This is a genomic window from Citrobacter sp. MGH100, assembly GCF_001034465.1.
Taxonomy (GTDB): domain Bacteria; phylum Pseudomonadota; class Gammaproteobacteria; order Enterobacterales; family Enterobacteriaceae; genus Citrobacter; species Citrobacter youngae.
This window is the reverse complement of sequence record NZ_KQ089800.1, coordinates 574,322-689,664: the sequence shown is the minus strand read 5'-3', so window position 1 is coordinate 689,664 and position 115,343 is coordinate 574,322. Positions and strand designations below refer to the sequence as shown.

General features: G+C 48.5%; 104 protein-coding genes, 6 tRNA genes and 12 pseudogenes (2 of these 122 running past the window's edge). 80 read left to right on the top strand and 42 right to left on the bottom strand.

Features of this window, described 5'->3' with window-relative positions; translation table 11 throughout:
• Positions 1-542: the 5' portion of a phage major capsid protein gene (locus SK32_RS26580; RefSeq protein ID WP_326924490.1), read on the bottom strand. The gene continues 154 nt to the left of window position 1, outside the view; only the first 542 of its 696 coding nucleotides appear in the window; it begins with the start codon at positions 540-542; its stop codon lies off the left edge, out of view.
• 23 nt (positions 543-565) lie between these two features.
• On the opposite strand from SK32_RS26580, the pseudogene SK32_RS03240 reads away from it, so the two are divergent.
• Positions 566-1,204 (top strand): annotated as a pseudogene (locus tag SK32_RS03240) (tyrosine-type recombinase/integrase); the annotation flags it as partial.
• A gap of 125 nt (positions 1,205-1,329) precedes the next feature.
• On the opposite strand, the gene SK32_RS03235 reads toward SK32_RS03240, so the two are convergent.
• The 6 genes from SK32_RS03235 to uvrY all read right to left on the bottom strand — a co-directional run bounded on the left by SK32_RS03235 (position 1,330) and on the right by uvrY (position 4,871).
• Positions 1,330-1,416, bottom strand: a tRNA-Leu gene (locus SK32_RS03235).
• Between the two features lie 12 nt (positions 1,417-1,428).
• Positions 1,429-1,502, bottom strand: a tRNA-Cys gene (locus tag SK32_RS03230).
• Between the two features lie 52 nt (positions 1,503-1,554).
• A tRNA-Gly gene (locus SK32_RS03225) sits at positions 1,555-1,630 on the bottom strand.
• A 151-nt stretch (positions 1,631-1,781) separates the two neighbouring features.
• Entirely contained in the window at positions 1,782-2,330 is a 549-nt protein-coding gene (gene pgsA / locus SK32_RS03220; protein ID WP_003030490.1) for a CDP-diacylglycerol--glycerol-3-phosphate 3-phosphatidyltransferase, read from the bottom strand.
• A 55-nt stretch (positions 2,331-2,385) separates the two neighbouring features.
• A complete protein-coding gene (uvrC, locus tag SK32_RS03215) occupies positions 2,386-4,218 on the bottom strand; it encodes an excinuclease ABC subunit UvrC (protein WP_048211325.1) in 1,833 nt (610 codons plus the stop codon).
• On the bottom strand, positions 4,215-4,871 hold the full coding sequence (uvrY, locus tag SK32_RS03210) for a UvrY/SirA/GacA family response regulator transcription factor (RefSeq protein ID WP_048211324.1): 657 nt from the start codon (positions 4,869-4,871) through the stop codon (positions 4,215-4,217). The genes uvrC and uvrY overlap by 4 nt, the downstream gene beginning before the upstream one ends.
• 297 nt (positions 4,872-5,168) lie before the next feature.
• Here uvrY and SK32_RS26665 point away from each other — a divergent pair.
• The 3 genes and pseudogenes from SK32_RS26665 to SK32_RS03205 form a co-directional block, all read left to right on the top strand.
• Positions 5,169-5,270, top strand: a pseudogene (locus SK32_RS26665) (hypothetical protein); the annotation flags it as partial.
• The gene (locus tag SK32_RS25900; protein ID WP_101743137.1) at positions 5,222-5,335 is read left to right on the top strand and encodes a hypothetical protein; all 114 of its coding nucleotides are present in this window, start codon (positions 5,222-5,224) and stop codon (positions 5,333-5,335) included. The pseudogene SK32_RS26665 and the gene SK32_RS25900, both read left to right, overlap by 49 nt.
• Entirely contained in the window at positions 5,332-5,556 is a 225-nt protein-coding gene (locus SK32_RS03205) for a DUF2594 family protein (RefSeq protein WP_048211323.1), read from the top strand. Before SK32_RS25900 ends, SK32_RS03205 begins: the two co-directional genes overlap by 4 nt.
• Positions 5,557-5,622: 66 nt before the next feature.
• On the opposite strand, the gene sdiA is transcribed toward SK32_RS03205, so the two are convergent.
• The 8 genes from sdiA to SK32_RS03165 form a co-directional block, all read right to left on the bottom strand.
• Positions 5,623-6,345: a quorum-sensing transcriptional regulator SdiA gene (gene sdiA / locus SK32_RS03200; RefSeq protein WP_048211322.1), complete on the bottom strand. Its 723-nt coding sequence runs from the start codon at positions 6,343-6,345 to the stop codon at positions 5,623-5,625.
• A gap of 231 nt (positions 6,346-6,576) precedes the next feature.
• A complete protein-coding gene (gene tcyN / locus SK32_RS03195) occupies positions 6,577-7,329 on the bottom strand; it encodes an L-cystine ABC transporter ATP-binding protein TcyN (RefSeq protein ID WP_048211321.1) in 753 nt (250 codons plus the stop codon).
• Positions 7,326-7,994, bottom strand: coding sequence for a cystine ABC transporter permease (gene tcyL / locus SK32_RS03190; protein WP_048211320.1), 669 nt, complete (start codon positions 7,992-7,994; stop codon positions 7,326-7,328). Before tcyL ends, tcyN begins: the two co-directional genes overlap by 4 nt.
• Positions 7,995-8,015: 21 nt before the next feature.
• Positions 8,016-9,002 carry a D-cysteine desulfhydrase gene (gene dcyD / locus SK32_RS03185; protein ID WP_048211319.1) on the bottom strand — a complete coding sequence of 329 codons (987 nt, stop codon included), beginning with the start codon at positions 9,000-9,002 and terminating at the stop codon, positions 8,016-8,018.
• Positions 9,003-9,157: 155 nt separating this feature from the next.
• Entirely contained in the window at positions 9,158-9,958 is an 801-nt protein-coding gene (tcyJ, locus tag SK32_RS03180) for a cystine ABC transporter substrate-binding protein (protein ID WP_005127738.1), read from the bottom strand.
• A 100-nt stretch (positions 9,959-10,058) separates the two neighbouring features.
• Positions 10,059-10,610 carry a flagella biosynthesis regulatory protein FliZ gene (gene fliZ, locus SK32_RS03175; RefSeq protein WP_040232441.1) on the bottom strand — a complete coding sequence of 184 codons (552 nt, stop codon included), beginning with the start codon at positions 10,608-10,610 and terminating at the stop codon, positions 10,059-10,061.
• Between the two features lie 57 nt (positions 10,611-10,667).
• Positions 10,668-11,387, bottom strand: a complete 720-nt coding sequence (gene fliA / locus SK32_RS03170; protein WP_005127740.1) for an RNA polymerase sigma factor FliA — start codon at positions 11,385-11,387, stop codon at positions 10,668-10,670.
• A gap of 162 nt (positions 11,388-11,549) precedes the next feature.
• On the bottom strand, positions 11,550-13,037 hold the full coding sequence (locus tag SK32_RS03165) for a FliC/FljB family flagellin (RefSeq protein ID WP_048211318.1): 1,488 nt from the start codon (positions 13,035-13,037) through the stop codon (positions 11,550-11,552).
• 255 nt (positions 13,038-13,292) lie between these two features.
• Between SK32_RS03165 and fliD the strand changes: the two genes are divergently transcribed.
• From fliD to amyA, 4 genes are all read left to right on the top strand, one after another.
• Positions 13,293-14,696 carry a flagellar filament capping protein FliD gene (gene fliD / locus SK32_RS03160; RefSeq protein ID WP_048211317.1) on the top strand — a complete coding sequence of 468 codons (1,404 nt, stop codon included), beginning with the start codon at positions 13,293-13,295 and terminating at the stop codon, positions 14,694-14,696.
• A 15-nt stretch (positions 14,697-14,711) separates the two neighbouring features.
• Complete coding sequence (gene fliS / locus SK32_RS03155) at positions 14,712-15,119, top strand: flagellar export chaperone FliS (RefSeq protein ID WP_005127744.1); 408 nt, start codon at positions 14,712-14,714, stop codon at positions 15,117-15,119.
• Positions 15,119-15,490 (top strand): flagella biosynthesis regulatory protein FliT, encoded by a 372-nt coding sequence (fliT, locus tag SK32_RS03150; protein ID WP_048211316.1) that lies wholly within the window; start codon positions 15,119-15,121, stop codon positions 15,488-15,490. Before fliS ends, fliT begins: the two co-directional genes overlap by 1 nt.
• Positions 15,491-15,558: 68 nt before the next feature.
• The gene (amyA, locus tag SK32_RS03145) at positions 15,559-17,046 is read left to right on the top strand and encodes an alpha-amylase (RefSeq protein WP_048211315.1); all 1,488 of its coding nucleotides are present in this window, start codon (positions 15,559-15,561) and stop codon (positions 17,044-17,046) included.
• Positions 17,047-17,086: 40 nt separating this feature from the next.
• Here the strand turns inward: amyA and yedD are convergent, their stop codons facing one another.
• The gene (gene yedD / locus SK32_RS03140) at positions 17,087-17,500 is read right to left on the bottom strand and encodes a lipoprotein YedD (protein WP_048211314.1); all 414 of its coding nucleotides are present in this window, start codon (positions 17,498-17,500) and stop codon (positions 17,087-17,089) included.
• Between the two features lie 164 nt (positions 17,501-17,664).
• On the opposite strand from yedD, the gene yedE reads away from it, so the two are divergent.
• The 3 genes from yedE to SK32_RS03125 all read left to right on the top strand — a co-directional run bounded on the left by yedE (position 17,665) and on the right by SK32_RS03125 (position 20,697).
• A complete protein-coding gene (gene yedE, locus SK32_RS03135; RefSeq protein WP_255524723.1) occupies positions 17,665-18,891 on the top strand; it encodes a selenium metabolism membrane protein YedE/FdhT in 1,227 nt (408 codons plus the stop codon).
• Positions 18,888-19,121 carry a sulfurtransferase-like selenium metabolism protein YedF gene (gene yedF, locus SK32_RS03130; RefSeq protein WP_000790504.1) on the top strand — a complete coding sequence of 78 codons (234 nt, stop codon included), beginning with the start codon at positions 18,888-18,890 and terminating at the stop codon, positions 19,119-19,121. Before yedE ends, yedF begins: the two co-directional genes overlap by 4 nt.
• Before the next feature lie 289 nt (positions 19,122-19,410).
• Positions 19,411-20,697: a hypothetical protein gene (locus SK32_RS03125; protein WP_048211313.1), complete on the top strand. Its 1,287-nt coding sequence runs from the start codon at positions 19,411-19,413 to the stop codon at positions 20,695-20,697.
• 89 nt (positions 20,698-20,786) lie between these two features.
• Here the strand turns inward: SK32_RS03125 and fliE are convergent, their stop codons facing one another.
• Positions 20,787-21,101 carry a flagellar hook-basal body complex protein FliE gene (fliE, locus tag SK32_RS03120; protein ID WP_005127749.1) on the bottom strand — a complete coding sequence of 105 codons (315 nt, stop codon included), beginning with the start codon at positions 21,099-21,101 and terminating at the stop codon, positions 20,787-20,789.
• Positions 21,102-21,317: 216 nt separating this feature from the next.
• On the opposite strand from fliE, the gene fliF reads away from it, so the two are divergent.
• The 14 genes and pseudogenes from fliF (at position 21,318) to rcsA (ending at position 32,820) form a co-directional block, all read left to right on the top strand.
• Positions 21,318-22,997, top strand: a complete 1,680-nt coding sequence (fliF, locus tag SK32_RS03115) for a flagellar basal-body MS-ring/collar protein FliF (RefSeq protein WP_048211312.1) — start codon at positions 21,318-21,320, stop codon at positions 22,995-22,997.
• Positions 22,990-23,985: a flagellar motor switch protein FliG gene (gene fliG, locus SK32_RS03110; protein ID WP_048211311.1), complete on the top strand. Its 996-nt coding sequence runs from the start codon at positions 22,990-22,992 to the stop codon at positions 23,983-23,985. Before fliF ends, fliG begins: the two co-directional genes overlap by 8 nt.
• Positions 23,978-24,685 carry a flagellar assembly protein FliH gene (gene fliH, locus SK32_RS03105; RefSeq protein ID WP_048211310.1) on the top strand — a complete coding sequence of 236 codons (708 nt, stop codon included), beginning with the start codon at positions 23,978-23,980 and terminating at the stop codon, positions 24,683-24,685. The genes fliG and fliH overlap by 8 nt, the downstream gene beginning before the upstream one ends.
• Entirely contained in the window at positions 24,685-26,055 is a 1,371-nt protein-coding gene (fliI, locus tag SK32_RS03100) for a flagellar protein export ATPase FliI (protein WP_005127755.1), read from the top strand. Before fliH ends, fliI begins: the two co-directional genes overlap by 1 nt.
• Before the next feature lie 21 nt (positions 26,056-26,076).
• Positions 26,077-26,520, top strand: a complete 444-nt coding sequence (fliJ, locus tag SK32_RS03095; protein WP_005127756.1) for a flagellar export protein FliJ — start codon at positions 26,077-26,079, stop codon at positions 26,518-26,520.
• Positions 26,517-27,731 (top strand): flagellar hook length control protein FliK, encoded by a 1,215-nt coding sequence (gene fliK / locus SK32_RS03090; RefSeq protein ID WP_048211309.1) that lies wholly within the window; start codon positions 26,517-26,519, stop codon positions 27,729-27,731. The genes fliJ and fliK overlap by 4 nt, the downstream gene beginning before the upstream one ends.
• 104 nt (positions 27,732-27,835) lie before the next feature.
• On the top strand, positions 27,836-28,303 hold the full coding sequence (gene fliL, locus SK32_RS03085; protein WP_048211308.1) for a flagellar basal body-associated protein FliL: 468 nt from the start codon (positions 27,836-27,838) through the stop codon (positions 28,301-28,303).
• 4 nt (positions 28,304-28,307) lie between these two features.
• Positions 28,308-29,312: a flagellar motor switch protein FliM gene (fliM, locus tag SK32_RS03080; RefSeq protein ID WP_005127760.1), complete on the top strand. Its 1,005-nt coding sequence runs from the start codon at positions 28,308-28,310 to the stop codon at positions 29,310-29,312.
• Complete coding sequence (gene fliN / locus SK32_RS03075; RefSeq protein ID WP_005127761.1) at positions 29,309-29,722, top strand: flagellar motor switch protein FliN; 414 nt, start codon at positions 29,309-29,311, stop codon at positions 29,720-29,722. The genes fliM and fliN overlap by 4 nt, the downstream gene beginning before the upstream one ends.
• Positions 29,723-29,724: 2 nt before the next feature.
• Positions 29,725-30,099 carry a flagellar biosynthetic protein FliO gene (gene fliO, locus SK32_RS03070; protein WP_048211307.1) on the top strand — a complete coding sequence of 125 codons (375 nt, stop codon included), beginning with the start codon at positions 29,725-29,727 and terminating at the stop codon, positions 30,097-30,099.
• A complete protein-coding gene (gene fliP, locus SK32_RS03065) occupies positions 30,099-30,836 on the top strand; it encodes a flagellar type III secretion system pore protein FliP (protein ID WP_048211306.1) in 738 nt (245 codons plus the stop codon). The genes fliO and fliP overlap by 1 nt, the downstream gene beginning before the upstream one ends.
• Positions 30,837-30,845: 9 nt before the next feature.
• Positions 30,846-31,115: a flagellar biosynthesis protein FliQ gene (gene fliQ / locus SK32_RS03060; protein ID WP_003030425.1), complete on the top strand. Its 270-nt coding sequence runs from the start codon at positions 30,846-30,848 to the stop codon at positions 31,113-31,115.
• Positions 31,116-31,123: 8 nt separating this feature from the next.
• Positions 31,124-31,916 (top strand): annotated as a pseudogene (gene fliR, locus SK32_RS03055) (flagellar biosynthetic protein FliR); the annotation flags it as partial.
• Positions 31,917-32,196: 280 nt separating this feature from the next.
• The gene (rcsA, locus tag SK32_RS03050; RefSeq protein ID WP_048211304.1) at positions 32,197-32,820 is read left to right on the top strand and encodes a transcriptional regulator RcsA; all 624 of its coding nucleotides are present in this window, start codon (positions 32,197-32,199) and stop codon (positions 32,818-32,820) included.
• Positions 32,821-32,867: 47 nt separating this feature from the next.
• On the opposite strand, the gene dsrB is transcribed toward rcsA, so the two are convergent.
• Positions 32,868-33,056, bottom strand: a complete 189-nt coding sequence (gene dsrB, locus SK32_RS03045) for a protein DsrB (protein WP_005127768.1) — start codon at positions 33,054-33,056, stop codon at positions 32,868-32,870.
• Positions 33,057-33,218: 162 nt separating this feature from the next.
• On the opposite strand from dsrB, the gene yodD reads away from it, so the two are divergent.
• The gene (yodD, locus tag SK32_RS03040; protein ID WP_048211303.1) at positions 33,219-33,446 is read left to right on the top strand and encodes a YodD family peroxide/acid resistance protein; all 228 of its coding nucleotides are present in this window, start codon (positions 33,219-33,221) and stop codon (positions 33,444-33,446) included.
• Positions 33,447-33,652: 206 nt separating this feature from the next.
• Here the strand turns inward: yodD and SK32_RS03035 are convergent, their stop codons facing one another.
• Positions 33,653-33,835 carry a YodC family protein gene (locus tag SK32_RS03035; protein WP_048211302.1) on the bottom strand — a complete coding sequence of 61 codons (183 nt, stop codon included), beginning with the start codon at positions 33,833-33,835 and terminating at the stop codon, positions 33,653-33,655.
• A 77-nt stretch (positions 33,836-33,912) separates the two neighbouring features.
• Positions 33,913-34,824, bottom strand: coding sequence for a DUF808 domain-containing protein (locus SK32_RS03030; RefSeq protein ID WP_048211301.1), 912 nt, complete (start codon positions 34,822-34,824; stop codon positions 33,913-33,915).
• Positions 34,825-35,002: 178 nt separating this feature from the next.
• On the opposite strand from SK32_RS03030, the gene yedA reads away from it, so the two are divergent.
• A complete protein-coding gene (yedA, locus tag SK32_RS03025; RefSeq protein WP_048211300.1) occupies positions 35,003-35,923 on the top strand; it encodes a drug/metabolite exporter YedA in 921 nt (306 codons plus the stop codon).
• Here the strand turns inward: yedA and SK32_RS03020 are convergent.
• From SK32_RS03020 to SK32_RS03010, 3 genes are all read right to left on the bottom strand, one after another.
• Positions 35,915-36,382: a very short patch repair endonuclease gene (locus SK32_RS03020; RefSeq protein WP_048211299.1), complete on the bottom strand. Its 468-nt coding sequence runs from the start codon at positions 36,380-36,382 to the stop codon at positions 35,915-35,917. The two genes, yedA and SK32_RS03020, sit on opposite strands and share 9 nt — an antisense overlap.
• Positions 36,363-37,793 (bottom strand): DNA cytosine methyltransferase, encoded by a 1,431-nt coding sequence (locus tag SK32_RS03015; RefSeq protein WP_048211298.1) that lies wholly within the window; start codon positions 37,791-37,793, stop codon positions 36,363-36,365. The genes SK32_RS03020 and SK32_RS03015 overlap by 20 nt, the downstream gene beginning before the upstream one ends.
• A 73-nt stretch (positions 37,794-37,866) precedes the next feature.
• A complete protein-coding gene (locus SK32_RS03010) occupies positions 37,867-38,562 on the bottom strand; it encodes a phosphohydrolase (RefSeq protein WP_048211297.1) in 696 nt (231 codons plus the stop codon).
• Between the two features lie 440 nt (positions 38,563-39,002).
• Between SK32_RS03010 and ompC the strand changes: the two genes are divergently transcribed.
• The gene (gene ompC / locus SK32_RS03005; RefSeq protein ID WP_048211296.1) at positions 39,003-40,184 is read left to right on the top strand and encodes a porin OmpC; all 1,182 of its coding nucleotides are present in this window, start codon (positions 39,003-39,005) and stop codon (positions 40,182-40,184) included.
• Positions 40,185-40,354: 170 nt separating this feature from the next.
• Here ompC and SK32_RS03000 read toward each other — a convergent pair.
• Positions 40,355-40,444 (bottom strand) — tRNA-Ser (locus tag SK32_RS03000).
• 93 nt (positions 40,445-40,537) lie between these two features.
• Between SK32_RS03000 and mtfA the strand changes: the two genes are divergently transcribed.
• Complete coding sequence (gene mtfA / locus SK32_RS02995; RefSeq protein ID WP_048211295.1) at positions 40,538-41,335, top strand: DgsA anti-repressor MtfA; 798 nt, start codon at positions 40,538-40,540, stop codon at positions 41,333-41,335.
• A gap of 99 nt (positions 41,336-41,434) precedes the next feature.
• Positions 41,435-41,510, top strand: a tRNA-Asn gene (locus SK32_RS02990).
• A gap of 42 nt (positions 41,511-41,552) precedes the next feature.
• On the opposite strand, the gene cbl is transcribed toward SK32_RS02990, so the two are convergent.
• Entirely contained in the window at positions 41,553-42,503 is a 951-nt protein-coding gene (gene cbl / locus SK32_RS02985) for an HTH-type transcriptional regulator Cbl (RefSeq protein WP_048211294.1), read from the bottom strand.
• A 101-nt stretch (positions 42,504-42,604) separates the two neighbouring features.
• Positions 42,605-43,522, bottom strand: a complete 918-nt coding sequence (gene nac, locus SK32_RS02980; protein ID WP_048211293.1) for a nitrogen assimilation transcriptional regulator NAC — start codon at positions 43,520-43,522, stop codon at positions 42,605-42,607.
• A gap of 326 nt (positions 43,523-43,848) precedes the next feature.
• Here nac and SK32_RS02975 point away from each other — a divergent pair.
• Both SK32_RS02975 and SK32_RS02970 read left to right on the top strand, forming a co-directional pair.
• Positions 43,849-43,924, top strand: a tRNA-Asn gene (locus SK32_RS02975).
• A 161-nt stretch (positions 43,925-44,085) separates the two neighbouring features.
• Entirely contained in the window at positions 44,086-45,354 is a 1,269-nt protein-coding gene (locus tag SK32_RS02970; protein WP_048211292.1) for a tyrosine-type recombinase/integrase, read from the top strand.
• Positions 45,355-45,503: 149 nt separating this feature from the next.
• Here SK32_RS02970 and SK32_RS02965 read toward each other — a convergent pair whose 3' ends face one another.
• Positions 45,504-45,752 (bottom strand): hypothetical protein, encoded by a 249-nt coding sequence (locus SK32_RS02965; protein ID WP_048211291.1) that lies wholly within the window; start codon positions 45,750-45,752, stop codon positions 45,504-45,506.
• A gap of 11 nt (positions 45,753-45,763) precedes the next feature.
• Complete coding sequence (locus tag SK32_RS02960) at positions 45,764-46,660, bottom strand: oxidoreductase (RefSeq protein ID WP_048211290.1); 897 nt, start codon at positions 46,658-46,660, stop codon at positions 45,764-45,766.
• Between the two features lie 76 nt (positions 46,661-46,736).
• On the opposite strand from SK32_RS02960, the gene SK32_RS02955 reads away from it, so the two are divergent.
• From SK32_RS02955 to SK32_RS02945, 3 genes are all read left to right on the top strand, one after another.
• The gene (locus SK32_RS02955) at positions 46,737-47,621 is read left to right on the top strand and encodes a MurR/RpiR family transcriptional regulator (RefSeq protein WP_048211289.1); all 885 of its coding nucleotides are present in this window, start codon (positions 46,737-46,739) and stop codon (positions 47,619-47,621) included.
• Positions 47,621-48,478, top strand: coding sequence for a DMT family transporter (locus SK32_RS02950; protein ID WP_048211288.1), 858 nt, complete (start codon positions 47,621-47,623; stop codon positions 48,476-48,478). The genes SK32_RS02955 and SK32_RS02950 overlap by 1 nt, the downstream gene beginning before the upstream one ends.
• A 638-nt stretch (positions 48,479-49,116) precedes the next feature.
• The gene (locus SK32_RS02945; RefSeq protein WP_048211287.1) at positions 49,117-51,891 is read left to right on the top strand and encodes an ATP-binding protein; all 2,775 of its coding nucleotides are present in this window, start codon (positions 49,117-49,119) and stop codon (positions 51,889-51,891) included.
• Here the strand turns inward: SK32_RS02945 and SK32_RS02940 are convergent.
• Positions 51,868-53,055, bottom strand: a complete 1,188-nt coding sequence (locus SK32_RS02940) for an MFS transporter (protein ID WP_053065215.1) — start codon at positions 53,053-53,055, stop codon at positions 51,868-51,870. The two genes, SK32_RS02945 and SK32_RS02940, sit on opposite strands and share 24 nt — an antisense overlap.
• A 172-nt stretch (positions 53,056-53,227) precedes the next feature.
• Here SK32_RS02940 and SK32_RS02935 point away from each other — a divergent pair, with 172 nt between their 5' ends.
• Entirely contained in the window at positions 53,228-54,034 is an 807-nt protein-coding gene (locus SK32_RS02935) for an SDR family NAD(P)-dependent oxidoreductase (protein WP_048211286.1), read from the top strand.
• A gap of 237 nt (positions 54,035-54,271) precedes the next feature.
• Positions 54,272-55,190, top strand: a pseudogene (locus SK32_RS02930) (hypothetical protein).
• Between the two features lie 572 nt (positions 55,191-55,762).
• Here the strand turns inward: SK32_RS02930 and SK32_RS02925 are convergent.
• The 4 genes from SK32_RS02925 to SK32_RS02910 form a co-directional block, all read right to left on the bottom strand.
• Positions 55,763-56,119, bottom strand: a complete 357-nt coding sequence (locus SK32_RS02925; RefSeq protein ID WP_048211285.1) for a helix-turn-helix domain-containing protein — start codon at positions 56,117-56,119, stop codon at positions 55,763-55,765.
• A 112-nt stretch (positions 56,120-56,231) separates the two neighbouring features.
• Complete coding sequence (locus SK32_RS02920; protein WP_048211284.1) at positions 56,232-57,095, bottom strand: efflux RND transporter periplasmic adaptor subunit; 864 nt, start codon at positions 57,093-57,095, stop codon at positions 56,232-56,234.
• Positions 57,096-57,308, bottom strand: coding sequence for a DUF1656 domain-containing protein (locus tag SK32_RS02915; RefSeq protein WP_048211283.1), 213 nt, complete (start codon positions 57,306-57,308; stop codon positions 57,096-57,098). It lies immediately after the preceding gene.
• The gene (locus tag SK32_RS02910) at positions 57,298-59,334 is read right to left on the bottom strand and encodes an FUSC family protein (RefSeq protein WP_048211282.1); all 2,037 of its coding nucleotides are present in this window, start codon (positions 59,332-59,334) and stop codon (positions 57,298-57,300) included. Before SK32_RS02910 ends, SK32_RS02915 begins: the two co-directional genes overlap by 11 nt.
• A gap of 76 nt (positions 59,335-59,410) precedes the next feature.
• On the opposite strand from SK32_RS02910, the gene SK32_RS02905 reads away from it, so the two are divergent.
• The 4 genes from SK32_RS02905 to SK32_RS02890 all read left to right on the top strand — a co-directional run bounded on the left by SK32_RS02905 (position 59,411) and on the right by SK32_RS02890 (position 61,858).
• Positions 59,411-60,217 carry an AraC family transcriptional regulator gene (locus tag SK32_RS02905; protein ID WP_048211281.1) on the top strand — a complete coding sequence of 269 codons (807 nt, stop codon included), beginning with the start codon at positions 59,411-59,413 and terminating at the stop codon, positions 60,215-60,217.
• Between the two features lie 608 nt (positions 60,218-60,825).
• A complete protein-coding gene (locus SK32_RS02900) occupies positions 60,826-61,020 on the top strand; it encodes an AlpA family transcriptional regulator (protein WP_048211280.1) in 195 nt (64 codons plus the stop codon).
• Positions 61,021-61,074: 54 nt separating this feature from the next.
• The gene (locus tag SK32_RS02895; protein ID WP_197081315.1) at positions 61,075-61,659 is read left to right on the top strand and encodes a DUF2857 domain-containing protein; all 585 of its coding nucleotides are present in this window, start codon (positions 61,075-61,077) and stop codon (positions 61,657-61,659) included.
• A complete protein-coding gene (locus SK32_RS02890) occupies positions 61,649-61,858 on the top strand; it encodes a TraR/DksA family transcriptional regulator (protein WP_048211278.1) in 210 nt (69 codons plus the stop codon). Before SK32_RS02895 ends, SK32_RS02890 begins: the two co-directional genes overlap by 11 nt.
• 64 nt (positions 61,859-61,922) lie before the next feature.
• Here SK32_RS02890 and SK32_RS02885 read toward each other — a convergent pair whose 3' ends face one another.
• Positions 61,923-63,131 (bottom strand): IS256 family transposase, encoded by a 1,209-nt coding sequence (locus SK32_RS02885; protein WP_048211277.1) that lies wholly within the window; start codon positions 63,129-63,131, stop codon positions 61,923-61,925.
• Positions 63,132-63,577: 446 nt separating this feature from the next.
• Here SK32_RS02885 and SK32_RS02880 point away from each other — a divergent pair, with 446 nt between their 5' ends.
• The 21 genes and pseudogenes from SK32_RS02880 to SK32_RS02780 all read left to right on the top strand — a co-directional run bounded on the left by SK32_RS02880 (position 63,578) and on the right by SK32_RS02780 (position 82,274).
• On the top strand, positions 63,578-63,811 hold the full coding sequence (locus tag SK32_RS02880) for a hypothetical protein (protein ID WP_048211276.1): 234 nt from the start codon (positions 63,578-63,580) through the stop codon (positions 63,809-63,811).
• A 76-nt stretch (positions 63,812-63,887) separates the two neighbouring features.
• Entirely contained in the window at positions 63,888-64,595 is a 708-nt protein-coding gene (locus tag SK32_RS02875; RefSeq protein WP_048211275.1) for a lytic transglycosylase domain-containing protein, read from the top strand.
• On the top strand, positions 64,595-64,888 hold the full coding sequence (locus tag SK32_RS02870) for a TrbC/VirB2 family protein (RefSeq protein WP_048211274.1): 294 nt from the start codon (positions 64,595-64,597) through the stop codon (positions 64,886-64,888). The genes SK32_RS02875 and SK32_RS02870 overlap by 1 nt, the downstream gene beginning before the upstream one ends.
• Before the next feature lie 10 nt (positions 64,889-64,898).
• Positions 64,899-67,643 carry a VirB4 family type IV secretion/conjugal transfer ATPase gene (locus SK32_RS02865; protein WP_048211273.1) on the top strand — a complete coding sequence of 915 codons (2,745 nt, stop codon included), beginning with the start codon at positions 64,899-64,901 and terminating at the stop codon, positions 67,641-67,643.
• 20 nt (positions 67,644-67,663) lie between these two features.
• Positions 67,664-68,368 (top strand): TrbJ/VirB5 family protein, encoded by a 705-nt coding sequence (locus tag SK32_RS02860; protein WP_048211272.1) that lies wholly within the window; start codon positions 67,664-67,666, stop codon positions 68,366-68,368.
• 18 nt (positions 68,369-68,386) lie between these two features.
• Positions 68,387-68,614, top strand: coding sequence for an EexN family lipoprotein (locus SK32_RS02855; protein WP_048211271.1), 228 nt, complete (start codon positions 68,387-68,389; stop codon positions 68,612-68,614).
• Positions 68,615-68,625: 11 nt separating this feature from the next.
• Positions 68,626-69,693 (top strand): TrbL/VirB6 family protein, encoded by a 1,068-nt coding sequence (locus SK32_RS02850; RefSeq protein ID WP_048211270.1) that lies wholly within the window; start codon positions 68,626-68,628, stop codon positions 69,691-69,693.
• A gap of 82 nt (positions 69,694-69,775) precedes the next feature.
• The gene (locus tag SK32_RS26195; protein ID WP_040000618.1) at positions 69,776-69,913 is read left to right on the top strand and encodes a putative periplasmic lipoprotein; all 138 of its coding nucleotides are present in this window, start codon (positions 69,776-69,778) and stop codon (positions 69,911-69,913) included.
• Positions 69,906-70,589, top strand: a complete 684-nt coding sequence (locus SK32_RS02840) for a VirB8 family type IV secretion system protein (RefSeq protein ID WP_048211269.1) — start codon at positions 69,906-69,908, stop codon at positions 70,587-70,589. The genes SK32_RS26195 and SK32_RS02840 overlap by 8 nt, the downstream gene beginning before the upstream one ends.
• Positions 70,589-71,494: a P-type conjugative transfer protein VirB9 gene (gene virB9 / locus SK32_RS02835; protein WP_048211268.1), complete on the top strand. Its 906-nt coding sequence runs from the start codon at positions 70,589-70,591 to the stop codon at positions 71,492-71,494. Before SK32_RS02840 ends, virB9 begins: the two co-directional genes overlap by 1 nt.
• A 19-nt stretch (positions 71,495-71,513) precedes the next feature.
• Positions 71,514-72,278 (top strand): annotated as a pseudogene (locus SK32_RS02830) (VirB10/TraB/TrbI family type IV secretion system protein); the annotation flags it as partial.
• Between the two features lie 24 nt (positions 72,279-72,302).
• A protein-coding gene (locus SK32_RS25615) for an IS3 family transposase (RefSeq protein ID WP_148735742.1) occupies positions 72,303-73,516 on the top strand; the annotation gives its coding sequence in 2 pieces (ribosomal slippage) (positions 72,303-72,597 and positions 72,597-73,516; 1,215 coding nt in all).
• A 7-nt stretch (positions 73,517-73,523) separates the two neighbouring features.
• Positions 73,524-74,462: pseudogene (virB11, locus tag SK32_RS02815) on the top strand (P-type DNA transfer ATPase VirB11); the annotation flags it as partial.
• Positions 74,459-74,857, top strand: a complete 399-nt coding sequence (locus SK32_RS02810) for a cag pathogenicity island Cag12 family protein (RefSeq protein ID WP_048211264.1) — start codon at positions 74,459-74,461, stop codon at positions 74,855-74,857. The pseudogene virB11 and the gene SK32_RS02810, both read left to right, overlap by 4 nt.
• 46 nt (positions 74,858-74,903) lie before the next feature.
• Positions 74,904-75,206, top strand: coding sequence for a TrbM/KikA/MpfK family conjugal transfer protein (locus SK32_RS02805; protein WP_048211263.1), 303 nt, complete (start codon positions 74,904-74,906; stop codon positions 75,204-75,206).
• A 49-nt stretch (positions 75,207-75,255) separates the two neighbouring features.
• Positions 75,256-75,513 (top strand): dpoa decarboxylase, encoded by a 258-nt coding sequence (locus SK32_RS26360; protein WP_075551366.1) that lies wholly within the window; start codon positions 75,256-75,258, stop codon positions 75,511-75,513.
• A gap of 826 nt (positions 75,514-76,339) precedes the next feature.
• On the top strand, positions 76,340-78,076 hold the full coding sequence (locus SK32_RS02800) for a type IV secretory system conjugative DNA transfer family protein (protein ID WP_048211262.1): 1,737 nt from the start codon (positions 76,340-76,342) through the stop codon (positions 78,074-78,076).
• Between the two features lie 8 nt (positions 78,077-78,084).
• Positions 78,085-78,888 (top strand): MobC family replication-relaxation protein, encoded by an 804-nt coding sequence (gene mobC, locus SK32_RS02795; protein ID WP_048211261.1) that lies wholly within the window; start codon positions 78,085-78,087, stop codon positions 78,886-78,888.
• A complete protein-coding gene (locus tag SK32_RS02790) occupies positions 78,881-79,930 on the top strand; it encodes a DNA-methyltransferase (protein ID WP_048211260.1) in 1,050 nt (349 codons plus the stop codon). Before mobC ends, SK32_RS02790 begins: the two co-directional genes overlap by 8 nt.
• 192 nt (positions 79,931-80,122) lie before the next feature.
• Positions 80,123-81,334: a DUF3800 domain-containing protein gene (locus SK32_RS02785; RefSeq protein WP_048211259.1), complete on the top strand. Its 1,212-nt coding sequence runs from the start codon at positions 80,123-80,125 to the stop codon at positions 81,332-81,334.
• 289 nt (positions 81,335-81,623) lie between these two features.
• Positions 81,624-82,274 carry a hypothetical protein gene (locus SK32_RS02780; protein ID WP_048211258.1) on the top strand — a complete coding sequence of 217 codons (651 nt, stop codon included), beginning with the start codon at positions 81,624-81,626 and terminating at the stop codon, positions 82,272-82,274.
• Positions 82,275-82,549: 275 nt separating this feature from the next.
• On the opposite strand, the pseudogene SK32_RS25895 reads toward SK32_RS02780, so the two are convergent.
• Positions 82,550-82,696: pseudogene (locus tag SK32_RS25895) on the bottom strand (IS4 family transposase); the annotation flags it as partial.
• Positions 82,697-83,148: 452 nt separating this feature from the next.
• Here SK32_RS25895 and SK32_RS02775 point away from each other — a divergent pair.
• The gene (locus SK32_RS02775; RefSeq protein ID WP_048211257.1) at positions 83,149-84,441 is read left to right on the top strand and encodes a hypothetical protein; all 1,293 of its coding nucleotides are present in this window, start codon (positions 83,149-83,151) and stop codon (positions 84,439-84,441) included.
• A gap of 380 nt (positions 84,442-84,821) precedes the next feature.
• Here the strand turns inward: SK32_RS02775 and arsH are convergent, their stop codons facing one another.
• On the bottom strand, positions 84,822-85,520 hold the full coding sequence (gene arsH / locus SK32_RS02770; RefSeq protein WP_048211256.1) for an arsenical resistance protein ArsH: 699 nt from the start codon (positions 85,518-85,520) through the stop codon (positions 84,822-84,824).
• Positions 85,521-85,605: 85 nt separating this feature from the next.
• On the opposite strand from arsH, the gene SK32_RS02765 reads away from it, so the two are divergent.
• From SK32_RS02765 to arsC, 3 genes are read left to right on the top strand one after another with little or no spacing between them, the layout of a single operon-like run.
• Positions 85,606-85,926 carry a transcriptional regulator gene (locus SK32_RS02765; protein WP_047041444.1) on the top strand — a complete coding sequence of 107 codons (321 nt, stop codon included), beginning with the start codon at positions 85,606-85,608 and terminating at the stop codon, positions 85,924-85,926.
• A 44-nt stretch (positions 85,927-85,970) separates the two neighbouring features.
• A complete protein-coding gene (locus tag SK32_RS02760) occupies positions 85,971-87,260 on the top strand; it encodes an arsenic transporter (RefSeq protein ID WP_048211255.1) in 1,290 nt (429 codons plus the stop codon).
• Between the two features lie 12 nt (positions 87,261-87,272).
• Positions 87,273-87,698, top strand: a complete 426-nt coding sequence (arsC, locus tag SK32_RS02755; protein ID WP_048211254.1) for a glutaredoxin-dependent arsenate reductase — start codon at positions 87,273-87,275, stop codon at positions 87,696-87,698.
• Positions 87,699-87,835: 137 nt separating this feature from the next.
• Here arsC and SK32_RS02750 read toward each other — a convergent pair whose 3' ends face one another.
• Together SK32_RS02750 and SK32_RS02745 are read right to left on the bottom strand one after the other, a co-directional pair.
• Positions 87,836-88,531, bottom strand: coding sequence for a DJ-1/PfpI family protein (locus SK32_RS02750; RefSeq protein WP_048211253.1), 696 nt, complete (start codon positions 88,529-88,531; stop codon positions 87,836-87,838).
• Positions 88,532-88,863: 332 nt separating this feature from the next.
• Positions 88,864-89,940 carry a hypothetical protein gene (locus SK32_RS02745; protein ID WP_020885048.1) on the bottom strand — a complete coding sequence of 359 codons (1,077 nt, stop codon included), beginning with the start codon at positions 89,938-89,940 and terminating at the stop codon, positions 88,864-88,866.
• Positions 89,941-90,238: 298 nt separating this feature from the next.
• On the opposite strand from SK32_RS02745, the gene SK32_RS02740 reads away from it, so the two are divergent.
• From SK32_RS02740 to SK32_RS02735, 3 genes are all read left to right on the top strand, one after another.
• Positions 90,239-90,841 (top strand): site-specific integrase, encoded by a 603-nt coding sequence (locus SK32_RS02740; protein WP_048211252.1) that lies wholly within the window; start codon positions 90,239-90,241, stop codon positions 90,839-90,841.
• Between the two features lie 120 nt (positions 90,842-90,961).
• The gene (locus SK32_RS26355) at positions 90,962-91,105 is read left to right on the top strand and encodes a helix-turn-helix domain-containing protein (protein ID WP_231591558.1); all 144 of its coding nucleotides are present in this window, start codon (positions 90,962-90,964) and stop codon (positions 91,103-91,105) included.
• A 218-nt stretch (positions 91,106-91,323) separates the two neighbouring features.
• Positions 91,324-92,349 (top strand): hypothetical protein, encoded by a 1,026-nt coding sequence (locus tag SK32_RS02735; protein WP_048211251.1) that lies wholly within the window; start codon positions 91,324-91,326, stop codon positions 92,347-92,349.
• Positions 92,350-92,749: 400 nt separating this feature from the next.
• On the opposite strand, the pseudogene SK32_RS02730 reads toward SK32_RS02735, so the two are convergent.
• Positions 92,750-93,705: pseudogene (locus SK32_RS02730) on the bottom strand (ArdC family protein).
• A gap of 464 nt (positions 93,706-94,169) precedes the next feature.
• Here SK32_RS02730 and SK32_RS02725 point away from each other — a divergent pair.
• Together SK32_RS02725 and SK32_RS02720 are read left to right on the top strand one after the other, a co-directional pair.
• Positions 94,170-97,784, top strand: a complete 3,615-nt coding sequence (locus SK32_RS02725) for an STY4851/ECs_5259 family protein (protein WP_048211250.1) — start codon at positions 94,170-94,172, stop codon at positions 97,782-97,784.
• Complete coding sequence (locus tag SK32_RS02720; RefSeq protein ID WP_053065214.1) at positions 97,781-104,269, top strand: DEAD/DEAH box helicase; 6,489 nt, start codon at positions 97,781-97,783, stop codon at positions 104,267-104,269. Before SK32_RS02725 ends, SK32_RS02720 begins: the two co-directional genes overlap by 4 nt.
• An 89-nt stretch (positions 104,270-104,358) precedes the next feature.
• Here the strand turns inward: SK32_RS02720 and SK32_RS26660 are convergent.
• Positions 104,359-104,469, bottom strand: a pseudogene (locus tag SK32_RS26660) (IS3 family transposase); the annotation flags it as partial.
• Between the two features lie 46 nt (positions 104,470-104,515).
• Here SK32_RS26660 and SK32_RS26190 point away from each other — a divergent pair.
• On the top strand, positions 104,516-104,725 hold the full coding sequence (locus SK32_RS26190) for a hypothetical protein (RefSeq protein WP_197081307.1): 210 nt from the start codon (positions 104,516-104,518) through the stop codon (positions 104,723-104,725).
• Positions 104,726-105,722: 997 nt separating this feature from the next.
• Here SK32_RS26190 and SK32_RS02710 read toward each other — a convergent pair.
• Positions 105,723-106,313: a hypothetical protein gene (locus SK32_RS02710; RefSeq protein ID WP_048211249.1), complete on the bottom strand. Its 591-nt coding sequence runs from the start codon at positions 106,311-106,313 to the stop codon at positions 105,723-105,725.
• A 51-nt stretch (positions 106,314-106,364) separates the two neighbouring features.
• On the opposite strand from SK32_RS02710, the gene SK32_RS26185 reads away from it, so the two are divergent.
• From SK32_RS26185 to SK32_RS02690, 7 genes and pseudogenes are all read left to right on the top strand, one after another.
• Entirely contained in the window at positions 106,365-107,588 is a 1,224-nt protein-coding gene (locus SK32_RS26185) for a hypothetical protein (RefSeq protein WP_048211248.1), read from the top strand.
• A gap of 872 nt (positions 107,589-108,460) precedes the next feature.
• Positions 108,461-108,625: pseudogene (locus SK32_RS26655) on the top strand (Arm DNA-binding domain-containing protein); the annotation flags it as partial.
• Positions 108,626-108,653: 28 nt separating this feature from the next.
• Positions 108,654-108,833, top strand: a pseudogene (locus SK32_RS26650) (integrase); the annotation flags it as partial.
• A 198-nt stretch (positions 108,834-109,031) separates the two neighbouring features.
• A pseudogene (locus tag SK32_RS26645) lies at positions 109,032-109,265 on the top strand (integrase); the annotation flags it as partial.
• Positions 109,266-110,541: 1,276 nt separating this feature from the next.
• Entirely contained in the window at positions 110,542-110,877 is a 336-nt protein-coding gene (locus tag SK32_RS24180) for a phage holin family protein (protein WP_075551363.1), read from the top strand.
• On the top strand, positions 110,864-111,253 hold the full coding sequence (locus SK32_RS02695; protein ID WP_048211247.1) for a M15 family metallopeptidase: 390 nt from the start codon (positions 110,864-110,866) through the stop codon (positions 111,251-111,253). The genes SK32_RS24180 and SK32_RS02695 overlap by 14 nt, the downstream gene beginning before the upstream one ends.
• Before the next feature lie 254 nt (positions 111,254-111,507).
• A complete protein-coding gene (locus SK32_RS02690) occupies positions 111,508-113,034 on the top strand; it encodes an aryl-sulfate sulfotransferase N-terminal domain-containing protein (protein ID WP_048211246.1) in 1,527 nt (508 codons plus the stop codon).
• A 300-nt stretch (positions 113,035-113,334) separates the two neighbouring features.
• Here the strand turns inward: SK32_RS02690 and SK32_RS02685 are convergent, their stop codons facing one another.
• Entirely contained in the window at positions 113,335-114,474 is a 1,140-nt protein-coding gene (locus tag SK32_RS02685) for a hypothetical protein (protein ID WP_048211245.1), read from the bottom strand.
• A gap of 156 nt (positions 114,475-114,630) precedes the next feature.
• On the opposite strand from SK32_RS02685, the gene SK32_RS02680 reads away from it, so the two are divergent.
• On the top strand, positions 114,631-115,343 hold the 5' portion of the coding sequence (locus SK32_RS02680; protein ID WP_005127787.1) for a bifunctional metallophosphatase/5'-nucleotidase. The gene runs 844 nt beyond the window's last position; the window shows 713 of its 1,557 coding nt (coding positions 1-713); it begins with the start codon at positions 114,631-114,633; its stop codon lies off the right edge, out of view.

Sequence of the window (115,343 nt, the reverse complement as noted above, 5' to 3'; positions counted from 1 at the left end):
CGGGCTTTTGGCGCATTTTTGAACGTAATCACCTTACCACCACCATCAACAACAATCCCGGCGCGTGTCAGCGTGGCTGACTGCCCCTGGTCATCGTAGATGAAGGTTCCATAGATGAAAGCCTCCGGACGTTTGACCGCCAGCGCCAGACGTTCTTCACAGCGGATCGAAATCATGTTTTTCTCGAAGTCGTCGGCGTTCTCTGTGGAGATGACCACGTTCGCATCTTCACGGTCGAAGATCTGCGCTCCAGCGTTGAACGCGCCTGTCAGGAATTTACCCTGGAAGGCAGCAGCTTCAGTGGCAACAACCGGCAGTCCCCAAAGTGTCGGTCCCGTCAGTGCCGCAGGGTTCGCCAGGATATAACGACCCAGGCTGTCTTTAGTCAGTTCAATCTTCGCCCAGTCAATGAAGTGCAGAACGTGACCGGAAGCCGGGAAGCGGGCCAGTTGCGCCTGCAGCATCGCAAGGCGCAGATCATCAATACCGTTCTGCTGTGCAACAGCAAACGCCGCAGCGAAAGCTGAGGCCTGAGGAACGATGCCATCAAGGTGAGCACCAGTGCCAGGCGAACCGAGAAAAAGCGTTTATGTCGAGGGTGTTTAGGTGGGCATATGAGCGTGGCAAAGTGAAGATGAATCCATGCCAGGGTGTGAAGCAATTTAAGGAGCAGGCGCGCACCCGTTACGTCACGGACAAAGAATATGAAGCACTATTTAGCGTTTCGTCAGTACCGGTGAAGATTGCCATGGAGTTAGCCTATTTATGCTGCGCACGTCAAGGTGACATTCTGGATCTTAAAAAGAGTCAGATACTTGATGAAGGTATTCTAATTCAGCAAAGCAAGACAGCCGTGAGCCAGATTAAGGCTTGGACTGTGCGCCTATCAAATGCGATCACCCTAGCAGATTCCCTTCCGTTAAACAGCGGCATGGTGAGCCTGTACGTGCTCCACCAGCAGTCAGGTTCTCGTTACACCCGAGATGCATTTAATGCTCAGTGGATGAAAGCGAAAAAGTTAGCCGCTGAAAAATTTCCTGAGCTCGAATTTAACTTCACGTTCCATGATCTGAAAGCTAAGGGGATATCTGATCTGGAAGGAACACTGCATGAGAAACAGGAAATATCAGGCCACAAAAATGTTTCGCAGACTGCAAGATATAACCGCAAAATATCTGTTGTTCCGGTCGTTGGGGGGCAGTAATGCCCTCTTTTTATGGCGAAGCTGAATGGCGAAACAATGGTGAACCTGAAGTATAAAAACAAAAAAACCACCCGTAGGTGGTTTCACGACACTGCTTATTGCTTTGATTATTCTGTTCTTTCCCATGGTACCCGGAGTGGGACTTGAACCCACACAGCGCGAACGCCGAGGGATTTTAAATCCCTTGTGTCTACCGATTCCACCATCCGGGCTCGGGAAGAAATTGGAGGCGCGTTCCGGAGTCGAACCGGACTAGACGGATTTGCAATCCGCTACATAACCGCTTTGCTAACGCGCCGAAATCTTCTGGCTTTACAGCCAAACATCCGCAAATGCCGATGTTTTAAATTTGGAGCGGGAAACGAGACTCGAACTCGCGACCCCGACCTTGGCAAGGTCGTGCTCTACCAACTGAGCTATTCCCGCATCACCAAGTAACTTTGTTAATCACTTGATTTTGTTATCGTCTGGCAATCAGTGCCGCCGTTCGATGCGTTGCATTCTACTTACCTGACGCAATGAGTCAACGATATTTTTCACCACTTACGATCGTTTGCTGAAATTTGCGGCGAAACGATCACTGATCAAGCAAATCTCCCCGTGCAGCGCTCAAATACTGGAACATTGACCATAAAGTCAGAATCGCGGCGACAAAGAAAAGTGCAATCCCGGCATACTCTACCCAGATATTGGGGCGCCACAGCAGCCATGCCAGCGCCGCCATTTGCGATGTCGTTTTGACTTTACCGATCCACGACACCGCCACGCTGCTACGCTTGCCAAGTTCTGCCATCCATTCACGCAGCGCTGAAATGATAATTTCACGCGCGATCATCGTGGCGGCAGGCAATGTCACCCACCAGCTGTGGTAGTGCTCCGTCACCAGCACCATCGCAATAGCCACCAGGACTTTATCTGCCACCGGATCGAGGAACGCCCCGAAACGTGTGCTTTGGTTCCAGCGGCGCGCCAGAAAACCGTCAAACCAGTCGGTAACGGCTGCGATACAGAAAATCAGCGCACAAACGAAGGGAGCCCAGGTGAATGGCAGATAAAACGCCAATACAAAGAATGGGATCAGAATGACGCGAAACAGCGTGAGCAATGTAGGGATATTAAATTGCATATGACGGATAACTATCTGTTGTCAGTGAAATTACCCCTATGTTGCTACAGAGGGCTTAATGTTTCAACGAGTAGAAGATCTTTTCTGCCAGAGCTTGCGAAATACCCGGCACTTTTGCAATTTCTTCGACACTGGCGTTACGAAGCCCTTGCAAACCCCCCATATATTTCAACAACATTTGTCGGCGCTTAGGGCCAACGCCTTCGATGGTTTCCAGCGTGCTGGTGCTTTTTACCTTCGCACGTTTTTTACGGTGTCCGCTGATGGCGTGATCGTGAGACTCATCGCGGATATGCTGAATAACGTGCAACGCAGGGGAGTCCGGCGGCAGGCTAAACCCCTCACCTTCCGGTTCGAAGAACAGGGTTTCCAGGCCAGCTTTGCGATCTGCCCCTTTTGCCACACCCAGTAACAGAGGATGCTGTTTATCCCAGGGCACGTCCAGTTCGGCAAAAACAGCTTTCGCCTGCCCTAGCTGGCCTTTACCACCGTCGATCAAAATAACATCCGGGATCTTACTTTCTTCTATTGCCTTACCGTAACGCCGACGCAGTACCTGGTTCATCGCCGCGTAATCATCACCCGGCGTAATACCCGTAATGTTATAGCGACGATACTCTGCGCGCAGCGGCCCGTTAGCGTCAAAAACCACGCAGGAGGCAACGGTCTGCTCGCCCATCGTGTGGCTAATGTCAAAACATTCCATGCGTTTCACCGCAGGCAGTTTCAGCACGGATGCCAGCGCCGTCAGACGTTGGGTAATAGTGGACTGCTGGGAAAGTTTGGTGGTTAACGCCGTAGCCGCATTGGTACGCGCCAGCTTCAAATATCGGGCGCGATCGCCTCGCGGTTTCGTCTGGACGTTAATCTTCCGCCCGGCCAGTTCAGACAAAGAGTCAGCCAACAGCGTCTTATCGCTAAGATTAAAATCAAGCAGGATCTCCCCGGGCAAGGTACGCACCTGGCTACCCTGTAAATAGAACTGCCCAACGAAGGTTTCAACTACCTCGCCCAGCTCCGTTCCCCCTGGTACTTTAGGAAAATAGCTGCGACTGCCTAACACTTTACCCTGACGAATGAACAAGACGTGTACACAGGCCATTCCGGCATCAAATGCCACGCCGATAACATCCAGATCGTCGCCAGTATTGGAAACAAACTGTTTTTCAGTGACACGGCGAACCGCCTGAATTTGGTCGCGGATGCGTGCGGCCTCTTCAAACTCAAGGTTCTGGCTGGCCTTCTCCATCCGGGTTATCAGTTGCGTTAACACCTGATCGTCTTTGCCGGATAAAAACAGCCGTACATAGTCGACCTGCTGTGCGTACTCTTCTTCACTCACCAGACCGGCGACGCATGGCCCAAGGCAGCGGCCAATCTGATATTGCAAACACGGGCGTGAACGGTTGCGATAAACGCTATTTTCACACTGACGTATTGGGAAAATTTTCTGCAATAGCGCCAGCGTCTCGCGGACGGCATAACCGTTAGGAAACGGTCCAAAGTATTCACCTTTAGCATGCTTGGCGCCGCGATGCGTCGCCAGACGCGGATGGGTATCGCAACTGAGGAAAATAAAGGGATAGGATTTATCATCGCGCAGCAATACGTTATAGCGCGGCTGGTACAGCTTGATGTAATTGTGCTCAAGCAATAATGCTTCAGTTTCGGTGTGCGTCACCGTGACATCAATCTGCTGAATTTGTGCCACCAGCGCTTCGGTTTTACGCGACGCGAGATTGCTGCGGAAATAGCTGGAGAGCCGTTTTTTCAGGTCTTTCGCTTTACCGACATAGATAACCGTCCCGGCGGTATCGTACATACGATAGACGCCAGGCTGGCTGGTCACGGTTTTCAGAAACGCTTTAGCATCGAACTGTTCGGTCACAGGCTTGTTAATGTCTCCGCATTACACAGGCCATGGCGAATTGCCAGGTGAGTCAGCTCCACATCGCCATGAATGTTTAATTTACTGAACATTCGATAGCGGTAGCTGTTCACTGTTTTGGGACTAAGATTCAGTTGTTCTGAGATCTCATTGACCTTCTGGCCTTTGGTGATCATCAGCATAATCTGCAACTCGCGTTCAGACAAACTGGCAAACGGGGTTTCCGTTTTCTCTGGCTCAATCTGGCTAAGCGCCATTTGTTGCGCAATATCGGAAGCAATGTAGCGCTGCCCGGAAAAAACCGAACGAATCGCGCTCACGACTTCCTGAGGGGCGGCCCCCTTGCTGAGATAGCCCGCGGCTCCCGCCTGCATAACTTTTGCCGGCAATGGGTTTTCGGTATGAACAGTCAACATGATCACTTTAATGTCAGCCGAGGAACGCGCAATTTTGCGGGTTGCCTCCAGACCGCCAATACCGGGCATATTCATGTCCATCAGCACAACGTCGACGGCGTTAGTGCGGCACCATTTGACCGCATCTTCGCCGCAGCACGCCTCGCCGACAACTTTAATGCCTTTTATATCTTCCAGAATGCGTCGTATCCCTGCGCGCACCAGTTCGTGGTCATCAACAAGAAAAACGTTGATCAAAGGAATATCTCCAGAATAGGGATAACGCTACCGATAGTTAATCGGTCCTATGTTAACGGGTTTTATCTCAACTTTGAAATCTAAAAAACACCCGACTTTCGATTTTGCTCTCGTTTTTGGAAATTAGATTGTACGAACCGTGGAAACTTTCACGGTTGAAGGCTGTTTGCCCGCGTTTATATCTGCATAGCTGTTTCAGAATAGTGACAAAAAATTCATATTCTTACGCTGAATGCTAAATAGGAAGGTAAGCTTGTAACAATAATTAACGAGTAAAATACTCGGAATAAACAATGAATGGAGAAAATATATGCACTGCAACATCTTGTTTATTTTAATCTCATTGGGTTTTGTTTGTGCAAAAAACAACCTCAGATATTTTTAGCCGAGCTTATGGTATACTCCGCCGCCTTGACGTTTGCCATCGCACTTTTTCATTGAAACATAACGAGGAAAATAAATGAGTACGCCTGATTTTTCCACTGCTGAGAATAATCAAGAACTGGCTAATGAAGTCACCTGCCTGAAGGCCATGTTAACGCTGATGCTGCAGGCTATGGGACAAGCCGATGCAGGACGCGTGATTCTTAAAATGGAAAAACAGATCGCGCAGATTGAGGACGAAACACAGGCCGCGGTATTTACCAGCACTGTTAAACAAATTAAACAGGCCTATCGTCAGTGATAAGAAACCGGCTGACAGCGATGCTCTCAGCCGGTTTTGCGTCTGACACTCAGAACGACATTTTATTCAGATAAGCCCCGTTGCAGCGGCATAACAAGCAATCTGTGTTTTGTTTGGCGCGTTAAACTTCTTCTGCATATTCTTCTGATGAAAGTTAACGGTATTTTCAGAGATCGACAAAATCATTGCTATCTCGGAAGAGGTTTTCCCCTCAGCGGTCCATTTCAGAATCTCTTTTTCGCGCTTGCTAAAACGCATCTCCGGCGCCATGACCATGTCATCTTCCAGCCGCATAAGTACTGACAGACTTTCTCGTACCAACAGTTGCATCCTGAGCTCGACTTCATCCTGGGCATAGCGGCCATTACGCACACTTGCGCGTGAAACGGACAAAAAGCCTAGCGCCCGATTTGGCAACATTAAGCATTGCGTCATCCCCTTGCGCAGACCGTGATTACGCGCGGCGTCCCACAGCGGTTGTGCGTCACGGAACAAGGCGTCATCCCACGGTAAGTGGCCCTGACTGAAGTTTTCGGGTTTCAGTACCGGATCGATAGCGAAATAATTTTCTGATTGGTAGTGTGCGACCCATGCTTTGGGATACGTCGTATGAAGTACCGTTTTAGGTCGGGTAAAGGGTACGGGATGCCGGACACAGAGCGCATAAAAGTCGAACTCTAAGTGCTGCGTCTGAAGTTGTAATTCGTTATAGACATCCTCTGCCGCCGCCATTTCCTGAAAGCGTAACAGCATGCTCCGTCGCCAGGTGAAGAAATCATGATCCTGCATACTAGGTGGTAATGCCCCTGAGATTGATAATCATCCAAATGTACGAAACAAGCTAACACATAAATGTATTTTATATATGCAAATTATCGGACAAATAAGAAATTACTTGAGTGTAATGTAACAGCCCACAATGCTGGCAGGATGAAGCAATAATAATAAAGCAGTAATTATAAATAGTTATGCAACAAGCACTCACCAAAAAAACTATTTCGATGAGTGCTCTCTGACCTTTTATTGCATCAGGAATTTTTCAAGAAACTGACGGGTTCGCGGTTGCTGCGGATGCGTGAATAATGATTTTGCAGGCCCCTGCTCCACTATCTTGCCCTGATCCATAAATATCGCCCGGTCAGCAACGTCACGCGCAAAACTCATTTCGTGCGTCACAATGACCATGGTGCGTTTTTCCTGCGCCAGTTGACGAATAGTATTAAGCACTTCGCCAACCAGTTCCGGGTCAAGCGCGGAGGTCGGTTCATCAAAAAGAATAACTTCCGGACGCATAGCCAGCGCCCGGGCAATAGTGACACGCTGCTGCTGACCGCCGGATAACCGCCGTGGATAGCTGCTCTCTTTACCCGCAAGCCCAACCTTTGCCAGAAGTTCACGCGCGCGCGCTGTCGCTTCCGCCTTCGGTTCGCCCTTCACAATTACCGGACCTTCAATAATGTTTTCCAGTACTGTGCGATGTGGAAATAAATTAAAGTTCTGGAACACAAACCCCACATGCTGGCGCAACTGGCGAATCTGTCCTTTCTGCTGGCTTAAGGAACGCGCGGTATCAATGGTAATATCACCAACCTTGATGGTGCCCGCCTCCGGTTGTTCCAGCAAATTTATACTGCGCAGCAGCGTGGTTTTACCTGAACCGCTCGGCCCGATAATCGCCACGACTTCACCAGGCTTAACGTCCAGATCAATGCCGTGCAGTACCGTTTGCCCGTGAAATTTTTTCACCAGGTTTCTGACTTCAATAGTACTCATTTCGGATCTCTCTCCTGGCGGTTGAGCTGTTCTTCAAAATAGTTCTGCAGCGCAGAAAGCACCGTCGCCATGACCCAGTAAATCAGCGAGGCCGCCAGATACATGGTAAACACTTCCAGCGTGCGTGAAGTAATCAGCTGCGCCTGGCGGAACAGTTCCGGTACCTGGATGGTCGCGGCCAGTGATGTGTCTTTCACCAGACTGATAAAGCTGTTGCTCAGCGGTGGAAGCGCAACCCGCGCAGCCTGCGGCAGGATCGCCCTGCGCATCGTCTGCCACGGTGTCATACCGATACTCGCCCCGGCTTCCCACTGACCTTTATCAATGGAGGAGATGGCCGCACGCAGCGTTTCTGCCGCATAGGCCGCGGTATTCAGCGACAGACCGATCATAGCTGCCGGGATCGGGTCCAGCTCAATACCAAACTGCGGCAGACCGTAGTAGATCATAAACAGTTGGGCAATTAACGGCGTACCGCGAAAGACCGAGATATAAAAGCGCGCCAGCCAGCGCACAGGCAACAGTGACGATAAACGCATTAGCGCCAGGATGAACCCCAGCACCAGGCCAAAAAACATCCCGCCGATACTCAGTTGGAGCGTAAATACCGCCCCTTTCAGCAGATACGGCAGCGAATCAATGACCAGTTGGATACTTTCTTGCATTAGTGTTTTTCTACCTGGTTGTCATACATGTGGATGGTAGGCAAACAATGCAGGTGCCCCACCGGTATGAATAAAGAGGATTGGCCCTTCATCTTTAAAGCGTTTCTGGCTGATACCGTCAATCAGGCCTGCCATCGCTTTACCGGTATACACCGGATCCAACAAAATGCCCTCCAGACGTGCCAACAGTTTTACCGCCTCCATGCCTTCTTCATTTGGCGTACCGTAACCCGGCGCAAAGTAATCATCCCACAGTAAAATATCTGCCGCCGAAGTCAGCTCCAGCTCACTGGCAATAGCCTGCTGCAACGCAACGACTTTTGGTTTTTGGTCAGCAACGCTGCGCGAAACGGTGACACCGATAAGCTCAACGTTCGGCATCAATTGTTCCAGCCCTACCGCCAACCCGGCGTGCGTTCCTGCACTGCCCGACGCCACCACGACGGATGACAGTTCTACGGCACCTTCACACTGCTGAGCAATTTCCAGCGCGCTTTCGACATAACCCAATGCACCCAACGCGTTAGAACCGCCAACCGGGATCACATACGGGCGGAACCCCTGCGCTTCAACCCGCGTCGCCAGTTCCTGAAGCTGCGCATTCGGATCGGTCAGCGCATCACACATCTCAATCTGTGTATTAAACAGATCCAGCAGCAGACGGTTACCGTTACTGAGATAATTTTCCGCAGTCGTGCCTATTGGATTTTCTAACAGCGCCACACAGTGAAGCCCCAGCTTCGCCGCGACCGCCGCCGTCTGACGCACGTGGTTCGACTGGATAGCCCCTGCGGTGATCAATGTGTCTGCGCCTTCACGCAGCGCGTCCGCCGCCAGAAACTCCAGTTTGCGCAGTTTATTGCCGCCCATCGCCATCGGCGTGACGTCATCGCGTTTAATAAAAATATCGCGGCCGAGATAATCAGAGAAACGCGGGAGATATTCGAGCGGCGTGGGCGCGCCAATAAATTCCAGACGGGGAAAGCGCGTTAAGTTATGCAGTGGCATAGAGCCTCCGGTGTTTACTCATCATCTTGTGGGCAACAAGCAGCCCAAAAGCCTGAGAGTAGAAGTTGTTGTGATGTTCTTTTTATTATGCACGTTCAGGCGCAATGGAATAAAAAAAGGCGCTGTTAAAGGCGCCTTTTTTATCCGGATGATGATTATTTCGTCACATCCGCTCCAAACCATTTTTCGGACAGGGCTTTCAGCGTGCCGTCTTTTTGCATATCGGCAATGGCTGCATCCACGGCTTTCAGCAGATCTTCATTGCCTTTACGCAGCGCCACACCAGATTCCTGGCGGGAGAAAGCTTCACCAGTCACGGCCAGTGTGTCTTTGGTTTTCTTCACCAGATCCAACGCTGCCAGACGGTCAACCAGAATGGCATCGATACGGCCTACGCGCAGATCCTGATATTTGGTCGGATCATCATCATAGGTACGAATATCTACGCCCTGCACGTTCTGACGCAGCCACTCTTCATAGTTGGTTCCCAGACCAACGCCGACTTTTTTACCTTTCAGATCGGCAGCAGTCTTAATAACGCCTTCGTTACCTTTCTTCACCAGCGCCTGGATACCAGAAACCGTATACGGGGTAGAGAAATCGTATTTTTTCTTCCGTTCGTCAGAGATGGTTACCTGGTTTATCACCACATCGATACGTTTGGAATCTAACGACGCCAGCATGCCGTCCCATTTGGTCGGCTTGAGCGAGGCTTTCACACCCAGATGTTTAGCCAGCTCCTCGGCAAATTCCACTTCAAAACCGGTCAGTTTGCCATCGTCGCCCTGGAAACTAAACGGGGGATAAGTCCCTTCAAGCCCCACCAGCAGCGTGCCGCGCTCTTTCACTTTATTTAACAGACCTTCGTCCGCAAATGTTTTTGCGCTCATACCCGCGACAAGTGCAACAGCCATTACACCCATCAGCGCCTGACGTCCCAGAAGTGCTAATTTCATAGTTACCCCGAATATTGTCATTAGTGACCATCATTTATGACCGAAGTGTAGAACGTTCGCCGTAATTCACAAACACGACTCTGTTACACCTTATTCGTTTTTAATATATATCAGAACTGGCTGTCCAGGCGGATTTCTGCATATGCCCCATATGTGTATGTGCTTTAAACTGCTCATACTTACGTAGCGCAATGCGGTAGTTATTGGTGCTGGTTTCTGGCAGCCACGGGGCGAGGTTTTCGTCGAGGAACCCTTCCTGCAGCAGGTCATGAGAAATTTTTTGTTCAGTCAGATGATTGCCGAGACGACGCAGGCGAACAACATATTCGCGCACCGTACCGTGGCTCATTTCGGTTTGCTCAAACAAAAATTGTTTAAAGCCGATGATGTCAAAGAAGTCGCTTTGCTCTTTGCAATGCAAATCACCGCAGAAACGGCATAACGCCACCCACTCTTTTTTCTCTTGCGCCCATTCAGCATCATCAAGCAGCGTGTCCAGGCGGGAGATGGCTATCTTATTCACAATCTGCCCGCGACGAACCAGCGTGATCCTGTCAAGCAACTTAAAGCAATGGGCGCAATGCGTCTGGCTGTGTTTGAAATCTTTGAGGTAGCGGCTTAGTGGCCGTCTTTTTGATTGCTGCACCGTCATGAGAACTCCTGGTAGTCAATACGTTATGCGGCATTGTTCAGGGGCAAAGATTACCCCTTATAGCTTACCCAGCTTGGTGCGTAGACGTTTGATAGCCTGGCTGTGCAACTGACTGACCCGTGATTCGCCCACTTCCAGAACAGCACCAATCTCTTTCAGATTCAGCTCTTCCTGATAGTACAGCGTCAATACCAGCTTCTCGCGCTCCGGCAATGCATCAATCGCATCCATCACGCGCTGACGGAGGTTCCCCTCAAGAAGCTGTTGTAACGGGTTTTCTTGCTGATGTTCTTCTGTCACCAGCTCAATACTATCGCCATGCTCTTCCCGCCACTCGTCGTAGGAGAAGAGTTGGCTATTATTGGTATCAAGCAACATCTGACGATACTCTTGTACAGGGATCCCCAGACGCTCCGCCACTTCAGTTTCCGTCGCGTTACGCCCTAATTCCTGCTCCAGTTGCCCCATCGCCTGTGCCACTTCGCGGGCATTGCGCCGAACGCTACGCGGCACCCAGTCCCGGCTGCGTAGTTCATCCAGCATAGCCCCACGAATACGCTGCACTGCGTAAGTGGTAAATGCCGTTCCTTGCAAAGCGTCATATCGGTCAACTGCATTCAATAACCCGATGCCGCCCGCTTGTAGCAGGTCATCCAGTTCCACGCTCGCCGGCAAGCGCACCTGAAGGCGCAATGCTTCGTGACGCACCAACGGTACATAACGCTGCCACAGCGAGTGTTTATCCATTACACCTTCAGCGGTATACAGTGAATTCACGATAAACAGCCCTGCGTTAAATGAGTTATCGGCATGATTATCCGTTTCTGCAGGGGTTTTAATCGGGTGAATAGTGGGTGAAATGGGGGGTTATTTGGGGGTTACGGGTAAAGCGGAATGTAAAAAACCCCGCCGGAGCGGGGTTTGCGCGATAAGTGTAAATTAACGCAGCAGAGACAGGACGTTCTGCGTGGTCTGGTTGGCCTGCGCCAGAACAGAAGTACCCGCCTGTTGTAGAATGTTTGCACGAGACATGTTGGACACTTCGGTCGCGTAGTCAGCATCTTCGATACGGCTACGGGCTTCAGACAGGTTGTTGACTGTGTTACCCAGGTTGGTGATGGTAGAGTTGAAACGGTTCTGTACCGCACCCAGGTCGGAACGCAGGTCAGCAACCTGAGCCAGCGCCGCGTCGATTTTCGCCAGCGGGCTGTCGGTTTTCTTGGCTGCCACTTCGTTCAGCGCTGCACCTGATTTGAAATCGTGACCTTTAACGCTGGAGGCCAGGTACTGTTTGCCGTCAACAGTTGCTACTTCAGTTTTGCCGTTTACACCGCCGAATTGGACAGCGGCTTTCTGAGAAGCGCCAGCAGCATCGGTGTACTCAACTGTTTTAGCAGTAATCGTTTTAGTTTTCTCATCATATTCAGCAGCGTAGTATTTGCCGTTGTTTTCCAGTGCATAGCCGCCATCAATCACTTTACCGTTTTTGTCTTCAAAAGACATTTTCACCAGCTTGGTGTTAGTACCATCCGCGCCAGTAACCCCGGCCTTGACAAGGTCTTTTGCAGCGTTTGTGGTGTCAGGTACAGTTGCAGCAGTGGCCTCTTCCTGGACGTTACCGACGGTTTTAGTCTCACCCAGAGTTACTGTAGGTTCTTTTGTGGTGGAAATTGTAACCGCACCACCCGCACTTACAGTTGCCTGATACAATCCATCTTTATTGGTACCAGTAACATTCACATAATAGCTACCGTCTTTAAAACGAACATCTGCAGTACCAGTACCGGTTGAAGTTAATGCTGTGTTGATCGCTGTGGAATCAGGTACCGTAATAGCCTGTGTACCATCTTTATATGTAGCAGCAGTACCAACTGCGGTTGGTTTAGTGGTATAAGCATCCTGCACGCTCAGGCTATCCAGACCCAGCGTTTTGGAGTTGATTTCTTTCAGGTTGATATCGATGGTTTCGCCATCGTTAGCACCAACCTGGATGGTCAGGGTGTTGTCTTTCGCCAGTACTTTCACGCCGTTGAACTGGGTCTGACCGGATACGCGGTCGATTTCGTTCAGACGCTGAGTGATTTCAGCCTGGATGGAGTCGAGGTCAGACTGGGAGTTGGTACCAGTAGAAGACTGAACCGCCAGCTCACGAACACGCTGCAGGTTGTTGTTGATTTCAGACAGAGAACCTTCAGTAGTCTGCGCGATGGAGATACCATCGTTGGCGTTACGGGACGCCTGAGTCAGACCTTTGATGTTAGAGGTGAAACGGTTTGCAATCGCCTGACCTGCAGCATCGTCTTTCGCGCTGTTGATACGCAGACCGGAAGACAGACGCTCGATAGCGGAGCTCAGAGAAGACTGAGATTTGTTCAGGTTATTCTGGGTCAACAGCGACAGGCTGTTTGTATTGATGACTTGTGCCATGATCTTTTCCTTATCAATTACAACTTGATGTTATTGGGCTGTTGCCCACGGTTTCTGACCGTAACCCATGTATCGGCACCTTAAATTCGAACTTTAGAAAATTTTTACTTTCCGCCCATTTTTTTCTTAGCCCCGGAAATACCCGCTTTAATTACCACTATTCCGCGCATTATTTTTGCAAAACTATTATTAAACTTTGCGCGCAGATTGCCGATATAGCGGTTAACTACTGTTTGCAATCACAAGGAATTAGGCATGCCTTCATTTACATCACTGGGCGTTGGCTCGAACTTACCACTGGACACATTGCTGACAAACTTAACCACTGCTGAGAAAAAGCGCTTAACGCCCATTACCCAGCAGCAGAGCGCTAACACCTCGCGTCTGACCGCGTACGGTACGCTGAAAAGTGCATTAGAAAAATTTCAAACGGCGAATACCGCACTGAACAATGCCGACCTGTTTAAAAGCACCACGGCAACCAGCAGCACAGAAGACTTAAAGGTCAGTACAACCGCCGGTGCTGCTCCCGGTAAATATACCGTCAGCGTGTCCAAACTGGCACAAGCACAGTCGCTATCAACCACGTCCAAAATTACCTCTACCAAAGAACAGTTGGGCGATACCAGTGTTGATGAACGCACCATAACGATTTCACAACCGGGTCGTAAAGAACCCCTGGAAATCAAGTTAGGCAAAGGCGAAACCTCTCTGGAGGATATTCGTGACGCCATTAACGATGCGGACAGCGGTATTTCGGCAAGTCTGGTAAAGGTTAAGGAAGACGATTATCAGTTAGTGTTAACCGCGGAAAGCGGCACTGAAAGCGAAATGACCATCTCAGTCTCGAATGATTCGAAACTGAGCGATTTACTGTCCTATGACAGCAAAGCGGGCAGCGGCAAAATGAAGCAACTGGTCGGTGCGCAAAATGCGCAACTGACCGTCAACGGCATTGATATTGAACGTCAAAGCAATACCGTAACTGACGCACCGCAGGGCATCACGCTGCAACTGACCAAAGAAGTCAAAGATGCCTCTATCACGGTAACAAAAAGTGATGAAAAGGCCACAACGGCAATTAAAGCCTGGGTGGAAGCCTATAACTCACTGGTCGATACCTTTGGTACGCTGACTAAATATAAAGAAGTTGAACCGGGTGAAGCGGCCAGTGCAGATAACGGCGCATTACTGGGCGACAGTGTTCTCCGTACCATTCAAAACGGTATTCGTGCGCCATTTGCTAACAGCGGCAGCGAGTCCCCGTTTAAAACCATGTCTGAGATTGGCATTACTCAGGATGGCGGCACTGGCAAGTTAAAAATTGATGAAGAAAAACTGGCTAAGGCACTGAAAGATAACACAGCAGCGACCCGTGAACTGTTGGTGGGTGACGGCAAAGAAACCGGTATTACCACCAAGATTGCCACCGAAGTAAAAAGCTATCTGGCCGATGACGGTATTATCGACAATGCGCAAGACAATATTAACGCCAACCTGAAACTGCTGACTAAGCAGTATCTGACCGTGAGTAACAGCATTGATGAAGTCGTGGCTCGCTATAAAGCACAGTTTACCCAACTCGATTCCATGATGAGTAAGCTGAACAGCACCAGTACCTATCTGGGCCAACAATTTTCAGCGATGAATAATTCCTGATAACACGAGGTAAGCATGTATACCGCGAGCGGTACCAAAGCCTATGCACAGGTCAGCGTGGAAAGCGCCGTGATGAGCGCCAACCCGCATCAGTTGATCGAAATGTTGTTTGATGGCGCACATAGCGCCCTGGTGCGCGCTCGTCTGTTTATGCAGCAAGGCGATATCGTTGCCAAAGGTGAGGCATTAAGCAAGGCAATCAATATCATCGATAATGGTCTGAAGGCGGGCCTGGACCACGAAAAAGGAGGAGAGATCGCCACCCATCTTTCTTCGTTGTACGACTATATGGTTCGCCGTTTATTGCACGCAAATCTGAATAATGATTGTCAGGCGATTGAAGAAGTCGAAGGGTTGCTCGGAAACATCGCGGATGCCTGGAAACAGATCTCACCAAACGCGTCGTCCCAGGAGTCCCGTTAATGACCTCAGCCGTGGAGTTTATCAACCGTTGGCAGCGCATTGCGCTGCTCAGTCACTCGCTGCTGGAACTGGCGCAGCGAGGTGAATGGGACCTTTTACTGGAACAGGAAGTTAGCTATCTGCAAAGTATTGAAGTGGTCATGGAAGAACAAACTCCATCTGGCATCACGCGAAGCGTTCAGGATTTGATTGCCGGGTATATTAAACAGACGCTGGATAACGAACAGTTGCTCAAAGCATTACTACAGCAGCGTCTGGATGAACTCAGCACGCTGATCGGTCAGTCAACCCGCCAGAAGACGCTAAATAACGCCTACGGTCGGCTTTCCGGTATGTTACTGGTTCCGGATGCGCCAACTGCCCCACAATAATTTCCCGCTTCGTCTGAATAATCTTCCATACTCCAGAGGTCGGCCAAACGGCTTCTGGAGCACGGAAGATGAAAAACCCCACCTTATTGCAGTACTTCCACTGGTATTACCCTGATGGCGGCCAGCTCTGGTCGGAACTCGCCGCACGCGCGGACGGACTTAATGATATCGGCATCAATATGATATGGCTGCCTCCTGCCTATAAAGGTGCGTCCGGCGGATACTCCGTTGGCTATGACACCTACGATCTGTTTGATTTAGGCGAATTCGACCAGAAAGGCACTATTGCCACCAAATACGGCGATAAAAATCAGTTACTGGCGGCAATCGACGCGTTAAAGCACAACGATATCGCGGTACTGCTGGATGTGGTGGTCAACCACAAAATGGGGGCCGACGAGAAAGAACACATTCAGGTTCAGCGCGTAAACGCCGATGACCGCACGCAGATTGACGATGAGATTGTCGAATGCGAGGCCTGGACGCGGTACACCTTCCCTGCCCGTGCGGGTCAGTACTCTCAATTCATTTGGGACTACAAATGCTTTAGCGGCATCGATCATATTGAAAATCCCACCGAGGACGGCATTTTTAAAATTGTTAATGATTATACCGGCGAAGGCTGGAACGATCAGGTCGATGACGAACTGGGCAACTTTGACTATCTGATGGGCGAAAATATCGATTTTCGCAATCATGCCGTAACCGAAGAGCTCAAATACTGGGCACGCTGGGTGATGGATCAAACCCATTGCGATGGTTTTCGCCTGGATGCCGTCAAACATATCCCGGCATGGTTCTATAAAGAGTGGATCGAGCACGTCCAGGAGGTGGCACCCAGGCCGCTGTTTATCGTCGCGGAATACTGGTCCCATGATGTCGATAAACTGCAAACCTATATTAACCAGGTCGAGGGGAAAACCATGCTGTTTGATGCCCCTTTGCAAATGAAGTTTCACGAAGCGTCCCGCCAGGGTCGCGATTATGACATGAGCCAAATTTTCACCGATACGCTGGTGGAGGTCGATCCCTTTCATGCGGTGACGCTGGTTGCGAACCATGACACCCAGCCGTTACAGGCGCTGGAAGCCCCCGTCGAGGCGTGGTTTAAGCCGCTGGCCTACGCGCTGATCCTGCTGCGCGAAAACGGTGTGCCGTCGGTGTTCTACCCCGATCTTTACGGGGCACATTACGAAGACACTGGCGACGATGGCGAAACTTATCCTATCGACATGCCCATCATCGAACAGCTTGATGAACTGATCCTCGCACGTCAGCGCTTCGCTCACGGCGTACAGACGCTCTTTTTCGATCATCCTAACTGTATCGCCTTTAGCCGCAGCGGAACGGACGACGATCCCGGCTGCGTGGTTGTTCTGTCTAACGGCGATGACGGAGGAAAGACCATCAATCTCGGCGCGAATTACGGCAATAAAACCTGGCGTGATTATCTGGGAAATCGCGAGGAAAGCGTGGTCACCGATGAAAACGGCGAAGCAACGTTTTATTGTAACGGCGGGAGCGTCAGCGTGTGGGTCATTGAAGAAGTGATTTAAAACTCAACCCCGGTGGCCATTGACTACCGGGGCGTACGGCTTATGGCAGTGGCGTAGGCAACGGCGTTTTCTTTAACGCATCGGCGCACTCCTGCGTCGGGCGATCAACCCGCTGCAGCGTCATACCGTCATATTCCAGCGTATTGCCGTCACGCTCAATCTCATACAGCTCGCGTTTCACCGTCACGTTGGTGAGATCGCCAGAGAGCATCGTTAGCTTGCCCGGCAGCGCGATCACTCGCTGCCACTGACGGCAATCCAACGTATCCCCCTCTTTTGTGACAATCAGACTGGCGATCGCTTCCGGACTCACCAGCGCGCGCTGCGGACCTTTTGACTGCCAGTATCCTGCCAGACCGGCAGGAGCTGGTGTTTTCACCACGTCATTATAATTTTGTACCTCGGCGCAGCCAGCAAGCACCAACAATGCACCAACGATTGCTAATTTTTTCATCATTCATCCTGCATGCGAAGAAAAGGGGATTGTGGCATTAAAGCCCTGATGTCGCCAGCCTTTCGGCAGCCCGGAGAAAGATTGATCCAGACGGTGTTACCTCTTATTACTCATAGTCAAAAATTCTGATCGGTGTAATATCCACGCTTCTTGTTACATACCTTCTGAGTTCAGAGGCAAAACGCATGTCATGGCAACACTTCAAACAGGCCTGGTTAATTAAATTTTGGGCCCCTGCCCCTGCGGTTATCGCAGCGGGTATTCTCTCCACTTACTATTTCGGCATTACGGGAACCTTCTGGGCCGTTACCGGCGAATTTACCCGCTGGGGTGGGCAAATCCTGCAACTGTTTGGCGTGCACGCCGAAGAGTGGGGATACTATAAACTGATCCACCTCGAAGGCTCGCCCCTGACCCGTATCGACGGGATGATGATCCTCGGTATGTTCGGCGGCTGTTTCGCTGCCGCGCTGTGGGCCAACAACGTCAAATTACGCATGCCGCGCAGTCGGATCCGCATTCTGCAGGCGGTGGTCGGCGGGATGATCGCCGGTTTCGGCGCCCGTCTGGCAATGGGCTGTAACCTGGCCGCGTTTTTTACCGGCATTCCACAGTTCTCGCTGCATGCCTGGTTCTTCGCGCTGGCGACGGCAATGGGCTCATGGTTTGGCGCCCGCTTTACCCTGCTGCCGATGTTTCGTATTCCGGTCAAAATGCAGAAAGTGTCCGCCGCCTCCCCGCTGACGCAAAAGCCGGAACAAGCGCGTCGTCGTTTCCGCCTCGGTATGCTGGTATTTATCGGCATGATCGGTTGGGCACTACTGACCGCAATGGACAAGCCGAAGCTGGGTCTGGCCATGTTGTTTGGCGTTGGGTTCGGCCTGCTGATTGAACGGGCGCAAATCTGCTTTACCTCGGCCTTCCGCGATTTGTGGATTTCCGGGCGCACCCATATGGCAAAAGCCATCATCTTCGGCATGGCGGTGAGCGCCATTGGTATCTTTAGCTATGTGCAACTGGGCGTTGAGCCGAAGATTATGTGGGCCGGTCCAAATGCGGTGATCGGCGGCTTACTGTTTGGTTTCGGTATCGTGCTGGCAGGCGGGTGTGAGACTGGCTGGATGTACCGTGCGGTTGAGGGCCAGGTACATTACTGGTGGGTGGGACTGGGTAACGTTATCGGTTCGACCATTCTGGCTTACTACTGGGATGACTTTGCCCCTGCCCTGGCCACTCGTTGGGATAAAGTGAATCTGCTCGACACCTTTGGGCCGCTCGGCGGGCTACTGGTGACTTATCTGCTGTTGTTTATCGCGTTGATGCTCATCATCGGTTGGGAAAAGCGTTTCTTCCGCCGCGCCGGGCTGACGCCTGCTAAGGAATCCGCATGAAAAATATCGTCCCTGATTATCGCCTCGACATGGTCGGTGAACCGTGTCCTTACCCGGCTGTTGCCACGCTGGAAGCCATGCCGCAGTTGAAGAAAGGTGAAATTCTGGAAGTGGTCAGCGATTGCCCGCAGTCAATCAACAATATTCCGCTGGATGCGCGTAACCATGGGTATACGGTGCTGGATATTCAGCAGGATGGGCCAACTATTCGCTATCTGATTCAAAAATAACCCAGCGCTCCCACAGCGATACGCTGCGGGAGCGTCAATATGAGTCGTTGTTGCCGCAACGCTTTTTCTCTCGCCTTTTATACAACAACAATGCACTGGCAGCCTAAAATCAATGACACTATAGTTACCATAATCTGTATAATGCCAGCCTCTACCCAATGTGCACCTTTGTTTACTCCAGCCCACACCATTCATGAATCATCCTGTAGACATATGGACACAACATTGACCTGCATTAATTTATAAATTTTTGTTAAATCACAAAGGTTCACTAAAATAAGGAAGCCTGATGCGTAAGTCTACCCTCATAGGGGCCGTAATCATTACTGCTCTATGGTTGGTCACAGCGATAAGCCTGTATAGTTATAATCATGGTTCACCGTCTGACAAAAGTCACTGGAATCAAAGATGGGAAAACGCCGAGGCATCAGCTCATTTTTTCAACACATTAAAACGCTATGATACCCTTCCATTCAACCAACATTATTTTGCTATATCCCGCCCATGTGTTGATTTAGTTAACCCATGCACAGTTACAGATAACCCATCAATACCAGGCTCAGCAGTTCTGCCCTCTCCGAGAATAAATAACGAAGCCATATATATATCCTTCCCACCCGGTTCAATGGTAGTTGCCTATGGTGTAATAAAAATGGCCTCACTGATATCGGGGATACCGATATCCTGGGAGATGTTGCAATGGGTCAATATGTTATTTTGGATTATTTCGATTATTCTTATTTACTTTGCCATCTCAACAATAACCAGAACATCAAAACATAGTGAGATAATTTCCTTCCTGTCCGTCATTCCGATGTTATTTGCCGTTGAACCGATGCACTCTCATCAACTATCAATGTGGGCACATCAAACATTCCAGATTTTTGCAGCCGCCGCATTTCTGATAGTGGCTATGGGCATAAACCGCAGGACGGTGATTGCACTTGGCATCATATCAGCCCTTGCATGCTGGATTGAGTGGACCGCATACCTGATGTGTATCGCATTATTCGTCGTTGTTCTTATTCATGACTTCAAGCTAAAATCCGGATATAAAAATACAATCATTTACACTCTGATAGCAATTTCAGGTGGTTTGACACTGCTTTGGTATTATTCGTTCATGGTTGGACTTGGGCCATACTTTAACGAATTATCCAGTCGGGCAAGCATCCGGGGAATGGAGAAAACATATATTGGCTGGAGTGAATGGTGGCTATCTGTATATCAGGCATATGGTCCATGGTTAATTTCCTCGATTCTTTTGGCATTCGCCTCATTATTTATCAAGAAAAGCAATAGTTTTAGCAAAGATCAATACATTAAAATTTCCATTTTAATCGCAATCATTTGCTTTATGCTGATAGAAAATATTGCCATGTTTGAACACGCGGCGACATACACATTTGACAGGATTAAAATTGGATTTCTTATTACTTTTCTTATTGCCTTGTCCGCAATGAGAATAGAAAAAATCGGAAAAGTCGCATTTCTTCTTATTGCTATCATTTGTGTCATTACATCCGTGTACAGTATCAGTCAATATATTGATTTTTATCCCAGATACTGGAGATAAAAAATGCGGCCGATAATAAGGCCGCACTATCATAACATGAGCATTCACTATTCTGGCACAAACTGGAATAGTGAAAAAAACAACAAAACCTACACCTGCATCGACATGACTTCCTGGTAGGCTGATACCAGTTTGTTACGCACCTGAATGCCCATCTGCATCGAAACCGACGCTTTCTGCATATCGGTCATCACATCATTCAGCGCAATGCCTGGTTCACCCAGGGTAAATTTTTCAGCCTGAACGCGAGAGGCGGTTTGCACATCGCTGATTCTGTCCAATGCCGCGTGCAGTTGACCGGCAAAACTCACGGTCGATTGTGGCTGCACATCCTGCATTTTCGCTGACATTGCCGTGGCCTGTAGCTGACTGATAACCCCTTCAATCCCCTGTATTGCCGACATTCTGATCCCCTGGATGATTTTTTACGTAGCAGAGATTACCAGCTCGTCAATAAGATAAAGGCGCTAAATAACGATAAAAAACCTCGGTTTTTAACGCATAGAAAAATTCGAAACCGCAAATAATGAGACCGTCAATTTTTCGAGTTTGCTGACCCGGGAGTGAGTCTTGTTCCACTTTGCAAAAAACGCCGTCCACGATAAGCCACGAGGTGCGAGATGAGTGCGACAGCATCGACTGCAACCCAACTGAAACCTCTCGAGTGGTTAAATCGCCTGCGCGCGAATCCCAAAATCCCTCTGATTGTGGCGGGTGCCGCTGCCGTCGCTATCATCGTTGCGATGGTCCTGTGGGCCAAAGCACCTGACTACCGCACACTGTTCAGCAACCTATCCGATCAGGACGGTGGCGCGATTGTCACGCAGCTGACGCAGATGAACGTTCCTTATCGTTTCACTGAGGGAAGCGGCGCCATTGAAGTCCCTGCTGATAAAGTTCATGAACTGCGTTTACGCCTGGCACAGCAAGGCCTGCCGAAAGGCGGCGCGGTGGGCTTTGAGTTACTGGACCAGGAAAAGTTTGGTATCAGCCAGTTTAGCGAGCAGGTCAACTACCAGCGAGCTCTGGAAGGCGAATTAGCCCGTACCATTGAAACACTGGGGCCGGTAAAACGCGCCCGTGTCCATCTTGCGATGCCCAAACCGTCACTGTTCGTACGTGAACAAAAAGCCCCTTCTGCCTCCGTCACGGTAAACCTGGAGCCGGGTCGAGCACTGGACGAAGGTCAGATTAGCGCGGTAACGCATCTGGTCTCCAGCGCTGTCGCGGGCTTGCCGCCGGGCAACGTGACGCTGGTCGATCAGGCAGGACATCTGTTAACCCAGTCGAACACCAGCAGCCGCGACCTGAACGATGCGCAGCTGAAATATGCCAGCGATGTTGAAGGTCGCGTACAGCGTCGTATTGAATCAATCCTGTCGCCCATTGTCGGTAACGGCAACGTACATGCACAGGTTACTGCCCAGCTGGATTTCGCCAACAAAGAGCAAACCGAAGAGAAGTACAGCCCAAATGGCGACGACTCACAGGCTGTTCTGCGTTCACGCCAGCTTAACGTCAGCGAGCAGATAGGAAGCGGAGCGCCTGGCGGCGTACCGGGCGCACTGTCTAACCAGCCCGCGCCGGCGAATACGGCCCCGATTAATACACCACCGGCAAATCAGCAAAACCCGCAGAATGCGCAAACCACGCAAACGGCGAATAACGCCAATGCCGGACCGCGCAGCACGCAGCGTAACGAAACCAGCAACTATGAAGTTGACCGTACCATTCGTCACACCAAGATGAATGTGGGTGATGTACAGCGCCTGTCGGTGGCGGTAGTGGTCAACTATAAAACGTTACCGGATGGCAAACCGCTGCCGTTAACCGCCGACCAAATGAAACAAATTGAGGACCTGACCCGCGAGGCCATGGGCTTCTCTGAAAAACGCGGCGATACCCTGAATGTCGTGAACTCCCCCTTCACCGCAAGTGATGACGCGGGCGGAGAGCTTCCATTCTGGCAACAGCAGTCCTTTATTGATCAGCTAATGTCCGCTGGCCGTTGGTTGCTGGTTCTGTTGGTGGCCTGGATCCTGTGGCGTAAAGCGGTGCGTCCGCAGTTGATGCGTCGCAGCGAAGAGGTCAAAGCCGCACAAGAACAAACACGTATTCGCCAGGAAACGGAAGAAGCGGTTGAAGTTCGCCTCAGCAAAGACGAGCAGACCCAGCAGCGCCGTAACAACCAGCGGCTGGGTGCTGAAGTCATGAGCCAGCGTATTCGTGAAATGTCAGATAACGATCCGCGCGTCGTGGCGCTGGTCATTCGCCAGTGGATAAATAACGAACATGAGTAATCTTAGCGGCACCGATAAAAGCGTCATCTTATTGATGACCATTGGCGAAGATCGCGCGGCGGAGGTCTTTAAGCACCTTTCCACGCGCGAAGTACAGGCCCTCAGTACGGCAATGGCCAACGTGCGTCAGATCTCCAACAAGCAGTTGACGGAGGTTCTGGCCGAATTTGAACAAGAAGCCGAGCAGTTTGCCGCACTGAACATCAACGCCAACGAATACCTGCGCTCCGTGCTGGTAAAAGCGTTGGGCGAAGAACGTGCCTCCAGCCTGCTGGAAGACATTCTGGAAACTCGCGATACCACCAGCGGCATTGAAACGCTCAACTTTATGGAGCCACAAAGCGCCGCCGATCTTATTCGCGACGAGCACCCGCAGATTATCGCCACCATTCTGGTTCACCTCAAACGGGGCCAGGCCGCCGATATTCTGGCGCTGTTCGACGAGCGCTTACGCCACGATGTCATGCTGCGTATCGCGACTTTCGGCGGCGTACAGCCTGCCGCACTGGCAGAACTGACCGAAGTGCTGAACGGGTTGCTCGACGGCCAGAACCTCAAGCGCAGCAAAATGGGCGGCGTGAGGACAGCAGCAGAAATTATCAACCTGATGAAGACGCAGCAGGAAGAAGCGGTTATTACCGCGGTACGCGAATTCGACGGCGAGCTGGCGCAGAAAATTATCGACGAGATGTTCCTGTTCGAAAATCTGGTGGATGTCGACGATCGCAGCATCCAGCGTCTGTTGCAGGAAGTGGATTCCGAATCGCTGCTGATAGCCCTGAAAGGTGCCGAGCAACCATTACGCGAGAAGTTCCTGCGCAACATGTCGCAGCGTGCCGCCGATATCCTGCGCGACGATCTTGCCAACCGCGGTCCGGTACGTTTGTCGCAGGTGGAAAACGAACAGAAAGCAATTCTGCTTATCGTACGTCGTCTGGCCGAGACCGGCGAGATGGTGATCGGCAGCGGCGAGGATACCTATGTCTAACGATCTGCCATGGAAAGTCTGGACGCCTGACGATCTCGCCCCGCCAATGGCGGAGTTCATACTGGCCGATCATACCGACGATCAGCCGTCCGACGAGACAGAGGAGCCACAGCTATCTGCGGAACAACAGCTTGAGCAGCAGTTGGCGCAAATGCAGCTCCAGGCCCATGAGCAAGGATATAATGCCGGCCTGGCTGAAGGTCGGCAAAAAGGGCACGCACAAGGTTATCAGGACGGACTGGCCCAGGGTCTGGAGCAGGGTCAGAACCAGGCTCGCGCCCAACATGCGCCGATTCATGCCCGCATGCAGCAACTGGTCAGTGAGTTTCAGAATACACTGGATGCCCTGGACAGCGTCATTGCATCGCGCCTGATGCAAATGGCACTGGAAGCGGCGCGCCAGGTTATCGGCCAGACCCCCATCGTGGATAACGCCGCACTGATTAAGCAAATCCAACAGCTGTTGCAACAGGAGCCGCTGTTTAGCGGTAAACCGCAGTTGCGCGTCCATCCGGACGATCTGCAGCGGGTGGAAGAGATGCTGGGGGCGACCCTCAGTCTGCACGGCTGGCGACTGCGTGGCGATCCAACGTTGCATCACGGTGGCTGTAAAGTCTCTGCTGACGAAGGCGATCTGGACGCCAGTGTTGCCACCCGCTGGCAAGAACTCTGCCGTCTGGCAGCGCCGGGAGTCGTGTAATGACCACTCGCCTGACTCGCTGGCTCAACACGCTGGACAACTTCGAAGAAAAAATGTCGCTGCTGCCTGCGGTGCGTCGTTACGGGCGTCTGACCCGCGCCACCGGGCTGGTACTGGAAGCCACAGGTCTGCAGTTGCCGCTGGGTGCCACCTGCGTCATTGAGCGTCAGGATGGCAACGAAACCCAGGAAGTCGAAAGCGAAGTGGTTGGCTTTAATGGTCAACGCCTGTTTCTGATGCCGCTCGAAGAGGTCGAAGGCGTTCTGCCGGGCGCGCGCGTTTACGCGAAAAACATCGCCGGCGAAGGGCTGCAAAGCGGGAAACAATTACCGCTGGGCCCTGCCCTGCTGGGGCGTGTTCTCGATGGCAGCGGGAAGCCGCTTGATGGGTTGCCTGCACCCGACACCACGGAAACAGGGGCGCTAATCACCCCGCCATTTAACCCCCTGCAACGTACCCCGATTGAACACGTGCTGGATACTGGCGTACGGCCTATCAATGCGCTGTTAACCGTCGGGCGCGGTCAGCGAATGGGGCTTTTCGCTGGTTCCGGTGTGGGTAAAAGCGTCCTGCTCGGCATGATGGCACGCTATACCCAGGCTGACGTCATTGTTGTCGGTCTGATTGGCGAGCGTGGACGCGAAGTTAAAGATTTTATTGAAAATATACTTGGCGCCGAGGGACGTGCACGCTCGGTGGTGATTGCCGCTCCGGCGGACGTTTCCCCGCTGTTGCGTATGCAGGGTGCAGCCTACGCCACGCGCATCGCCGAAGATTTTCGCGATCGCGGCCAGCACGTGCTGCTGATTATGGATTCCCTCACCCGTTATGCAATGGCACAGCGTGAAATTGCACTGGCGATCGGCGAACCTCCGGCAACGAAAGGCTATCCGCCGTCGGTGTTTGCTAAATTACCCGCACTGGTTGAACGGGCTGGCAACGGTATTCATGGCGGCGGTTCCGTGACCGCATTTTATACCGTACTGACCGAAGGCGACGACCAACAGGACCCTATTGCTGACTCCGCCCGTGCCATTCTCGACGGCCACATTGTCCTGTCCCGTCATCTGGCCGAGGCCGGTCACTATCCGGCCATTGATATTGAAGCCTCAATCAGCCGCGCAATGACCGCATTGATCAGCGAGAAACATTATGCGCGGGTACGCAACTTTAAGCAGCTACTGTCCAGTTTCCAGCGTAACCGCGATCTGGTCAGCGTAGGCGCCTACGCCAAAGGCAGCGATCCCATGTTGGATAAAGCCATTGCCTTATGGCCACAGCTGGAAGCATTTTTACAGCAAGGCATCTTTGAACGAGCCGACTGGGAAGACTCCCTGCAGGCTTTGGATCTGATTTTCCCTGGTGTGTGATTAAGCAGGAGAGCATAGGTCATGGCACAACATGGTGCGCTGGCAACACTTAAAGACCTGGCTGAAAAAGAAGTCGATGACGCAGCTATCTTATTAGGCGAGATGCGCCGCGGATGTCAGCAGGCGGAAGAGCAGTTGAAGATGCTGATCGATTATCAGCATGAATATCGCAACAATCTTAATAGCGATATGGGTCAGGGTATTACCAGTAATCGCTGGATTAACTATCAACAATTTATTCAAACGCTGGAAAAAGCGATTGAGCAACATCGCCAACAGCTCAACCAATGGACGCAGAAAGTGGACCAGGCGTTGAGCAGTTGGCGCGATAAAAAGCAGCGACTGCAGGCATGGCAGACTCTGCAGGACAGGCAAACCACAGCCGCGTTACTGGCTGAAAACCGCCTGGATCAGAAAAAAATGGATGAATTTGCTCAGCGTGCAGCTATGAGGAAACCCGAATGATTACTTTACCCCAACTGATTACCACCGACACCGACGTAGCCGCAGGTCTTCAGTCAGGCAAAGCGGTAGATTCCCCCGAGGATTTTTTAGCGTTGCTGGCAGGTGCATTAGGTGCAGGCGATGCACAGGGTAAAGACGCCCCGCTGTCACTGGCCGATTTACAGGCCGCAGGCAGCAAACTGCAAAAAGGGTTATTGCAAAAGAATGGTGATACCGCGCAGACGCTAAAATTAGCCGATCTGCTGACACAAAAAGAGGTCCAGACCGAGGCGTCGCTGGCCGACCTGACTGATGCACAACAGTTGCTGTCTGCGCTCACGCCGTCACTGAAGGTTAATGCCCTGACAACACTGGGCAAAACCGCACAGCAGGATGAAAAAACCGCCCGTCTGAGCGATGACGATCTCGCCAACCTGAGTGCGCTGTTCGCTATGCTGCCAGGGCAACAGGTAACCACTCCGGCTGTTGATGCCACCCCAGCCCCGGCGGATGCTACGCTGTCGGTGCTGTTACGTGGTAATACCCCCAGCACGACTGCCGATAGCGCCAGTGAATTACTGACCGGCGAAGGGAAAAAAGGTAAAGCAGATACCGCGATGCATGCCAGTGGCGCGGATCAGACCAACAATGCTGGTTTCACCCCATTAACGGCAGCGGCAGCAACGCGCGCAGAGATTGAAAGTTCACCGTCACCAACCAACGTTGGCGCAATAGCTCCGCTGGCTGGCACACAGACACATGCGCAGCCGTTACCGACTGCCGCGGCTCCGGTATTGAGCGCCCCGCTGGGAAGCCATGAATGGCAGCAATCACTGAGTCAACACGTCACGCTGTTCACCCGCCAGGGCCAGCAAAGTGCGGAACTGCGTTTGCATCCGCAGGATCTGGGGCAAGTGCAGATTTCCCTCAAGCTTGATGACAACATGGCGCAACTGCAAATGGTCTCGCCTCATAGCCACGTTCGCGCGGCGCTGGAAGCGGCATTACCCATGCTGCGCACGCAGTTGGCTGAAAGCGGGATCCAACTGGGGCAAAGCAGTATCAGCAGCGAAAGTTTCGCCGGTCAGCAACAGTCGTCTTCACAGCAACAACAGGCTGGGCGTGCGCATGGACAAGATATTTTTGCTCCCGAAGATGATGCTGTTCTGGCCACACCTGCCGCACTGCAAGCCGCGGCTCGCGGTGATGGTGCAGTAGACATCTTCGCCTAACGCCAGAGGTAGCATGATTATCCGCGTCTTTTCCACGCTTTGTCGTGGTCAGGACACGGGATAATCAGCCTATAAGCTGTACCGAAACAGGAAGCCCGTATCTGATGACTGACTCCGCGATTAACAAAAAGAGTAAACGCGCTATTTGGATCCCTCTGCTGGTGTTAATTACGCTCGCCGCCCTCGCTACTGCGGGCTATAGCTACTGGCGCATGCAGCAGCAACCGTCCGCCAGCGTAAAAGCGGAACCGGCTCCACCGCCTGCCCCAGTGTTCTTTGCACTGGATACGTTTACCGTCAATTTAGGTGATGCGGATCGCGTGCTGTATATCGGTATCACACTGCGCATGAAAGACGAGGCGACACGCTCGCGTCTGAACGAATATCTGCCAGAAGTGCGCAGCCGTCTGCTGCTATTGTTCTCTCGCCAGAACGCCGCCACGCTCGCAACAGAAGAAGGCAAACAGCAGCTGATTGCCGCTATCAAAGAGACGCTCGCGACTCCGCTCGTTGTCGGGCAGCCGAAACAGGTTGTCACCGACGTTCTTTATACAGCTTTTATTCTGCGGTAAAGACATGGGCGACAGTATTCTTTCTCAGGCTGAAATCGACGCATTGCTTAACGGCGATAGCGAAACTAAAGACGAACCCATTTCCGGTATCGCAAATGAAAGCGATATTCGTCCTTATGATCCCAACACTCAGCGCCGCGTCGTTCGTGAGCGTTTGCAGGCGCTGGAGATCATTAACGAACGCTTTGCGCGCCAGTTCCGTATGGGGTTATTTAACCTGCTACGCCGCAGCCCGGATATTACCGTGGGCGCGATCCGTATCCAGCCATACCACGAGTTTGCACGTAACTTGCCGGTTCCGACCAACCTGAACTTAATCCACCTGAAACCGTTACGCGGGACAGGTCTGGTGGTGTTCTCACCGAGTCTGGTGTTTATCGCCGTAGATAACCTGTTCGGCGGTGATGGTCGTTTCCCGACGAAAGTCGAAGGCCGTGAATTTACGCACACTGAACAACGCGTCATCAACCGCATGCTGAAACTGGCGCTGGAAAGCTACAGCGACGCGTGGAAGGCTATCAACCCACTGGAAGTGGAATATGTCCGTTCCGAGATGCAGGTGAAGTTTACCAATATCACCACCTCCCCGAACGACATCGTGGTGAACACCCCGTTCCACGTTGAAATCGGCAACCTGACCGGTGAATTTAACATCTGTCTGCCATTCAGCATGATTGAACCGTTGCGCGAACTGCTGGTAAACCCACCGCTGGAAAACTCGCGTAATGAAGATCAGAACTGGCGCAATAATCTGGTGCGTCAGGTTCAGCATTCTGAGCTGGAACTGGTAGCAAACTTTGCTGACATTCCGCTGCGGCTGTCCCAGATTTTGAAGCTGAAACCCGGCGATGTACTGCCGATTGAAAAACCCGACCGCATTATTGCTCATGTGGACGGCGTACCTGTGCTGACCAGCCAATATGGCACCGTAAATGGTCAGTATGCGTTACGCGTAGAACATTTGATAAACCCGATTTTGAATTCGCTGAATGAGGAACAGCCCAAATGAGTGACATGAATAATCCGTCCGATGAGAACACTGGTGCATTGGACGATCTGTGGGCTGACGCGTTAAACGAGCAAAAAACAACGACCACCAAAAGTGCGGCCGATGCGGTATTCCAGCAGTTAGGTGGCGGCGATGTCAGCGGTGCACTGCAGGATATCGACCTGATCATGGATATTCCGGTCAAGCTGACCGTTGAATTGGGCCGCACCCGCATGACCATCAAAGAGCTACTGCGCCTGACGCAGGGTTCGGTCGTCGCGCTGGACGGTCTGGCGGGCGAGCCGCTGGATATTCTGATCAACGGTTATTTGATTGCTCAGGGTGAAGTTGTGGTAGTCGCAGATAAATACGGTGTACGTATTACTGACATTATTACCCCATCTGAACGTATGCGTCGTCTGAGCCGTTAACGATGAATACCCAGGCCACCGTCGCTCAGCCCGCAGCTGTACCCGGCTCACCGTTAGTGCAGGTCAGCGGCGCGCTGCTGGGGATCATTGTGTTGATCCTGGGAGCCGCCTGGCTGATTAAGCGCCTGGGATTTGCCCCCAAAAGCGTCGGCACGCGTGGACTGAAAGTTTCAGCCAGTACCTCATTAGGTCCACGTGAGCGGGTGGTAATTGTTGAGGTCGAAGACGCGCGTCTGGTGCTGGGCGTTACAGCGTCGCAGATCAACGTTCTGCATACCCTCCCCCCGGCACCTGCCAGTGCAGAAGAAAAAGCGGCCTCCCCTGCGGATTTCCAGGCCATGATGAAGAGTTTGCTGAAGCGTCCTGGGAGATCCTGATGCGCCGTTTGTTATCCCTCACGCTGACGGGTGTGTGGCTGTTCAGCCCAGCAGCCCTGGCCCAACTACCGGGTCTGGTTAGCCAGCCGCTGCCCGGCGGCGGACAAAGCTGGTCATTGCCCGTCCAAACGCTGGTGTTTATCACCTCGCTGACGTTCCTGCCCGCTATTTTGCTGATGATGACCAGCTTCACCCGCATCATCATCGTTTTTGGCCTGTTACGTAATGCGCTGGGAACACCGTCAGCACCGCCGAACCAGGTTTTACTTGGACTGGCGCTGTTTTTGACCTTTTTCATCATGTCGCCGGTGATCGACAAAATCTACGTTGATGCGTATCAACCCTTCAGCGAAGAGAAGATCTCCATGCAGGAAGCCATGGAGAAAGGCGCACAGCCGTTGCGTGAATTTATGTTACGTCAGACCCGCGAAGCCGATCTGGCTCTGTTCGCCCGCCTGGCAAACAGCGGCCCGTTACAGGGGCCTGAAGCCGTACCGATGCGCATTTTGCTGCCGGCTTATGTCACCAGTGAGTTGAAAACGGCATTCCAGATAGGTTTTACCATTTTCATTCCATTTCTGATAATCGATCTGGTTATCGCCAGCGTCCTGATGGCGCTCGGGATGATGATGGTGCCACCTGCCACCATTGCACTCCCATTCAAGCTCATGCTGTTTGTGCTGGTTGACGGCTGGCAGCTGCTTGTCGGCTCGCTTGCACAAAGCTTTTACAGTTAGAGGCGCGAAATGACTCCTGAATCGGTCATGATGATGGGCACTGAGGCGATGAAAGTTGCCCTTGCCCTTGCCGCACCTTTGTTGCTGGTTGCCCTCGTTACGGGTCTTATCATCAGTATCCTGCAGGCGGCAACCCAGATTAACGAAATGACGCTGTCCTTCATTCCGAAAATTGTCGCGGTCTTTATTGCCATCATCGTTGCCGGTCCGTGGATGCTTAATTTGCTGCTCGACTACGTGCGTACGCTGTTCAGCAATATTCCCTACATCATCGGGTAAACGACGCTATGTTGCAGGTGACCAGCGTTGAGTGGCTCCACTGGCTGAATCTTTACTTCTGGCCCCTGCTGCGCATACTGGCGCTCATTTCAACGGCTCCGATACTCAGCGAACGCGCCATCCCCAAACGGGTAAAACTGGGGCTGGGGTTAATGATTACCATGGTTATCGCTCCGCTGCTTCCCCCCGTAAACGTGCCTATCTTTTCTGTCGGCGCGATATGGCAGGCGATGCAGCAAATCCTGATCGGCATCGCATTAGGGTTCACCATGCAATTTGCGTTTGCCGCGGTGCGTACCGCCGGGGAAATCATCGGTCTGCAAATGGGTCTTTCCTTCGCAACCTTCTTCGACCCGGGCAGCCGCCTGAATATGCCCGTTCTGGCACGTCTGATAGATTTGCTGGCGATGCTGCTGTTCCTCACCTTTAATGGTCACTTGTGGCTTATCTCGCTATTGGTGGATACCTTCCATACTCTGCCTATCGGTGGCAATCCGGTTAATAGCAATGCCTTTCTCGCGCTGGCGCGGGCGGGGGGACTCATCTTCCTCAATGGTCTGATGCTGGCTCTGCCGGTGATGACGCTGCTGCTCACACTCAACCTCGCACTCGGTTTGTTAAACCGTATGGCGCCGCAGCTATCGATATTTGTCATTGGTTTCCCACTCACCCTGACCGTGGGTATTTCATTAATGGCCGCGCTAATGCCATTAATTGCCCCCTTCTGTGAGCGCTTATTCAGTGAGATTTTTAATTTGCTGGCTGACATCATCAGTGAAATGCCTTCAAAATAATAACCCTTATTTTTTATCCTGTTTTACTAAGGATTGTCCTAAATTCAAATACAGGCAACATCCACCAGGATAACGCTGTCGCGGTTTATTTGTTTTTGCCTCACTCACATAACGCAACATTTACTTTACTTTAAGATGTTTCCTGGCAAATTATACGCAACTTTACGGGATAGTAAATTCGCCTGAAAACAGCGAAAGCGTCATATTGGGTCGTTATTATTCCGTTTAGTTGTGATGAAATAATCAGGTAAGGGGAATTATCGTTACGCATTGAGTGAGGGTATGCCATGTCAACGATTATTATGGATTTATGCAGTTACACCCGGCTAGGGTTGACCGGATATCTGGTAAGTCGGGGGGTGAAGAAAAGGGAAATCAACGATATTTCAAGCGTTGATGAACTCAGCGTCGCCTGTGTCTCACTGCAGCCGTCTGTGGTGTTTATTAATGAAGACTGCTTTATTCACGATCCGGATAACAGCCAGAGAATTAAGCAAATCATTAATCAACATCCCAGCACTTTATTTATTGTATTTATGGCGATTGCCAATGTCCATTTTGATGAGTATCTCTTAGTAAGAAAAAATTTATTAATCAGTTCTAAGTCGATTAAACCAGATTCACTGGATGAACTTCTTGGCGATATTCTGAAAAAGGAAGTGGATATTGTCATTGATGTGAACCTGCCAACACTATCATTAAGCCGTACCGAATCCAGCATGCTACGTATGTGGATGGCCGGTCAGGGAACAATACAGATATCCGATCAAATGAATATCAAGGCGAAGACAGTCTCATCCCATAAGGGGAATATAAAACGAAAGATCAAGACACATAATAAACAAGTTATCTATCACGTTGTACGACTCACAGATAACGTCACCAATGGTATCTTTGTGAATATGCGTTAGGACATTCTGACTGGTGGGTTTACCACCAGTCAGAATCAGCGTCTGGATTACTCCACTTTTTCCACAAAGATCCCATCCTGATGGCCTGACTCATTAAAGAACCAGATACCGAGCGGGTAGTCTTCCAGAGAAACCAGGTACATGGTGCCTTCACTAAACTCTTCAATCGCCAGTACCCGGCCTGGCCGACGCGGCCCACCGTCCGTTTTGACTGTAACCCGATCATTCACCTTCATCGTTTTCCTCCTGTGGCTTTGTGCCAGTGTAGAACAAATTCCTTTTCCTGGCAGCGCCCTGCTCGCGTGATTGCGGGTTTTCTCGACGGTCTATACTTAACTTGTACGCATCAGAGATTCTGATACGTGCCCCGGTATCCTTAACGGTTGAGAGGTATGAGGATGAAAACCGCGAAAGAGTACAGCGATACGGCCAAACGTGACGTCAGCGTCGATGTGGACGCGCTATTGAAAGCTATCAACGAAATCTGCGAGAGCGAAATTCATCGCAGCCATGATGACCCCGATCGCGTCAGCGTTGATGGCCGGGATTATCATACATGGCATGAACTGGCCGACGCGTTCGAGCTTGATATCCATGATTTTAGCGTGACGGAGATCAATCGCTGACTTTGGGCGAAAAAAATCCCGGCCCGTATCGGGTCGGGATCAAGCTTGCTTATGCAAGAAGCACTTGAAAATTCGTTACACCAGGAAATCTGATGCGAAACCAACCTTATCTGCAATTTTTTTGCCTGACAAGTAAATAATTCTCACCAAAATGATAAATATAACTAATGGTTGAGAGATCACCAGGTTACGCCAGCCTGCGGTATTCAGGTATCCTGGCGCAGCGGACTGCGTTCGCCAGGAACCAGTTCATCTTCACGAAATGCCTCCCGTTTGACGCCAAAACCGTCATACCAGCGGCACTCCACCATTCCGCTGGCATACCCGGTAACGATCATGCGTGGGCCACCCTCTTTCGCGGTGACTTCCTCACTGACAGAAAAGACCATACCCGCCTCCTGTATCAAGAGAAACCTTTTCACCTTAGACGACAAAGAGACGTTTTGCGTAGTCTGGCAGGCGACAATTAGTGCGAAACTCCGCGTAACCTGGCAACCATTTTTACCAGCACCACCACGATCCCACCGATAATAAAGCCGAGCACCAGATTAAGCAGAGTCGGAAGCATCAGAGCAATGAATGAACTCTGCTGTTGGGCAAATTGCTCAATCGCATGATGCAGCGGCGCAATGCCGTGTACCACAATGCCGCCACCGACTAAAAACATCGCCAGCGTGCCGACCACGGAAAGAGATTTCATGAGCCAGGGAGCAACCACCAGCAATCCCTTACCCAGGGCCTGAGCCAGTGCGCTGCGCTTTTCTGCCAGCCAGTAGCCAATATCATCGAGCTTCACAATAATACCAACCAGACCATATACGCCAACGGTCACCACCAAAGCAATACCCGACAAAACCAGTACCTGATTCAACAACGGCGCATCCGCCACAATACCCAACGTAATGGCCACAATCTCTGCAGATAAAATAAAGTCAGTACGTATCGCCCCTTTGATTTTATCTTTCTCAAAGGTGAGAGGATCCTGCGCCGCCAACGATGTCAGACGCTGCTGACGCTCCTCTGGGGTCTCTTTTTGTTTTCGCGCTTCCAGGGTGTGAAGCACTTTTTCCACGCCCTCAAAACAGAGGAACGCCCCACCAATCATCAATAAGGGGGTGATAGCCCATGGAATGAAGGCGCTGATCAATAGCGCCAGCGGCACCAGGATAACTTTGTTGACGAAAGATCCTTTAGCCACACTCCAGACCACCGGAAGCTCGCGGTTTGCCCGCACGCCCGATACCTGTTGCGCGTTAAGCGACAAATCGTCTCCCAGCACACCCGCCGTTTTTTTCGCGGCCAGTTTTCCCATCACTGAGATATCGTCCAGAAGCGTGGCGATGTCATCAAGCAAGGTGAGTAAGCTACTTCCTGCCAAAATTTTAATCCTCAATATTATTGTTTTGCAGCCATAAGTATGAAGTAAAACACGCCATGCTGAAACAGACCTTTCTGGTCAACAATTATTTAACAACAGCAGGCAATTATAAGTCTCGCCAGCATGATAGTTTTGACGTTTACTATGTTGCACCTTTTTATTTCCACCGTGAGGGATTATGCGTTTCAGGCAATTGTTACCGCTTTTCAGTGCGCTATTTGCGCTGTACATCATTTGGGGTTCCACGTACTTCGTTATTCGCATTGGCGTTGAAAGTTGGCCGCCGTTGATGATGGCTGGCGTACGTTTTCTCTCTGCTGGAGTGTTATTAACACTTTTTTTACTTCTTCGCGGACACAAGCTACCGCCTCTGCGCCAGCTCCTGAACGCCGCGTTAATTGGTATCCTGCTGCTGGCCGTGGGTAATGGGCTGGTTACTGTTGCAGAACATCAAAATGTTCCTTCCGGTATTGCCGCCGTAGTGGTTGCCACCGTCCCGCTGTTTACGCTGTGCTTTAGCCACTTTTTTGGCATCAAAACACGCAAACTGGAATGGATGGGGATCACAATTGGACTCGCCGGGATCATCATGCTTAACAGCGGTGGTAACTTGAGTGGTAATCCCTGGGGGGCAGTATTAATCCTGATTGGTTCAATGAGCTGGGCATTTGGCTCCGTGTACGGCTCACGTATAACCTTGCCCGTTGGCATGATGGCCGGTGCTATTGAAATGTTAGCCGCGGGTATTGTACTGATGTGCGCATCGCTGCTCAGTGGAGAAAAGCTGACCACGATGCCAACCTTCTCCGGTTTTATGGCGGTGGCATATCTCGCCCTGTTCGGCTCAATTATTGCGATTAACGCTTATATGTTCCTTATTCGTAATGTAAGCCCGGCGTTAGCCACCAGCTATGCCTACGTCAACCCGGTAGTGGCGGTTCTGTTAGGTACGGGGCTGGGAGGTGAAAGCCTGGCGTTGATCGAGTGGCTGGCGCTCGGGGTCATTGTTTTTGCCGTGGTATTGGTGACGCTGGGGAAATACTTATTCCCGGTCAAAGCTGACGCGGTCGCAGCCCCCTCGGAAAAGTCGTTACAGTAAATGAATGCCCTGAGTGTCGATCTGCGCGGTGGCGCCGCCGCCGCAGATCCACTCGATAACCCGTTCAGACAGTGCCTCATTATCCAGTTTCTCACGCCCACGCAGGGCGCATTCCCAGACAATCAAGACCCGCCATCCCAACGACTGCAATTTTTCGCAGTCCCGCTTATCACGTACCACATTTTTTCCTATCTTCTCCAGCCAGAACGCCGTGCGGGTTGCCGGGACTTTAAAGAGATAGCAGTTGTGCTGATGCCAGAAACAGCCGTGGGTAAAGAGAACGCAACGGTAGTCATCCACCACAAAATCGGGGCGACCGGGCAACGTTGCATCCTGCGCGCGAAACGTTACCCCCTGCTCCGTCAGGATGTCGGCCAGACGTTTTTCGATCGCCGTATCGCGGGTCCCTATCGCCCGCATATTTTTACTGCGTGTCGCCTTATCGTGAACGTCTGCCATGCTGCTGTTCTTTCTCACGGAGCGCAACAGCCTGTTTGATCTTCGGCTCCAGCAGTTTGGCTACCGCCGCAAATGCCGGGACGACCACCGAATTACCGAACTGGCGGTAAGCCTGGGTATCTGATACCGGAATGCGAAACTGGTAACCCTGAGGAGACTCAAACCCCATCAGGCGAGCGCACTCTCTTGGCGTTAATCGACGAGGACGATGTCGCTGATTGGCGGGATCATCGAAATCCTGTTCACCCAGCGCCATATCCCAGCCACGGTCTATCAAAATTTCAGCCCCATCCTTATAGTAACGTGCGGATAATGTACGCGTTACGCTATCGGGATTGCCGGGATAGACCATACCGTAGCCAAACCCATTGCCCCGTGCCTGATGTTTTTTCGCATAGCGATACAGGTATTTCCACAGGACCGGTGTCAGCACATATTTCGCATCAACAGTCGGTTCAAGCAGCTCTGCGAGCGTCGTTCGACGCTGAGGGTAGCGGCTGACAATATCGCGCAACGTAAAGTCTGACTTCAAGCTCAGATCACGTCGAAAGCCGACGAGCACGATACGTTCGCGATGCTGGGGTAAAAAATGTTGCCCATCGATAATCTTCGGATCATCAGGGCCATTATCTGCTGCATCCGCCACGTCATAGCCCAGTTCATCCAGCGTTTGCATGATGATGCGAAAGGTTTTTCCCTGGTCATGACTCTTCAGATTTTTAACGTTTTCGAGCACAAATATAGCCGGTCGCCGCGCGTCGATAATTCGCACCACGTCAAAAAAAAGCGTGCCTTGCGTATCACAGGCAAAACCGTGGGCACGCCCTAACGCGTTTTTCTTTGATACACCCGCCAGAGAAAATGGCTGGCAAGGGAAGCCGGCCAGCAGGACATCATGCTCGGGAACATGTTGACGAATATGCTCTGCAGCCTGCTCGTCACTCACCCCCTCATGATGGCTGAGCGTAATATCACGAATATCTTCATTAAAGTGGTGCTGCAGAGGATCGCAGTAGTGATTCGCCTTGTAGGTGCGCACCGCATGCTTGTTCCACTCGCTGGTAAACACGCACTGCCCGCCAATCGCTTCAAAACCGCGACGAATTCCGCCAATACCAGCAAAAAGATCGATAAAGCGAAAAGCATAATGTGGATGATGCGCAGGCGGCGTCGGTAGCATGGCGTTCAGATGAGCCAGCTCAGCGTCGCTGAGCCGATGCCATGTTTCATTGGCGACCACACGCTTAAAGATGGCCGGACTCCAGCGATTCTCACCAACACCATTCAGATGAGCAACCAGCGTTTTCACATCGTATATTTCAAGCAACTTAGCCAAAATCACCTGTGCGGCGGCCTCGTTATCATCTGTCATCGGGTTCATGGAGCCTGCTACTGAAAAATTATCCTGCATACGTTTAACCGGGCGAAATGGATAGTCGACAGGTTAACATAAATTGGTGCAATTGACGTTTCAGCAATGACGACTACAGATATGCTTTAAGAGGTTGAATCGCCGCAAGATCCAACATTTCATATTCTCCTTTTAATTCTGCGCTGAGTTTTGCCATATACGTCAATAAAAAGTCAGCATTATGCTGTGCCAAATGCCGCCCTTGTTCAGTTTGCATTGTCAGTGGCAACGTCAGCAGTTTGGTCTGGAAATGATCAAGCGCGTACTGTTTATCATCGAGGCTACGCTGCCGGGCAAACGGATCCTCCGCATCAAACAATGCCACACCCAGCGAGCCAGAAACGGCGAACACGCGCGCCAGACCGATAGCCCCCAGCGCCTCAAGTCGATCGGCATCCTGAACGATTTTGGCTTCAAGTGTCGTGGGCGTAATTTTTGCGCTAAAACTGTGCGCTGCGATAGCGTGACTCACCGCATGCAGCCGATCCTGAGGAAATTCAGGAAAGTCCTGTGACAGTACACGACAGGTTTCCTGGGCTGCCAGTACCGATGAGCGATGACGTTCCGGATGATTTTTCGGTAAGCTGACAAGATCGTGGAAATAGCACGCGGTCAGTACGACCAACCAGTCTACGTTCGCATCCGTGCTCAGCTTTTGAGCCGTCTGCCACACGCGGCGAAAGTGAAAGATGTCATGGGCAGCGTCGTGCCCTGAATGATTTTCACGTAACCAGGCTTCAAATCTCGACTGCCAGTCGTGGAGTTCCATGCTCTCTCCCTTTACATAAAGAAAACCACCTTAGCAATAATTTTTACCCTGAACCACTGCCTGTCTTCTTTTATAGCAAAAATCAATTATTAAATAATATTCATAATAAATATCAATTTATAATTTCCACATACAGCATTGATAATAAATTATTCTGACAAGCATAAAAAACAATAATAAAAACATATAAAATACACACAGCAGATATCAAAACAAAAGACATAAATCAATTGATAATCATGTATTTATGTTTTGAATGAAAACAATAAATATATATAAAAATAATTTAAAAAACTCAAATAGAAACATTTTGAAATATCTAAAATATAATTGTTACATGTTATTCTTTAAATTAAATGAACTTCATAGATAGTATCAAAATGTAGTTTTTGGGACATCACTACATATTCATTTTAATTATTAAATAAAGGGAATACATAATGAAAAGAAAAGTACTGGCACTGCTTCTCCCAGCTTTATTAGCTGCAGGCGCAGCAAATGCGGCTGAAATTTATAATAAAAACGGCAATAAACTGGATCTGTACGGAAAAGTCGATGGTCTGCGTTATTTCTCTGACGATGCTGGCAGCGACGGCGATCAAACCTATGCGCGTCTGGGCTTTAAGGGCGAAACGCAGATCAACGATATGCTGACTGGCTACGGTCAGTGGGAATATAATATTCAGGCCAACGGCACCGAAGGTGACAAAGGCGATTCCTGGACTCGTTTGGCTTTCGCAGGCCTGGGCTTTGCTGAAAACGGCACCTTTGATTACGGTCGTAACTACGGCGTCGTGTACGACGTTGAAGCCTGGACCGATATGCTGCCAGAATTCGGTGGTGATACTTACACTCAGACCGACGTGTATATGCTGGGTCGTACCAACGGCGTTGCTACTTATCGTAACCACGGCTTCTTTGGTCTGGCTGATGGCCTGAACTTCGCCCTGCAGTATCAGGGTAATAATGAAGGTAGCAGCGTAGGTCAGGAAGGTTCTGGTAATAGTGAAAACCGCAAACTGGCGAAAGAAAACGGCGACGGTTTCGGTATGTCCACTTCTTATGACTTTGACTTCGGTTTAAGCCTCGGTGCAGCGTACTCCAGTTCTGATCGTACTGATGACCAGGTTGCTCGCGGTTACCAGGATGGTATAAACAAACGCAACAACTACGCTGGCGGCGAAACAGCTGAAGCCTGGACTGTTGGTGCGAAGTACGACGCTAACAACGTTTACCTGGCAGCCATGTATGCAGAAACCCGCAATATGACCTATTACGGCGGCGGTAATGGCGAAAGCAATGGCGGTATCGCAAACAAAACGCAAAACTTTGAAGTTGTGGCTCAATACCAGTTTGATTACGGTCTGCGTCCGTCCATCGCTTACCTGCAGTCCAAGGGCAGTGATTTAGGTGGTCAGGAAGTGAGCCATGGTAACTGGCGTTACGTCGACAAAGACCTGGTCAAATATGTTGATGTGGGTATGACTTACTACTTCAACAAAAACATGTCCACCTACGTTGACTACAAAATCAACCTGCTGGATGAAGATGACAGTTTCTATGAAAGCAATGGCATCGCAACTGACGATATTGTTGCCGTCGGTTTAGTCTACCAGTTCTAATTTTGCACAATACGTATCAGGCCTGCTTCATATGAAGCGGGCTTTTTGTTTATTTGAAGCGGATTTTTATGTCACGAAGGCAATAGAACGACAAACTTGTGAGGATACTCAAAGAAAAAAACATCCGTGACTGCTGTCGTTGAAAGCAAGGCGTGCAAGTGTTTGAATAGTGGCGGAGAGAGGGGGATTTGAACCCCCGGTAGAGTTGCCCCTACTCCGGTTTTCGAGACCGGTCCATTCAGCCGCTCTGGCATCTCTCCGTTCTGGTGGTTGCCATGATGCCAGGTAATTTGGCATTTTAACAGACCCAGTTCCGTCAATTTCGTTCAAGTGACGAGTTTGCGAGCAAAACGATGATTAAGTGGCCCTGGAAAGAGCAAGAAACAGCCCGGAATGATGACTGGCCCTGGGATGATGCCCTGGCAATTCCTCTTCTGGTGAATCTTACTGAACAAGAACAAGCCAGGCTTATTGCCCTGGCTGAGCGTTTTTTACAGCAAAAAAGATTGGTTGCGCTACAAGGATTTGAACTGGACGTACTGAAAAGTGCACGAATTGCTCTGCTTTTCTGTTTGCCAGTTCTGGAATTAGGCATCGAGTGGCTCGATGGTTTTCATGAAGTCCTTATTTACCCTGCCCCGTTTGTCGTGGATGACGAATGGGAAGATGATATTGGGCTGGTGCACAATCAACGGATTATTCAGTCAGGCCAAAGCTGGCAACAGGGTCCGGTGATCCTGAACTGGCTTGATATCCAGGATTCCTTCGATGCTTCCGGCTTTAATCTGATTATTCACGAAGTGGCACATAAACTTGATATGCGTAATGGCGATCGCGCCAGCGGAGTTCCGGCTATTCCGCTGAGGGAAATTGCGAACTGGGAGCACGATCTCCATGCCGCGATGAACAACATCCAGGATGAAATCGATCTGGTGGGTGAAACGGCCTGCAGTATAGATGCCTACGCAGCAACCGATCCTGCAGAATGCTTTGCGGTATTATCCGAGTATTTCTTCAGCGCCCCCGAGTTGTTTGCACCACGTTTTCCGGCATTGTGGCAACGTTTTTTCCAGTTCTATCGCCAGAACCCAATGCTTCGGTTGCGCGATAGCCAGGAAGAAGACCATTTTCGCTCATCAAATGTACATTAATACTGAATTTGAAGATTAATTAACCAATTGATATGACGTATTAATTTTACTGTTGACACGTCATGGTGAGGTCAGTAATATGCGCCTCGTTCACACGATTCCTCTGTAGTTCAGTCGGTAGAACGGCGGACTGTTAATCCGTATGTCACTGGTTCGAGTCCAGTCAGAGGAGCCATATTTAAGAAGCCTGCTTAGGAAACTAAGCAGGCTTTTTGCTTTATATCTGATAATCAATCATCACTTCATCAGGCTCCATCGCCTGGCGTTTAATCTCTTCCACAGATAAACCTGCGTTGCATAGCTCGATGAATCGCCAGACGTAATTGCGCTGCAACTGACCACGTTTGAGCCCCAGCCAAACGGTGTTCGCATCAAATAAATGCCGGGTATCAAGGCGGGTTAACGTCCCCTCCTCCTGCTCTCCGCTGGATTGCTCCGCCACCAGCCCGATTCCCAGCCCCAGCGCTACATACGTTTTAATCACATCCGAGTCCTGTGCACTGAGGATAATATCCGGCACCAACCCTTTACGCGCAAATGCCTCATCAATACGTGAACGCCCCGTAATACCCTGCCGATAGGTAATGAGCGGCCAGTGAGCAATAGACTCAAGCGTAAGCGGGGAAGCCTTAACTAATGGATGATCGAGTGGAACAAGCAGGCTGTGCTGCCAACGAAACCAGGGAAATGCCACCAACAGCGGATCGCTGCTGAGTCGTTCACTGGCAATACCAATGTCTGCGCCACCATTTTGCAGGAGAACGTCAATTTCTTGCGGCGTCCCCTGGATAAGCTCCAGGCGAACCTCCGGGAAGAGCTCACGAAATGCTTTGATCACCGCAGGCAGACTATAGCGTGCCTGCGTGTGTGTGGTCGCAATGGTCAGCACACCAGACGTGTCATTGGTAAACAGGTCCGCCAGTCGGCGAACATTACTGGCTTCATTAAGAATACGCTCAGCGATCACCAGCAACGCCTTCCCCGGTTCGGTCATGCCAAGTAAACGTTTACCACGACGAATAAAAATTTCGATGCCAAGTTCATCTTCAAGTTCACGAATATGCCGACTTACCCCCGACTGCGAGGTATAAAGAATATTCGCGACTTCCGTCAGGTTGTAATCCTGACGGGCCGCCTCGCGGATTATTTTAAGTTGCTGGAAATTCACTTTTCGCTCCGGGTACATCAGACATTACGCTATTGTTAAAGTCTGATGCCCGGCATAACAAATAATAAAAACCTGCATCTTATTCCTGGCTGGAATAAGGTCTAACTCACCAGCTGTAGCTCCCGATTTTCCAGAGCCGGACGGCTAACCAGCGACAACAGGATCTCTTTCACCGCCTGAGCCTGTGGTGTCAAACTGCCTCTGGCTGACATGTTAAGCGAGAGGGGCAGATTCATGGAGGGCGTTGTAATCCGCGCCATCCAGCCATTCGCTGCATGGCATAATGCCCGGGCTGCCGATTCAGGTAAGACTGTCACCCCCATACCGCTGGCAATCGCGGCCGTTAGGGTGGAGATAGAATCAATTTCACCTATTACTTTCGCCGTTAAGCGGCGCAGTGAGAAGGCTTCGTCAACACGGAGACGAACCGCACTGTAATCCCGTGGCAGAAACAAATTCATCTGCGCGACTGCCGTTAAATCGACACCAGGCCCAGGACATTCACGCGTCCCCACCAGGAAAAGATCCTCTTTGAGTAACGGTTGACTGGAAATACCCGCGATCGGCGAGCGCTCGTAGAGCACCGCCATATCTAATTGACCACTGAGCAGTTTATCGTTCAGCACCGCCCCGCTGTTTTCATGCAAATAGACCAGTACATCGGGCAGCTCGGCGCGAACGGTCTGTAATAACGGCATGGTAATTGATGATGCCGCAGTGCCTGGCGCCAGGCCAATAGAGACGTGTCCACTCAGGGTCTGCCCTACATTATTGACCGCAAGCTGTGCCTGTTCACACTGACGTAATATCGTCCGGGCGTGCGTATACAGCACTTTCCCCGCCTCCGTCGGCGTCACCCCGCGTTTGGTGCGGATCAACAACTGTTGATCCAGCTCCCCCTCCAGCGTAGCAACCTGCTGGCTCAGCGCGGGTTGAGCGATATGCAATACTTCCGCTGCCTGGGTCAGGCTACCAATATCGACGATTTTTACGAAGTATTTCAGTCGTCTGAAGTTCATTTTGCCTCCTGTCGGAATACCAGAACCCATGCTGGCAATCATGAAACTCAGGATTGCAAGATGCTTGCCAGTTTCATCTGTAGACTATTATTTAATGTTAAGCTCCCGTTAAGTAAGGGATGGCGCAGGAAAGTGATCGCTTCTACTGATTCCGCGTTTTTCCGGGCTGCCCCACAAGAGGTAGACCCGCACCAGAATGGGGCAAATGTCTAAAAAGCATGAAAGATCGCCGCTTTGTTGAATTTGTCAGCAAACGAACACACAATTTCATTTACCCCTTTGACAACCCCCATCGCCCCCGCTAATATGCGCCTCGTTCACACGATTCCTCTGTAGTTCAGTCGGTAGAACGGCGGACTGTTAATCCGTATGTCACTGGTTCGAGTCCAGTCAGAGGAGCCAAATTCTTGATTTCATGCCACTCTGCGAATCCCTATGTGATTCTGATTCAATGAGTTAGCGTGAAATATCTTCCCGGTGCATTTTTAGTTTTCCCTCCGCATCGGGAGAATTTGGTGGTCAGATTTGGGGTCAAGTTGGTTCGATGACGGAGTGACCCCCAAATGTCTCTTAACGACACTAAAATCCGCAACTTAAAGGCATCAGCAAAACCCTTCAAAGTTTCCGATTCTCACGGTCTGTACCTTTTAGTTAATCCAGGCGGTTCACGTCTCTGGTATCTCAAATATCGCATCAATAGAAAAGAATCACGCCTCGGCTTAGGTGCCTACCCTGATGTATCTCTGGCCGACGCTCGTCAGCAACGTGATGGTATCCGTAAATTGCTGGCGCAGAATATCAACCCCGCACAACAGCGCTCTGCTGAAAGAACCACTTCCTCACCAGATAAAACATTCAAGCATGTGGCACTAGAGTGGCATAAAAGCAACCGCTCATGGTCAGAAAACCATGCCGCCCGCCTGCTTGCCAGCATGAATAACCATATCTTCCCGATCATTGGACACCTGACAGTCACAGAACTGAAAACTCGCCACTTCATCGAGCTGCTGAAAGGGATTGAGAAAAAAGGTCTGCTGGAAGTGGCGGCGCGTACCCGGCAGCATATGTGCAACATCATGCGTCATGCCGTGCATCAAGAGTTGATAGAACACAATCCAGCAGCCAATCTGGACGGTATCATCGCTCCTCCCGTTAAACGTCACTACCCTGCCCTTCCGCTGGAGAAACTACCAGAACTGTTAACCCGCATTGAGGACTACAAGCAAGGACGAGAATTAACCCGCCTGGCCGTCTCACTCACCCTGCACTTGTTCATCCGTTCCAGCGAACTGCGTTTCGCCCGTTGGTCTGAGATCGATTTCAGGAACAAAATCTGGACAATTCCAGCCACCCGTGAAGCCATCCCCGGTGTCCGCTATTCCGGGCGTGGTGCCAAAATGCGCACACCGCATATCGTTCCCCTCTCCCGTCAGTCCATCGCTATTCTGAAACAGATACGGGAAATATCCGGGCATCAGGACATGATATTCCCCGGTGACCATAATCCGTATAAACCCATGTGCGAAAACACGGTCAACAAAGCGCTGCGCTTGATGGGTTATGACACGAAAAATGAAATCTGCGGTCACGGATTCCGGGCAATGGCCTGTAGTGCGCTGATGGAATCTGGATTGTGGGCGCAGGATGCGGTTGAACGGCAGATGAGCCATCAGGAACGTAATAGCGTTCGAGCAGCCTACATTCATAAGGCTGAGCATCTGGAAGCCCGCAAGGAGATGATGCAATGGTGGTCGGATTATCTGGACACATGTCGGCTCGCATACGTACCACCTTTTAGTACAAGGCGGGGCAAAAAGAACGAAGCGGCATGATCCATAACAAAAAGCTGTATCAGCATACACTGGTACGGCTTTATTCATTTCTAATAGCTTGTTAGCCCCTTCATCTCGACCCATCGCTGCCTGTAGAAAGCTGTTACACGATAACAACACACTTACGTCGTCAGTCCAAGCGTGCCATTTCATTTGAGAGCGAGGATCATCCCTGCTGCCCCGGCGACGAGAACTGCATCAATGAGAAGCTCGAACGTGTGCGTCTGGAGTTTCTGGACGAGACGTTTCGCAATCATCGAACCGACGAGCAATGCGATGCCAATGGCAAGCCCACGTGTGAGGACGGGCAGCATGATTAGCGACGAGCCAGTACCGACAACGCCGCTGAGCACGCCAGCACCGAAGGCGAGGAAGAAGAGAAGTAATAGCACGATCATCGGCTCCAGGGTCAACCGGGGCCGTCGCTCGCAGCCGCAAGAAGAGGCACCAAGATGTCGCTGACAGGCGTCGGAATGCCGTGAACCTGGCCGCGACGCGCAATGACGCCGTTGCGAATATCCCATTCGAGCGGTCGGCCAGCTTCTCGATCCGTGAGGATGGAAGTGCTCATGTCTGCGGGAGCCGCCCGGAACTTATCGAGGATCTCCTGCGGCACTTCGTCACCGAGTTCTGCGCCTTCTGCTCGTGCCACGGACAGGCACTCCTGTAAATAAGCCAGAGTAAGCCTGGCGATATCAGCACGCCCGAACATGCCCGAGCGGCGGTGCGTGAGCGCCATGAGTCCAGCCACTGCGTTCTGCAATAGTTTGCGCCAGGCCAGTGAGCTGAAATTCGCGGCCAGGTCTACGGAGCACCGCGTGCCTTGTAGCGCTTTGGCCACTGAGCAGGAAGCTGGCGTGTCTGGCAGGCTGAGGCGTACCTCGCCGCGCAAGCGTACTGAGCCATCTGACTGCACCTGTGCGGGAAACCACACGACAGCAGGAACGATCTGTCCGGGCAGAGAGTACGTCGCGAGCCTATCCAACTGTTCAACCCCGTTCTGGAGCACGCATACAACCGTCTCCGGGCCGGTCAACACCTTGAGCCATTCTGCTGCCGCGTCGATTTGTGTGGACTTGACTGCCAGAAAGACAAGATCAGCCGTGCGAGTGATTTGCGCCGGATTCGTCTGTACCGGACCGGGCACGGTGACATAGTGGTCGCCGTCTTGCAGGGTCAGGTGATCGCGGGGTGTACGTCCACACAGCAGCGGTGTGCGGCCGACTTCGTGTAACGCCGCCGCGACTGTGGTGCCGATGGCACCTGGACCCACAACAGCGACAATCGTATTGATTTCAGCGTCCATGAATGCGGACTCCTTGCAACAGAATCTACTTACGTGGTGGTTGTGCCCTTCACAAAGGGTATGTAATATATTACACATGAATAAAGAAATTGGTAATGGAATTTCAGAAGGCGAGCAGCGGTTACAGCAATGGCTTGGCAGCATTCACGCCCGAAGCGGCGGACTTGCTGCAAGTGAGGCTAAAGTTGTCGATCTCCTGCTTGTCGATCCTTTGTTTGTCGGTACCAGCACGACAGCACAGGTTGCCACCCGTGCTGGTGTATCACCGCCGACAGTAATACGCGCTGCACGAGCAATCGGGTTCACCGGGTTCACTGAACTTAAGATAGAGATTGCCCGGGCTCGTGGCACTGCCCGGTTCTTTGCCCCGCCTGAAGTCCTCACAGCGGATGCGACGCTGGCATCGGTGCTGGAAACATCAATTCGTGCTGGTGTAGACGCACTGACTGCGCTCAGCGGTGCTATCGAAATCTCCGCCCTTGATGAGGCGGTCGATTTAATCCAGGGTGCACGCCAGGTATTTGCATTTGGTGCTGGCCCCTCTGCAACGGTTGCCGCTGATGCGGTCTTTCGGTTGCGGACGGCGGGTGTGATAACCATCAGTATCCAGGATTATTTATCAGCCATGATTGCTGCCCGCCTCCTCGGTCCAGGAGACGTAATCATCGTCGTCAGTTCAACTGGTCGCACATCATCCACACTCGCCGTCGCTGATGCTGCATCCTCGGCTGGAGCATCGCTTATCGCAATAACTAACCAGTACGATACTCCACTGGCAACACTCGCCAATGTTTCACTCGTTGTTGGCGGAGTGCCACTACCGGCACAGATGGCCGCTGCGGGGAGTAGGCTTGCTCAGCTCGTCGTTATTGATACGCTGGTCGCAGCCCTCACTCTGCGAGATAAAGAACAAAATCGCCGGGCTGAACGGGCGGGCATTGATTTACCGGATATAACTTGATGCAGTTAAGCGCGGTTGCGATGATTCTTACTGCTGCGGTAGCTCATGCAGTTTGGAATATAGCCTCAAAATATAAGAAGGAAGACACACTTGTGTTCGTCTGGACCTACAGCTGTGCCTCAGCATTGCTATGGGTTCCTATCAGCCTCATTCTGATAGTTGATGGACAACAGGCGTTCGACTGGCGACTCGCTGTCGCGGCAGTTATTTCGTCTGTACTTCATATCGCTTATTCTCTAATCTTGCAGGCTGGCTACGAGCGAGCCGAACTTGGTATTGTTTATCCGATTGCTCGGGGAAGCGGGCCGGTTCTGACAATACTGTTTGCAACCCTGCTCATGGGTGAACGGCTTTCAGCAAACGCTTTACTTGGCGCGCTTCTCATTATCGCAGGTATTTTTGTCGCTACTGGCAATCCGTTCAGGAGCGGAAGCCGACCTCTACAGGGAATGCTATGGGGGGCAGCAACGGGGACCACCATCGCTGGCTATACCCTCTGGGACGGTTATTCGATAATCTCTCTGCGCCTGGATCCAGTGAGCTATTACGCCAGCACACTCCTGCTACAGAGTCTGATTCTTACCCCTGGGGCGATGCGACGACGATATCGAATTTCAACTACTTTACGTGTGGATATCATCCCAATCCTTATCATTGCTGTATGCTCTCCACTTGCCTACATCCTTGTACTGACAGCCATGCAGAGCATGCCACTGGCACTCGTCGCTCCTCTCAGGGAAACATCCATTATTATCGGCTCTCTTCTTTCGTACTGGCTGTTTCGTGAAAATCATCTGGCACGCCGGATTGCCGGTGCATTAGTGGTGCTGTCCGGCATAGCAATGATTAGCCTTTGATCGCTCCGTTGGATGCCAATACTACGAGTGACAAAGGCTCAGGGTTGCTATGTTCCTTAAAGGCAACAGCGCAGGGAAATATACCTTCGCAGGAAACACGCAAAGCCATCGAAAATGTTGCTAGGAAGATGTGTTGCAAGCGACGGATATGGAACCAGATATCGCGATGGCGGCATCGGAATCCCCCACAGTGCTTGCAATAATGATGCATGCGCCAGTCGTCGCCTCATTGTCAGCACGGATCATTCGTCAATATGCCCCGATTATGGTAATGGTATCGAGTCCGCTTCCGCTGTCTGTGGCTGTTAGCGCCAATGAGATAAGACTGTAAAAACGGCCATCAGTCCTGGCATTGGCATCCAGTACCACCATTATTTAAATGTTCTGTGGACACACGCTGCTATTGGAAGGTTAATCCCTGGTCGAATGATTATCCATGCAGGTGCTTTTCCAGCCAGGCCTGATGGCAATAACCAGCTTGATCGCAAAGCTATGCCACATAGCACTATTGGCTTTATAATCATTAACGGTAAAAGTGGTATTGAATAGTTATACGCCGATGCAGCACATTCAACATGTAGCCTGATTCTGATGACCACTTTCGTTAGAAATGGCTTACTCCATACCGAGAGTTCGTGATGCTCAAAACAGAAGATCTCAACACCATGATATCAATTGATGAGATTCACTTTGCTGACTGGCAAATCTGGCCACAGCTAAGGATTCTGTTACATCGGGGTAAGCCAGTAAGAATTTCTGCCAGAGCTTTTGACGTTCTGGTTGTTCTGGTGAGTGCTGAAGGTAAAGCGGTAAGTAAAGAATCTTTACTTACTCAAGTGTGGGGAAATGAAATCGTCGAAGAAAATAATCTTCAGGCACAAATTTCAGCTATACGCCGCATACTGGGTCATGACCGCCATCTACTGATTACTGAATTTGGTTGTGGTTATCGCTTTAATATCAATAAACTGCCAACTGAACCGCTCTCTAAATCAGAAATACCTGAGCCCGCTGTTACCCCTTTTCTAGCGTCGATTCTGGGGCGTGATAAAGCTGTGCAGGAATTATGCGCCTTATTGGATCAATACCGTCTGGTGACGATTACAGGCTCAGGGGGCGTGGGTAAGACTCGTTTGGCATGGGAAGTCGTCAGCCTTACACACTCGCATTTTCCTGATGGAATATGTGTGGCTGAACTGGCGCATATCACCGAAGCATCCAGCTTGCTATCTGTTATTTCACAAGCGCTCCATCTTCCATTAGCTGCCATTCATAATGATGCCGATTTACGGCAACAGCTTGCACGGCGTCGATGTTTACTGCTGATTGATAACTGTGAACATGTAATTAGTGAACTGGAACCAGTTATTACGTTTCTCCTGCACCTGGCTCCCCATATAAAACTGTTGTTGACCAGCCAGGTAGCGTTACAGGTTGCCGGCGAGCAACAATATCTACTACCGCCATTACAAGTTCCTGAGAGCGAAGAGGCTGATACCCACGAGTTACTGACTTTTGACAGTGTCCGCCTCTTTATCGAACGCGGGCAGGCCAACCGACATAATTTCCATCCATCAGCCAGCGAACTGTCGTTGATTGGCGAGTTATGCCGTCATCTTGACGGTCTGCCGTTGGCGATTGAACTTGCGGCCTCCCGTCTGCCAGTCATGAGTGTCAAAGAGATCTATAGCCGACTGGAAGACCGTTTCCAGCTATTGAGCAATACGCACAGCTCTCTGGTGCCCAGACATCAGAAAATACTGACCACGCTGGAGTGGACTTATCAGTTACTCAACACACGTGAACAAAGATTATTTTGCTCTCTGGGGATCTATACCGATATGTTCAGTGTGAAATCAGTAAGCGACTTTCTGCTTATTAAAGACAAGCATCGCTGGCAGGTTGTTGACGATCTGCAAAGATTGCTGTCTTTATCCCTGATTCAGGTCAGTACTCAGGTACCAGAGACCCGTTTCCGCCTGCTGGAAACCATGCGCCAGTTCGCATGCGATAAACTCAGGCAACAGGGTGAATATACTGGTCTTGAGGCCCGTTTTGCCGGTTATTATAAAGATCTGGTAGAAGAGGCCCGAGGTGATTGGTTTATGCTGCCAACGGGACAGTGGCGTGAACGTTATAGCCATATGCTTAATGATTTGCGGAGTGTATTACAGCAAACGTTGACTGAGGGGGCAGATCCCTCTAAGGGGCTTGAGATCTTACAAGAGATGACCCCTTTTTGGATTGAATATTCACTCTACGATGAATGTCAGCGCTATATCTATCCTCTGCTTTATGAAAATACTTCTCGGGTAGTATTAACGCTACACCAGAGAATGAATCTCAGCGCTGTAGCAGGTAAGGCGTCAACCTGGGCAAAAGGCCCTACGCCTGAAACACATTCAGCCTGGAAAACCGCGCTGGCACTTGCAGAAAAGCTCGACGACAAAGAAATACGTTTACAGGCTCATTACGGATTATGGTTGTATTATCTCCGTACTGGCGAGCTGGATAAAGCGCTTGAGCATGCGCAATCTATGTGCGAGCTAGCACGGTCCATTAGTGACGAGGAGGCGATGGCAACCGGGCTGCGTATTCTCGGTGTATCCCTGCATTTTTTGGGACGTCATTATGTCGGGCGTGATTATCTCCAGCAATCTCTTGACTGGTATGAACATGGCGAATTAAGTCACTCTTTCCGTTTTGGTCTTGATCAAGAGACCGCCGGTCAGGCCTTTCTGTCTCGTTTACTATGGTTACAGGGTGAGTATAAGGCCGCGAAACAGATGGCATGGCGCGGTGTTAAAAAAGCTGCTCGTTTGCAGCATGTCTGTTCTCTTTGCTGTGCACTGGCTGAAGGCGCTTGTATGACAGCGGCACTGGATCGTAATCCACGTTGGGTTATAAGGGCCGCAAACTGGCTTATTCATCTGGCAGAAAGGCATGATTTGTATTTCTGGAAGACATACGGCGAGCTGTTTCTTGTTTGGGCCAAACAGTTCAGTCATACCGATGTTAGTCAGACCACACTGTTTAGCTCGTTGCGGGCGATGGGATTAGACTGGCAATATTCCCCCTTGTTGTCAGAAATTGATACCGGGTTATCGCTGAGAACCGCCCGCCAGGATCATGAAAACTGGTGCACGCCTGAGCTGATGCGTCTTTCTGCCACTCAATTACCTCCTCAGGAGCAACGCCTGCTGTTGGAGCAGGCCCTAGACAAAGCGCACCAGCAACAGGCTCATGGCTGGGCCCTCCGTATTGCTTATTCATTGGCGACATTGCAGGCTGAAGCCGGGGAAAAATGGGCTGCTAAACAATTGATACAGGACGCTTTACATGATGTTGATGTCTCAGATAGGGCGACGGATGTAAGAAATGCTATGGCACTATGTGCCCGAATGGAGACCTGAATATTTACGTCTCACGGTTATTAACATCCCCAGGATCACGAGCCCTGCCCCCGCTGTAGAAATCAGCGCCCAGTTATGAGTTGTCTCCCATATCCAGGTGGCAGTCAGTGAGCCACATGCTCCGCCAATAAACATAACGCACATAAATAGTGTATTAAGGCGGTTTCTGGCATCCGGACGCAAAGAGTAAATCGTGTGCTGATTAGCTATTAGTACACATTGTTCACCCGCATCCAGTAGTAGAATGCCCACCACCATACCCGCCATACTGTTCCATCTCCAAAAAACAGCCCAAGCCAGCAGCATGAGTATCACACCAAAAACAACCATTCGGAATGGTCCCTGACGATCGCTGAAACTTCCCGCCAGAGGCGCGCACAGAATACCGATTAACCCCAAAGCAGCCAGGGTTCCGGTTACCCCTGCACCGTAATCGTAGCGATGAGCTAACCAGAAAGGGAGCACGGTCCACAGCACGCTGAAGGAGGCAAACAGCATTGCTTGTGTAAGAGTTGCACCACGCACCTGCGGCTCGCTTTTCCACAGCTGTCCTAATGAACGTAATACCGCCAGATAGTTAAACTTTGGCGTTGGCAACGACTGAGCAGGCAAAATGCGCAAGATGAAAAATATAGCCAGCAAAGTCATGATCGCGCCGAACAAAAAGACACCGCGCCAGCCGAAGTACTGACCAATAAGGCCTCCGATAGCCCGGCCAGCAAGGATACCTGCCAGGACACCGCTCATCACCGTACCCACGGTTTTACCTCGTGCAGAAGTTCTGGAGAGCGAGGCGGCAAGCGGCACTATCTGTTGGGCTACTGTTGCAGCCATCCCGGTAAGGAAGGAGAAGAACACCAACACTGTCGCCGTTGGCGATAACATCATGCCGATCAGTGCCAGGAAAAGCACCTGCGCTTGACGCAGGATAATCCGCTGACGTTCAATATAATCGCCCAGTGGGATCAGAAAGAATAAGCCCACCGCATAGCCTAACTGGGTGCCCATGGGGATCAAAGAAACAGCCCCCCATTCATTGGGAAAGGATCCGGCAATTAAATTCAGGACAGATTGATTAAAATAAATATTAGCTACAACAATACAGCAAATAATCGCCAGCATAAGAATCCTGGCAGAAGAAAGCTCATGATTGTCCGTTCGCATTGACCACTCCTGGCTCTAAACTCAATATCGTCTGGAGTATAAGCAGACGGAAATCCCAACTCTTTGACCGCTTTTTTCAGACGTCTGAATTCTGATGCACAAGCTCCTGAAAAAGAGATTTGTTACTAATACTGCTCATGTTATTAACTGTGCTTAACTTGAGGAGCAGCAAATGGATTTAAAACTGACTGGAAAAGTGGCTCTGGTAACCGGAGCCCGAACCGGAATTGGTTTCAGCATTTGTGAAGAACTGGCCGTGAATGGTGTGCATTTAGTCATGGTGGCCAGACGAGAACCTGAGCTGATTCTGGCTGCGAAAAAAATATCAGAGAAATACGGTGTTTCGGTGCTGCCTGTTGCCGGGGATGTGACTGATCCCAAACTCCCTTCCTTGGTGGTTGAACAAGTGGAAAAGGTTTTTCAGCGTATTGATTTACTGGTAAATAATGCCGGAAGAGCACATACGGGAACGCTGTTAACCACTTCGGAAGAAGACTGGCAGCTAATGACTGAGACCAAACTCTCCGCCATGCGACGTTTTTGTAAGGCCGTCATCCCCGGGATGCAGAAACGAAACTGGGGGCGTATTGTTAATATCTCATCCATTGGCGGTATCTATCCTAACCCGCAACTTACCGTCTCACACGCACTGAGCGCCGCTATCAACAACCTGACCCGTAGTTTAGCACTTAGCGTGGCTCAGGATGGCATTCTGGTCAATGCGATCGGAGTGGGTGCTGTCGCGACGGATAATTGGGCGCAGAATATGCTACCGAATGTCCGCAATCGTCGTCCTGAACTGAATGACAGAACAGACGAAGAGGTAATGGCATTACTGGGTAAAGAGAAAACGCCTGTGGGCCGCTTTGGACTTCCTGAAGATATTGCTGCGATTACTGCGTTCCTGCTTTCTGGAAGGAATCAGTTTGTTACTGGACAGACAATCGAAGCATCAGGCGGAGCAGACAGATTTATGTAATTTCTTCCATTCAACTCAAATAATTTTTGAGGATTGAATTAGTTTAACTTGGTATTTGTTCTTCTTTTCAACCACTGCGAAATATGAGGCCGGACATGGGGGTCTGAAACGCTAAGAAGCCCCCGAGCCAATATAATCCAAACTTCATAACGTAATAGATACCGCGCCATGAAATTAATTTCACTGGAAAATCCATGGAATTTTTTAAAAAAACAATAGATATGGAAGGAAACCACTATGTCAAAAAAACAAACCCTATCAAATACAAACTATAGTTCGCCTGACTGGCTGACTATCCGTGAAGCAGTCGACGTGATAAATAAAAAAGGACTGAAAATTAAAAAAAAGTGACATTTACAGATATGCATTACATGGCAGCATTCATCTCTCTATTTACTTTCAATCGCCAATTTCATTACGTAAAGTACAAAGATCGGGCTACAAATTAAGGCTTAGATCATCTGAGATGTCATCAATAAATCGTTTGTGCCTTCTTGACAAGAAAACTTTTATTAAGGGGCATAATTTTATTATTAGCACTACTGGCAAATATATCATTCCCACAGAGAGAGTTATTGACACTCTATTGATTGGATATGAATATGTTCTAGTACAAAAATTACTTGCCAAATCTCTTAAAATACCATTGCCTGTAACAGGAGCTATTGATTTTAATCATGGCATAACAGTTAGCTTACAAGGAGAAGTATTTCAACTATTCGACAGAATGACATGGCAAGAAAGAATAACACAAAAAATTATGCAACTCCCTAAAAAAATCTCACTAGATGTACATGAAGAGATATTCTCACAGAGGATAAATAATTACCTGGAAAAAGAGTATTTCCCGGCTCATCTTTTACCTCGGGATGCCTGGTTTGTTATTCGACATGCTGAACTTGATAAATTAATTGACATCACAACCAATAACAGTGTGCCCCCATCATCTTCAACGCGAATATCAACACCACTATCTCGTTTTCTCTGGCTAGCCTGTAAAAACAATGAAGTCATCCGTCCATTAATTAATAAACCGTACAAACTACTATCAATTTTCGAACAATGGGCATCTGACGAAGGCATTACCGACAGGCTCAGTGGTGATACGTTAAAAACTGCACTCGTACGCGGTTCCCCCACATCAATGTCGGATTGACGCAAGTGAAATTTACTAAACCCAAATGTCCGTATTAAGGACTCTAAAATCAGTAATACGGACATAATTAATTTCTCTGACTCTTTTTTCCTTGTCACCTCAAGGGACATTGTATTTCTGTACTACTGGTATCAATACATATCATCAATTATCAAGCATTAGAAAAGTAAAAGCAAAACAGTACTTAAATGCTCGCAACCACGCATATACATAAAAGTCACTCCTTATTAAAGGAGGGTTTAGTCGAATTGCATAGGTTCGCTCGAATCCAAAACCCACAAAATAGATTAACCTTAGCTCATCCAACTATTAAATACATGCATGGGTTCGTAATTATATTCCAATTAATGAATCCGACTGTACTAACCGATACCTTACACATGCAAAAGCATGAAAAAACATATTGCACAGGAAGCCTTAAGTTCATTTACAATGAAATAAATGAGAATTTTTATTTTCTTCAAAAATCTATAACAGATGTACTAAGACCATTATTACAAGATGAACCCCGCCCATAATCCAGATGCTTACTAAGGATTTAAAAACTCATCCTTATGATACGGGTAATTGCCTTACCCCCAGGAAGAGTTATTTTTAATATTGACGGCATTTTTTCTATACCGGTGTGGTGGGACATTATATCTTTTTCGAAATGCCCTAGTTAATGATTGCTGAGAGTCAAAGCCAAATCGCATCGCTATGTTTATCAAAGGTTCATTTGTTGTGATAATAGCATCTAAAATAAGACATAATTTTTTCTCTCTGATGAAACCTCCTAGACTCTGACCGGTTTCAGATAAAAACACTCTCTGCAAATGCCATTTTGAATATCCGGATTTGATAGCCACATCATCAATTTTTAGTGGCATCTCGATATCATTGTTTATCCAAATAATTAAGTCACTTACAAAATCTTTTCTGTTTTTCATAACCGAAACCTCATAGTTACTCTACCAGAAATACATTCTCATCAGGCATTTAGATCAAGAACTAACAATCCATAAGTTCTGCATAAATCCTCAATAGAGACCATACTTTTTATTATGGTGTGATGGATATACTCGCAGACAGTCCAGCCACCAATTCAACTCCATCCGGCAATCTGTCAATATGAATCCGAACCGGGATACGCTGCGCGAGCCGCACCCAGCTAAAGGTTGGCTCGACATTAGGCAGGCCAAGCCCCCCGGTCTCGTCATTGTTATCATCTATTCCGCGTCCGATACTCTCAACATGACCCGTGATCACCGGCTTAAATCCCATCAGCGTTATGTGTGCAGTATTTCCCGTGCGGATATGTTGCAACTTAGTCTCTTCAAAATAGCCAACCACCCAAAAACTATGGGCATCAATGATGGCAACTTTAGTTTCTCCCGCTGTGGCATAGTCGCCAGGGCGAAGTCGCAAATGTGTGACATAGCCCGCAACCGGAGACCGAACAATAGCATGCGATAAGTTAAGCTCTGCAAGGTCCAGCACAGCCAGTGCACCGTGGTAATTGGCCGCAGCGACGCTGGCTGCGCTGGCTGTTTGCTGTAAATCCTCGCTGGAAATCACCCCTTTAATCTGAGAGCGTCGCCTCGCCGCATCCTGGCGCATCAGCATTTCATGACGTTTCGCCTCAACATCTGCCTGTGCGCTGTCCACTGCCAACCTCAACCAGTGCGGGTCGATGGAATAGAGCACATCGCCCCGATTAACCCACTGATTATCGCGGACGGACACATTCAGCAACGGTCCGGAGACATTCGGCGCAATCTGTACCACATCCGCACGAACCCGACCATCACGGGTCCAAGGGGTTTGCGCATAATGTTTCCAGAGAATAAAAGCCAAAAGCGTAGCCACCGCCACAGCGCTGAACGTCAGCACGTAGCGGCCCAGTAGAGAAAGTAACGATTTCATTTAAAAAAACCCCAGTTCGGTCAGTCCCTGCAACAGCAGGTAAAAAGTAATAATGAAGACGGAAAAATCGATCATCGGTCTAAAGGGCAAGCGGCGGTAACCCTTGCTGAAAGAGAAAAGATGTACGAGAAATAGTGTACAGGTCAGTGCAACGAGGGCAATTACCAGCAGACCGGGTACAAAAACGCCCTCAATATTGAAATCATTGATCATTAGCAGGCTCCATTTTCTGAACGCTTAATGCGCAGTAAAGATCAACCAGTTGATCAACATAATGCCGCGATAGTTCATCTGTTACGCTCAAGCTGCGCTCAGTCAGACTGGCGATCCGTTGAAGTAAGGTGTCAATATTTGTCGAGTGTGTAAGAAGAGTGAGCACTTCTTTTATTTCTTTGTTCGCATGCGCATCACATCGGCGTAATCGCATTACACACAGCCCTATACGCAGGGCGTACAACAAATGATGTGCCCGTTCCGGTGACTGTCCGCTGCGCTGCAATCGCGGCAGTATCAACGCTGCCCGATCGATCATAAGGTTGGTCCAGAGGGTTTCGTCTGTATTCAGCTTACCTTCCACGCTGCGGTTAATATCTCGCTGGCATAATTGAAGCAGCCGTTTTATCGCCGAATCAGCCTGCACAGTTTGCAGTAGGCTCATGCCGAGCACTGCAAAACCAGTAGCAGAAAATAGTGCGATAGAGGTATTCACCGCCACGGCAAAATCCCCGCTGTAGTGGGCACCCAGCTCGCACAAAATAGGCAGCGTCAGTGTGATCCCCATAGCCATAAACGTGGTAGGCGGTCTGGCCTGGAGCGATCCGGCAAGCAGATATACCGGAGCTAAAACCGTTACCAGCACGATAAAATCACTGACTTGTGGTAGTAGAACGAAGCTGTAGATCAGGCTTATCACAACGCCCCAGAAGGAGCCGATAATGTACTTAACAATATGCGGGGCAGGCGTATCGAAGCTGCCAAACAGTGTGCAACAAACGCCAAGGATAGAAACCGCCGTACCACCATCAGGCCATGCCGAGAAAATCCACACCAGACAGCCGCTCATAATGATGGCGAAAGCGCCCAGTGCGGTGCGGGCAGCAGTAAGAGGATCGCGGTGGAATACATATCCTTTCACGGTATTCTTTTCCGAGTGCGCAGGCGTCTGTTTCGCGTGATGAATGGCATCCGAAAGACGATAGCACTGCTGCACAAGGACAATGGCCTCTAACAGGTAGCGCATAAAACTTACACGCAGCGCTTCTTCAAACGTCAGCTCATACACTGAATAGCGCTGTAGTAATTTTTCACTCCTTTTTTTGAGCGCTTCACCCTCGCTTTTGAATTTTCCTTCATCTTTGCAGGCCAGCCAGACCTCAACATCACCCAGCAGAATTTGCACATCTACAGGTATCGTCGCTATCAGAGCTAAACGGTCGCGTAACTCACAGTTAACAATGACTAATCGCGCAAGCCGATCATGAAGCCTTTTTCTCGCTTGCCGGACCGGTACAGAGAACGCAAAATCATAAGGGATATGATGGCTGATACCCTGCAGGAACTGTAATGCCAGTGCCATATGCAGCGGCCCGGAAACAGCGTCGGGTTTGCCTGCTAAAGTATCTGCGACACGCTGTCGTGCCGAGAGCAGCGTCTGCGACAATTTACTGTTGAACTGGCCCGTTATGCGCGCGGGCAATACATAGCGATGAATAAGTGCCGCGCAGAAGATACCGATCATGATTTCCTGTACCCGAACAATAGCGATGTTAAAAATCGCACCAGGATCGGATACCGCAGGGAAGCCAATCAGACTCGCAGTGTAACCAGCCAGGACAAAACCATAGGCGCGGGGCGTGCGTTCCAGCAAGGATAAATAGAGGCAGAAGGTGATCCAGCCCGTCAGTATCACACTGAAAAATAACGGCATATTCACAAAAGCAGGTACAATTAATACCGTTATGCCCGCGCCGACTACCGTTCCCACCAGACGATACAGACTTCTGCTCAGCGACGCTCCGACGGAGGTTTGGGAAACAATATACACGGTGATAATTGCCCAAGAAGGCCGCTCCAGGCCAATTGACAGTGCAATGTAGTATGCGAGCATCGCTGCGGCAAAACTCTTCGCGGAATAGAGCAGAGCGTTCGCATCATTCAGTAGTGAAGGAGAAGCCATACCGCGAAGACGTTGGCATATCGTGTGTAAAAAATGAAAGTAACTCGCGTTAATTTTTTTCATGCCGGAAATTATTACCGGCTTGCATATCCACTTAAATACTCTATTCTGTCAAAAAATACCTAAATGTTGCCAATCTATGTTACCCCCACTCGCCAATACGCTGTTTGATCCGGATGCCACCCCCTGCCCCGCAGTCGCGCGTCATTTGGATTTTGTCGATTACGCGGCCGAAGTGCCTGTGCATACGCACCGCAAAGGGCAATTGATTATTGCCCTCTATGGGGCGGTCATTTGTCGCGCCGAAAATGATATCTGGATCGTGCCGCCTGATTGTGCCGTCTGGATCCCTGGGGGAGTGCCGCACAGCGCCAAAGCTACTTGGAATGCGCATCTCAACTATCTGTTTATCGAACCTGGAGCTGTCGCGCTGCCGGAGCGATGCTGTACTCTGGCAATTTCCAGTCTGATTAAAGAACTTGTTGCCCGTTTAACCCGCGAGGGCGTCGAATATCCACCGGAAAGCCATCCCGCCAGACTGACCAGAGTAACACTCGATGAATTAGCCACCATGCCTCAGCAGAAACTGAGCCTCCCTGTGTCGTCGCATCCTAAAATCCGCGCCATGGCCGATGCTCTGGTCAGTCAACCTGATGACCGAAGCACATTCAAAGCATGGGCAAAAAGACTGGCGCTTAGCGAGCGTTCTCTCGCGCGTTTAATGCTGCGCGAAACCGGGTTGACGTTCGGACGCTGGCGTCAGCAACTGCAACTGATAATTGCTCTCCGGGAACTGGCTAGCGGCGTTTCGGTTCAGAATGTTGCAGCTAATCTGGGGTATGAATCGGTTAATGCGTTTATCACCATGTTCAAAAAAACAATGGGCAGTACACCCGCGCACTATTTTGCCGAACGGAAAACAAGCGCACACTTAACCGATATTTAGCGACATCAGGTTATCCAAGAAACCAGAGGTGAGTCATAGAGCCGTATGCAGCATCCTGACGTATCCGTCTCCCTGTGCGGGGTACCGCACCACAGAATCTTTACCACATGGAACCTCCAGCCAGGACCATATTGCCTCAGCCGCCTTAACGATAACAAGAATCAAAGGACAGTATTATATCTGCTGGATCGGTCTATACATGATCGGGAAGCACAATCAATTCAGCATTGTGTCAAGGAAGTAGTTGAGCATATATGTTTCGACCACACAGAACACTTCTATGACCATGCTTCATAGCGTATTGCTGCCAGAGTGGTAACGCCCCCCTGACTGAAATTCGCAATGAATGTATTTAACCGCATCTTTTTATTCTCTTCATAATCACGCTAAACCATAACGCCGTTGCAACAGCGACACGCTGGAAACTGCCCTGCAGCATCCCCCTTCACCACATCCTTATCCAACTAACGACGTATTTATTTTACTACAAAACCGTACTAAGGACCTTCCCGTCCGTAATAAGGGGCCCTCGACTTCCCCTAAGTTTTCTGCTGTGTTTTTTTATTTTCTCTGGACATATACCAGTTATTCCACAACAGGAGAATACGATGACATCACATCAGTTATTACGTTTAAAACAGGTCGAAGAAAAAACCGGCCTAAAACGCTCCCAGATTTACCTGTATATGAAAAGTGGTTCGTTCCCACGGTCTATAAAAATTGGACCGGCAAGTGTGGCATGGCTCGAATCGGAAATTGATGAATGGATCAACCTTAAATTAGCCGGGCGAGAAGCCAGTTGAAAACACCTGTCTGTTTTACCTTCTTCCCGAACTACAGAGTGAGGAGATAATATGATGATCCCATCAGTTAATTACACCATTCTGACAGATGCTTTGCGCGCTTTGCATGAAGGGAATATTCGTTACTGCGAATTACTGGGATTTACTTTCGACGAAATGAATGCGCTCAGTCAGCTATCACTTGATGAACTCTTTGCCGTCAGCCGGATGGCAGCTCCTTTTATTGCGGTCACAGTCCGTCATGATGTTTTGCATCATTTACTGGCGCAGGCTCACCAGGAATACCTGCGACATCAGCAGATTAACAAGGCCATCCGCTTGGGTGGTTCTATCGCATTGCTCAACCAGTTTTTTGGCCTGACGTCTAATGACGTCTGCCTTCGCCGTCGGTTACTGGGTGTCAGCGTGCCGTATGGCCGGACGCCTGAACCGGATGAGAAGACGGATGCTTCTATCTGGCGGCAATGGCAACAACGCCGGGTGGAAAACTTGGAGTCGCCAGATGCGCTGATGGCCATGATGCAGATAACTGAAGTCCTGCTACCAAGGTTCCAAAGACTGTCTCTCACCACCGTCTGGAAGCGCATCACACTCTGCGAAAAGGAAGTCGCCAACAGGAGGGCATCACATGCCGGATGAGATCGACCGCGATCAGGAGTTCAATGAACAACGACTGGAAGAGATGATTGAACAGAGCCGTTTCAAACCAGGAACAACACCATCATTATTCCACTGCCGTTTATGCGGTAAACCTATTCCTGAAAAACGACGGCAAGCACTACCGGGCGTAACAACCTGTACGGAATGTCAGGATAAACTTGAACGCCGTCGGTGTTAAATGTGAGCCAAAAGACGTATGAGTAATAAAGAGCCTGTACACCATTCTGTGTAAATGCCTTTTCTCAGAAGTGACCGCTCAGGCGGTCACCGAACTCGATGATAAAACGGCTCATTGCCATGCGCCAGTCCCTCAGCGGCATCGTCCATTTTTGTGAGGCGGCCTGGATTGCCAGCCACACGACCTTTTTCACTGACTCATCCGTCGGGAACACCTTGCGCTTTTTGATCGCATGCCTGATCACGCTGTTCAGTGACTCAATGGCGTTGGTCGTGTAGATGACTTTGCGGATATCTGCCGGGTAGGCGAAGAACGTCGCAAGGTTCACCCAGTTTGCCGTCCAGCTCCGGCTTATCTGCGGATAGCGGCTGTCCCAGGCGCTGGCGAGCGCTTCCAGCGCCTGCAGACCTGCTTCTTCCGTCGGCGCCTGGTAAATCGCCTTCAAATCGCGGGTAACGGCCTTGTAATCTTTCCAGGAGACGAACCGCAGGCTGTTGCGCACCATATGTACGATGCACAGCTGGATGCGGGCCTCCGGATATACCGCGTTTATGGCGTCCGGGAAGCCTTTCAGTCCGTCGACACAGGCGATGAGGATGTCGTTCAGGCCGCGATTCTTCAGTTCTGTCAGCACATTCAGCCAGAACTTCGCGCCTTCATTTTCGGCCAGCCACATACCCAGCAGTTCCTTCTGGCCTTCGATGTTGATGCCCAACGCCAGGAACACGGATTTATTGATGACGCGACTGTCCTGCCGGACCTTAAGGACAATACAGTCAAGGTAAACAATAGGATAGATTGCATCCAGTGGCCGGTTTTGCCACTCAACAACCTGCTCCATGACGGCGTCAGTGACTTTTGAGACCAGCGCTGGCGAGACATCCGCGTCGTACATCTCTTTGAATGCAGTCGCTATCTCGCGGGTGGTCATCCCTTTGGCGTACAGGGATAAAATCTGATTATCCATCCCGGTGATGCGGGTCTGGTTTTTCTTCAGCAACTGAGGCTCAAAGGTGGCTTCGCGATCCCGGGGAGTACGCAGTTCAAGTGGACCATCCGCAGTCGCTACGGTCTTTGTTGAGTAGCCGTTGCGGGTATTGGAGCCCGGTTTAGGCTGATTTTTATCGTACCCCAGATGGTGAGACATCTCAGCATTGAGAGCCGCCTCAACGCTGATTTTCTTCAGCAGACGATCGAACTGGCTAAGATCGTCGGGAGTTTTGAGATTTTTGGCCAGTTCATTAGCCAGAGCCTGCAACTGTTTTTCGTCCATAAAGTAACCTGCCTTTGATGTTGAATTGAACATATCAAAATCAGGCAATTACACAAATTTATGTACAGGCTCGTAATAAATTCTCATACGTCTTTATCTGTATCAGAAAATAAAAATAAACCCCCATAATTTACTTCCACTTCCTTTCCTGTTCCCCCCTTTCTTTATTTATCCATCCGATTAACTCTTTCATTTTTGTTTTGAGTTTATCGTTCATGACTCGATCCAGATCCCTCATGCTGAACACGCCATTACAGAATGGTTGCCCTGATGGACGTTAATTCGTCCGGGCCGGGTATTGCTCTTTAATAATACGGAACGGGCTGTCACAAAACCACAATTCAGGGTGCCGCTGAATGTTCTCGCTGACCCGTTAAAACCGGAATGCAGAATCGGGATGTGACCCGTTTATTTCAATCGTTGTCGTTCTGATGAGAAGATAATTCATGAGAAAACCCATCTACCACGTATTTGTCACCCAGGAAGGCCCGCCTGATATGCAAGGCGAAAAAAACACCTACTGGACCAGGGTTGGTGTGGCATTTGCTCACAACGGCAAGCCCGGCCTGAATATTGTCCTGACACCCGGTATTGCGGTTTCCGGCAAACTGGTCCTGCTTGAGCCACGAGAGGATAGCAATCTGCCACAGAGTACCGAGCCCGGCGAAACGGCGCTTTAACCCTTCTTTATTACGCCTTACTCCGCAGCGTGCCGGGTCGACTGACTGGCACACTGCCTTCAATTCCGAGGCCATCATGCTTTCCACCACTGCCTTTCTGGCGGCGGCCATGCAGTGTGCCGCCAGCATTCATCCGTCCACTGCGCTCGACGTGGCACGGGTGGAGTCCGGTTTTAACCCTTATGCCATCGCCGAAATTATTCCGAAGGCCACTCGCTCCCTCGGAGATAACAATGTTATCTCCCATCAACCCGCCAGCCGGGACAAAGCTGAGCTCATTATTCGCCGCCTCGTGACACAAGGCCGCCGTTACTCTGTGGGGCTGATGCAAATCACCAGCACCAATTTCCGTCATTACGGTGTAACGGCCACTGACCTGCTTGATCCCTGCACCAATTTGTCCGTTTTTGAACGCATTCTCAGCGACTGCTACCAACGTGGCGGTTCTCTTAAAAGAGCATTGAGCTGCTATTACTCCGGCAATTTCCGTACAGGACTACAGCCTGAAGCGGCTTTTTCCGGGACCAGCTATGTGCAGCGAATGGGTTATGTTTCGGCGTCTCCTCGTTATGTCGTACCGGGCACTCGCGGGGATAAATCCACAACATCGACTCCCTTGGAAGCCATTCCTGCTGATAAGCCATCCCCTCCCCGTCTGATCTGGCCGGGGGCCGTTGTCCGGGGCGTCCCCGCAAAACTCCGTCAGGGGAAAATCGCCATCGCACAGACCTCCGCGCCGTCAGTACGTCGCAGCCTCTCTCAGTCACCCCGTGAGGAAGAATAATGACACTTTTTCGCAAGCTAAAGACCACTGTCAGTGCTGTTTCCGTAGGTGTGCTCATGGTTTTTTCTACTACCCCGGCGTTTGCCGATGGTTTCACTCGCGCAAATACCGTGATGGAAAAGGTCTCCACCGGTCTTCATGGTCTGGCGGCCATCACCATCACCGTGGCCGTGATCTGGGTGGGTTACAAGACCCTCTGGAAAGGCGAAAGCCTGTCCCAGTGCGCCTACATCATCATTGGCGGGATCCTGATTGGCGGGGGCAGTGAGATCGGCGCACTGCTGATGAGCTGAGAGGTCATCTATGGCAAAGCTGCTCAAAGCAATGAAACGCCCGGCGGCACTGTGGGGGGTGCCGATGGTGCCCCTGCTGGGTGTCACGGGGTTCACCATCATCGTCGCTGTCTGGACTTCCGTCGCTTTCCTTGCCCTGCTCCCGGTTGAATTTCTGGTGATGAAGTCCCTCACCCGGAATGAACCCATGCGGTTCAGCCTGATTGCCGTCTGGCTCAGGGCAAGAGGAAAACCGGCAGCAAACCGTCTGTTTGGCGCAACAGTATTTATGCCCGTTGAGCATGATGCTGTTGATATCACGGAGTTTCTCAACGCCATGAAACTGAATCAATGTGCCACGCTCAGGAAGTACATTCCGTATTCATCGCATATTCATCAGCATGTTGTTCGCTCACCACACAGTGATCTCTACTGTACCTGGGAACTGACGGGGACCCCGTTCGATTGCGAATCAGAAGAAACCCTCAGTATTGACCGCAACCAGTTGCACGGACTCATCCGCTCATTCGAGGGGATGCCGGTCACCTTTTATATCCATAACATGCGGGAGCCGTTTACCGATTCGCTGCATAAGACATCCGGCAACCCTTACGCCGATGAAATCAGCCGTCTGTATTATGCCTCGCTGGCGGCGGATCCATTTCGCCGTAACCGCCTGTTCCTGACCGTCTGTTACCGTCCATTTGTCAGTCTGGAAAAAGCCGGGCGCAGACGCATGAATGACGGCAAGAAACTGAAAGAGCTTGACGCTGCACTGAGGGAAATGCTGGAAATCAAAGAATCGCTCGATACCGCACTGTCACGCTACGCCGCACGTCCTCTTGGCACGTTTACCGAAGATCACGCGGTATTCTCCTCCCAGTTATCCTTTTATGAGTACCTGTTGACGCACCAGTGGCGCAGGGTACGCGTCACCTGCGCTCCGGCGTATTCGATGATGGGGTCGGCGGCGCTGTTCTTTTCCGGCGAGTCCGGGCAGATAAACCACGCCAGCGGCACACAGTATTTCCGGGGTCTGGAGGTGAAGGAGTTCCCGGAGGAGACCGCTACAGGGATGATGGACTCGCTGCTGTACGCCCCCTGCGATTATATAATTACACAGTCGTACACCTGCATGTCACGTGAAGAAGCCCGCAAGGCCATCAAACGTACCCGACGTCTGTTAATGAGTTCAGATGACGATGCGGTGTCACAGCGACTGGATCTGGATGTGGCGCTCGACCTGCTGACCTCGGGGAAAATCGCCTATGGAAAACACCATTTATCCATCATGGTGTTTTCCCGCTCGCTGGGCAGCCTGGTGGCCGATACCAGTGAAATCAGCAATGCCCTGAACAACCTCGGCATTACACCGGTTCCCGCCGCGCTTTCTCTTTCAGCTGCGTATATGGCGCAACTGCCCGGCAATTATCACCTGCGACCCCGCAAGGGAGAGCTGAGCAGTCAGAACTTTGTTGAGCTGGCCGCACTGCACAATTTCTATCCCGGAAAGCGCGATAACGCGCCCTGGGGGGATGCGATGGCCTTGCTGCGCACCCCGTCAGGAGATGGCTACTATCTGAACCTGCATAACACGCTGGCGGACAAGGACGAGTTCAACGAGAAGAACCCGGCCAGTACCTGCATTCTCGGCACCAACGGTTCGGGTAAAACCATGCTGATGACTTTCCTTGAAAACATGCAGCAGAAATACGGCCGTACGGACAGTTTTTCTCCGGACGCGAAAACCAAACGACTGACCACCGTTTATCTGGACAAAGATCGGGGCGCGGAAATGAATATCCGGGCGCTGGGAGGCCGTTACTATCGCATCACGCATGGCGACCCCACGGGTTGGAATCCGTTTTCGCTGTTACCCACGAAACGCAATATCAGTTTCATCAGTCAGTTGATGAAACTGCTGTGTACGCGTAACGGCGCGACCATCACGCCCCGTGATGAACGCCGCCTGAATGACGCCGTACTGGCAGTGATGAGTAATGAACCACAATATCGCATCTATGGGATCACCCGTTTACTGGAGAATTTGCCGGAGCCTGCCACCCGGGAGGCACAGGAGAACGGCCTGAGTATTCGCCTGTCGCAGTGGGCGCAGGGTGGCGAGTTTGGCTGGGTGTTTGATAACGCATCGGATACCTTCGATATCAGCCACTGCGATAACTTTGGCATTGACGGCACGGAGTTTCTGGATGATGCCAATGTCTGTGCGCCGATCTCCTTTTACCTGCTGTACCGCATCACCACGCTGCTCGACGGACGACGACTGGTTATCTTCATGGATGAGTTCTGGAAATGGCTACGGGATCCGATCTTTAAGGATTTCGCCTATAACCGACTGAAAACCATTCGTAAACTCAACGGGATGCTGGTTGTGGGCACCCAGTCCCCGGCGGAGATCATCAAGGATGAGATTGCGCCCGCCGTGATTGAGCAGTGCGGCACGCAGATCCTGGCAGCCAACCCCAGTGCCGACCGGGCGCACTATGTTGACGGGATGAAATTTGAACCGGAAGTGTTCGATGTGGTGAAAAATCTGGATCCGCAGGCCCGCCAGTATGTGGTAGTAAAAAATCAGTTCAGGCGTGGCGACACAAAACGTTTTGCTGCACGCGTGACGCTCGACCTCTCCGGTATCGGCAGATACACCCGAGTGATGAGCGGCAGCGCCGATAACCTCGAAATCTTTGATTCCCTGTACCGTGAAGGGATGCAGCCCCATGAATGGCTGGAACCCTACCTGGCGCAGGCACTCTGATAACCCAAAGGAAATCCATGATGAAAAGGCGTTTTCATGCCCTGATTTTCGCGTGCGTCATTGCCAGCCCGCTGGCGCACGCTGGTATTCCTGTCCTTGTTGATGCTGACCCGCTGCGTGAGCTCGAATGGCTGAAAGAAGCGCAGCGCTGGATGCAGACCGCGCAACATTATCAGAGCCAGATCCAGGCGTATAAAAATCAGTTAGCGACGGCCACCGGCGTCCGGGATATTGCAGATTTTGTGGATCAGGCGAAGAGTCTGAAATCGGATCTGGAAAAACTGCGCAAGCCAGGCCAGACACTCAATGATCTGCTACTTTCCGGCGGCACCTCAGGACAGTTCGATGCGCTGTACGCGAAGTACCAGGTTTTCAATACCTGCAATCCCAAACAGTCAGGACGCTATGCAGATACCTGCAAACAGCTGGTCATCAATAAGGCGATCCAGCTTGAGCAGACTGACGAGATCCAGGAACAGGTCAGCCAGACACTGGGCGAGATTAACGGCCTCTCGAACCGTATCGCACTGTCCAAAGACTCAAAGGAGTCTCAGGACCTTGCCAACAGTATTCAGCTAAAATCAGTGATGCTGAACACACTCACTAACCAGTGGGAAATGAGCGTGAAGGCAGCAGAAAAGCGTGAAAAAGTACTGGAGGACGAGCGTGTTAAACAGTGGAATCAGCAACAGTTAACTGCGCCCACGTTGAAATTTCATGAATAAATAAGGAATGGAAAGCCAATGAATAAAATCATCGTTATCTTAACCCTTCCATTTATTGTATTGATTTCCGGATGTGACGAGGAAGCCAAAACGACACAATGGTATCGTGATCATCCTGATGAATTAAAAGTTGTTTATGAAAAATGCCAGAAAACCGGCAGTGCTTCTGAAAACTGCAAAAATGTTAACGAAGCACATTATCAGACCCACCAACTCAATGCTCCGACCCTTAAATTCCATGAGTAGAGGGGTTCACTATGGCTGATCTCGGTACATTTGAATTTATAGAGAAACAGCTAATTGGTGGAATAACACAATCCACCAGTGGCCTGATGATGGAGTATTCTGCGATGGTTATGGGGTTGGCGACGGCGTCAGCCACCCTCTATATCTTGTGGCGTGGATACCAGACCCTGGCAGGTAAGCTGTCCACGCCAGCGGAAGATGTCATGTGGGACATCATGAGGATGGCGATCATCCTGTCCTTTGTGGCAAATGTCAGCGGCTATCTTGACAGCGTTATCGACGCTATTCATGGTTTAAAGGAGGGATTTTCCGGCGGCGATAATATATGGCAGATGTTAGATACACTATGGGATAAAGCGAAGGTGCTCGGAAAAACATTGCATGACATGGATAATTCAACATACGTAAAAGATGAAGGCATGACCGCTCAGTTTTATGTCTGGCTTGGTGTGTTTGTTTTAATGCTGGTCACCGCCTTTGTTTCAATGATTGCGGAGGTGATGATTTTACTTCTGAGTATTACTGCCCCCATATTTATATTTTGTCTGCTATATGTTTTTTTACGCCCCATGTTTAACAACTGGCTGCAAAATATATTTGCGGCCATATTAACGGTTCTGTTTTCAGCTTTATCATTAAGAATGGTTATAAATTTTATGACTAAAATATTAACGCAATCACTGGCCGGAGCTGCAAACGCCAACATTGTGGAACTAGGCGCACAGGTCTGTCTGGCCGGTATCTGCGCAGCAATAATGGTTTACCTCTCCGCAAAACTGGCCGGAGCGCTTGCCGGGGCCGGTGCAACCGTCTCCATGCAGGGGCTGGCGGCGGTGGGTATCGGCGCGGCAGCGTTTGGTGCCGGGAAGCTGGCTGCAGGAGCCGGTAAGCAGACTACCCGCACCCTTCAGGACACTATCCAGGGCGGGAGAGAGGCCAGTGCGGGTAAACCCGGCAGCGGTCCGGGATACAGCGCAGCTCAAGCGCGTAAGAACGCGATTGAACAGATGATCGCCCGCAACGAAGCCCGGCGACTGGCGCAATCAAGAGAAACGGCCGTTCAGAAATTCCATCGTTAAACCTGTCATCCCTGCTGAAATACTCCGTTAATCCCTCCGGCTAAAACATAACCCTGTCTTCATCTCACTAAGGAAATACCCCATGAAACGCTTGATTGCGCTGGTTTTGCTGTGCGCGCTTTCCGGATGCGCACAGTCCCCCCGCCCCCCAGCCTTTGGTGGTCAGGGCATCCCGGTGAACACCCCTCAGATAATGGCGGAGTTAAACAGTCATGAGTGAACAGACCCTGATTGCGGATTCCCGCACCTTTGAACAGCAGATGATTGAGCGGGACAAACGTGCCACAAAAGCCGGGTTTATGGTGGGCGGCGCGGGCCTGCTCATCGCTGCACTGGCGCTTATCGCGGTGGTGCTGATGTTGCCGCTGAAACAGACGGTCGTTGAACTGTACACCGTGGATAATCATACCGGACGAGTGGAACACATCACCCGTGCATCGAAAACCAGTCTGACGGCGGAGGCAGCTTATCAGAAGGCGATGACGTCCGGTTACGTCAGGCTGCGTGAACGCTACGTTTACCCTTCCCTGCAGGACGATTACGTCACGGTACAGGTTTATAACAGTCCTCAGATCAACGATGACTATCTGGCGCTGTATGCCGGAAAAGACGCCCCGGATAAGGTGTACCAGAACGGGGCGCATACCGTACGGATCGATATTCTGTCAAACCAGATCACCTCAGGCACGGATCCCGATAAAGTCGCCACCCTTCGTTACAAAAAGACCATTCGCCGCCTCGCAGACAACAGCACCCGCACCGAATACTGGGATGCACGTCTGACATTTCACTCCGACCTCGGCCGAGAAATGAGCGATACGGAACGGGAGGTTAACCCGTTCGGTTTTATCGTGACCAGCTGGCAGGCAGACCGTGAAATCCGGGGAGGTGAATAATGAAAAGCATCACTCTTATCCCGCTGGCGCTGATGATGTTTGGCACGGCATGGTGCGCGGCCATCCCGCAGGCCAGCCGCTATGATGCCCGCGTTCAGCAGGTTGTCTATAACCCGCTGAACGTTACCGTCGTCAATACCCGTCCCGGTTTCATGACCACGCTGGTCTTTGACAGCGACGAGGCGGTTATCAGCGCCAGACCCGGTTTTGAGGAGGCGTGGGAAGCCACACCGGACGCTAACCGGGTCAACGTCCGCCCGGTGGCGCTCGTTCAGGGCGCGCCCGGCGCGGACGGTAATACCACGCAGGTGGTTATCCCGCCCAGCAGCCGCGACTGGCATACCAACCTGCTGGTCGTCACCACCCGTCGGCTGTACAACGTCGAGCTGAACGTCATCGATGATAAGTCACCGCAGCAGCCTGCTTTCCAGGTGAGTTACCGTTATCCGGACGAAGACAGGGAGAAGGCCAGCCGTGAGACAGCAGCCAGAGCGCTGGAGCGGGAGCAAAAACAGCAGCAGACTGACATTCAGCAGGCCCTGAATGCCGCGCAGACGCCACGCAACTGGGACTACCTCAAATATCCGGGGCGCGACAGCACCCGTATCGTTCCGGATTTTGCGTATGACGATGGCCGGTTTACGTTCGTGGGCTTCTCTCCGGCCAAATCTATTCCCTCCGTGACAAAAGAGCTGAACGGCCAGGAGCATGTGGTTAACAGCAGTATCCGCAGAAAAGGCAACTTCACCGTACTGGCCATTCAGGAGGTCACGCCCCGTCTGGTCCTGCGTTCCGGAAACGCCGTGGTCGGCCTGGAAAATCGTGGTTTCGGTAAGGTTCAGGCCGCTGATGGTGCCACGGTTTCACCGCAGGTTGACCGGGTGGAAAAGCCCGCAACCCACTGACAACTGAGGAGTCATGCAGATGAACGATGAACACCCGCATCCGGTGCCTGATGGCGCAGGGCCTTCTCCTTCGCAACGGGATGACGATATTGCCGCGCTGGAGCGCGAGGCCCGTGCAAGGCGGGAAGCGACACTTCTCACCGCGCAGGACGATGAAGAGAACGATCCGTTACAACCCGCCGTCAACAAACTGAAAAAGCGCAGGCGCGGGAAAGCCACCGCGTTTCTGGCGATCGCCGCCGTTGCGCTGATTGCGCTGGCATGGGCGGGCAACTGGGTATACCGCAATCTGCTCTGGCAACCCGGTGAAGAGAAGCGGCAGGATGCTACGCCACAGACAAACCGCAGCGATTACCGGCAGCGTACCGATCTGGGTACGCAGGATACCGGAGCCGAAGCATCGGAACCGGTGGAAAACAGCCCGCACATGACGACAGCCTCGCAGCCTGAAATGCCGCTTCAACTCGATAAAGCCCATTTTCTGGTTCGGCGCGATGGTTCAGTCACTGCGACCCAAACCCCGGTACGGACCCGGCAGCAGGAGATGACGCAGGCGGCCTCTGCCGGACAGCAACCAGACACCACGTCGCCACCGTCGGAACCCTCCCCGGCAGCAGTCCGGCGGATTCCTTACAACCCGGACCTGTACGTCCCGGAAAATACCGCTATTCCCTGTTCACTGGATTACCGCTTTGTCTCGGATCGGGCGGGGAAAATCCGCTGCACGATCGCCGAAGATATCTGGAGCGCCAGCGGTAATACGAAGTTGATTTGTAGTGGCACAGTAAATTTGGCCACCTGATTAAAGGTGATATTCTCACCACAACATAAAACAGGTGACTTAATGAACAAGAAAACTAAACGTACTTTCACCCCTGAGTTCAGGCTGGAATGTGCACAGCTGATTGTTGATAAAGGCTACTCATATCGACAAGCCAGTGAAGCAATGAATGTTGGTTCTACCACGCTTGAGTCCTGGGTACGCCAGCTCAGACGAGAGCGCCAGGGGATTACGCCCACTGCCACGCCCATTACTCCAGACCAGCAACGTATCCGCGAGCTGGAAAAGCAGGTTCGCCGTCTGGAGGAACAAAATACGATATTAAAAAAGGCTACTGCGCTCTTGATGTCCGACTCGCTGAACGGTTCACGATAGTTGCCAGACTGAGTGACAGCCACACGGTTGTCAGCCTGTGCTCCGCGCTGGAAATACACCGCAGCAGTTACCGGTACTGGCGAAAACGACGCGATATGGTTAATCCGGTACACGTCAGGTTGTGCAGCGAAATACGTCGGGCGTGGAACCAGAGTCGGGGCTCTGCGGGGGCACGCACTCTGGCTGACATGCTGACCCAAAACGGCGTCGCGATGAGCCGTTACCGTGCCGGACGTCTGATGAAATATCTGAACCTGAGCAGTTATCAGCCCGGAAAACATCAGTACAAAAATGCCCGTCAGGAGCATACCTGCCTGCCGAATCTGCTCGAGCGTCAGTTCGCTGTGCCCGAACCAGACCGGGTGTGGTGCGGAGACATTACGTATCTCTGGGCAGGAAATCGCTGGTGCTATCTGGCGGTCGTCATGGATCTTTTTGCCCGCAGGGTTGTCGGCTGGAGTCTGTCAGTACATGCCGATACCGCACTGATAAGCAGTGCCCTGCGGATGGCCTATGAAACGCGTGGTCAACCGCGTGATGTCATGTTCCATAGCGACCAGGGAAGCCAATATACAGGTCTGAAATATCAGCAACTTCTCTGGCGTTACAGAATAAAACAAAGCGTCAGTCGACGGGGAAACTGCTGGGATAACAGTCCAATGGAACGCTTCTTCCGCAGTCTGAAAACAGAATGGGTGCCAGCACATGGTTATGCAGGCAAGGACGAGGCCCGGCAGCAAATTAATGATTACATACTGAACTACTACAACAGCGTCAGACCTCACCATTATAACGGTGGACTGACGCCGGAAGAGTCTGAGAACAGATACCATTTTTACTGTAAAACTGTGGCCAGTATTACTTGACCACTACATTAATCGTCCGGGTGAGCTTTTCACCAAAATTAACGGCGTCTGGGAACAGCATACTGTTCCGCTGGATTATGAGGGCTGCTACAACTTTGCCAGATGCCTGGCGAAGCATCACGGCGACAATATCGAAGATATCAAGCCGGGGCTATCAGCCACGCTGGAATCCGGCGAACGTTGTCAGGTTATTGTGCCCCCGGCCTGCGAGCGTAACACGGTGTCCATCACCCTGCGTAAACCCTCACAGGTGCAAATCCCGCATCAGGACTATATCGCCGCCGGGTTTTATAACCGGGTGACGGGCACGGAAAAAACGCACACGCACGATCAGGAATTACTGGCCTTATATAACGCGAAGGACATTCCGCGCTTTATGGAGAAATGTGTGGAATACGGTAAAACCATTGCGGTGGCCGGGGAAACCAGTACCGGTAAAACCACCTATATGAAGATGCTGATTGGTTATATCCCCCGCCATCTGCGTATTACGACCATTGAAGATAATCCGGAAATCACCTTATTTATGCATAAAAACTACGTCCACCTTTTTTATCCGTCGGAATCGGCAGATGAAAAAGGGTCAATTGTGACGCCCGCCAGCCTGCTGCGCTGGAATTACCGTATGAATCCCGATCGCATACTATTAACCGAAGTGCGTGGCGGTGAGGCCTGGGATTTTCTCAAGATAACCGGCTCCGGCCATGAAGGCAGTATGACCTCTATCCATGCCGGTTCAGCAATGGAAGCGGTAGACGGGTTTATTACCCGCTGTTATGAAAACCCGCAATGCGCCCGGCTGCCTTACACCTTTATGTTACGCAAGGTGCTGGACAGTCTGGACGTTATCGTCAGCATTGATTTAGACGGCAACTTGCGTCGGATGAATGATATTTACTTTCGTCCCCTGCATCGCAATGCCTTTTTCGAGGAGATGAAAGCATGATGAAGCGCATCAATATGCTGCTATTTTCGCTGGTACTTTCCGGCTGTTCTTCACCCCCGCCACCGGTTCCTGTTGAATGGGATAAACCGGGCCAGTCAGTCAATACCGGGTTACCGCAATGGCGAGACAACCCGGTTATCATTCCTTCTCCGGTGGTTAAAGATACATGGTTATTATCCATTCACGCACGAAATTTTAATGAGACTAACTGGACGCCCGCCGTATTTTACGCGGTCGCCCACTCTGCGCGTATAGTTGTTGCTGCACCATCAGGCGCAGAATTCTTTACTGCAAAAAAATGGCTACGGCGATATGGCGCTAAAGGCGTTATTGAATATCAGCCTGTCTCTGACTGCCTGACATGCAGCGACACCCGCATTTATTTTTCACATTAAATTTCCCCTCACATCCTGAAATTCACCTCACCGTAAGGACGTCATCATGAAATATTCCGCTATTGCGGTGACAATGCTATGCATTGTCGCTGGAACACCTGTTTATTCTTTCGCTGCTGACCCGTGCGAAGTGGTGCTTTGTATGTACGGTAAGGCAACCGGAAACAATGGAGGAAGTGAATGTCGTTCTGCGGAGCGTGCTTTCTTCAATATCATTAAAAAGAATAAACACGGTTTTTTACCCAACCACACACTGAATGCCAGAAAAGATTTCCTGGGGGAATGCGCCAGTGCTGACCCGGAGGCGGTGAATAAAATCCTGTCCAGGTTTGGCAGGATCAGAGGCTAATACAACACTGCCGTTATCTTAATATATTTCCCTGCAGGGAGAAACAAAAGTGGATAAAGAAGATCTGTTTATTTGCAACATTCACTCAATGCATCACGACAGAATATCTGTCACATGTATCTATGATTCTCTGTCAAAAAAAGCACATCAAGGATGCGGACTTTATTACGAGATATATGAGAGCCTATTTATCGGTTTTTTGCGACATCATCTGTCACAACTTAATGAATCGGACGCAGAGAAGCTCAGGCGGTATGCCGAAAGTCAGGGAACGAAAATCGATGATGAAACGTACCATGCGGCATGAAACGCGGAACGGGAATGCCAGGCTGAAATAGCCCGCGAACAGATGTAAATCACAAACATTGATAATGTATCGAATGACGCCACAGACTGACAGACGGCGGGTTTCAGGCGTGCTTATTTTTGGCTTCAATTTCGGAGAAATTGTTAAGCCGTAAAATAAGCATGTGGAGCGCGGACAGAAAATTCAATTTCGCAGAAATTGTTAATTTTCAGGCACCGCGCCCACCTGCGAACATTCGCCCAAAGCGAATTGAGCAGGCCGGGGGAGCCGAATAAATTTCGCCGCCCCAGCGAGCGAAAAGCTGTCGCCCACGACAGCGGTTTATTTGGGGGGCTTGCCCCGCACACCGTCAAGCCAGGTAATATTTCCCGCCCCAGCGGGGAATATTACCGATCAGGCGCGACCAACCCCTTTAAAGCAGCGTTCCCGTTTTTTGGAGCTTGCGAGAAAAAACAGGCGAAACGCGCGTCTTAAAGGGGTTGGTCGCGCGTAGCGGGCGACGGTGTGCCGCATTTGACCCAGGGGGTTTTGGCGCGGCGTCCAGCCACGACATTACCCCCATGTGACATGCAGTGAGAGCGTCCAGCCCGAGCGTAATGTCACACGCCGTTGCCCGTCATTCGGGCGTTTCAGGGGACTGACGACCACAGGTCGGATGTTTTCTGAAAGCGCAGATAACGGGCATGAGCGCCGGAAGCGTTCAGTGCTTTTCATCCTTTTATGAGCGTCATCGATGAGCGTCGCGTATGGGCGTGGGGTTTAACGTCCATCGGTGACGTCCATATGATGCGCCCGCCACACCGAAATCAGACCGGAGATCACTGCAATGGGAACTCATCTGATGCAAAGGCTGAATGCCTTTTCGGATGCCTTTTCTTTTTTTCTGCTGTGGCTGCAACTCAACCCGGTAATATTATCCATATTTGCCGGGCTGACGCTGCCATTCATCTTTCATCTGCCACGTGAAGAAAGAAAAAATGCCCCCCTCTGGTTAAAATCGGTAGCGGGTGTATCCACCTTCTTTTTCATATTCGGCACCCTGTCACCGCTGACCATTCAGGGGCTGAGTTTTTTCTTTAAAGTACTCGATAATGACACCCTGCTCAGATTATCACTCTGGATACTGACGGTCGGATTTACGCTGGCTGGTCTGGCTTTTCATATTACTGCCCGAAGGCTGCTGGCCGGAGAAGTCGATAGTCTGAAACATCGGATGATTAAAAAAAGTAAACTGGAAAGAAATGTCAGAACGGATGTTCGTGAAGTCAGGGACATGTTGCCTGACAGCATTGCGTATAATCCGCTGGATTATATTGACCTGAATAACGGTATCTTTATCGGGCTGGACAAAGATGATCAGCCGCAATATATCACCCCTGAAGAATTTCAAACTCAACACGCCGACCTTATCGGCACCACAGGGTCTGGCAAAGGTGTCAGTGCCTGTGTGCTGCTTTATCAGGCAATACTTTCAGGTGAAGGGGTATTTGTCGAAGATCCTAAAAATGATGAATGGGCACCGCATGTACTGCGGGAAGCTTGTCAGAAAGCGAACAAACAGTTTGTTCTTATTAACCTGAATGACCTTCATTTCCAGCTTGATTTACTGGCTGATATTTCTTATGAACAACTGGAGGAGCTGTTTAATGCCGGTTTCAGCCTGGGTAAAAAAGGCGAAGGTGCTGACTTTTACCGTATCACCGATCGTAGGGCAGCGAGAAACACGGCAGCTATTTATGAAAAAGGAATGACGTTACGCGACTTATTCAACACTGACTTTGTGAAATCCCTCAGTGAAGATGTGCCTGCTTTTTATGGCGAGCTTGAAGAAATCGCTTTAGTGAATTCCATTAATGCCCGCAACGGATTTTCCTTAAAAACCATTTTTGATGAAGGCGGATGTTGCTACATCATCGGCTCGATGCGTAATCAGAAAATCATATCGGCCCAGCGAATGATTTTAACCCGCCTGATTCAGATAGCCGAAACCCGTGACCGAATAAAAGGCAAACCTCGCCCGGTCGCTATTTTCCTTGATGAACTCAAGTATCACCTGTCCCGCCCTGCGCTTGAAGGACTTGGCGCAGCGAGGGATAAAGGTGTGCATATCATCATGGCTCACCAGTCGGTAAAAGATTTGTATGACTGTCCGGCAGATCTGGAGGGGGATGCCGTTGCCGGTGCGGTGATTGAGAACTGCAAATTTATGCTGGTTTATCGCCTTCGCGATCCGGACACCGCCGACTGGGTGGCAAGGATGACCGGCTCTATTCTGGTAGACGATGAAATGAGGAAAGTTAAAACGGATATATCTCTGACGGAGAAAATGGAAACGGACAGGATGATCCGCCAGGCTGAACGCTATTACATAGACAGCAATATGTTGCTTAACCTGCCCCATTTTGTTGGTTTTGTTTTTACCCAGAATGATTTGGCGAAGGCAACCAAACTATTCCACATCCCAGCGAAAAAGCAATATATCGACCTGCTTTCATTTGAGCATGAAACCCCTCTGAATACCGAAAAAGAAAGTCAGATCCATAAACCCTCCATTAACCTGTGAGGCTATCAATGCTTGTTCATAACGTTGTTGAAAGAAACGAAGCCGCAAAACGGAGAATGCGGGCATTACTGTATTTTCTCAAGGAAGAAACCTTCTCTGATTTCCGGACCTTAAAAAGAGTTGTCGGCTATAAAGGGAAACATAACCATGCGATGTATAACCTGCTTAATAAAGCGGTTGCGATGGGCTTCCTGAATAAACATAAATACCCGGTATTGACCGGAAAAAAATCATTGTGGGGGATCACCATGCAGGGACTGGCAATGGTGGTTAGCGCTAATGACAAGGTTTTCCCCGCCTATTTTGAGCCAGGCAAACTCAAAAACTCGACGCTGGAGCATCGCCTGTTAAACCAACGGGTCAGGATCGCCCTTGAGGAAAAAGGCGGCACAGACTGGCTTAACGGCGACCGGGGAGAATTTATGGCGCGGTACCCAGGTATCCGGCACCGACCCGACGGCATTATTACCTTAAGCAGCGGTGCCATCGTCGCAGTGGAAACAGAGCGGTCAATGAAAACCCGCGCCCGTTACATCAGCATTATTGGCAGCCATCTGACAGCCAGCGACGCCGGTCGCTGGCACTATGCCATGTATGTGATGCCGGATAATAAAACTAAAGAATCACTGGTCAGGCTGTTTGTCAGTATCAGAACGGTGATGAGAAACAGTGTTCCTGTTTCGTTTGATGCGAAGCAACGCGAGATGTTCCTGTTCCGCACCCTTGATGAACTGGAAAATAGTGTCAGTGATAAACAGGGGGCCCCCTCTTCATCAGTTGGTGACGATGTCGGGAGGGAACGCCATGCATGACATTTTGAACCATGGCGACTGCCTAGACGTTCTGCGCAGTATGCCGGACAACTCTGTGGACAGCATAGTGACCGACCCGCCATATGGTATTAAATTCATGGGGAAAACGTGGGACTATGATGTCCCTTCACAAGCCATCTGGGAAGCGTGTCTGCGCGTACTTAAACCCGGTGGTCATTTGCTGTCTTTCGCGGGATCCCGTACTCAACACCGGATGGCAGCGCGTATTGAGGATGCGGGCTTTGAAATACGTGACATGATCGTATTTCTCTACGAGACCAGCAATGCCGCTCAGGTCCTCATTGAAAGTTTGTCGCCGGACCAGCTCAAATTACTGGACACAGCATTTGGACATGACGGAATGCTATGCTGGGTATACGGCTCGGGTTTTCCTAAATCTCACCACGCATTAAAGCCCGCACTGGAGCCAATTACCCTTGCCCGTAAGCCATTCAAGGGGTCTATAGAATCGAATCGGTGCGCGCATGGTACCGGCGCTCTGAACATCAGCGAATGCAGGATCCCTCTGGCAGAAGGAGAATCACCCTATGATTATCCAAATGGACCGGGAGGTTCCGATCCTAACCATATGTGGCGAGGCAGAAATAAAGGTGATGGTGATTCCCCCAAACAAGGAAACCCCGATGGTCGCTGGCCCGCCAATCTTATCCATGATGGCAGTGACGCAGTGCTTGCCTGGTTCCGGGATAACCCTCAGCAGGTAGAAATTAGCAGCGCTAGTCGGTTCTTTTATTGTGCGAAAGCCAGCAGAAAGGACCGTGGTGAGGGTAACAATCATCCATGTGTAAAGCCCACAGAGCTGATGCGTTACCTTTGCCGCCTGATTACTCCCCCGGACGGCACTGTACTTGATCCCTTTATGGGAAGTGGAAGTACCGGCAAAGCTGCGGCGATGGAAGGTTTCTGTTTCATCGGTATTGAGCGGGAAGCGGATTATGTGGAAATTGCTCGCGGGCGTATTGCGGCAGCACGTAGTACCGCAGCTCGTTCTGACGATGCAGGAAGGCACATTGATAATTGAAAGCCTCTATAATTGTTAGCTAAGATTTGAGCTAATACTTATATGACTCAGTGCCATAACCTAATCTGACAGGCAACTATGTGCCAAAAGAAGTCATTGCTAACACTCGCTTTAGTCAATAAGTGAGCAGCAGTTCAGTCTTTTATGATATAAATTTATAGAAACTACCATTACCTACTAAAAGGATGTTGTATGTTATTACCCAATAATCTTCAAAATAAAAAATACACCTTCTACTATGATGAATCTAACAACGTAAGAAAATTGGCTTTGTCAGATAAGATTGACGGATACAATATTGAACATGACGAAGATAAGTATTCAAGTTTAAACTTTGTTTTAGGTGGAGTGGCACATTTAAATGACTCATCTACGGCTGATTTCGATGCGCTTAAAAAATCCATTATGCTTCAACCTACAGCGAAAGAGATCAAGAGAGACCACGTAGCCACTGGCGACTTCATCTTTATGCTTAACTCTCGAAAGCTTAAAGGGCTGTTTGAATGGCTGCTACAAAGCGATCTCTATGTTCAATATTTTAATCTCAACATGGAGTACTGGGCTTATCTTGATATTATTGAAGACTGCGTTCTATTCTGCCTTGAAAAGAAACTTCTCAGTTTTAATTCATTAGAACATTGTCGGCACTACCAAGATGTCCACAAAGATGAATTATATAAAGTAGTCTCCTCTAATAGAGAAAAGTTCATAAGATTCCTAAAATGCTATGATTACCCATATTTTACAGGGAAAGAAAAAAACTTTCTTCAAGAGCTACATGACATAGTTCTTGACCACTACAACACCCTTCGTTATAAGCCTCTTGTTACACAAGATGAAAAACTACACATGGATAGCCTCAGAGAGCTACTTGAAATGTGTATTGAAAACGAAATGGAGGATTTCACTCTTACCACAGACTTTAGATATGAAGCTAAAGAAGATAAATCTAAAGCCAGTGAGGATGAAGATCAGGATGATAGCAGTGATAACTATTTAGTGGATGCCTTTGCTGTCTTCTATAGGTATCGTGGAATGGATTTTCCTAACAGTAAGCACATTTTTGATGTTGAAGAGGTTGTAAAAGAGAGCTTTGAATCTTCGCTCCCGCATGATGAAGAATTGGTAAAGCTTGACTATCAGTTTGATATTTCGCACGATAACTTATTTATTCAAGTGAGTGATGTTGTTGCCGGAGTTTTCCAGAAATACTTTGCCTATTTGAATGCCAATCGCATAGAAGACATAAAAAATGTTCGTGACAACCTCAACCCAATACAAAAAGCTAACCTTGAACTTTTTAGAAAACTTATTAATAAGTCAGACAGTGAAAATAAACAGCTTTTGTTTTATGTAATGTCTATGCGTGAACATGAAAAACATTATCAATTTACATTTGCTTGATAAAAAGGGGTGAAAACCCCTTCTTTCTTTACCTACACATTTATCTAATAACCTCTCCATTAATTTGATATTTCGGATATCCGCTTCTCGCTCTCAGTAGACCTTTAGATCAGCTAGCTTGTCCGCTTCGTGCCAAAAGAAGATTTTGATATTTTTAGCTTCCATGTAACCAATTAATTCATTAGAATAAGCCAATGACATTCATCGCCACACATATTTGTAGATGAATAAATTTAACATTATCAGAATTAACTTAAAATAAATATTTCACATAATCATAGGATGTCTCATGGAAAATTTTAGAAATTTAGAAACAAAATCATTAGATCGAATAGAAAAGCTACTTGTTTCGGTATCAATACTTGATGAATCTTTAAAGCTTTACGAAGAAAATCTCGATAAAACAATGAAAGCAGTGACCGAGAAAATTGACCCCGACGATTGGAGATACTATGCTGCTGAAATTTACAGTGAATATAATGAGGTTCAAGAGGAATTGCCGATCGTTATTCAGCATTCAGTATTAGTCCATGTGTACTCTATTTTTGAAAGCATCCTAAATAAGCTTTGCGCCATTCACAAAAAAGAGAAAAGCCTTGCTATTTCTTTGGCGGATCTTAAGCATGATGGCATATTCAGAGCTAAAATATATATTAAAAAAGTGTCTTGTTCAGAATTCAACGATAACAGTAAAGAGTGGCCTGATATTTTGCTTATAAATAAAATAAGAAATATCATTGTTCATAGCGATAGTCATTTGTCTAAAGACAAACATCCTGATTTCGAAAATATTAAAAAATACATAGAAGAAACAGAAGGATTAAGATTATCTGAAAACAACGACATAGTAATTAGCAACAACTACATAAAATTCACCATAAATACTTTCAAGATATTTTTAACTGAACTATTCAAATCTCAAAGAAAGGAATTCAATTAACAATTGAAAAATTAGGCACTACTAATAAATTTTCATTCCCCGACATTCATTCGGTGGGCATGTTTTTTTCACACGTCGGACGTTGAAGTCAGATTTAACTGGTTAGTAGCAATTATTTAATCAGTAACTTACTCAATGCTGCCTGTCATTCCGGCTAAAAAATAGGCTTGCCCTTTTTCCAACCGGCTCCCTACTGGATGGGGTTGGTGCCCACTTCGCTCAACTCTGTGGGCTATGATAAATTGTTAATAAAGCCTCCATCTGGATAACACCGTTCACTTAAGATGTTTTGAGTGAACGGGATAATGGGTTTTTGAGATTCGAACGGCCCTCGCTTTGGGCCGTTTTCTCTTTTCCGGCAGGATGAACTGCTTCACATTCTCCCGCATCTTCCTCAGTTTTGTCGGGATTGTCCCGGTTTTCCTGTAAGTATCCCGCTTAGACGCACCATTCTCTTTTAGAGATCCTCTTGCATATGGATTATGTTACCTGAAAACGAACTTCCGCTCATCGCTCTCAGTAGACTTGATAACTACCCAGCCTGTCTGCTGCGTGCCAGATATAGTCGGGACTGATACATGCCATTGCCATCAGACCACAGCCAAGAGCCCCGAAATACTTCGCGGTCCGATGAAGCTTACCGGCTCGGCAGGTTAGTGCAGTAGGGCTCTCGACCCGACCACGCTAGGGAGTCGGAGGGGAGCATTAACGGACACTGAAAGAATCTTTTGCAGTCAGACTAGTTCTGACTATCAGAATTGGGTAAAAATATGAGGTATGTGCTGATCCACTCGTGAGGAATATAGAATAGAGTGGCCCGATCTTTTTACGTACTCTATAAACTCGCAATTTTTTAAATGGATTTATCTTGCCGATGCTACTACTTCTGAAATTTCTCCATCCTTATCTGTTATTTTGCAATTTGGCCGCCTGGGGACTTGCACAGAACCTTGAAGGTCTTGGGCTCTTCCACTACATAAACGACCTTCCAATGCGCGTGGGAAACGAGGTTTTTTATCCTTGGAATATCAAACCAACACATGGCGTTAATGGGTTATCTGGGGTACTGACCCTTATGCTGATCCCCATTTCGTTGCTGAACATCCGCGCTGGATTTTACCTGAACAAATGGGCCGGCTGGATTAGCCTGTGCCTGTGGATCATACCTGGCGGGATGAGCCTGCAGGGTTACGTTCCAGACTTTCATAATTTCGGACCTGATAAGTTTCAGTTTGGAGCTAACTTTACCGGCAGTACACCATCGGCAGCAGCCAATCTGTTCATCTGCCTGATTGCTGGCTGGTCAGTTATTATGCTTTTCGGTGCCCTATGGAAGAAAAACACCTTCAAAAACGCCTATGATCATATCTGGTACGTTTTAGGCTTAATCGCGGCTCTATATTTTGTTGTAGACAGTGGTTTGCCTTCGTATAAGGAAGACCTCTCAGAATCCGGCGATCGCACAACCTCGATCATGCAATTGTATCGCAACGGTGAGCAGAACCTCGAAGTCTTGTGCAAAGAGCCGGTAGTGGTAAATAAGGCTCCTGATTTGTGCGGTCTGGCGCCAGCGATGAAATGGGCATTTCAGGATAGCCTCATTTCGAAAGACATTCTGCGCGCCAGAATCGACCTGCCAGACTGGGTCAGCAGTGTCGCCAGCGAGCCTACGCTTAAAAAGCAGATCGATGCATTCAACGTCATGGCTTGCTCACAGGGCCAGATTAGGGGTAACTGCCAGACCGTCCCTATCGAGATGTCGCTCGGCATGGATGACTACAAGAATCCTGTTGCCTTCCTACCCCCGCCTTATGCACAGACTCTCCAGCTACTGCACAAGTCCATGCAGAAGGCCGATGAACATATTCAGGAAATCGAGCGGGGGCATAATACGCGCTATTTCGTGTTTCTCCTGCTGGCCTTTGTAGCCGGAGGTAAACTTGCCAACGCCTCAAGATCGATGGTCAAGCATGACACGGTTCGTCCCCCTTCATGGCTTTTCATGGTCATCAGGTTTATTGTTATCAAAACATTGCTGTTGTGCCGGATGCTTGCGACGGGAGTTATCCGGCCACTTTTTAAGCTCATTTCGCTGTCAGTTGTGCGGCGAAAAATGAGAGCTACCAGAAGGGAAGAAGCAGATGACTCGCCTTCAGAACAGTGTTAACCGACAACCATGCCTCTGACTCTCAGCGATGAAGTTCAGGAGCTTTAATCAACCGCTCTCCACACTACCCTGCAGAAACATCAGCGCAGAGATAATCTGAGTATAGCGGTTTAATAATTTTGGTAACTTGAACAGAGGTGATATGCACACCTCAGGACAACACATTATCCTCAATGAAAAAAATTATCATCGCTGAGTTTAAATGCGAATCCGCTTGACCTGCTCTTAGCTGATTGAGACACCGAGATTTAAGTGATGCCTTAATCAATTGTAAAACAGCTGCGAACTTCCGCTCCTCGCTCATGGCGACCCGTAAGGATCGTCAATCGGGCCGCATCGTGCCAATAGCGGACGTTATTAAGCTTATGCAAAGAACAACGTTATATTTTGTCCTGATTGACACGGGATGAAAGCTCCTGATGGTTCTCTTTTCGTTCGCTGTAGCGATCCGCAAGATAGCCGGTTTGCCCCTTAAGCAGCAGAGTGATTTTAAACAGCTCTTCGGCTACATCGACAATGCGGTCATACCATGACGAAGGTTTCATTCGTCCGTTTTCGTCGAACTCTTGCCATGCCTTGGCTACGGAGGACTGGTTAGGGATCGTAAACATCCGCATCCACCGGCCCAGAATACGCATCTGGTTCACTGCATTGAAGGACTGTGAACCTCCGCAAACCTGCATTACCGCAAGTGTTTTGCCCTGCGAAGGACGAACTGCGCCTTCACTTAATGGTATCCAGTCAATCTGCGCCTTCATAACTGCGCTCATAGCCCCGTGCCGTTCCGGAGAACTCCACACCATCCCGTCACACCATCTGACCAGACCGCGCAGCTCGGCGACTTTAGGATGTGTATCTGGCGCATCATCCGGCAGGGGTAAACCTGAGGGATTAAATAGTTTTACCTCCGCGCCCATCGCTGCCAGCAGGCGACCAGCTTCTTCCGCAGCAAAGCGGCTGTAGGAGCGCTCTCTAACTGAGCCATATAGGATCAGAATCCGCGGCGGCTCGTGCAGGTGCAGGCGCTCGGCGATGTGTTGATCAAAGCATTCACTATTCAGTGCTGGAAATTGTTCCATTTTTCTACTCCGGAGAGATTAGATGATTTCAAATTTAATACATATGATTTACCATATGTATATTCTAAAGGGAACGGAGTGAAAAATGCTACAACCTGTTCAGCTTTTCAAAATCCTGTCGGATGAAACCCGGCTCGCCATCGTCATGATTCTCCGGGAGTCAGGAGAACTGTGCGTCTGTGATATCTGCGCAACCATTTCCGAATCACAGCCCAAAGTCTCGCGACATATGGCTATTCTTCGCGAGGCTGGGTTGGTTCTGGATCGTCGTGAAGGCAAATGGATCCATTATCGTCTGTCACCCCACATACCGGCATGGGCAGCGGAGACAATCACAACGTCCTGGCAGTGTATGCGAGAGGATGTGCGTGAATGGCTGGATAAATCAGCCTGCACCTCCTGTTGAGAAATGAAAACACATTTACATAATCATATATAACGGAGTCTGAGATGCTTTTGGCAGGGAGTATATTTTTACTGACGCTGATACTGGTGATCTGGCAACCCAGAGGCTTGAGCATTGGCTGGAGTGCGAGTATCGGGGCTGTGCTGGCGCTGGTAACCGGTGTCATCCATATCAATGATATTCCCGTTGTCTGGAATATCGTCTGGAACGCGACAGCGGCATTTATTGCGGTCATTATCATCAGTCTGCTACTCGATGAGGCCGGTTTCTTTGAGTGGACCGCACTGCACGTCTCCCGCTGGGGTAACGGGCGTGGTCGCCTGCTGTTTTCCTGGATAGTGTTGCTCGGTGCCGCTGTCGCTGCTTTGTTCGCCAATGACGGCGCCGCGCTGATTCTGACACCAATTGTGATTGCGATGCTGCTTGCAATGGGATTCAGCAAGGGCACAACACTGGCCTTTGTGATGGCCGCAGGATTTATAGCAGATACGGCCAGCCTGCCGCTCATTGTTTCTAACCTGGTGAATATCGTCTCGGCGGACTTTTTCGGTCTGGGCTTTACGCAGTATGCCTCCGTTATGATCCCCGTAGATGTGGCAGCGATTGCGGCCACGCTAGTCATGCTGCATCTCTTCTTCCGCAGGGACATTCCGGCGACGTATGACGTTTCGCTGCTGAAGACTCCTGCCAGTGTGATAAAAGATCCGGCAACGTTCAGGGTGGGCTGGATTGTCCTGTTATTGCTGCTTGTCGGTTTCTTTGTTTTGGAGCCTATGGGGATCCCGGTCAGTGCGATAGCGGCTACTGGCGCAGCAGTACTGTTTATAGTGGCGAAAAGAGGTAATGCCATCAACACCGGAAAAGTCCTGCGCGGTGCGCCATGGCAGATCGTTATTTTTTCGCTGGGCATGTACCTGGTTGTTTATGGCCTCCGCAATGCAGGGTTAACGGAGTATCTGTCTGGCGTGCTAAACCTGCTGGCAGAAAAGGGATTATGGGCAGCAACGTTTGGCACCGGCTTTCTGACCGCGTTCCTGTCGTCGGTGATGAACAATATGCCGACAGTGCTGATTGGCGCGCTGTCGATTGATGGGAGTACGGCGACTGGCGTCGTCAAAGAGGCAATGATTTATGCCAACGTGATCGGCTGCGATTTAGGCCCGAAAATCACCCCGATTGGCAGTCTGGCAACCCTGCTTTGGCTGCATGTGCTTGCCCAGAAAAATATAACGATTACCTGGGGATATTACTTCCGCACCGGCATTATCATGACTCTGCCCGTGCTGTTTATCACTCTGGCCGCGCTGGCGTTGCGGCTCTCCATCACTTTGTAATGAGATACAGATATGAGCAACATTACCATCTATCACAATCCAGCCTGTGGCACCTCACGTAACACGCTGGAGATGATCCGTAACAGCGGTAACGAACCAACCATTATTTATTATCTCGATACTCCCCCGACTCGTGATGAACTTAGCAAACTGATTTCAGATATGGGCATTTCAGTACGTACATTGCTGCGTAAGAACGTCGAACCTTATGAGCAGTTGGGTCTTGATGAAGACAAGTTTTCTGATGAGCAGTTGATTGATTTTATGCTTCAGCATCCGATCCTGATTAATCGGCCGATTGTAGTGACACCGATCGGCACACGTCTTTGTCGGCCCTCCGAAATGGTGCTGGATATTCTACCGGAAGGTCAGAAAGGAGTGTTTACCAAAGAGGATGGAGAGAAGGTCATTGACGAAACGGGTAACCGAGTTAAGTAATCTGCCCACTTCAAAATATCGGACGCCTGTTAACGCTATGCGGGCGTCCGCTTTTCGCTCACAGCGGACCGTTAGCTCGTCCGCTGCGTGCCAGGAGCGGAAGTTGATAGTTTGAAGAGAGAATTTCCGATATGCACTTATTTCTGCAATCTGGCGGCTGCTTTTAAAGTAGCTTGCAGTCTCTTTTCAATAAAGGGTGCAACCTGTTCTTTTGCTTTTTTTAACTGTTCTTCAGACGCTGTGCGGGGGGAGCCACATGTGAAGGGAGGCGCGGGGTCATATTCCAAATGCAGCTGAATATTCTGAGCGATATCACTTCCATACATTTCTGACACGACGTTGAGAGCAAAATCTATACCTGAAGTCACGCCTGCGCCGGTTATACGGTTGCGGTCACGAACTACGCGGTCATTTATCGGTTCCGCACCTAATAATGCGAGCTGCTCTAGAGACGCCCAGTGTGTCGTTGCTTTATAACCCTTCAGAAGCCCTGCCGCGCCCAGAACAAGCGACCCAGTACAGACCGAAGCCACCAACTTTGCTTGTTTACTTTGAGTGCGGATAAACGAGAGGACTTCTTCGTCATCCATCAGATTTATTTGACCAGGTCCACCAGGGACACAAATTACATCCAGTTCGGGGCATGTTTCGAATGTGGTTGTGGGCTGGATAGCCATACCACGATCGGAAACAACCAGATCCAGGCTTTTCCAGATGAGATGAACTTTTGTGTTTGGCGCTCTTACGAATACTTCATAAGGGCCGGTAAGGTCAAGCTGAGTTAGAGCCGGAAAAAGGAGCAGCCCAATTGATGTGCATTCAGAATCACTCATAAAGAAATCCTTCTGACTTAAAGGAATATAATGACTATTCTCTCATGAATGGCAACTGCATTGTTTGATGGAAAGAAGTGCGTTTTTTCAACTGACCCACTTCCCCGCTGATTAACACACAGCAAGTTAGCTATGCCAATGGCGACCTAATTGCGAACTTCCGCTCCTCGCTCATAAAGGACCATTTCATCCCTACACCCTCCCATCAGGCTTCATTCGCTCATATTTGGCTTTCAAAAACTCCGCTGATTACGAAACAGTCATTTTAATGAGTGACTGTCTCTTGGATACTTTATATAAAAACCAACAAGTCTAATAGTTAGACGACCATATTATCCCAACTTATTATCTGAGGACGTTAGGAATTCCGAGCTAAATCGTGAAACAATTAAAATTGGAAACTTTCCAAAAATATTTCTCTCAGGTCGTTCATTATGAGCATGGATAGCCCCGCTCCAATCAATGGATATATTAGCTTGAACTTGCTGATGCAAAGATAATATTTCTTGCAAGTGAAAGGTCTTATGTAAAGTATATTTCATAAAGGAAGCAAGAGATAAAGATCTTGATTTAACATTAAGAATATTTTTGCCTTTTATTCTGGTTGGCATTATTACCCCACACCAACCTTTATTAGTATGGTTCATTGAGACCTGTATTAGAATTGTTCTAACCAGTTTTTCCCACTGGGGATTTGACTTGAAGTCTGCCCCAACATGGTAATGACCAACGGGCCTTCCTGTTTTCAAAGCAAGTAATATCTCTCCTACTGTAATATTACACGTATTAGAACGTTGCGAAGGCGCACCCATCCAGTGACTCTGCCATTTACGGTCGTTAGAATATGATTTCCTTGCTGCAAGATAAAATGCATAGGGGGATGGTGAATTTTTTACAAGTGGATGTGGGAGGTTAAAATGGGGGGTGAACCCATTCTTCTTTTTTAGTCGAAAAGATGGCCAATTACTATATAGCGCATACTCTTTTCTTGAAGAATTATCATGCGTTACTGTAACACTCGGAAGTTTTTTCTTGTTTTTCGTCACTTTAGCTTGAATAATCACAGCGCGTTCATCAATTGTATTTATATACCTACCCGTATTATCCAAAAGATAATTATTGTAAACTACTAAAGCATCGCCTACTTCTACCTGCTTTAAGGATGATGCTTGAGAATACTCAACAAGCGGTTTTTTATCAATCCATCCTAATTCAATTCCATAATAAAGCGAATGTAGACCGTCAGTCTTTTTTTTATCTATTTTTAGAAAAATATCTGCAAGATTTGAAAGGTAATTAGAATTGAAAAGGGAGGCAAACTGATGCAACTCATGGGAGCTGCCTTGTTTTTTGAAGTGTTCATTAGCGATTATGTTAATTTCTCTATTAATTATTTTAGTACCGCGCATCATTCACTCCTTTGCTCTTTGAGTACATAATTGCACCAACATTGGCATTGATAATAGTTCTACTAATATAAAATACCCAGCAACGCATCCTGAAACAGGATATCATTGCTTTATATCAAGTAAATAAAAATGTATACAGTTAACGGTACCCTTTATCGAATCTATCTTAGCTCCACTCCTGCTCATAACGGATTGACCTGCTCCCTGTTGATTCACACAGAATGCTGTTAGCAACTTCCGTTCCTCGCTCTTAAGGGACAACCATACTCAAATCTCCCATATTGCAGGAGATTTGAGTATGAAAACGTCACCGTGGAACAAAGACTGTATCATCGGTCAAAAAAAGCCGCTTCAGATATCTCATATCTGGGGGATCCGGATTCGACTTGAGCTGGAAGGTAAAACACGCGATCTTGCACTGTTCAACATGGCCTTGGACAGTAAGCTACGAGGCTGTGACCTGGTCAAACTCAAAGTATCAGATGTTGCATATGGCAGTTCTGTTTCAAGCAGAGCAACGGTGTTGCAACAAAAAACCGGTAGTCCTGTCCAATTTGAGATAACCAAAGGAACAAGAGAAGCTGTTGCTGCATTGATAAAGCTTGGCAATTTGCATAGTAAAGACTTCTTGTTCCGGTCTCGGGTTGGTACTTGCCAACACATAACAACCCGGCAATACAACCGAATTTTTCATGGTTGGATAGCAAAGCTTGGTCTCGAAAATTCACTTTACAGCACGCATTCTATGCGAAGAACAAAACCTTACCTGATCTACAAAAAAACTAAGAATCTCAGAGTGGTCCAACTCCTTCTGGGCCACAAGAAACTGGAAAGTACAGTTCGATACTTGGGCATTGAAGTCGATGATGCGCTGGAGATATCTGAATCGATCGAAGTCTAAGGTTGTCAGGGCTGCGACAGCGGCCCTGTGCCAGAAGCGGAAGTAGCTAACAACAGTTTGTATGGAGCAACTGGGAGCAGGTCAGAGGGGATTGCTGCTGCGCGTGCGGCCGGTCGAACCGTGGGGCGAGGGAACAGTGCCTGGATAGACCGAGACGGGATCATTGCGGCCCGCGCCACCGGGCAAAGCCTGCGAACCGTGGCTAAAGAGTTAGGGGTGTCGTTGTCGACCGTGCAGCGGGTGCTGAAAGAGGCTGCGCAATAGTCTGATTCTCTTCAAAGGGCAATAAACCACATTAAGAACCACTGTGAGCGAAAAGTGGAAAATCAACATATAGTAAAGCTTGAAAAATCAATTCAACTATTATTATAGTACTTTCGATGTTGTTAAATGCGATCTGAAATCACTAAGAAAATTCGCTATAACGGCGTGCAAAGATTACTTAACTGAAATATTGAGCTGTATATTTAAACGGAGTTAGTATGTCAGACACACAGAAAAACATTGATTTAATGAAAGATATTAATGAAATAGCCGAGAAAGGCATACAGGCTTTTGAATTATCATATAGTGAATCTGGGCACCCAAATCTTCACGATCCACTATTGAGATGGTGCGATTTTATTTTACGATATATAGCCCCAGTGAAACGTGATGTTTTTAAATCGGATCGATTCACTGCAAATATTCCAGATGATGCAAAAGCGGGATTGCAGAGAATAGAGGAGTTATTTACTTCAGGTGGCGATGTCAATCCTTACCAGAGTAAAACATTGACATTATTTAATGACACAAGCGGTAAAAAAGCCGCGCAAAGAACGGATAACCTTTGGGCTGATTGGGGCATTCACCATCTTCACCTGTCATTAAACCCGGTGGGTTCAGGTGAAAAATACTCAGACCGCTCAGAATGGGTGTTATTCCTGAAGGTGTATGCTAATGCTGTTTTATTTATTGATATAAAAAGCCATGATAAAGACATCGAGCCCGACCTTTTTTCTCAAAGAGACTTGATTGAAACATTTATACGCAACTGGCCAGATGAGGCAGGAATGTATGAGATGAAAGGTGTTTCAAAGCTGGCAATTAACCAACCAATTCCCGATGCTGACATCGCAAAATTGAGAAAGAATGGAATAAATCTCCCCTTTGAGGCAAACGGAAAGGTTTATGCACCATTAGGAATGGGGATGACGACCGCTGTAACCTCTACGAGAGTTTCAATTTATCGAAATAAAATATGTACTTGGGTTAAACAAATAGAAGGAATATTCATGGATGAAGATGGCATATTCCTGAAGGAAGTGAAATCTCAAAATGTACAAAACCCTAAATTCGAATTGTATATGTATGATGGTGATGTGTTCGGCATTACTGAGAAAAATATTGATAAAGGATGGATATTCACTAGAGGAAAATCCGACAACGTTTTCAGCTGTTTATTTGACTCATTGATGCCTGTGTGGGCCAGTCCTGTTGTATTGCAGTACTGGAAACAGAACCCATAACAAAACGGTTTGACGAACCGAGACCCTCATGCCGCCATACGTTCATATAAACATACAAGCATCAGTACAAACATGCAGGCATACCGGTGCTTATATGATTAGACACATGATGGGTTGACCTGCTCCCTGTTAATTCTCACAGAACGCTTTTAGCAATGTCAGCTCCTCGCTCATTGCCGACTGTCATTTAACAAAGAACACTACCAGATCAAGTCTGCGGCAATATATCTAAAGAGCTGAGCGGGCTCTTTGCCGCCCGCCCTGCAGCCTAGGAATTTTCCTAGCACCAAGTGCCAGGAAAATTCGTAGGGGGAGGTATAACCCCCTGAAACTAGCGTTACTCTGCCCACTCCTCTATAAGGTTAAAGCCACATTCCTTTGTGGCTTCTTCACTCTGTCCTCAAGCTTTATCCATCAAATAACGATGCGCTTTCGATGCCGCGCTGGCGGCTTTGAAAATATAGCGCTTGTCGTTTTTCAACACTTTCAGCCAGGAAGCAATCAGGAAGCAATATAGCTTTCGTGCTGGACCTCTCCGACAATTCCCAGATCCGCCATCAGGAACGCGCTTCCCAGTTCGGCGATCAACTCCTCAAAAGCATAATCCTCACTGCCAAATTTTCCTTTCATCTCGCGGTTAAGCCGTTTTTTACCACCGCTCCAGTGAACCAGCTCATGCAGGCCAGTAGCATAGAAATTAGCTGCATCTGAAAACAGATGGCGCTCCGGTAGCCAGACTTCATCGGTCGAGGGTCTGAAAAAGGCGTTTTGCCCTTTCTCAATGATGTTTGCGCCGCTCTTCTGGAACAGATTTTCAGCCTCCGGCAATGGGTCAAAGGTTGCTTCTGGGCTAACTGTTTCAGTTGTCAGCGGAAGGCCATCAATTTGTTCAAGATTGAACACATTGAAGGTTTTCAGCATCGGGATCTGGTCGATTTCGCCGTCTTCGTTTTCCTTCTCTAAGGTTGTATAGAAAATGGCTGTCGTGCCGTGCTCGCCTTTGCGAACCTGCACACCTACTGCCTGCGCCTGTTTGTAGGTCATCCAACGTGAATCACCGAAGCCCTGTTCTGACGCACTGCACCACAACAACATGATATTCATTCCGCTATACGAGATACCGGTTGCGAAGTTGGAAGGCAACCCAGACATGCCCGGTACTCGTTGCCACGGGCAGGACCACGGTTTTACACCGGCTTCAAGCGCTGCAATGATGTTGTCGGTGACGGTCTGATAAATATCTGTTCTGGTTTGAGAAAATTTCGTTTTTGAGGAGCCTGACTGCTCCAGCGGGGATACGCTGGTCGCCGCTGCGGTGTTAGGGGCGCTAGTCTGGGTATGCAGGGAAATCGTCATGGTTTTTTCTCCGCCAGTGGTGTGATTTTCGTCTTCGTATCGCCTGACGGTTCGCTTTCCCGGCATCGCTCCGGCACGCAAGGGCGCAGCATGCGTGCCATTTACCCTTGCGGGACGGGTTGTGTTGGGAAACGATTAGCCGGAAGCTGATACGGGAACGGAAATCACTGGGGAGAAAAAACTGCCCCTGCATAGGCGGGCGTAGCGCCCCTTGGTTTGCAGTGGTGAAATGGTGTTGGGATCAGCAAAATTATGATTTCATATCTATTAACCGATGGGAGCTAATCATCGGGGTGGGTTCAGTCCAAGTGCTATTTCCGAATCAGAGTAGAATTTTGGGTCGAGGTCAAGAGAACTAAAGTAGAGAAGATTCGTATAAATTTATAAACAAAGCCTATATGACTTGAAAAACCAACACCTTAATGTAAATTAAATTTAGCGAAGTATATAAATAGGATCTCATAATGGTTGCAATAACCGATATCCAGGGATGGGTTAGCTCATTCAAGTCATCTCGAGGTATACCGGCTAGTAATCCCTTGTGGGCTTATAAGGTCACTGATGAGGAGCTTGCAGACTTGCAGTCACTACTCCTCAAGTTTGCTGACCAACTAGGTATTCGAAAGATCCTCAGGCTATATGAATCCCAGTATGCCGGGGCTTTTGTTTTATTTGCCGCAACCTGGCTTCAACGCAATAATACTGGTCGTTCAAAATGGGAACCTGTTCTTGAAGCAATTCATGCAAAAGGTATTGAGCACTCCGAGAAGACAAGTTTGGTTGAAGCTGGTCTTAGATCTTGGGGGTTAGAAGTATTCGCAACAGAGTTAAGTCATCGATATATAGATACATTGGCCTGTCAAGGGGGACTGCCTCGTTCGGACATGCTGCGAGAGTCACACTCCCAAATCATGGGTTATTTCGAGTCGGTATTGGCCTATTACGAGCGCTATCAGCAGTCAATCTCGCTTTATGATCTTGCGCTAGAAGAACTCAAACACCTTCCCTTGACTCTTCAGCAAGATGCCTTCGCTGAGCTGGTAAGTCGCCTGATTGAACGGCTGCTCGACTGGAAGACGACCTATGATCTGGTTGATGTTAAAGACGCCGTTGGTGTTTTGGATTATCAGCATCCTCGCTGGCGCGAAGAGCTGCCATTCCTTGTTCTCGATGAAGAGGCTCAAACACTTATTGATACACTGCTTAAACGAGCATCATGCATCAAACGACGCGAACTTCATCCAGTTCGAGTTAAGCGTACCCTCTACATTACAGAGCACGGATATCGATTCAATAGTGAGATATACATAGCACAACAGATCGATAGTGAGGATCTCAATCGTCAGTTTGGCGTAACAGCTATGCCGAGTTGTTTTGAACTCTCAACAATAATTCCAGACAATCAACGTTTCAGAACAGCGGTATTTACACACCGACAAGGTGCACATTCAGGTTGGCTGGTTTCGAGCTACATCACTGACCTGAAAAATGCCCTTGCTACTGGTGAAGTAGGCTATGAACTACTAAGTGAAGGGCGCCAACTCGCTGAAGGTGTTTATTACCGTGGCGATGCCATGAGTGACGCAGCTCCTTGGGTTTTTAATCTCAGTGGCATGGAGATCAACTTCATTGGACAAGGAAGCATTAAGTCCAGTAAAGGCAAGCTAATCGTTGTCACCAAAACAACACCACGCAAAGGTAATCAACTCTCCTCCGTCAGATTATGTGGAGACGTCATCGGTATCGATCGCCAAGTGTACGAGGTAACAGGCGAAGCATTGATTTCAGGTATTGCGGGTGACTATCGGATACTCTGCAGTGCGGATACCAATGAGGAGGTATCAGTTATTGTTACAGGAAGAGAACTTGATACCGCAAGAGCCAACCTTCCGGTCTATTTGGGCATCCCAGCGATTCACTTTTCGATGCAGGATAACAAAGGCAAGATCGATCCCAGTGACCTGTTTTGGTTTACTAGCAAAAATGAGCCTCTCATTTCCCTACAAGACCCTCTCGCAATAGGCAAGGGCGTCATCGTTTGGCGGTCCGATAACAATGTAGTATGGGAGCATGCTTGCGTCCTGCTACCCGCAGGGTTTGCTCTCAAAATTACCAACAATGCTGAGGGTTTGTATTTGCTCAGCATCAGCGATGCTGGCAATCCACAGATTGGTATGCAAGTGGGATTCGAGTCGTGGATGACTTCTGCATCCTACGTCGTAGATGGCACAACAAAATGTAGTCTCTCACCAACAGATTCAATTAGAGATCATGTCGGAATAGTACTGCGTTGGAATAATCTGGATTATTCTGAAGTTAATCTCGATATTTCAATTAGCTTTAATTCGATCTCTCTAACCGATCGCAAGGGCAAACTCTACAGAGAAACTGAACATGGTTGCTTGTCGCTCCAAGATTTGCCACGTATGCGTACGGTCATCAGAACAGCAACTGAAGTTAGCCAGATCAACTCAGTAGTGAGCCTAGCTCACGTTAATAAGCACACAGGGCATGAGCAGGTAATCGTTGCCAAAAAACGCACTTTCGATGTCGTTAGAGAAAACGGCATATATGTGATAGAGGGCTCTGAGCTCGCTGAGTTGGCTCGCTTTGTATATAGCCAGGCTGACGATCAAGAACAGTATGTGAAGATGGATTTCTTCGTCCATCAAGGACTATTCAGCGAGACACTGCAATCCTTTCTACCAGTCATTCACAGATACAAGCATGACCCCCGCTTCATTAAAGCTAAACGAGCGTTTGAACTCCCTGTTACTCCTTTACTAAAAAGGTTGGACAGCCCCGCACTTTACCTCTCCCCTATCTGGGATTTGGGAGCTGACCCGCTGATATTGATGCCTGATGATACAAAGGCATCGGTATGGCGTTACTCCATGCCTGAGGTTGGTGAAATCGAATATGGTGCATGGCTAGTTTGGGGTGAGCCTGAGATGAGCATTCGCCCCCGTATCAGTATTTATCCAACGCCTCCAAAAGCGAAAAAACGAGAAGAAGTCAGTGCTATCGGCCAACAACTTTTGAGCATTCTGAATATGACCGTAGAAAACGATATGCCTGTCTACGAAGAGACCTTAGCATGGGACACACTAGCGTATGCCGTTAAGTATCTTGATCCTAGTGAGGAAAGAAGCGTCCGTAGGTTGAAATCGATTGTGAGAGCGATGGGATACGATTTGAACCATGAAGGATGGAACTATATTGAGGGTGTACTTAAGCGGATCGAGAGTATTGAACCGCTAGCCGTTTACACAATGACCGCCGTCATGCGTAACCACTTTACGCTGGTTGCTCTGTTGTTCAGGAACCCGGCTTATTTCCATGCTGTCTGGGGACTGTCTGACAAAATGGGGTTTGAGTGGGCTTCGATTCGTCCATACAATTGGATAACCTCCATACGCAATGCCTACGAGTGGCATAAAGAGAACTTTAAAACGCTAAAATCTATCGATAAAGAGTATTATGAGAAAGCGATTAACGCACCATTTGAAAATCTGCGCGAGAAAGGCCCTTTTTTCGCATATCTAGCTGACGTTGCCACTGATACACCGGCTTTTGAACCGGTTGAGATTTGGGCTGATGACGAAATTAGAGCTCAAGGGCTTGAAAGTCAAACACTCGCACATCATTTTTTCCTTAAACGTGGAGAATTACTTGCTCGACATGCGGGAAGGCTGCTCAACGAAATAGGCACTTTACGCAACACTAAACAGCTCTTAGAGATAATGGACGAGAAATGGCCCTTTGCTGAGCTTCCTCGCCCCCTTAAGGGATTATTGGGAACGATCAAAGTTAACAATGACCCCTATGGTAAGAAGATGACTGCTCACCAACTTACCATAGGGTTACCACTTCGCTGGGCATTTTTCAGTGGCGGATTTTATGAATCTCAGCTTCCAGGTTGGGCACAGGTAAAAATTCGTTACGCCATCGCCCTTCTCGACGAATTTGACCGTGAATGGCTGCAGTCAGTACTGCTAATCGGCCACTTGGCTTGCGAAATTGCATTATTGGAATATGCTGCGCCCGGACTGAAACATAAAGAGGATGTTACGCCATGAAGAGCATCTCACTCCACAAGTTATACGACTCTATCAATTCTGTATCAGCTGAAGCCGTTTTAAACCAATTACAGATTATCAACCCCTCGCTTCGCCAATACCTCACTCAACAATTCAAAAGTAAGTTTGGCAGTGGTGGTTCATTTTTGTCTGCCCCACTAATTGAGTCAACTTTTGGTTGGAAGTCGGCATCGACGCTAGAATGCAGAAATACTATGACTGATCTGGCCGAAAAGGGTGTTCTTACCGAGCGGCTGGTTCAGGTAATGGATCAAGCGCCAGCCCACCCATCGCTCAAACGAGAAGATTTGGAAAATGGTATTACGCGTTTGGAGTATGACGACGACTTCCCAGAGAAAGATGATCCGCGCTGGCCTGCTTCTCGCGCCCCCTATGCTCATCAGTTAGAGGCATGGGGGATTCTCGGACAAGAGAAACCGACTTCAACTGTTGTTACTGCAGGTACCGGTTCTGGTAAGTCTGAATGTTTCATAGTTCCACTTTTAAATGATATGTCCAAGCTCTCCGAGGATATAGAAGGTCCACTAGTCGGCGTTCAGGCCATCATGCTCTATCCGCTCAATGCCCTGATTAACTCTCAGAGAGATCGATTGAGCGCATGGACCCGGGGATTCAAGGGTGATGTTCGATATGCGCTGTACAACGGAGATACACCGCACGAACCAGAGGCACTTTCGACTACTCAAGAGGCCGTGCTTAAAAAGACCAAGCCCGAGGAAGTTACTAACCGAAAAGATATCCGAGAGACACCACCGCCGATCTTGGTGACTAACGCTACAATGCTTGAGTACATGCTGGTTCGTCCGCAAGATCGCCCCATTATTCAAAAGAGCCAGGGCAAACTGCGCTGGATTGTGCTCGATGAAGCGCACACCTTGATCGGCTCAGCGGCGGCAGAAACTTCACTTCTGTTAAGACGCACGATGCATGCTTTTGGCGTCAAACCTGAAGATGTGCGTTTCGTAGCTACGTCGGCAACTATCGGTGACATGAACCAGTGGGAAGAGACAGAAAAACTCCTCAAAACCTTCTTAGGTGAATTGGCAGGTGTGGCTCCATCCAAAATTGCTATAGTAAGAGGTCATCGTAACGTACCAGAACTTCCTGAATACACAGGGGAAGTTCCTACACTATCGGTATCAGAGCTGGAATCGCTGGATAGTGGCACAGCCTATGATACGCTGTCTCAGATGGCATTGATACGCTCTCTTCGTAAACGATTGATTGATGAAGGGCCTAAGACCCTGCAAGAAATCGCGGCTCATCTGAATCCTAATGTCGATGAGTCTCAAATCGACGGCCATATGCTGAATTCAGCGCTGAGAATCATTGATGTGGCAACTGATGCTCACCCAAACGGAGATGATAAAGCGGAGGCACTGCTTCCGATCAGAGCACATCTATTCCATCGCGCGCAACGTGGCATTTGGGCCTGTATTAATCCTGAGTGTTCAGGGAAACATGGTACTTATCTGGAAGAAGATTGGGCGTTTGGTCGTGTTTATCTAGATGAGCGCCAAAGCTGTTCGTACTGTGATCATCCGGTCTTTGAACTGTCCCACTGCTCGAGCTGCAACGAACCTACGCTCAATGCCGTAAGATATCTTGGCGAAGGTCAAGTATTCTTCCGTCCCCGTAAGCTGGATACGCTTGATGACTATGCGGAAGATGCGTTCGAATACACAGGCGCATCAGAAGGGACCGAGGAAGCCAGCGTAGAGCGCGATGAGAATGTTCAACTCTACACCTCTTTAAGCCCGATTGATGACCGACGACAGAATGCTGGCGGTTCTACACGAGGCTACCTACACCCTGTCACAGGGCTGGTTTCCCACGACAAGGTCGAGGGAGTTGAGATCCGCTATACCGTTGCGTCCGACAATTCCGGACTGCGTTGTGGTTGCTGTAATCAGATTGAGCTTCATGAGGGTATGACCTTCAAACGTGCTGTACTAGGTGCCCCCTTCTTGATGGGAAATATCGTGCCAGAGATGCTGAAGCATGTACCCACAAAATCAGACACCAACCTCAGAGGGCGACGACTGATTACATTTACCGACAGTCGGCAAGGAACTGCGCGGTTCTCTGCAAAACTTCAGTTGGACTCAGAGCGTCGATGGACGCGATCTGTGGTCTATAACTACCTGATCGACAAAGTCCCGGAAACCTCCGGTACCGCTGCTGATGAGGTTGCAAAGATTGAAGGTATTATCAAAACACTAATAGCCTCTGGCAATACCGAAGCAATTAAATTTATGCAGGATCAGCGAGAAGTTAAGAAAGCGGCTGCAAGTACATCGACCGGTTTTTCCGTTACTTGGGACGAGATGATCGATCACTTATCCAAACAGCCAGAGATTAGATTGCTGGCCGGTGTAGAGGGTACGGAGGATGCTTTACCGGGTGAGTATGCTGCACGCGCTGAAGAACTGAGCAGTACCCGCAATCTCGCCAGATTATTCCTTCTGCGTGAATTCGCTCGCCGCCCAAAATACTCGAACAACCTCGAAAGCCTTGGGTTGGTGAAGCTCACCTATCCTTCGTTAGATAGAATTACGGAGAGCGAGGCAAGAGATGCTTGCCGTATATGGTTCGAGTTCGGTTTCACGCTGAGTCAGTGGAAAGACTACCTCAAGCTGATCGTTGATTACTACGCCCGTGAGAACACCTTAGTTGATATTTCTCCGAGCGAGAAAAGCTGGATGGGCGCAGAAGTTCCTGTTCGGTTGTGTCAACCCCCCACGTTTAAGTACTCAACGGAGACTTCGAAGAAGGACGATAAGATTCTGATCAAGGATCTTCAGCGTCTAGCCTTTCGCGTATTCCCCTCCGGCCGAATTCGCAACCGCCCGGTGCGCTTGATTGAGTTGGTAAGCGGTCGAACAATCGAGCGTGACAGCGGTGGATTTGAACGGATCATGTTGGCTGTATGGGATACGCTTAGGAAAAAGGAATTGATGGAGTTTGTGGACGCTCAGCCTGACGAACATGGGTTTGTCCGATCCGGTTACCGTTTCCGATATGAGCGTGCTGCTTTATCGCTGATCGATAAAGCTTATCTGTGCCCAATTACAGGACGTTGGTTGGATACAGTTATGAAAGGGCCTAGCGCAGATGCTCTGAATGGGATTACCCCTTTTGTAACTGGTACCATGCTGCTGGAGGATGTGAAGGTAGAAGACAAACCTATCGATGTGCCTCGTCCTGAACGTAAGCTGCTCAAAGGGGATAATACCACCTTACTGAAAGCTTGGTTGGAAGAGAACCCTGTTATCACTGAACTGAGAAACAGAGGTCAGTGGCGTGACCTTAACGATTCTGCTGTCTCCTACCCAACGTTACTTCGTTCTAGGGAGCACTCAGCACAGCAGGAATCTGAAAAGCTCAAAGATTTCGAGAGAGCGTTTAAGAACGATCATCTCAATGTATTGAACTGTTCGACCACTATGGAGATGGGTGTCGATATCGGATCGCTCTCGATGGTCGCGATGAATAACGCCCCACCAGCTACCTCAAACTACCTACAGCGTGCAGGTCGTGCGGGTCGTCGCGGTCAATCAACCTCTGTTGTACTAACATTTTGTAAGGCTAGCCCGCATGATGAGCGCATCTTTTCTGATCCTAAATGGGCGTTCTCTACCACACCTGTCCCGCGTGTGGCGCTTGAGAGTGCAGTTATCGTTAGCCGTCATGTTAATGCACTACTTCTTGCAACCTTCCTGCTGAAGGCGTATCAGGATGAAAACCTTCTAGTCACCAAGGTTGGTCAATTCTTTGTCTCCGACCTAGAGTTCACCAAGTGTCAGGCATTTCTTGCATGGTGTGATAACGATGCCATTCAAGACGCTAATCTAATTGAGGGTTTAGAATCACTTAGAAATGGTACTGCCCTTGAAGGGATGTCACTACCCAATCTGATACACAAGGTTGCAACTGCGATGCGCGAGGTTGAGGAGCATTGGTTAGCTCGACACTCTGCTTTGGTAGATGAATTAGGCAAGACTAACGCCAAAATGATTCTTGATAGTGGAAAAGTTGTTGAGGACTTTGCCTATAAACGAATGAAGCGCCAGCTTGAAAGCATGGAGAAGAATCATCTGCTGGGGATTCTCACAAACCGCGGATTCCTTCCCGGATATGGATTCCCTACGAATGTTGTCGAACTAATTACCAACAACATGATTGAAAGTCGACAGAAAAACAAGAAGGACAAATCCTTTGGTTATCCCTCCCGCTCGTTAGATGTTGCGATTCGTGAATATGAACCTGGTAAGGATATGGTTCTGAACGGTGCTGTCTATCGTTCGGCAGGCCTGCAGTTGTCTTGGAAGATTCCGAATTCTGAGAAGGAGGTTCAAGAACTCCAACAGATGAGATATGTCGCAAAATGCCGTTGTGGTTATCATAGCGCAGACCATACGATTTGGAACAATTTACCAGAGATCTGCCCAGAATGTAGTTCATTCCTGAGCCGAATGGAATACATCGTACCGACCGGCTTCCAAGTAGATTTCCGTAAACCTCTGCACAACAACTATACTCGCCCTGAGTACTCCCCTTATGTGGCACCCCTCCTTCAGATAGATCAAGAGGAATGGCAAGCTATAGGCCGAGCAGAGCTTGGTAAGTTCCGTGCAACTCAAAACGGTAATATGTTCTTCTACAACCACGGTAAGGGTGCTGGATTTGCTATGTGCTGGCAATGCGGCCGCACACATGCTATCGAAGCGTCTTATAACACCGATACCGGTAATTTCTACGTTAACGAGTCTGAGATCGGAAAGGTCTGGAAGAAGCATAAGCGTATTCAGGGGACTACGCAGAAAGGTTGCTCAGAGTGCTCAAGTGATAAATGGGCGTTAAAGGTCGGCACGTATAATGCCGAAACGATGGAAATTCAGGTTCCGTTCGTTCTCGGATACTCCGCTCAGACAACGATGCTCGAGATTCAACTAAGAAACCCAGAAACAAACTCATGGGTTCGAAGCACAGAGCTAGCATATAGTTTAGGTATTGCGATGCGTGAGGTGTTCTGTCGGGAAAATGGTATTTCTGACATTGAGCTAGGTGTTGCCGTTCAACAACGCTTTGCCCAGATTGGGGGAACTCGCACGAGTATCTTTATTTTCGATAAAGCCTCTCAAGGGGCTGGCTATGCGACTCAGATGGCTGAGAACTTGCCACACGTCCTTGTTAAGGCTTACGAATTCGCAAAAACCTGCCCGCATGCCTGTGACCGCGCTTGCCATGCCTGTCTACTTGATTTCGATACGCAACATCAGCTTGAAGAACTAAACCGACACGCCATTATTCAATACTTTAACGAGACGCGCCTTATTGAGCGATTAGAGCTACCTGAGGAGCGTAAATTCTTTGGTCCTAACTCTCAGCCCGAACTGCTTAACGCCATCTCGTTACTGTCACTTAAGGGGGGACGAAGCAAAGAGATCGATATATTTATCTCTGGCGAGAACTGGGATCTTTCCAATGCGGCAGTACTCAGGCGCGTCAAGTACATGACCATGCAACCTGTCAGAGTACTTTTCCATAAATCGTTAGAGGACAAAATCGATTCAGATTTGGCGTGGCAGCTCCGCCGCGTTATTGACTCAGACATTGATGTGTGCCTGTATTCCACTCCGTCAATTTTGGAAGGAAAAGCACTGCCAATAATGCGAATGAAGTTTCAGGATTATGATTACTGGTATGCCACAGAGGAAACAGACCTAATATCTCTGAATTGTGACTGGGGTAATACCCACAACTTGTGTTTAGTAGCTAGCAAAAATAAATCATACGATTTCGAAGCGAACCTGTTTGATCTCGAATCCAAAGCAGCTCAAGCCAATATATCCAGTAATATGGGAGTTTTGAACAACTTTGATTTGTTGACAGGAATCCACATATCTCGCTTTGGTAATCATTTACTGGATGCACTAATAAAAACGGCGCCAGCTTTAGAGGCTTACCTGAATAGTGGTATTAGCAAAATTGAATATTCCGATCGATATCTACTGTCCCCCATCGGGATCATGCTGATTGGTGACATATTTAAAGGTTTCAACGATCGATTTGGATCGTTTTCTGCAGAGCTGACGATTAGCTATCCGCCAACCAATACACGCAGGCCTTGCTGTGTTGCCGACAATTTTGAAAATTCTGATCAGTTGCTTGACTGCGTTTCAGGTGTTAGCGACTCTATCGGTCTCACCATCACCTCGAAGCTTCGTGAGAAATATGATATGGATCATGGACGCAAGCTTAACATTGAGCTGGGCAATGGCACCATCATCCAGATTCTCTTTGATCAGGGAATGGGTTATTGGGCCAATCGAAAACCATATAGCCGCAATCGTTTCGATTTCGAAAACAGCTTTGACGAAGGTGCAGACTACCAGCGTAAAGAAATTGTGGTTCGCATCGGCAGCGGTGATAGTTATATCGTTGTCTATGAACGTGACTGACTATCTCATTATTTGCAAAAATCGACCCATTCACAGTCTGATAATAAGTTAATGGTGAGTATAAGTAGACCAGTTTTAATTCGATGCATTTTTTGAGATTCATGGTTCTTCGCCCTAAGCAAGAATTCTTCCGGCGTCAGGTTGTTCAGGGATTCATGAGAGCGTTTGCTGTTGTATTAATTCAGCCAGCGCTCTCTGATTCACTAATCACTTTATTGGACAAATTGTCCTGAGGGAGGAAGTAGAATGAAGCTTGAAACAATTCGATTATCTGGTTTCCAATCCTTTGGCCGAGAACCAACCAAACTGACCTTGGAAGATGTTACTTATCTCATTAGTTCTAATGGATCAGGTAAAACAGCGGTACTTCAGGTTTTATTCCGACTGTTTGCGTTTTCTCCAACATTGCGTCGCGTCCAACGTTCAGATGTCCATGTCCCTTTTGATTCCTCCTGAGCGATAGTTGTGGATTGAAGCTGACTTTCTGTTTCACAAAGTTGCAGAGGGCGAGGATCATAGTACCGTAGCTCCTCATTTTTTCCATATGCGACTTGATGAGCCAGAAGGTATTCCACGTATGCGTTTCCGCCTGACTGCAACTATGGGAATAGGTTGGAATATCGAAAAAAACTTAGTATATTTTTTGGATGTCAATGCTGATAGCTCACCTCAAACCATAGCTCAAGTTCCACGAGCAGAGCGTAATAATATCCAAGTTCACTATTGCCAGACGAGATCCTGCGGACCATATCGCTTACGGTGCGAACGCATTCCTTGGACGTTTGCTTAAGCTGTTCGTTGGGATGATCAACGCAGTACAATTAAGGAATTTGCCGATCAGAAAGGCAGAAACCTCGTAACTAATCCTTCCATGAATGCTTTCAGTGAAAGTTTTAAAATGACCAAGCTACCCTACACAAGGGCAAATTTTTCTCTGATCCTAAAATTAAATTTGTTGCTTTGGAAATTGAAGCGATACTACGGCACTTGTCAATTTCATTCACCCCTGGTCATGACGGTTTGCTTGTCGACTTTTCACGTTTGAGCGATGATCAGAAATCGATGCTTTATATTTCTTTGATCCTACCATCTCAGGCGATTGGTAGTGCCGTGCTCGCAGAGGAAGATGTGAATTTTACTGACAAATTGCGCCCTCTAATATTTACACTGGTCGCAGTTGAGGAGCCGGGAATAGCCTTTTACCTAACTACCTGGGGCGTATCGTTAGCATATTGAATACTATGGGGAAGAACACTGATACGCAAGCGTTGATTGCTACCCATGCACATCAATGTTACGACACCGATGGAAAAATCACTTGATGGAAAACGAACCTAGACTCAAAATAATTTAAGATATATTTAATCTGACAGATACTTGCATAAATAATCGGTAACTATCATATCAAGCCTGTTCTAATAGAAACAAAAGCAATCCAAAGCAGATAAACCTATTACCCTAAAATTGATTTTAATCTTTCAGCTATATTAAGCAATTTAGTCAACATAGACACCCTAGTCTTGAATGAGTTTTGTATACCCGCGTAAATATGCATAGTACGTCCCTCTTGAGCATTCTCATCCCAGACTCCATTAACAATATCAGTATATTGTTGAATAAGGTCCCGTAGATCAGAGTACATTAAATCAGGATTGATTTCTCTTATTTCATGAGCATGCGACAGGATATAATCTTCATCGTCCGTAAAATTAAAAAAAACAAAATATGGGTTTTTTGTATCTTTTATTTTAAAAAAATCCAATATCTCTTTATTATCTTCCGGCTCTTTCCATATAGATACCATCATACCCATAGTCCCGGGAGGAAAGCTAGGATACTCATGCTTTCCCGTTTTAGCTTTTACGCAATAAATATTCCATTTATCCCCACTTTGCTCATGAAATGCTTTCCAATAGTCAATGTCATTGATGATTTTTTTTATTATTGGGTGAGCATCCGTATACAATAGAACGCCAAAAGCATTGCGCAAAATATCATTGTCATTACGGTGATAGGTAGCTAATTCAGTCAACCAATTATTCATTTTGAGAATACCGTTTTATGTTATAATAGTTCAAAACTTAAGGGGAATAAGATGAAACAAGATGAAGTAAACGCATATTATATGCCATCAAGCTACACAATGTACATTGATAGCTATGACCCAATAGAAAAGCACACTAATTTTGATAACAAAATTTTCTTTCACGAGTTCACCCACTTCTTACAAGATTTAACGCTACCATATCTAATGCGGCAAGCAACAATAATGAACAATAGTATCTACAATTTTATTGAACAATGCAAAAAAAAGCAAGAAGTAACTGCTCCTTTTTTTTGGCATGATGACTATTATGTGACCTCACAGCAATATGAATATACCTGGGGTGAAGGCAAGTATATCGAAGACTTCGGTTCAATTGTATCTCATAAACAGCAATCTGAGCACTCAATTGGTGATATTGAGATCCACAGATTCACTCTAGAATCATCCAATGGAATTACGTACCCGCTCAGCGCAAGGGATTTCCTGGAATATCTATCTTTATGTTTACAAAATAAAAGATGGAAAAAAATAGAACATATTGACATACCTTACAATATTATAAGATTAACTATAGATTACCTCGGATTCAATATATTATCAGACTCATCAAAAGTACTTTTAATTGAATTTTGCCTTTACAATGACAATCCAGTAGCACAATTGTTTTTTATTCATAAAAACATGAGACAAGATATAATTAGACATGACACAAAAGGCACTTTGCATATTTTTTTAAAAAATCTAGTTTGGAATTCTAAAGGTAACCATTCCTACAATACATCAGAAAAACTAAGGAAAAGAAAAGAACAACTCATTGATTGCTTTTTCTGTTGTTATTCAGATAATAATTTCACTCAATTGAGAGAATGGCTTTTAAACGCTCTAAATTATAAATTTCCAGAAACACATAGTCCGTTTTTATTTCATGAGTTATTCTTGTTAGATCCTTTAACTCTTAAATTTAGACTTGAAGAATTTTTAAATCTCATAAAGATTCCTGTGATAATTAATAAATATAACCACTTTGAGATCTCTGTACCTAACTCTGATTTTTTACATGCAGCTCATTTATTTATACGGGCAACCACAGATTCAGATAAAACATGCCCATTAATCAAGTATAGATTATGTCGAGGAAGTAATAGATATAACTCATGGTGTAAATGCGATTTTTTCCAGACACTTTCATTAAAAGAAAATTGCGTAATGTTTAAGTTCATGTGCATATTTAATATCAATAACTTCCAATTGCAAAGAATATCACTTATATAAAACAAAATTAAAAGCAATTAAATGGCGGAGATGAATATAAAATCTCATTTATATACATTGATTTTTCTTTTAATTCTTACATAAAAATTATGTTGTGACATTGCTGCCATGAGCTCGCACAATAACTACAGTAAGAAGAAATAATGTAAATTATAAAATTAAAAAACTGCCACCTTATATACCATATTTTATAAAATATTATTCCGCCAACATAGGAGATCACATACCCCCCCTCCCTTTATTCAGTACCGGAGCAAAGGTTTCTGGCTTTTCTTCTCTGGAAAAAATAGAGCACCAGACTCCGAAGGAGTTTTTTCGAAGCCTGCAAGAAAGCTCGGATGTCTGATTGAGACTAGCATCTATATCGCGAAAATGTCATGAATAGTTACTTTCAATCTTAAGCTGATACCTTAGCTGGACTGTAATTATCCATGGTGAGAACGAGGCCAGATAGTTCGGGTGTTCATCAGGTTTCATAAAGCTGGATATATATTTATATTCACATTTCTTAATAAAAAACTCTCGTGCTTGCATCGGAAAGGATCTATATTAGCTATTTAGGTTCCTCATTGGGTTTAATGCCCCTAAAGTATTAAATAACTTATAAATTTGGTGGTCATTCTGGTGGTCTTGACAGGTAGCGGATTAAGGTTTAGCTTATTTATTAGCCAGTTACTGGCAAAGGCGATCTCAGTCAGAGGAGCCAAATTTTAGTTTCATGACTTCCCTGTGAGTCCTGAAACGTTTAAAAAAACAAGAAGTTACTCTGACCCGGTTATCCTGAGAAGGACTGCCGGGTTTTTTGACATCCATAGTTTTTGGGGGCCTAATCGGGGGCCTCACGGTTCGTTGAGAAAATGGAGCCCCCACCTATGGCATTAACCGATACCGCTATCCGCAGGATCAAACCCCCGAGAAATCCTTCAAACTCACCGACAGTTCAGGACTCTACCTGCTGATCAAACCTAACGGCTCGAAACTCTGGTATATGAAGTATCGCATCGACGGCAAAGAGAAAAAACTCGCCTTTTGTAGTGGCACAGTAAATTTGGCCCCTACCCGGATGTGTCCCTGTTTAAAGCGCGACAGTTACGTGATGCCGCGCGGGCGAAAATACGTGAGGGGGTCGATCTCTCCGCTGACAAGAAAATCGCGCAACAGAAAAATAAAAACGGTCATACATTCCGCCAGATCGCCATGAACTGGCACGGTGAACACAGGCGCTGGTCTGAACATTATGCGAACACCATCCAGCGCAGGCTGGAAATGTATGTTTTCCCGGATATCGGAGGACAGCCTCATCGATCATATCACCACGGAAACGCTGTTATTTACCCTGCACAAAGTGGAAAACAAGGGCTTTCTGGAGAAAGCCGCGCAGCTGAAAAACTACGTCACCGAGATCATGCGCTATGCGGTGAAAAGGAGTTAATCAAATCAAACCGGACGATGGCGTGCAGTGCGCTGAGTGAGTCGGGATTGTGGAGCAAAGAAGCCATTGAAAAGCAGATGAGCCATCAGGAAAGAAACAGCGTGCGGGCGGCCTATATTCATAAGGCTGAATATCTGGAAGAACGGATCGCGATGATGCAGTGGTGGGCAGATTATCTTGATGCAAATACTGGAGGATATATTTCACCCTATCAGTTTGCCAGTAGGCTGAAAAAAGTGTCGTAATACAACGGGTTATTAAAGGGTAAACGGGTGTTTCCCCTTAAGTACGTTTCAATCCGTGAATTATTTCAGCAGATCAATCAACCGCAGCAGAGCCAGTAACAGCTCCAGTACGGCAATGAGCACAACCAGCTTACGCGTTAGTGTGTCCATTCGCTCTCCTTTTGAAAGGAGCGCAACGCCTGCATCTTACCCTTACACTGCCTGTCAGTGCAGGATTACATCTGCCAGGATTGTATTATCACGCAACGCCGCTCAGGTCGCCATCCGCAGCCTGAGAGCGAAAAATAGAGAACTCTGCCTCACCAGCAGGTTTTTTTATTTTCTGCGATCGGCCTTCCAGAGTGTCTCTTTATGTTGGCGGCTAATCGCGGCATCTTTTAGCTGTACCTGCAAAACCGGGTACCTGGTTAGGTGTTACGCCAGAACAAATCTGGCCGTCCCGTTATCGTAAGCCGGAATATAGCCAGAGCTAAACCGACTCGCCCGATCTTCTGTCAGCTTTGCTGGCGGAAGATCGGGAAAAGACAAGCGAAGCGCGGCAGACTGTCATTCATAAAATTGCGAAAAAATCTACAAACAACTCAATTCCCGAAAAAAAGGTTTCCTCTTTTCATCCGTGTAAAACGGTTGTAATCACCCTCTTGCCCTATGCTGTCGTAGACAGCTCCCGTTGCTTCACAACCTGAAAGAAGCACCTGTTCCGTCAGGACGGTTGATCCCTTTACCGGTGCAGGCCTCTGCAAACACTGGGTCGCAGGACATCGCGGCGGAGGCTCGAAGTTCACACTCAATAGATTTTTTAACCGCGCCAGTTCACCAGCACTCATTTCACACAACTGAAAATTCTACGATTTTCCGGCAAGTTTATACCTGCTGAATTTCAGCGCCTTTTACTTTATGGGCTGCGGCCTGCATTTACCGTAAGGCATTTGCTGCCGCGTGACCGTAAACCTGCACCAGAATCCGCGATCTTTCACACACAGCCCCTGCTTTCGGGGTTCCAGCACTCATTCCCGCATCTGACACGCCTTTTGAAGGATACGTTGCCCCTTCTCCCGCTTGCCCCTCTTATGCATTCCGTTAATAAATATAATCATCAATATAAATAACATAAAACTATCGTTTATCAAAAATCGATCGGTAAAGACTATTAATTGCATTCCGTGTGACATTAATCACAAAACTGGGGTACTCAATGTTTATTATTTACTGCATAGCAAAGCATATAGTTTTATTGCAAGAGAATGATCTCATCATGCGGTAAAATTTTTTACTTATGCAATCTTTGGAGGTAATTATTTTGCCATGGAAAGACCCATCATCAAATGCATTTTTTAGCTGGATTTACATAATATTATTCGGCGCGTGGGGAGGTTTTGTTAGATATCTCCTTGACGTTAAATCTGGCCGGTCGGGAAGAAATTTATTTTCGGCGTTAGCACAAATTATAGTATCAGGATTTACCGGCGTGCTTTCTGGATTGATGTCACAAAGTCTTGGAACAGTATTTCATACTACGCTTGCAATCAGCGGTATATCAGGTGCAATGGGCGTTGTTGCCCTTAATTATTACTGGAAAAAAATTTCTGGAGATAGCAATGATAAATCATGAATTCAGTAAAACATCTGAAAAGAATCTTAAAGGCGTACATAAGGATCTTTCTGATGTGATGAGAAGAGCATTGAAATTATCACCTATCGATTTTGGTATTTCAGAAGGGTTAAGAAACCAAAAGAGGCAGCTTGAGTTATTGGCATCAGGAAAATCATTAACGTCAAAAAGCAGGCATTTAACGGGACACGCCGTCGATATATTCGCAGTCATAAACGGTACAGCATCATGGGAGTTTAAGCATTACCAGACAATTGCAACGGCTGTGTTTCAGGCAGCCAAAGAGCTAGCTATTGACGTTGAATGGGGGGGTAACTGGGCGGAAATTAAGGATGGCGTTCATTTTCAACTCTCACGAAAAATGTACCCAGAATAGCATCTACCGTGTTTAGCAGACCTACTCAAACGGATAATACGACATACCAACATTGGCAGGGTGATTAACCTCACTCCCGTTTAGACAGCTATTTTACAAAAGGAGGGTTATAATAAAAATCAGTTTTTAATTACCACAACACTAAGTTATAAATCAGGCATTTATTTTCTCGCTGTTTTTATTATCGACACATTTATGCCCTGATAGAAAATCGCATCTATATTTTATTGAATCAACCCAAAAGGAATAAAATCATGACAATTACTTATGTTAAAACTGAACTTGCACCAGCCGATAATCAGCTCGCTGCATATATTTATTTTACCTCAGATACACCAGTAAGCTATTCTTACACTGTATCAAAAAGGACAACCAGTTCAACCAGCGTAGATTTTACCTATACATCGGATCTGATTTATGGTGTCTCTCAAACCATAAAAATCCCTGTTATTGGCCTTTATGCACAATATGCAAACAACGTCCAGGTTGTGTTTAAGGATGAAACTGGAACTGAAGTTTTCAATCAACCATTCTCTATTAGCACGGTAGATCAGGTTTATGACAAGTCGGTTATCTTCCATCTCGATATTGAACAAACAGATCCTGTGTTATTTACATCTGTATGGGGAAATAGTTGGTTAATGCAATCTACTGGCCGTGGTTACGACCAAAATGGTGACCTGCGCTTTAACTTTGTATCGCTTTATCATCTCCAGCCGTTGAGAATTCACAATGGTTACATCTATACGGGTAGCGATGAAGATATGTCGTGGTACGGTCGTCGTTTTTTCAAAATTGACATCCTCGGCAATGTCATCTTTGAATACGACATGCGTGATTCTAATGGCAATCATTATTCAAACACTCACGATTTAGTCTGGGACTCAGCCGGCGATGTTTATATGTTTGGCAACGACAGCCCCAACCGGATAACCAATACGATGGGACAAGATTCGTTAGTTCTAAAATTCAACGATCAGACCGGGAAAATGATTTGGGCAAAAAATTACACTAGCGAGTATAGCGGATCTCAAATTTTAAATAATAGCACTCCGAATGATATTCATTTAAACTCACTTTCATGGGTCGCAAGTAGTCCAAATAATGAGGAGGCAGTGATTGTTCACTCCCGTTCAACGAGTACGACTTTTGGCATATCTATCGTTGATGGTAGTATCTTGTGGGTAATCAACACCGGTAATTTTAACCCTCAATTCCCGGTAAACCCAGAAACTATTCATATTGACACTACTGGTATTACTAACTATGAAAATGGTGCTCACACAGTGTGCACCACTAATAACAGTGCATTTGCAGCGAATATCGACTCAACCGTGGGGAAATTCGTTTTATCTGTCTTTGATAACAGATCTTGTCTTGATACGGATGAACATCCTGTTATTCGCCCGATAAATGACGATGCGACAACCGATACCTATTCAACACCTCCTGCTCGTATTCTATTCTATGCTGTAGATTTAGCCGCCAAAACAGCAGTGGAAATTCACACACCAATTGAATTACCAACAACCCCCATCGTCCAGTGGACTGACTTTATGGGCGGCGTTTTTGACCATGATGATTACTTTGCTATTTTTACCAACCATGCTCGTTCATTCTTTATCTCCGATGTGAACGGCAATATGATTGCTACTATCTACGATGTCATTTCTCTACCTGATGGCGCACCTCAATTCCCTGCGGAGGCCTATCGTGCAAGATTATTTAATGAAACAGAGTTGTCTGAATTAATCACTACAGCATCAATTACTGTAAATTAATAAAAGTATATAATTATAAAAGATAGCAGAAATTGAATATCATATTTTAATAACTGATTATTCTAACTGCATATCTTAAAAGGGTTCATGTATCCACATGAACCCTTTAAGATATACTAAATATTGTCACCTTTAAATAAGTAGGCCAGCAGTAACCTGTCAGACAGACTGCTGCTTGCTGTGAACTATCGCCATTGCTCATATTTTTTATCGCTATGATATTCACCAAGTACATGGGAAATTTTGACAGGCAATACAGATGGGTTATTCTGTGTTGTCACCGAGGACATTTAGCCGACACTAATCGCCAGAAGGCGCTATTGTAAGTTTTCCGTTATAGTCATGCGCCAGGGAAAGAAGAATTTGCGTTACGCTCCCTGCAGATAATTGGGCACTGTGGGTAAAACTCGTTTGTTTGTATAGCCAGTGGATAAAGTGCCTACTAGCCGTTAAAGAGAGTATTTTCGCGTTGCTGCTATCCCCCCCCGTCAATGGGCAAACCATCTTACGGTTTGTTCCCTGCACCCAAAGCTGCCACTGGTTTTGCCACCAGCCATGCTGTGTTGTTCTCTGAAAACTCCAGGGTACATAAATATCACTATCATTTATTTCCTCTTCTATAAACCAAAGCTCACCTTGCCGTTGGCGAAACAGTTCTGCCCAAACAGTAATGACGGCTCCCCGAAGAAAGCATTCGTGTGAAATAACATGCTTCTTTACCTTAGGAAAAAAGATGTTCAGTACTCGAAAATGCCCGTGAGCCGTGATAACAGGACGCAGAATAGCACCTCTGGCGTTGCGTTTGAGAATCGCACTTCCATATTGAATTTCATCAAACTGACTCCTACGTAGGAATTGCGTCTCGCGCATATCAACGCGATTTACGATATCACTATGATGCAAATCAGGCTCAGCATTCCCGTGCCAGCGATACCGTAAAGTCTCACCAACATAATGCTGAGTAAAATTTGTGGAGATATGCAGAACATTACCGCAGACGGCATCAAAACTGAGTAGAACATACAGTTTCTGTTCTGCACTGCCCCCCTGGAACGGCACAACTAGTGAAACAGTTTCAATTCGTTCTGGGGGGACTATTTTTCTTTGTTCTTGCTGTTTGGGCGTCCAGACTTTTCTGCAGACTCGGCATTGAACGCGCTGTGTTCCCTGTGGGTTATGACCATAACAAATAATTTCTTTGCGATAACATTCAGGACAAAAATGACCGTTTTCTGAAGCATAGGCACTTAAGTGAACAGACAGCCATTCATTAAATTGCTGTTCATCAAACAGCGGGGGATAACTCCCGCATGCTCGACAGTGTAATGCAGGAAATCCCAGTCTGTAGTCTGGCCAACTGAAATCTGCACATGCCCATATGGGTTGCCCTAAATTGCGGCAACCATACGATTTACAGGTATTGATCGTAAACTGAGTCAATTTAAGTCACCAACGATTTAAACAGGTCGTTGATTTTAGCGAGTAACTCCAGACTACTTTTGTGAAAAAAATCACACATCATGTAAATATTTTCACATATAAAAACAATCCTAAACGTAATTTGATAATTTTTTAACTAACTAAAGGTGACTGATTGTGAAGGTGAAAGTAATTGCAGCAAGCATTCTGTTGACGCTACCGCTTTGGGCTTGCGCCAAGGATATAACCATCATTTATACCAATGATCTGCATGCTCATGTAGAACCTTATAAGATTCCCTATATTGCGGACGGAAAACGCGATATCGGTGGCTGGGCAAATATCACAACCCTGGTTAAACAGGAAAAAGCAAAAAGTAAAGCAACATGGTTTTTTGATGCTGGAGATTATTTTACCGGTCCATATATCAGTAGCCTGACGAAGGGAAAGGCAATAATTGATATTATGAATACAATGCCATTTGATGCAGTTACAATGGGAAATCACGAATTCGATCATGGCTGGGATAATACATTATTACAGCTTAGCCAGGCGAAATTCCCAATTGTACAGGGCAATATATTTTATCAGAACAGCGACAAAGCATTCTGGGATAAGCCTTATACCATCATCGAAAAAGATGGCGTGAAAATTGGCGTCATTGGTTTGCACGGCGTGTTTGCCTTCAATGATACCGTTTCTGCGGCGACGCGCGTAGGTATTGAAGCCAGGGATGAAATTAAGTGGTTGCAGCGCTATCTCGACGAACTGAAAGGTAAAGTCGATTTGACCGTGCTGCTTGTCCATGAGGGAACACCAGCCCGTCAGTCCAGTATAGGGGGCACCGATGTACGTCGTGCTCTGGATAAAGACATCAAGACCGCAAGCCA

Bases quoted from the DNA above. Each gene is read 5' to 3' on its own strand.
- virB9 (WP_048211268.1), top strand. From the start codon at position 70,589: ATGAAAAGCATCACTCTTATCCCGCTGGCGCTGATGATGTTTGGCACG.
- SK32_RS03035 (WP_048211302.1), bottom strand. From the start codon at position 33,835: ATGGTCTTTTCTGTCAGTGAGGAAGTCACCGCGAAAGAGGGTGGCCCA.
- amyA (WP_048211315.1), top strand. From the start codon at position 15,559: ATGAAAAACCCCACCTTATTGCAGTACTTCCACTGGTATTACCCTGAT.
- fliD (WP_048211317.1), top strand. From the start codon at position 13,293: ATGCCTTCATTTACATCACTGGGCGTTGGCTCGAACTTACCACTGGAC.
- SK32_RS02950 (WP_048211288.1), top strand. From the start codon at position 47,621: ATGCAGTTAAGCGCGGTTGCGATGATTCTTACTGCTGCGGTAGCTCAT.
- fliP (WP_048211306.1), top strand. From the start codon at position 30,099: ATGCGCCGTTTGTTATCCCTCACGCTGACGGGTGTGTGGCTGTTCAGC.
- SK32_RS24180 (WP_075551363.1), top strand. From the start codon at position 110,542: ATGCAATCTTTGGAGGTAATTATTTTGCCATGGAAAGACCCATCATCA.
- fliZ (WP_040232441.1), bottom strand. From the start codon at position 10,610: ATGACGGTGCAGCAATCAAAAAGACGGCCACTAAGCCGCTACCTCAAA.
- SK32_RS03165 (WP_048211318.1), bottom strand. From the start codon at position 13,037: ATGGCACAAGTCATCAATACAAACAGCCTGTCGCTGTTGACCCAGAAT.
- SK32_RS02880 (WP_048211276.1), top strand. From the start codon at position 63,578: ATGAGAAAACCCATCTACCACGTATTTGTCACCCAGGAAGGCCCGCCT.
- fliS (WP_005127744.1), top strand. From the start codon at position 14,712: ATGTATACCGCGAGCGGTACCAAAGCCTATGCACAGGTCAGCGTGGAA.
- fliO (WP_048211307.1), top strand. From the start codon at position 29,725: ATGAATACCCAGGCCACCGTCGCTCAGCCCGCAGCTGTACCCGGCTCA.
- fliJ (WP_005127756.1), top strand. From the start codon at position 26,077: ATGGCACAACATGGTGCGCTGGCAACACTTAAAGACCTGGCTGAAAAA.
- SK32_RS02895 (WP_197081315.1), top strand. From the start codon at position 61,075: ATGATCCCATCAGTTAATTACACCATTCTGACAGATGCTTTGCGCGCT.
- SK32_RS02740 (WP_048211252.1), top strand. From the start codon at position 90,239: ATGAAAACGTCACCGTGGAACAAAGACTGTATCATCGGTCAAAAAAAG.
- SK32_RS02970 (WP_048211292.1), top strand. From the start codon at position 44,086: ATGTCTCTTAACGACACTAAAATCCGCAACTTAAAGGCATCAGCAAAA.
- SK32_RS02695 (WP_048211247.1), top strand. From the start codon at position 110,864: ATGATAAATCATGAATTCAGTAAAACATCTGAAAAGAATCTTAAAGGC.
- SK32_RS03205 (WP_048211323.1), top strand. From the start codon at position 5,332: ATGAGTACGCCTGATTTTTCCACTGCTGAGAATAATCAAGAACTGGCT.
- SK32_RS02945 (WP_048211287.1), top strand. From the start codon at position 49,117: ATGCTCAAAACAGAAGATCTCAACACCATGATATCAATTGATGAGATT.
- SK32_RS02920 (WP_048211284.1), bottom strand. From the start codon at position 57,095: ATGAAATCGTTACTTTCTCTACTGGGCCGCTACGTGCTGACGTTCAGC.
- mobC (WP_048211261.1), top strand. From the start codon at position 78,085: ATGCTTGTTCATAACGTTGTTGAAAGAAACGAAGCCGCAAAACGGAGA.
- SK32_RS02745 (WP_020885048.1), bottom strand. From the start codon at position 89,940: ATGCGCGGTACTAAAATAATTAATAGAGAAATTAACATAATCGCTAAT.
- SK32_RS02935 (WP_048211286.1), top strand. From the start codon at position 53,228: ATGGATTTAAAACTGACTGGAAAAGTGGCTCTGGTAACCGGAGCCCGA.
- SK32_RS02775 (WP_048211257.1), top strand. From the start codon at position 83,149: ATGCTACTACTTCTGAAATTTCTCCATCCTTATCTGTTATTTTGCAAT.
- yodD (WP_048211303.1), top strand. From the start codon at position 33,219: ATGAAAACCGCGAAAGAGTACAGCGATACGGCCAAACGTGACGTCAGC.
- SK32_RS02840 (WP_048211269.1), top strand. From the start codon at position 69,906: ATGAGTGAACAGACCCTGATTGCGGATTCCCGCACCTTTGAACAGCAG.
- SK32_RS02725 (WP_048211250.1), top strand. From the start codon at position 94,170: ATGGTTGCAATAACCGATATCCAGGGATGGGTTAGCTCATTCAAGTCA.
- SK32_RS26185 (WP_048211248.1), top strand. From the start codon at position 106,365: ATGAAACAAGATGAAGTAAACGCATATTATATGCCATCAAGCTACACA.
- SK32_RS02790 (WP_048211260.1), top strand. From the start codon at position 78,881: ATGCATGACATTTTGAACCATGGCGACTGCCTAGACGTTCTGCGCAGT.
- SK32_RS02785 (WP_048211259.1), top strand. From the start codon at position 80,123: ATGTTATTACCCAATAATCTTCAAAATAAAAAATACACCTTCTACTAT.
- fliN (WP_005127761.1), top strand. From the start codon at position 29,309: ATGAGTGACATGAATAATCCGTCCGATGAGAACACTGGTGCATTGGAC.
- SK32_RS02875 (WP_048211275.1), top strand. From the start codon at position 63,888: ATGCTTTCCACCACTGCCTTTCTGGCGGCGGCCATGCAGTGTGCCGCC.
- SK32_RS02800 (WP_048211262.1), top strand. From the start codon at position 76,340: ATGGGAACTCATCTGATGCAAAGGCTGAATGCCTTTTCGGATGCCTTT.
- tcyJ (WP_005127738.1), bottom strand. From the start codon at position 9,958: ATGAAATTAGCACTTCTGGGACGTCAGGCGCTGATGGGTGTAATGGCT.
- mtfA (WP_048211295.1), top strand. From the start codon at position 40,538: ATGATTAAGTGGCCCTGGAAAGAGCAAGAAACAGCCCGGAATGATGAC.
- SK32_RS02960 (WP_048211290.1), bottom strand. From the start codon at position 46,660: ATGGACGCTGAAATCAATACGATTGTCGCTGTTGTGGGTCCAGGTGCC.
- fliH (WP_048211310.1), top strand. From the start codon at position 23,978: ATGTCTAACGATCTGCCATGGAAAGTCTGGACGCCTGACGATCTCGCC.
- SK32_RS02810 (WP_048211264.1), top strand. From the start codon at position 74,459: ATGATGAAGCGCATCAATATGCTGCTATTTTCGCTGGTACTTTCCGGC.
- sdiA (WP_048211322.1), bottom strand. From the start codon at position 6,345: ATGCAGGATCATGATTTCTTCACCTGGCGACGGAGCATGCTGTTACGC.
- fliM (WP_005127760.1), top strand. From the start codon at position 28,308: ATGGGCGACAGTATTCTTTCTCAGGCTGAAATCGACGCATTGCTTAAC.
- SK32_RS02860 (WP_048211272.1), top strand. From the start codon at position 67,664: ATGAAAAGGCGTTTTCATGCCCTGATTTTCGCGTGCGTCATTGCCAGC.
- fliK (WP_048211309.1), top strand. From the start codon at position 26,517: ATGATTACTTTACCCCAACTGATTACCACCGACACCGACGTAGCCGCA.
- fliQ (WP_003030425.1), top strand. From the start codon at position 30,846: ATGACTCCTGAATCGGTCATGATGATGGGCACTGAGGCGATGAAAGTT.
- SK32_RS02765 (WP_047041444.1), top strand. From the start codon at position 85,606: ATGCTACAACCTGTTCAGCTTTTCAAAATCCTGTCGGATGAAACCCGG.
- tcyN (WP_048211321.1), bottom strand. From the start codon at position 7,329: ATGAGTACTATTGAAGTCAGAAACCTGGTGAAAAAATTTCACGGGCAA.
- yedD (WP_048211314.1), bottom strand. From the start codon at position 17,500: ATGAAAAAATTAGCAATCGTTGGTGCATTGTTGGTGCTTGCTGGCTGC.
- SK32_RS03015 (WP_048211298.1), bottom strand. From the start codon at position 37,793: ATGCAGGATAATTTTTCAGTAGCAGGCTCCATGAACCCGATGACAGAT.
- SK32_RS02870 (WP_048211274.1), top strand. From the start codon at position 64,595: ATGACACTTTTTCGCAAGCTAAAGACCACTGTCAGTGCTGTTTCCGTA.
- SK32_RS02735 (WP_048211251.1), top strand. From the start codon at position 91,324: ATGTCAGACACACAGAAAAACATTGATTTAATGAAAGATATTAATGAA.
- SK32_RS03125 (WP_048211313.1), top strand. From the start codon at position 19,411: ATGCGTAAGTCTACCCTCATAGGGGCCGTAATCATTACTGCTCTATGG.
- dsrB (WP_005127768.1), bottom strand. From the start codon at position 33,056: ATGAAGGTGAATGATCGGGTTACAGTCAAAACGGACGGTGGGCCGCGT.
- rcsA (WP_048211304.1), top strand. From the start codon at position 32,197: ATGTCAACGATTATTATGGATTTATGCAGTTACACCCGGCTAGGGTTG.
- pgsA (WP_003030490.1), bottom strand. From the start codon at position 2,330: ATGCAATTTAATATCCCTACATTGCTCACGCTGTTTCGCGTCATTCTG.
- fliE (WP_005127749.1), bottom strand. From the start codon at position 21,101: ATGTCGGCAATACAGGGGATTGAAGGGGTTATCAGTCAGCTACAGGCC.
- nac (WP_048211293.1), bottom strand. From the start codon at position 43,522: ATGAACTTCAGACGACTGAAATACTTCGTAAAAATCGTCGATATTGGT.
- SK32_RS02890 (WP_048211278.1), top strand. From the start codon at position 61,649: ATGCCGGATGAGATCGACCGCGATCAGGAGTTCAATGAACAACGACTG.
- fliI (WP_005127755.1), top strand. From the start codon at position 24,685: ATGACCACTCGCCTGACTCGCTGGCTCAACACGCTGGACAACTTCGAA.
- SK32_RS02900 (WP_048211280.1), top strand. From the start codon at position 60,826: ATGACATCACATCAGTTATTACGTTTAAAACAGGTCGAAGAAAAAACC.
- yedF (WP_000790504.1), top strand. From the start codon at position 18,888: ATGAAAAATATCGTCCCTGATTATCGCCTCGACATGGTCGGTGAACCG.
- SK32_RS02885 (WP_048211277.1), bottom strand. From the start codon at position 63,131: ATGGACGAAAAACAGTTGCAGGCTCTGGCTAATGAACTGGCCAAAAAT.
- SK32_RS02805 (WP_048211263.1), top strand. From the start codon at position 74,904: ATGAAATATTCCGCTATTGCGGTGACAATGCTATGCATTGTCGCTGGA.
- SK32_RS02690 (WP_048211246.1), top strand. From the start codon at position 111,508: ATGACAATTACTTATGTTAAAACTGAACTTGCACCAGCCGATAATCAG.
- SK32_RS02915 (WP_048211283.1), bottom strand. From the start codon at position 57,308: ATGATCAATGATTTCAATATTGAGGGCGTTTTTGTACCCGGTCTGCTG.
- SK32_RS02910 (WP_048211282.1), bottom strand. From the start codon at position 59,334: ATGAAAAAAATTAACGCGAGTTACTTTCATTTTTTACACACGATATGC.
- fliT (WP_048211316.1), top strand. From the start codon at position 15,119: ATGACCTCAGCCGTGGAGTTTATCAACCGTTGGCAGCGCATTGCGCTG.
- SK32_RS02925 (WP_048211285.1), bottom strand. From the start codon at position 56,119: ATGAAAAACAGAAAAGATTTTGTAAGTGACTTAATTATTTGGATAAAC.
- yedA (WP_048211300.1), top strand. From the start codon at position 35,003: ATGCGTTTCAGGCAATTGTTACCGCTTTTCAGTGCGCTATTTGCGCTG.
- SK32_RS02780 (WP_048211258.1), top strand. From the start codon at position 81,624: ATGGAAAATTTTAGAAATTTAGAAACAAAATCATTAGATCGAATAGAA.
- SK32_RS02850 (WP_048211270.1), top strand. From the start codon at position 68,626: ATGGCTGATCTCGGTACATTTGAATTTATAGAGAAACAGCTAATTGGT.
- SK32_RS02905 (WP_048211281.1), top strand. From the start codon at position 59,411: ATGTTACCCCCACTCGCCAATACGCTGTTTGATCCGGATGCCACCCCC.
- ompC (WP_048211296.1), top strand. From the start codon at position 39,003: ATGAAAAGAAAAGTACTGGCACTGCTTCTCCCAGCTTTATTAGCTGCA.
- SK32_RS02855 (WP_048211271.1), top strand. From the start codon at position 68,387: ATGAATAAAATCATCGTTATCTTAACCCTTCCATTTATTGTATTGATT.
- SK32_RS26190 (WP_197081307.1), top strand. From the start codon at position 104,516: ATGAAGCTTGAAACAATTCGATTATCTGGTTTCCAATCCTTTGGCCGA.
- SK32_RS02965 (WP_048211291.1), bottom strand. From the start codon at position 45,752: ATGATCGTGCTATTACTTCTCTTCTTCCTCGCCTTCGGTGCTGGCGTG.
- SK32_RS02955 (WP_048211289.1), top strand. From the start codon at position 46,737: ATGAATAAAGAAATTGGTAATGGAATTTCAGAAGGCGAGCAGCGGTTA.
- fliG (WP_048211311.1), top strand. From the start codon at position 22,990: ATGAGTAATCTTAGCGGCACCGATAAAAGCGTCATCTTATTGATGACC.
- fliL (WP_048211308.1), top strand. From the start codon at position 27,836: ATGACTGACTCCGCGATTAACAAAAAGAGTAAACGCGCTATTTGGATC.
- SK32_RS02760 (WP_048211255.1), top strand. From the start codon at position 85,971: ATGCTTTTGGCAGGGAGTATATTTTTACTGACGCTGATACTGGTGATC.
- SK32_RS02750 (WP_048211253.1), bottom strand. From the start codon at position 88,531: ATGAGTGATTCTGAATGCACATCAATTGGGCTGCTCCTTTTTCCGGCT.
- SK32_RS02710 (WP_048211249.1), bottom strand. From the start codon at position 106,313: ATGAATAATTGGTTGACTGAATTAGCTACCTATCACCGTAATGACAAT.
- SK32_RS03020 (WP_048211299.1), bottom strand. From the start codon at position 36,382: ATGGCAGACGTTCACGATAAGGCGACACGCAGTAAAAATATGCGGGCG.
- SK32_RS03010 (WP_048211297.1), bottom strand. From the start codon at position 38,562: ATGGAACTCCACGACTGGCAGTCGAGATTTGAAGCCTGGTTACGTGAA.
- SK32_RS02865 (WP_048211273.1), top strand. From the start codon at position 64,899: ATGGCAAAGCTGCTCAAAGCAATGAAACGCCCGGCGGCACTGTGGGGG.
- tcyL (WP_048211320.1), bottom strand. From the start codon at position 7,994: ATGCAAGAAAGTATCCAACTGGTCATTGATTCGCTGCCGTATCTGCTG.
- SK32_RS02720 (WP_053065214.1), top strand. From the start codon at position 97,781: ATGAAGAGCATCTCACTCCACAAGTTATACGACTCTATCAATTCTGTA.
- dcyD (WP_048211319.1), bottom strand. From the start codon at position 9,002: ATGCCACTGCATAACTTAACGCGCTTTCCCCGTCTGGAATTTATTGGC.
- SK32_RS26195 (WP_040000618.1), top strand. From the start codon at position 69,776: ATGAAACGCTTGATTGCGCTGGTTTTGCTGTGCGCGCTTTCCGGATGC.
- arsC (WP_048211254.1), top strand. From the start codon at position 87,273: ATGAGCAACATTACCATCTATCACAATCCAGCCTGTGGCACCTCACGT.
- arsH (WP_048211256.1), bottom strand. From the start codon at position 85,520: ATGGAACAATTTCCAGCACTGAATAGTGAATGCTTTGATCAACACATC.
- fliF (WP_048211312.1), top strand. From the start codon at position 21,318: ATGAGTGCGACAGCATCGACTGCAACCCAACTGAAACCTCTCGAGTGG.
- SK32_RS02940 (WP_053065215.1), bottom strand. From the start codon at position 53,055: ATGCGAACGGACAATCATGAGCTTTCTTCTGCCAGGATTCTTATGCTG.